This window comes from Paenibacillus sp. FSL R7-0313, assembly GCF_037969885.1.
In the GTDB taxonomy this organism is placed as follows: domain Bacteria; phylum Bacillota; class Bacilli; order Paenibacillales; family Paenibacillaceae; genus Paenibacillus.
Genome location: NZ_CP150219.1, coordinates 805,436 through 920,778, shown reverse-complemented (window position 1 = coordinate 920,778; position 115,343 = coordinate 805,436). Strand labels below are relative to the sequence as shown.

Here is a 115,343-nt window from a genome sequence, read left to right as displayed (position 1 = left end):
AATTTAATTTCTTCTATAGAATCTGTTAATATGAGACTAGGTACAAGTGAATCTACCAGATCATAGAATATCTTTTATATAAAATGAGTGTACGTTTTGTTATATAAATTGAACTAAACATTTACACGAAACGGAGAGGACAGAAAAAACCTGAAGAAGCGAAAGTGTTCGCCTAAAAGCTTTCTGAAAGAAAGCTGCATCGGAAGCATACGCTATCCCCGGATTTTACCCATATAAGGGGGATTCATAAAATCTGGGGATAACAGCGATCGGAAGGTTATTCTGTCATCGGAGTGTCCAGTGTAAATATTCCTTAGTTTAATTTATATAGTTCATTTTATATATAGCGATTCGTAGATATGGGGATGACAATCAGGAGGGAAATCATTGAGCACACATCAAATCGGAGTTCCATTGGAAGGGTTTGCAGAGTTTAGTCGTACGGTTGCCGCAGAAGGAGCCGTTTTACTCAGAAATGAAGGCCAAGTGCTTCCACTTCGTGAAAACGAAAACGTTTCAGTTTTTGGTCGGATTCAAGTCAATTATTATCGCAGCGGCACGGGTTCAGGCGGTAGCGTTCATGTGGCCTATACAACAAATCTGTTGGATGGTCTTCGCAGCAAAAAGAATATTACGGTGAATGAAGAACTGGCAGCTGTCTATGAGAAGTGGATCGAGGAAAATCCATTTAATGATGGCGGAAAAGTATGGGCGGCCGAGCCATGGAATCAGAAAGAAATGCCTTTGACGGATGAACTCGTTGCACAGGCTAGAAGCCAATCCAGCAAAGCCATTATCGTGATTGGACGTACAGCAGGAGAAGACCAGGATAATGCGGATGCGCCAGGAAGTTACCAACTGACAGAAGATGAGAAAGCGATGTTGAAGCAAGTTACTTCGCAATTTGAACACACAATCGTTGTGTTGAATGTCTCAAATATCATCGACATGAGCTGGTTAAACGAAACGTATCTACATCCAATCCAAGGCGTAATTTACTCCTGGCATGGCGGTATGGAGGGTGGCAACGCGATTGCCGATGTGCTGGCGGGGGACGTTACACCAAGCGGTAAACTGACAGATACGATTGCATATTCCATTGAAGATTACCCTTCGACAAGCAACTATGGCAATGAGTTCAAGAACCTGTATCAGGAAGATATCTATGTAGGTTATCGTTATTTCGAAACGTTTCGACCTGAGCGCGTTCAGTTTGAATTCGGTTACGGCCTGTCTTATACGACGTTTTTGGCCCAGCACGAAGAAGCAAAATCCGTGTCCAAAGACGGCGAAACCTACATTGAAGTTCGTGTAAATGTGACCAACTCAGGTACAACATATGCGGGCAAAGAGGTTGTGCAAGTCTATTATGAAGCACCACAAGGCAAACTGGGACAACCGGTGAAGGCTTTGGTGGCTTTTGGAAAAACAGGATTGTTGCAGCCGGGCGAGTCAGAACTTCTGACGATCAGTTTCCCGATCCATGCGATGGCATCTTACGATGATGCGGGTGTTACAGGTCATGCTTCAGCATACGTTCTGGAAGAAGGCACATACCGACTGCATGTAGGAACCAGTGTGAAACAAGTGCAGCACATTAGCATTGATGGCCAGGATGGCTATAGTATTGAATCTCTTCAATTGGTGGAGCAATTGCAAGAAGCGATGGCCCCAACTGAAGATTTTACACGGATGAAACCAGGTACGCGCAAGGAAGATGGATCTTATGAACTGACTTATGCAGAAGTACCGAAACGTAAGATATCCATGGCGAACCGGATTGAGCAGAATCTCCCGCAAACGCTGGAGCAGACGGGCAACCAAGGCCACAAGCTGAGTGACGTTAAAGCTGGCAAAGTGAGTCTGGAAACCTTCATCGCTCAACTGAGTGATCAGGATCTGGCGGCGATTGTCCGTGGCGAAGGTATGAGCAGTCCGCTCGTTACTTCAGGAACAGCATCTGCATTTGGTGGTGTCAGCGACAGCCTGTTTAACTACGGTATTCCGGTAGCATGTACGGCAGATGGCCCGTCCGGTATTCGTATGGATAGTGGCGAGAAGGCAACACAGGTATCCATTGGTACGTTGCTTGCGGCGACTTGGAACAAGGATCTTGTTGAAGAGTTGTATGTGATGGAAGGACAGGAATTGCTGAGAAATCAGGTGGATACCCTGCTCGGACCTGGACTAAATATCCGCCGGAGCCCGCTCAATGGCCGGAACTTTGAGTACTTCTCCGAAGATCCGCTGATCTCGGGTGTATTTGCCGCAGCGTGTACGAAAGGTATTATGAAGGGTGGTTCCAATGCCACACTGAAACACTTTGCCTGCAACAACCAGGAGAAACACCGCAGTAAAGTAGATGCTGTTGTCTCCGAACGTGCACTGCGTGAAATTTACCTGAAAGGGTTCGAAATCGCCGTAAAAGAAGGCGGAGCAAACTCCATCATGACTTCCTACAACCCGGTTAACGGACACTGGGCGGCATCCAACTACGACCTGAACACCACAATTCTGCGTGGCGAATGGAATTTCGAAGGAATCGTAATGACCGACTGGTGGGCGATTATGAATGATGTGACCGAAGGTGGAGAAGCTGATCGCAAATACACGAACTGGATGATTCGTGCGCAGAATGATCTCTACATGGTTGTACCGAACTACGGCGCAGAGATCAATGGCTGGGACGACAACACGATTGAATCCTTGGAAAATGGAACATTGACGCGTGGAGAGCTGCAACGCTCCGCAATCAACATCTGCAAGTTCATCATGAATGCACCGGTGTCAGGTAGAAAACACGAGATCGTGGAGAACGTCGCTTCTTTCCAAGCGAATGCTTCCCTATCTGCTACACAAACTCAGGATCTGGTTGAGAACGCACAGGTGAAACCTGCGGTAGCTGAACCGGTCTACATGAAAGTGGACGAGGCCGGCCATTATCGGATTATCGTACAGATCATGTCCCCTGAGCCGGAACTGGCTCAAAGTGCATGTAACCTGCTCCTGAATGACCAGTTGGTGACCACCATTCAAACGAATGGTACGGAAGGCAAATGGATCAGACAGAAGCTTGTCAAAGTAGATCTTGAAGCAGGACTGTATGAATTGAAACTGGACTTCACCAAACCAGGTCTCCAGATTGACTGGATCGAATTCAAGCAGGTATAGAAGATAATCGGAAATATCAGGTGATAAGAGCAATCGAAAGGTTGTTCATCAAAAGCAGAATACGTTGGTATATGACAAAGGACACTGTACGCGGGTGTCCTTTGTTGTAACACAGAATAGCTACTGTTATGATAGTGTTATGAGATTCGTAGTTCTGAACAATGGGGTCAGGAGTGTTGCGAGGAATGAGAAATTATAATTTTTTGAGTCCAATCCTGCTGGTTGTGGTGGCGCTGATTGTAAGAGGCCTGGTGACTAACCTGGGAGTTCTTTTCGGACTATCACAAGAAGTGGCGAGTAATATTGCCATGATAGCCATGATTATTGCTGCACTGATTATGTTTAATCGAATGACGAAGGCTCGGCGTAGAAAATAGAAAAAGCTCGGATAACCAGAAGGTTATCCAAGACATGAAGACACCCTCTGGGTGTCTTTTTTTGTATTGACGTTCTGATCCTAACGTTTTAGACTATTGCTAATTGATAATAACATTATAAATAACAAAAATAACAAAACTCATTATTTAAAGTGATGAAATCCGTTGTGCTCTCTATTTGCTAGCCCATTCCGGTCCCCAAAGGAGAATCCAATCATGAAGATCATTACCGACAAACCATATATCGTTCAGGACAGTCAACCTTTGCAGATTGCAATCTGGAAGCTGAACATCGTCAAATAATGATGAAGAAGGACCGCAGGAGCGCTGATGAAGCGTTCAGTCGGTCCTTTATGTCATGGATCAGGCTGTGTGCTGTTCGAGTGATGTCTATCGATACGGGTTAACGGTTCAGGAATAATCTACGATGAAGTGAAGGGAGCGACCTTATGGGAAGACAGCCTGTATTGGAAGTCATTGCTGTGAATGTGGAAGATGCCAAGGCAGCTGAGGAGGGAGGGGCTGATCGGATTGAACTGGTGTCTGCGATGTCCGAAGGAGGACTTACCCCCAGTTATGGCTTCATGGAGCAAGTGCTGTCCCAAGTCTCCATCCCAGTGTATGTCATGATCCGTCCGCATAGCCGCTCGTTCCGCTATAGCGCAGATGACATCCAGGCCATGACCCGGGATATCCGCGTGGCGAAGGAACTTGGAGCCGCTGGTATCGTGATCGGTGCTCTTACAGGAGCTGGTGAAGTGGACCTCCTATCCATGCAATTATGTATGGCCGAAGCTCAGGATTTAGGGGTTACGTTTCATCGTGCAATGGATGTGAGCACAAGTCTGACTGAGGCGCTCAAGGCCATTAACACATTGGGCAACGTGGAGCGTGTGCTTACATCGGGAGGGAAACAGACAGCGCCTGAAGCCATACTGGAACTGAAACAGCTTCAGCAATTGGGGCAAACCTTGAACATCGCTGTCATGGCAGGGTCGGGGGTCACCATAGAGGGAATTCAAACGCTAGTGAGTCAGACGGGTATCACAGAGATACATATGGGATCAGGCGTACGCCGTGAAGGAAGCTTCGACCATCCCGCAGATTCGCAGCTTATCGCTCGAGCCAAGCAGCAGTTATTGCTTGCATCACAGCCATTCATGGACAGTAGTGCACTGAGTAGCGGTCCAAGCAAGGGTGGTCCAATGATTTAGGGATGCGCTAAATAAAAGGAGTGATACGCCATGAATTATGAACTGCAACCAGCCGAATGGATTAAGTCCGCAGCACAGGTCAGCCCATCCGAACGCCAGCTGAGATGGCAGGAGATGGAGTTCTACGCGTTTATTCATTTTACGGTAAATACATTTACGGATCGGGAATGGGGCACTGGGGATGAAGACCCGGCGATTTTCAATCCTTCTGAACTGAGCGCAGCGCAATGGGTGCAGGCTTGCAAGGCTGCCGGGATGAAGGGGCTGATTTTGACATGTAAGCATCATGATGGATTTTGTTTGTGGCCAAGCCAGTTTACAGCGCATACGGTTGCAGCCAGTCCGTGGAGGAACGGTGACGGGGATTTGGTTCGTGAAGTCGCCGATGCCTGCCGTGAGGGTGGATTGAAGTTTGGCGTGTACCTGTCTCCTTGGGATCGGCATGAAGCCACTTATGGAGATTCGGCGAGATATAACGAGTTTTTCCTCCAACAGTTGCGCGAGCTGCTCACGAATTATGGCGATATCTTTTGTGTATGGTTCGACGGCGCGTGTGGGGAGGGTCCGAATGGCAAAAGGCAGGTGTATGACTGGGACGCCTATTATGCGCTTATTCGTGAACTTCAGCCCGAAGCTGTCATCTCGGTATGTGGCCCGGATGTTCGCTGGTGTGGCAATGAGGCGGGGCATACGCGGGAATCGGAATGGAGCGTTGTGCCAGCGCATATGCAGGATAATGAGAAGATTCAGGAGCAATCGCAACAGGTGGATGATGGTGAGTTTGCCACAAGGATTAATACGCAGGACAGTGATTTGGGAAGCCGGGTGGTCATTCGTTCCCAAGGTGACCAACTGATCTGGTACCCTGCCGAGGTGAATACCTCAATTCGTCCAGGATGGTTCTATCATGCCAGTGAAGATGATCAGGTCAAAATATTGGAAGAACTGCTGGCCGTCTATTACGGCGCAGTGGGGGGCAACGCCACCTTTTTGCTCAATCTGCCACCGGATACGCGTGGTCTCATTCACGAACGTGATGTGGAGCGACTACAGGAATTGGGAGATTCGCTGCGTACCATTTTTCAGGAAAATTTGGCCTTGCAGGCGCTAGTAAAAGCATCAGAGACGATGGATGAACAACATGCCGTATCGGAGGTGCTGACGGAACGACGGGAGACGTATTGGTGTCCGCACGAAGGAACCGAGCAGGCTTGGATCGAGCTGGATTTGCAGGGGGAACGCTCATTTGACCGGGTGGTGCTGATGGAACATATCCAGACAGGCCAACGGATTGAGCGTTTTACACTGGAGTCGCAGAGGGCAGATGGTGGTTGGGAAACGTTTTACACGGGGACGGTGGTGGGGTATAAGCGAATTTGCTGTTTCCCACAGGTCACATCGAGAAAGATGCGATTAAGCATTCATGAATCTAGATGGTACCCTACGTTGTCCGGGTTAGGCATATATCTGAGCGAGCGGGGAGGGTTGTAAAATGGCGGTGCTGACGTATAAAGGTTCACAATTTATGTATGATGACGAGCCCATTCGGATTTTGTCGGGTGCCATCCATTATTTCAGAGTGGTCCCCGACTATTGGGAGGATCGGTTACTCAAGCTGAAAGCCTGCGGTTTCAATACGGTGGAGACGTATGTGCCATGGAATGTTCATGAGCCGCAGCCGGGGCAGTATTGTTTTGAAGGCATGGCTGATCTCGAACGTTTTATTCGCATTGCGGGAGATGTGGGTCTAAATGTGATTGTTCGTCCAAGTCCTTATATATGTGCCGAGTGGGAGTTTGGCGGATTACCTGCCTGGCTGCTTGCTGATGATATCCGTCTTCGTTGTAATGATGCAAAATTCCTGGAGAATGTGGATCGTTATTATGATGTGCTTTTGCCCAAATTGAAACCTCTTCTGAGCACCCATGGTGGGCCGATCATTGCAATGCAAATTGAAAATGAGTACGGCAGCTTCGGGAATGACGCGAGTTACCTGCAATATTTACGTGATGGCATGGTGGAGCGAGGTATGGATGTGTTGTTATTTACCTCGGACGGGCCGACAGACCACATGCTGCAAGCCGGATCAGTGGCGGGGCATCTGGCTACAGTCAATTTTGGATCAGGAACGGAGGGAGCGTTCGCCAAGCTGCGTGAATATCAGGCGGGCGAACCTTTGATGTGCATGGAGTATTGGAACGGCTGGTTCGACCACTGGGGTGAGTCGCATCATACCCGAGAAGCCGCAGATGTGGCTGTTGTGTTTGAGGAGATGCTTCGAGCAGGAGCTTCGGTTAACTTTTATATGTTCCACGGGGGAACAAACTTTGGATTTTACAATGGGGCGAACTGTCAGCAGAAGGATCAATACGAACCCACAATTACAAGTTACGACTACGATTCACTGCTCAGCGAATCCGGGGAGCCGACAGCGAAGTTCCATGCCGTACGTAATCTTATTGCTCGGTATAGCAACGAAGATCTGGGTGAGCTTGTGCTGCCAGAATCGAAGGGGACCATCGCTTATGGGCGAGTGGAGTTGACTCAGCAGGCATCCTTACTGGCGCAGATGGACCGGATATCAGCCCCGTTGCAACGCACGAATCCAGAACCGATGGAGAAGCTGGGTCAAGATTATGGATTTATTTGTTATCAAACCCGAGTATCCGGTCCGAGGGAGCGACAGGAACTGGTGATTCAGGAGGTGCGTGACCGTGCGCTTGTGTTTGTTAATGGGCAATTTCAGGGCGTGCTGGAACGGGGGAATACAGCAGTATCGATTTCTTTTGAAGTACCGCCAGAGGGCGCAGAACTATTGATCCTTGTTGAAAATATGGGGCGAATCAATTATGGCCCGTACCTGAGAGATCCGAAGGGGATTACGGAGGGTGTGCGACATGGCTTTCAATTTTTATATGATTGGACGATTCATTGTCTGCCATTAACTGATCTGTCGGGTTTGCAATTTAGTGATGTGATTAACGAAGCAATTAACGAAACAATTAATGAAGTACAGGGACCAGCATTTTATCGAGGAGAGTTTAATATCACGGATGTAAGAGATACTTTTCTGCGCCTGGATAGCTGGACCAAGGGGGTTGCATTTGTAAACGGATTCAATCTGGGGCGCTACTGGAATAAAGGGCCGCAAAAAACGTTATATGTACCAGCCCCGCTCCTTCGTGAAGGTGAGAATGAAATCATCGTATTCGAGCTTCATCAGACGTCTGAAGTGGCCGTAACGTTTGTGGATACACCGGATTTGGGCTAGGAAAAGGAAAATAGGTGAGCCAAACGATTATTGAGAATTGTCGTGTCCGCCGGAAAAAGGTATACGTTGGGTATGGACATTGACTACATGAGAGGATGAGGAAAAATGAAAGTTGGACTCAGCACCTACAGTATGCAACAAGCATTGGATCGCAAAGAATTAACCGTGCCGGATGCCATTCGCTGGATTGCCGATCAGGGCGGGGAACATGTGGAGATTGTCCCGATGGGATTCAGTCTGATCGATAATCCGGAGTTGATTGATGAGATTAAAGCTGTGGCAAAAGAGGTAGGAATCGATATTTCCAATTATGCCATCGGTGCTAACTTTGCTGTGCAGGAGGACGCGGAAGCGTTGGAGCAAGAGATCCAGAATGTGATGCGACATGTGGATGTGGCGGCTGCGCTAGGAGTGAAGCTGATGCGTCATGATGTGGCTTTCCGCCCTGCACCAGAGGGAACCGTAGCACAGTTCGAGATCGATCTGCCGATACTGGTGAAGGCTTGTCAGCGGATAGCCGATTATGCAGCGGAGTTTGGAATCACAACAAGCGTCGAGAACCATGGGTACTATGTGCAGTCGAGTGAGCGAATTCAGCGTGTGCTGCACGAAACGGCGCGGAGTAACTTCAAGACCACGCTGGATGTCGGCAATTTCCTCTGTGTGGATGAAGATCCGGTGAGTGCCGTAAAAAATAACATTCCGTACGCGTCGATCGTACACGCCAAAGACTTCTACTGGAGACCTTCCTACCGAAATCCCGGTGAAGGCTGGTTCCAAACCTCGCATGGCAATTACCTGCGCGGTGCCATTGTGGGCCATGGCGATATCGACATGCCTGAGGTGTTCCGTGTGTTGAAACAATCCGGGTATGACGGATATATCTCGGTAGAATTTGAAGGCATGGAAGATTGCAAAACCGCCTCACGTATTGCTATGGATAATGTCCGCCGCCTATGGGAAGAGGCATAGGGCTGCGTACTTGTTTTAAATGAAATAAATTGAATCAAATTCTAAAGAAGGCGTGAGTAACAGAGGGGAAGCTTGGAACTGTAGGAGCGTTAGCGACCGCCTTTGTCTGCGGATTTCAACCGCTAGAGCGGTCAATAAAAGAAATTTGCAGACAACAGCGGCCGAAAGTCCAAGCATTCACCGTCGTTACGTTAAGCCGAATATTATAATTTCTTGAGTCAATTCATATGAAAACGATGGAGGAATCAGCCCTATGTCCAAATTGAAAGTCGCCGTCATCGGTGCCGGATCAATATCCGATTGCCATTTGCAAGCCTACGCCAGTAATCCAGACGTTGAAATATACGCCATCTGCGACCTGAATGCAGAACGTGCCGCAGAAGTTGCGAAGCAATATAATGCTCCTCATGTGTTTACCGATTACAAAGAATTGCTCGCACTGCCCGAGATTCATTCCGTCAGCATCTGTACATGGAACGACTCCCATGCGGAGATTAGCATTGCTGCTCTGGACGCAGGCAAAAATGTGTTATGTGAGAAACCACTCTGCCAAACGGTGGAGGATGCCCTCGAAGTAGAAAAAGCGGTCCATCGCAGCGGAAAGTTGCTACAAGTTGGTTTTGTTCGCCGCTATAGCGACAATGCACAAATTCTGAAGAAGTTCATCGACGAGGGTGAACTGGGCGAGATCTATTATGCCAAAGCCTCCAGCCTGCGTCGTCTGGGCAATCCGGGTGGCTGGTTCTCGGATATCAACCGCTCCGGCGGCGGCCCACTGATCGATATCGGGGTGCATGTGATCGACATTTGCTGGTATCTGATGGGTAGACCGAAGGTGAAATCCGTCTCCGCTAACGTGTCCAACCGATTGGGGAACCGCTCGAACATTAACAATCTTTCGTTCTACAAAGCAGCCGACTATGACGCGGAGCAAAACACCGTTGAGGACATGGCGAATGCCCTGATTCGTTTCGAGAACGGCGCGAGCCTGCTCGTGGATGTCAGTTTCACACTCCATGCCAAAGCGGATGAGACTTCGGTCAAGTTATATGGTGACAAGGGCGGTGCCGAGTTGGAGCCGGAAATTTCGATTATTGGCGAGAAATTCAACACCATTTTGAACATGACTCCACAGGTAGATTTCAAATCATTCGACTTTATGGGCTCATTCCGCAATGAAATCAACCATTTTATCGATAGTACGCTGGGCCGCAAAGAAACACTTAGCCCCGTCGAGGACGGCGTCGAAGTGATGAAAATGCTCTGTGCCATCTACGAATCAGCCCGTCAAGGCCGCGAAATCACGCTGTAAAGGTAGGATTGTATGCCGTTTTTACGCTACGTTGATACTTTACTACTCCCGTTTCATTGAAGGTTATGAGCACTTCGCTCCCTTTCAATGAAAAGCTCCGCTCCGGGCGGGCGTGGATTCGTCCTCTCCGCTCGTCGTTGGAGCAGAGTAGAGAGCGAGCGCTAACGAATCTGAGGCATCTTATTCAAGGATTCGAAGCGCTAGCCGAAATCTAAGGAACCTGACACACGCTATATAAGAATAAACAGCAGTTTACAGCGTTTTTATCAGCTAATTTTGGGAAATAAGGTGTCTCATGTTCCTTACAATTTAAAAAGAGGACCAAAAGGCTAAATAAGACGCCCTGAGTTCCTTAAAAAAACTTTACCCATTCGCCAGGATCAGCCAGTCTGGAATTCAAGACGTTATGAACGCGCCGACATCCATCATCGTATATCTTCCTAAACTGAAGTTGAAGAGACGTCCTATAATACTTACCGTTTACACCAAAATGGTGAGTGCAGAACTAATCCAAAACAACGAAGCGCTCGCTCTCTGCCCGTGGATTTCCCTATAGAAACGAGGGAAATAAGGCTTCATATTAATTGAAGATGGCACCGCAATCGAAATAACAAAGTTACTACGCCCCTTAACAGTTAAACGAACCGTTTACGCCAAAACGGAGAGGGCAGAACCAATCTGAAGAAGCGAAGCGCTCGCCTTTATCACCGGATTTCCAACAATTATAAAGTGAAATCAAAAAAATCCGGGGATAACAGCGATCGAAAGATGGTACTGCACTCGGAGTGACCAGGCGTAACATGCATGGTTTATCTTTTATCTAATCCGAAGGAGATGAAACAGGATGAGCGAAACCAAAGAAACCGTACTGGAACAGGAAGAGCAGATTGTCGAAGCCGGGGTGCACAATTTTAGCAAAGAGGAAGAGTGGATCAAGCCGGAGGACCCGCTGCTGAATGAGCGGCTGGAGTGGTTCAAAGACCAGAAGCTGGGGCTGATGATGCACTGGGGGCCGTATTCTCAGCTTGGCCTCGTGGAATCCTGGGCGCTGAGCGATGAGGACGGCGATTGGTCGCGCGATGACATCGACTGGACGGATGACATGGAAGACTTCAAGCGGGAATATTTTGATCTGAACAAAACTTTCAATCCGATTCGCTTCCAGCCCGAGGAATGGGCACAGATGGCGGCAGATAACGGGTTCAAATACTTCCTGTTCACCACCAAACACCATGACGGTTTCTGCATGTGGGATACCAAGACGACGGATTACCGGATTACGGGTAAGGACACGCCTTTTCATACCCATAAGTATGCGGACATCTGTCGATCACTATTTGACGCTTTTCGTGCCAAAGGACTCGGCATCTCAGCGTATTTCTCCAAAGCGGACTGGCATACCCCGTATTACTGGGCACCGGGCATGGAGCGTGGACGTCATATGTGGCGAGGCCCTTCGTATGATCCCCATAAGTATCCGTGGCTGTGGGAGAAATTCGTGGAGTTCACGCATGAGCAGATCATGGAGCTGCTGACGAATTACGGGCGAATCGAATGTCTGTGGCTGGATGCTGGATGGGTGCGCGAAGGTCGCCATGGTCAGGATATCAGGCTGGGAGAAGTCGTGGAACGGGCGCGTCAGACCACACAACCTTGGCTCCTGTCTGCAGATCGCACCGTCGGTGGACCGTATGAGAATATCGTTACCCCCGAGCAGACCATACCGGAACATCCGATGAACATTCCATGGGAAAGCTGTATTACCGTGGGCAACTCCTTTGCTTTTGGTTTCGATGATCAGTATAAAACGGGAAGACAGCTGGCACATATTCTACTCGAAGTCGTGTCCAAGGGTGGTAACCTGGCGCTGAATGTAGGACCACAACCCGATGGGCGTCTGCCAAAAGGGGCAATTCGAGGCATTAAGGGCCTCGGTGAATGGTTGGGTGCTCATGGAGAAGGCGTCTATGGAACCCGGATCTGCGGGCCATATTTTACGAAGGACTGGGCTTTCACCCAGAAAGAAGAGATCAACACCGTATATGCTTTCCGTATATACCGTAACGAAAATGAGACCGTACAACCACAGTTAATCATTCCTTATCTGGAAAAGGTAGAGCGGATCGAACTCATCGGTAGCGATGACGTACTTTCGTATCAGCAGACAGAAGACGGACTTCTCGTGGAACTACCACAATCCGATGCAACGAGTGTCGCACCGATCACACATACGTTCAGATTGATCACAAGTGCATAGAACGCCATGTCAATTCCGGGGGAGATATCACAGCCTCCGGGATTTTTTTATTCATACATAAGGGACACAATTCCCAATAGAAACGGCTCGCAATCGCTTGTCACACAAGGGTTTGTGGAATAAAGAGAAGTCGGAGAAAATTGCAAATTGATAAAAGTTTACCGTGCGATGTACTATCAAATTAAGAAAGCGCTACCTGATATGAATGTTTACATCATATTTGTTGAACAAGGAACTAGGAACAGAAAAAAGGATGTTTAAGGGATGTAAATGTAATGTATTATTACACTTGAGGTGTAGAAGGAGTGACGCAAATGAGTCGAGCTACGGAAAGCATACCCGCCAAGATGGAACTCCAGCAGAGGAAACATGTGGAGCCCAAGCGGCAGCATCCATTCATCAAAAGCCTCAAGAAACACTGGGAGCTCTACCTGCTCGTGCTGCCCCCGGTGTTGTATCTGTTGATCTTCAAGTACATCCCTATGGTGGGTGTCCAGATCGCCTTCAAGGACTTCAGTGTGGTCAAAGGAATCTGGGGAAGCCCGTGGGTCGGATTCAAACACTTTGAGGCCTTCTTCCAATCTCCAAACTTCTGGCTGTTAATCAAAAACACGATAGGCATTAGCTTCTATTCCTTAATTGCCGGTTTCCCTATTCCGATCCTGCTGGCCCTGGCGCTGAATGAGATTCGAACGGGTTACTTCAAGAAGACCGTACAGATGGTTACCTACGCTCCGCATTTTATCTCCACCGTTGTCATGGTATCCATTATCATTCTGATGCTCTCCCCACATGTGGGCGTGGTAGACAAGCTGTTCACACTGCTCGGCTTCCCGATGACCAATTTCATGGGCATCCCGGAATACTTCAAATCGATCTATGTCTGGTCAGGTGTGTGGCAGGGCATGGGATATTCATCAATAATATATATCGCAGCTCTTGCTGGTGTTGATCCATCTCTCTATGAAGCAGCAAAGATGGACGGCGCATCAAGGCTTCGGAAAATATGGCACATCGACCTGCCATCGCTCGTTCCAGTCACCGTTATCATGCTGATTCTGAGTCTGGGCAGCATTATGGGCGTGGGCTTTGAGAAAATATACCTGATGCAGAATCCACTCAACACAAGCGCTTCGGAGGTCATCTCCACGTATGTGTACAAGGTGGGTCTGATCGGAGCGAATTTCAGCTTCTCCTCGGCAGTAGGGTTCTTCAACTCCATTATCAACCTGATCCTGCTGGTTATCGTCAACGGCATATCGCGCAAAGTATCCCAGAACAGCTTGTGGTAAAGGAGGAGCTTATCCATGTTCAACCTGATTAATCGTAACCGGATCAAGGACCCGCTCGGTGACCGCATTTTCATGACACTTAACTACATCTTTCTGTTTGCCATACTGCTAACGGTGTTTTACCCGCTCTTGTATATCATCAGTTCTTCGTTCAGCTCTTCACGAGCCGTGACATCCGGCCAGGTGTGGCTGTTCCCGGTAGATTTTAACATTAAGGCGTACATCTCCATTTTCAAAAGCCAACAGCTTATGCTCGGTTTCTATAACACGATCATCTATACCGTGGTGGGCACGTTCATTAACGTGGTGCTGACCGTCATGCTGGCGTATCCTTTGTCACGCAAATCGTTCTATGGACGAGGGGCCATCATTATTTTCATGATGATCACGATGTTCTTTGATGGTGGTCTGATTCCCACCTACCTCTTGATGAAGGATTTGCACCTGCTCGATACACGCTGGGCGATGTGGCTGCCCGGGGCGCTCGCAGTATTCCAGGTCATCGTGGCAAGAACGTTCTTCCAATCTTCCATCCCGGAAGAACTCGGGGAGGCCGCGGAAATGGACGGTTGCCGGGATATCCGGTATCTGATCAGCGTAGTTCTTCCCTTATCAAAGCCCATTCTGGCGGTCATGACACTCATGTATGCCGTAGGTCACTGGAATGCGTACTTTGATGCACTGATATACCTGCGTTCCGAGAAATTGTTCCCTCTACAATACGTGCTTCGCAATCTGCTTATCCTGAACGCGGCTGATCCGGCGATGCTCGCCAATACCAGCCAACAGATGCGGGACCAAGGGTTCGAGCAGGTGTTGAAATATGCACTGATCGTTGTGGCGAGTATTCCAATTCTGATCATGTATCCATTTGTACAGAAGCATTTTGTGAAAGGGGTCATGGTTGGTTCCCTCAAAGGTTAATCCTTGGGAGTTAAGCCCGGTTGCCTCTTGAAAGGAGGTGGAAGGAACACGCCGGCTTCCGGGGTCGATTTTATACACGTGCAGTACTATTAATGGTTTGCCGTTATGAACAAAAAGGAGGAGTCAGATTGAGAAAATCTTGGATTTCGATGTTGTTTCTGGTCTTTGCTTCGATGGCTTTGTTGTCCGCATGCAGTTCATCCGAGGAATCGGGAGGAAGTAGCGACGGTAGCGGGGAGAGCGGCGGTCCTGTAACCATGACTTTCTTTGCTCCACAAGGCAAAGCGTCTATGGAAGAGAATGAATTCACCCAATTTATCGAAGACAAGTTCGACGTTACCTTGAAATGGGATCTGGCCCCAACGGACGCTTTGCAGGATCGCAGACAATTGTTGCTAGCTAGTGGTGATTATCCCGAAGTGTTTCTTCACGGCAAGTTCACTACCTCAGACCTCCAAACCTATGGAAAACAAGGCGTGTTCCTTCCGCTACAGGATCTGATTCAGGAGTATGGTCCGAATCTGACCAAGATTATGGAAGAGAAGCCATACTTCAAAGAAGCCATCACGGCACCGGATGGTAACATCTATGCGCTGCCGATCTTCAATGAATGTTATCACTGTACGTATGCACAGAAATACTGGATCAACACGGAGTGGCTCGATAATTTGGGTCTGAAAATGCCAACCACAACAGATGAATTGTATACCGTTCTGAAGGCGTTTAAGACACAAGATCCGAACGGTAACGGGAAAGCGGACGAGATTCCACTCACGGGTGCACCGAACAAGTATGTATGGAATGGCAACATTGATGCCTACCTGATGAATAGCTTTATCTACAATGATAACGACAAGTACCTGATCGTGAACGATGGCAAGGTGAGTTTTGCCGCCAATCAGGAAGGATGGAAGAAAGGGCTGGAATACATGAACAAGCTGTATGCGGATGGCTTGATTGATCCAGCTTCCTTCACACAGAACGATCAGGCGATTGGACAGCTGGGTAACAAAGAGGGCGATGAAGTGGTCGGCTCCATTACAACAGCGCTGGTCAGTTATCTCGTGAATACCTATGACAAAGACATCACCCGTCACCAGCACTGGGAGATCGTTCCTCCATTGAAAGGACCAGATGGAGTGCAGACGACAGGCGCCACGCAGAGCGTAGGTGAGTTTGAGTTTGCCATCACCAACAAAGCGACAGAAGCACAGCAGATTGCCGCTATCAAAATTGTAGACTACATGTTCAGTGAAGAAGGTGCGCTGTACGCGGAGTATGGTCCAACTGAAGGCAAAGGCTGGAAGAAGGCAGATGCCGATGAGAAAAACATCAATGGCGAGCCTGCCAAATACAGCTACTACAACCTGCCTGAGCGTGACCCTAACGTTGTTGTGAACGAGAGCTGGTCACAGATCGGAGCGCATGACTTGTCCAACACGTTCCGTAATCTGTTTGCGGAAGGACAGAATCCTTTAGAAGCAGAGGGTTATGGTACACGTCTGGCTCAAGCTACCAATGTGTATGAACCTTATGCACCCAAAGAAGTATACCCTGCGAACGTATTTATCCGTCCAGAGGATACGGAATCAGCTGCACAACTGACTACGGCCATCAAGGATTATGTGCAGACGAATATGGCACAGTTCATTATTGGCAGCAAGAGCATTGATAAGGAATGGGATTCATATGTCAAAGGCTTTGATGGTCTCGGACTGAGTAATTACCTTGAGATCTACCAGCGTGCCATTGAGAAGAATCAATAATTGAAGGATTCAATATAGAGGCTGTCCCGTCTGTCACCCGTGACCGGGACGGTCTTCTCCTATGACAACCCCACGTCATCCGATATAATGTACTGAATATTTATGGGAAATTAGCGATCAGCACAGATAATTGTCGTCATTCAGCATGAACAGTAATGGTGGGGGGATCTCGGAGATGAACAACAATTGGTTTAGACGTTTGCTGTTATCGTATCTGCCTGTTTTCTTTATTGTGACGACCATTCTATTCTTTATTTTCTTCCAGGTCTTCAATGAACAGAACCGTAGAGAAGCGCTCAAGGCCAATGAATTCCTGGCCTCACAGGTCACGCAATATCTGGACAACTCCTTGCGCTCCATTGACTTCAAGGTACTGCGTGAGATTTTGACCAACCCTAACTTGAAGAATTATTTCTCGGTATCTGGCAGCGATGATGTGTATGCCGGCATTCAGGCGGTCCAGGTGGTTGATGAATTGAAAATAGAGTATCCGCTGATCGATTCGATTTATCTCGTTCGATATGAAGATGGCACGGTCTTCAGTAACGGGAAGGCTGTTCCGATTGAAGAGTTCCCGGATGCAGACTTTATTGCAGATAGCCGGTCAAGGGATGAACAGAAGTGGGCAGGGGCACGAGCGTTCCGAGCTTTTCCTTCGCAAGCGACTGAGCAGGTGATTACGATTGTGCGAAGTGTAGGAAACGGCAAAGGACTTGTGGTGACAAACGTGGACCTAAGTACCCTGAGAAAATCCATTATGCAGATGTATGATCCGGAATTTACGTTTGTGAACATCTTCAACCGTTCGGGCGGCAATCTGTGGGATAGCAGCATGCCAGAAGGGGGTGCAGCTTCTACTAAAACCACGTCGGGAGAAGTTTTCTCCGAATTTACGTCGAGTTATAGCGGTTGGAAGGTGCAGACGGGTCTCAATAATGGAAAAATCGTCAAATGGACTCTGCAATTTTATAATATCTGGTTTGCCTTTGCTGTAGTGGTTGTGTTGATCGGGGTGGTGTGGGTGATCTACGTGACCCGTAGAAATTACAAGCCGATTCAGCAGATTGTAACGTTAATTCAGACCGTCTCTTCGCAGAAGCAATCGGGGCTCAATTATGGCAAGGAGAATGAGTTCCGATTCATCCATACAACGCTGGAACGCATGATTGATCAGACGAGACAATATCAGGAGGAGCATGAAGAAAATCTGATTTTGCAGAAAAAAATGTTCTTTCAGGAGTTGCTGGAGGGTACACGAGACTTTACGAGCACGGAGCTGACAGCGGAGATGAAGAAGTTCAAACTGCCTGAGCTGGAGCATCGTTGGGCCGTCATGGTAGTTGAAATGGATCGGTATGATGCATTTGTGACGGAGTATCATGATCAGGACCAATCCCTCCTGAAATTTGTGTTATCCAGTATTCTGCAGGAGAGTGCGCGTCATGAAGGAACGGAAGTATGGGCTGAATGGATCTCCGATCAGCGTCTGTACGCCATCCTCTGGATTCCGGACATGGAACAGGCAGAGGAGACGGAGCAGCGATTGCTAGCGGGTTATCTGGACAGAATTGATCAGTATCTGAACTTCACCGTGACCATCGGTGTTGGTCGGGTCGCTGTTGATATTCGAGGGTTGAGAGCTTCATTGAAAGAGGCTGTGCATGCGCTGGAGTACAAGGCTGTACTGGGGATAAATCGCATCATTCCGTGTAGCGATGTGCCGAACTCGACCAACGATGTGTATGAGTTCCTGAAGACCATCTCACTGCTGGTACAGGCGATGCGTTTATCGGACGATGTGTGGGAAAAGCATTTTGAAAGACTGTTTGAACAAATCAGTGAGTCCGTTCTGTCCCGTCAGGAGATTATGAATACGATCCAATTGTTATTTCAACATTACAATCGGGAATTCGCCGAACTTTCACGCGAGTATCAGGAGTCGTGGGCCGCTATATTCACCCCGCTTCTCCCAAGGCTTGAGGGCTGGGAGACGTTAGATGACCTGCGTGAGCTGTGCTGGGAAGGGTTCAGAGAACTGGCGCTGCAGATGCAGACGCTGCATTGTTCCCGAAAACACAGATCACATATTTTGGAGATTCGCAAATACATTGAAGAGCATTACAACAATCCTGATCTGTCGCTGAACTACCTTAGTGATCTGTTCGATATTAATCCGAAGTATCTGAGCAAGCTTTTCAAGGATGAGATTGGGGAGAAGTTTGTGGATCTGCTCATTAGTCATCGCATCGAAAAAGCCAAGCTGCTCATGCAGGAGACCGATAAGGCTATTCAGGAGATCAGTGAGGAAGTGGGTTACACGAACTATAATTCCTTCAACCGGGCCTTCAAGAACGTGGTGGGTGTGGCACCAAGTGACTACCGCAAAGCCATGTGATGTAAGTGCACCCGCCTAACTAATTCCGAACGCATAAGGAGAATGTGCATATGGACTATAAAGATGCTTCGCTTCCCATTCAGGAACGGGTTCAGGATCTGATCGGACGGATGACAACGGCAGAGAAGATTGGGCAACTCATCCAGCCGATGGGCTGGAAGACGTATGATAAAGCAGCAGATGGTACAGTACAGGTGACGGAAGAGTTCAAAGCGGACATGGAACAGGGTGGTGTCGGTTCTCTGTATGGTGTGCTTCGGGCCGATCCATGGACTGAAGTGACGCTGGAAACGGGGCTTACTCCACGGCAGGGAGCCGTTGCCACAAATGTCATTCAGCAGTATGCCATGGAGCATTCTCGTCTAGGCATTCCCATCTTGTTCGGAGAAGAATGTTCCCACGGGCATATGGCGATTGGGGCGACAGTATTTCCGGTACCTTTAACGGTGGGAAGTACGTGGAATATGGAGTTGTACCGCAAGATGTGTGAAGCCATCGCTGTGGAGACCCGGAGTCAGGGGGGAGCGGCAACGTATTCCCCGGTGCTTGATGTCGTACGTGACCCGAGATGGGGACGGACGGAGGAATGTTTTGCCGAAGATCCATACCTAATCGGTGAATTTGCAGTAGAAGCCATGAAGGGACTACAGGGTGAGCGTCTCGATTCCAACCAGACGATTGTGGCGACACTCAAGCATTTTGCGGCTTATGGCAGTTCAGAGGGTGGGCGCAATGCAGCACCTGTGCATATGGGATTACGTGAATTGCATGAAATAGATCTGTTACCGTTCAAAAAAGCAGTGGAAGCCGGGGCATGTTCCGTGATGACCGCTTATAACGAGATTGATGGCGTACCTTGTACGTCCAGTAGGTATCTGTTGAATGACCTTCTGCGTGAGCAGTGGGGGTTTGATGGATTCGTGATTACTGATTTTGGCGCCATTCAGATGCTGGTCCATGGACATAACACCGCTGAGAACGGGGAGCAGGCCGTAGCACAGTCCCTTCAGGCAGGTGTAGACATGGAAATGTCCGGGTACATGTACCGCAAACATCTTGGTCAGGCGCTTGAGCAGGGATTAATCGTAGAGAAGGATCTGGACTTGGCTGTGTGGCGGGTGCTGGAGATGAAATTCAGACTTGGGTTATTTGAACAGCCTTTCGTTGATCCAGAGTTTGCAGAACAGGTCATCGGATGTGAAGACCATATTCAGCTGGCGAGAGAAGTCGCGCAAGAGGGGATTGTTTTACTGAAAAATGAGGGGAATACTCTTCCGCTTGCCAAAACAGGTACAAAGCTAGCTGTCATTGGTCCTAACGCGAACCATATCTATAACCAGCTTGGGGACTATACTTCGCCACAGCCGAGAGAACAGATCGTCACCGTACTGGATGGCATTACGCGCAAGCTTGGCGCGGATTCGGGTCAGGTGCTGTACGCACCGGGTTGCCGGATTAAAGGCGATTCCAAAGAGGGTTTTGCACAAGCGCTCGCCTGTGCGGAACAGGCCGATGTCATCGTGATGGTGATGGGTGGTTCCAGCGCCCGCGATTTTGGTGAAGGCACGATAGACTTGCGGACAGGAGCGTCCGTGGTAACGGATGATCCATGGAATGATATGGAGTGTGGCGAGGGCATTGACCGGGCGTCCCTGAATCTCATGGGTGTTCAATTGGAGCTGGTGCAGGAGGTACATAAGCTGGGAAAACCCGTTATCGTGGTCTTTATCAACGGCCGTCCCATTGCTGAACCTTGGATTGATGAGCATGTCCATGCCATTGTGGAAGCGTGGTACCCTGGGCAGGAAGGTGGTAACGCGATTGCAGATATTCTGTTCGGTGATGTCAATCCATCTGGCCGTCTTACCGTCTCCATTCCCAAGCATGTTGGGCAGCTTCCGGTCTACTATCATGCCAAACGCACTCGTAGCAAGCGGTATCTAGAGATGGATCTTGCGCCTCAGTATCCGTTCGGATATGGACTGAGTTATACCGAATTCAAATACGAGAACGTAAGGGTTATACCGGATGTGATTGGGCCAGAAGATGAGGCACAGGTAATGGTTGAAGTCACAAATACCGGAGGGGTTGCGGGAAGTGAGGTTGTGCAGTTGTACATCACGGATGTGTCGGCTTCGGTTACTAGATCTGAGATGTCACTGAAAGGTTTTCGTAAGATCCATCTGGAGCCAGGACAGACTCATACCGTTACGTTCCCTGTGCAAAAAGAACATCTCGCACTCATCGACTCTCGTCTCCAGTCTGTCGTGGAACCGGGTAAATTCAGGCTTATGGTTGGCCGCAATTCGGCTGACTTGACCGCTTGCAGTCTGCATATCCAGAAGGTGGGGGTGGAGGTATGATTCGAATTCAGCGATTCATTGAAGATATGAACCGGTCGCAGTGGCTGGATACGATCGAGCTTCCGGCGTGGGAGATGCAGAAGGCCAGATACATTCGGCCAGGAGAATATGAGTACGAGCAGGGATATGAAAATAAAGATGAGCAGGCTGACAAGGCAATGCAAAACTTGAATCCGCTGAACAGCGTACACGGAACGACGTATTTTCTGCGCAAATGTGTGGAGATTCCGGACAGTTGGGAGGATCGAGCTGTTGGGCTGGTCTTCGAGGCTGGAGGAGAAGGGCTGCTGAAGGTGAATGGCATACCTTATCACGGGCTGGATCGAAATCACGGATTCGTACCCCTTCCGCGAAGTCGGGTAGGCAATACGCCGCAGTTGGAGATTGAACTCTATGATCCGATTCCAGAGCCGAATGATCCACTTAATCGACAAGCTGTTATTCAGCCGCCTATTCAGGGCATTCGGGCAGCATTGGTTCATGTTAATCAGCCACTGCAGAGCCTGATGTACAGCGTTACGGTACTCGCCGAATCGCTTCGGGCATATAACGAGAAGGAGCCCAAGCGGATGGCACTTGTTCAGGCTATTCATCGGGTGATGGATGACATGTACAATGATCCGGACCGCTGGACTGATGCAGCATGGATACAGAACTTCGAACATGGATTAGTACAGTCGGTACAGCAGGAAGAGCCGGAGGAATATCGAAGTGGCTTCATGCATCTGGTTGGACAATCCCACATTGATATAGCCTGGCTGTGGCCTGTACGTGAGACGGTTCGCAAGTCCAGCCGCACATTTTCGACCATGTGCACTTTGATGGACACGTACCCGGATTTTGTGTATTCCCAGAGCCAGCCGCAGTTGTATTCCTTTGTGAAGGATCATTACCCGGAGCTGTACGAGCGAGTTAAAGCCCGTATTGCCGAAGGCCGCTGGGAATTGGTTGGAGGCATGTGGGTGGAGCCGGATCTGAATATTCCGAGCGGCGAGTCATTAGTTCGGCAGATTCTGTATGGACAGAACTTCTACCAGACGGAATTTGGCAAGCGCTCCAACATCGAGTGGCTACCGGATACCTTTGGCTACTGTGCTTCCTTGCCGCAGATGCTGAAGCTCGCGGATATTCCTTATTTTATGACCACCAAGTTGAATTGGAATGATACCAATGCGTTTCCGTATGACCTCTTCGACTGGGTAGGCATAGATGGCACTTCCGTGCTTGCGTATCTTAACCATGGGGTGAATGAACATACACGGCCCAAAGATGTGGATGAACACTGGCAATCATTTAAACAAAAGGATGTGCACCCTGAGCAAATGTTGCTTTACGGACATGGCGATGGTGGTGGCGGCGTGACGAATGAGATGGTGGAGTTTGCGGAGCGATCCCACTTGATGGTGGGGCAGCCGATCAGCAAATTCAGTACAGCTGGCGCTTTTTTTGAAGACATATCATTAAATAATCCGACGTTGCCGAAATGGCACGGGGACTTGTATCTGGAACTGCATCGCGGAACGTATACAACTCATGCGAGGAACAAACGTAGCAACCGAAAAGCAGAGGTATTGTATCGGGAAGCGGAGATCTGGGGGCAATTTGCCGGAGCTTGCGCTGCACACACGAAGAATGATCTGGATGAAGGCTGGAAGCTGATTATGCTCAACCAATTCCATGACATTATTCCGGGAACGTCGATTCCTGAAGTTTACGTAACGTCCACTGAGGAGTACACGAAGGTATTTGCATTAGGTACATCCGCACTGCGGGAAACGCTGGATACCCTTGCGGAGAATATCGCAACAGATGAAGTGGATGGTCTCCCCTACATTATATTCAACAGCCTTGGCTGGGAACGTGGAGAGAATATCACCATTACAGGGGATGCCCACCTCGCCGGGGTGGCTGCATTTGATCGTCAAGGGAACCGACTGGCCAGTGATCTGGAGCAAAAGGAAGACAAGTACACGCTGCTCGTGTATGTTCCATCGATTCCTGCTTTTGGGTATACAACCATATGGCTGCGCGAGACACCGGATGTTATCCTTCCAGTAAGGGAAGAAGAACAATTCCCTTCCATATGGGAAACCGAGTCTTACACGCTTGAGTTTAATGACTTGGGAGAGATCACCCGATGGTATGACAAAACGGTAGGCCGCGACTGGCTGAAGCCCGGTGATCGGGCGAATGAGTGGCAGTTTTTCCACGACAAACCGACGTACTGGGACGCCTGGGATATCGATCCACGATTTGAATCCCAGCGAGCAGGTGCGGTGCAGTTGATCTCCAGAGAGGTTGTACAGCGCGGGGCTACGCGAGATGTACTGCGTTTTGTCTGGAAGCTGAATCAATCGGAGATCAGCCAGGATATCATTTTGCATCGTCACCAGCGGCGTGTTGACTTCCATACAAAAGTGAACTGGAATGAGAGTCATAAGCTGCTCAAGGTGGCCTTTCCGGTGGATCTGGTGGCAGCCAAAGCAGCCTATGAAATCCCGTTTGGAGCGTTGGAGCGTCCAACCCATAACAACACCAGTTGGGAGCAGGCGCAGTTCGAGGTCTGCGGGCATCGCTGGGCGGATATCTCAGAGGGCAATAGCGGTGTGAGTTTGCTGAATGATTGCAAGTACGGATACGACATCAAGGATCGGACGATCCGCCTGTCCCTGCTTCGTGCCCCGAAATGGCCGGATGAACATGCTGATCAAGGCGATCATGAGTTCACATATTCGATCCTGCCCCATCAGGGCGATTGGCGACATGCCGCTGTCGTTCGCCGAGCGATGGAGCTGAATCATCCGGTGGAGGTTGTGGCAGCGAGTCCGTCTCCGGGTCCCTTGCCAGCTGAACACGTTTGGGTTCAGTTCCACAGTGAACATGTCATTCTGGATGCAATCAAGCCTGCAGAAGACGGATCGGGAACGGTGCTGCGTTTCTACGAATCATCAGGAGGTCGGGAAACGGTGCAAGTTCAGTGGGCTGAAAAGGAAATTAATGCGTCCATCATTAATCTGCTGGAGGATGAGATCCAACCGTTGCTTTGTCCAAACGGCACATTCGAACTGACCTTCAAACCGTATGAGATTAAGTCGGTGAAACTTGTTCCAATGAATCCAAATACGTAATCTTCAGGAGGTATGACATGAAATTAACGAATAAGATTGGTGTCATCGTGGATAGTTTTGGCGTAGGTGTACGGGATGGGTTGAACAAAGCCAAAGACGTAGGTGCAGAAGGTGTGCAGATCTACGCCGTCAAGGGAGAGATGGACCCCGAAAATTTGTCGCCTGCGGCGCGCAAAGAGCTGAAGAGTTACATCGATTCTCTGGGTCTTGAAATTTCAGCATTGGTTGGTGATCTGGGTGGACATGGGTTTCAGGTCAAGGAAGATAATCCGTGGAAAGTGGAGAAGTCCAAGCGGATCGTTGATCTGGCTCTCGATCTGGGCACCAACATCGTCACAACACATATCGGTATTGTTCCACACGACCCTTCATCGGAAGTTTATGCTACGCTGCATGCTGCTTGTGAGGAACTGGGCCAATACGCCAAGAGTGTTGGCGCATATTTTGCCATTGAGACAGGACCGGAAACGGCTGCTGACTTGAAAGGATTCCTGGATACGTTGTCGACCAACGGAGTATCGGTGAATTTTGACCCGGCGAATATGGTGATGGTGACGGGAGATGATCCGGCACGGGGCGTTCATTTGCTCAAGGATTACATCGTACATACTCATGTGAAGGATGGTGTGCGGCTGAAGGAAGTTGACCCACGAGACGTATATGGAGCGGTCGGTTATGCCCCTATGGATCACGAAAAGATTGCCGAGATGGTCTCTTCAGGAACATTTTTCCGCGAGGTTCCTTTAGGTGAGGGTGGCGTTGACTTTGACGGATACTTTGCAGCGCTTCAGGAGATTGGTTACACCGGTTATCTGACGATTGAACGTGAGGTTGGTCATCAGCCGGAGCAGGATATTCGCAAGGCCGTTCAATTTATCCAACAATATCGATAGGGAGCTGAGCAGATGAAAGTGGGCCTGAGCACGTATAGTTTGTTGAACGATTTGAATTCGGGTGAGATGACGGTGCTGGATGTGATCGACTGGATTGCGGCGAACGGCGGCGAGCATATGGAGATGGTACCTTACGGTTATACTGTAGAGGATAATCACGATCTGGCGGATGCGATTCGGGAGCGGGCAGCGTCTGTGGGTATTGAACTGTCCAACTACTCGATGCCAGCAAATTTTGTGCAGGAGACGGAAGAAGCGTTTGCAGAAGAGATGGCTCGGGTCAAAAGACATGTGGATGTCGTACACCGGATGGGTGTAAAACATCTGCGTCATGACGTCACGGCGTTTACCCTGCCGAAGGAGAAGATGACCATTGCCTGGTTCGAGGAGCATCTGCCTCTGATGGTGCGGGGAAGCCAGATCATTGCGGACTATGCTGCGCAGTTTGGTATCACCACAACGATTGAGAATCACGGCTTCAGTGTGCAGGCGAGTGATCGGGTGCAACGTGTGCTGAATGCTGTAGATCGTCCGAACTTCAAAACAACACTCGATATAGGCAACTTTATGTGCGTGGATGAGAACCCGATCATCGGCGTCATGAAAAATCTGCCGTACGCTTCTCTGGTCCACTTCAAAGACTTCTACTTCCGTCCTTATGATGAGCATCCAGGTGAAGGTGAATGGTTCACCACAGCCTACGGCAACTTCCTGCGTGGGGCCATCGTTGGGCAAGGGGATATTCCAATTCGTAAAATTGTAAAGTTGATCAAAGACTCCGGCTATGATGGCCACATTACGGTGGAGTTCGAAGGCATGGAGGAATGCAAATCCGCATCCAAAATCGCCATGGACAACCTGCGCCGCTTCTGGGAAGAGGCGTAACAAATATCATAGAGAGATCATCAAGGGCCACGTTCAGACGTGGCTCTTTTTCTCATGTTACAGCAACTGAAAAAGTCTATCAGAATATGGTTCTGCGCAAGGATTAAGTTACGAGCAGCACAAGTGTGGTATACTGGATATATTCAGCCTGATAATAACTGGCTATGGATAGGAGATGTCACTGATCTATGCAGGTATTCGAGGACTGGAATCAGAAAGTAAAGAGGACGTTTAATGCTACGAACCCAGAGGTAGTATTGACGGTATCGGAAGCTGGAAGTTTGCTTGGTTTGACCAAAGACCAGATGAAACTGTACGTGGACAAGAACAAACTAACGAAGGTCCCGATCATGAGAAGTGTTCACCGATACCTCTTATTGAAAAGTGAAATAGATAACATCGTTCAAGCTCGATAACTTCATAGGATTGAACACAACCATTTTACCGATAGGATTCGGGAGAGTGGTCTTTTTTTTATCCGAAAGGGGACAGAACGTGCTGAATAAAGCGTCCAATTGGTTCTATCAGCGGGTGAATTGGAAATGGGTTGCAGCTGCGGTTATTGTATTTGCTTGTTTTATTGCATTCATTCTGCCCTGGCAGGCGGCAAAGTCGGAGGAGGCCACAGGTGGTGGGCAGTCCCCGGACTCCTCTTTTCTGTACACTGCAAATGATCTTTATCAGATGGCTGAGCAGTATGGTGAAGCAGGCGGAGCGCCTATATTCAGGCACGATTCACATTTGACCTCATATGGCCCTTGGCCTATCTGTTCCTCTTGGTTGTTCTGTTATCGATACTCTATCGCGTGCTTCCGGTAAAGAGTCGTTGGCGCTGGGTGAGTCTGATTCCGGTCTTAGGTTGGGTTATGGACATGCTTGAAAATATAGGTGCGTCCCTGATCATGTATCGTTATCCTGAACGTACGCCTGTGTTTGCTGAACTCACCCCGATATTTACTTTGTTGAAATGGTGTCTGATCTATGCCAGTTTTGCAGCACTGGTTCCTGGTGTTCTGATCGCTGTTCTCTACTATATACGCAGGCGAAAGAAGTAATGGAGAGACGGATGGATTAAAAATATATTGGTAACCCTAATGATGTAACGATCCACAGAGTTGTGAGGAAATATACGCTTGTCAAAGGATAACCTGTTCCTATATACTCATGTCGCAAGTGGCGTGAATCGTATAATTACAAGAGCCCAAGGAGATGAAGAACGCATGTCGATCAGCTTGAATGTGTATCTGGTAACAGACGGTAATGGACGTGAAGCGGTAGAATTCTATCAAAAGGCATTTGGAGCCGAAGTGCTCGCGCTTCAAACATTTGGCGACGGTCCATCTGACCCGAATCACCCCATCCCGCCCGAAGCGAAAGACCGTATTATGCATGCTTCTTTGCAGATTGGCGGCTCGGTATTAATGTTGTCCGATACATTTCCAGGCATGCCGTACACTGTAGGTAATCATGTTACGGTTACGGTGAATACGGATACGGCGGATGAGGCCAAAGCAATTTTCAACCAACTGCAAGATGGCGGCGAAGTGAAAATGCCGATACAAGAGACGTTCTGGAGTCCAGCCTACGGCTCGGTTGTCGACAAATTTGGTGTACAGTTTCAAATTAGCGCTACGCCAGGACAAGCTTAAGAGCGTACTGTGCGTTAATATAAACTCCAAATGGCAAAAACCTCCGCAATCTGCTTTGAGCAGTTGTGGAGGTTTTTTTGCTTTTTTTGTAATGACTCGTGATTAATCTTCCTTGATTAGCCTTCCTTTTGAATCTTGGAAGGGTTGTTGATTTTATAAGGAACCGGGTTACGTGTCAGCTTTTTCTTAATAATTTTTGCTTCAAACGTGATAACGTCTCCCACTTCCAGCTCCTGTTTCTTAACGGTGGCACTGTGGCTCGACCAGGCCTCCCCAACATCGATGACGTCTGGCTCCGTAATGGTAACTGCTTCATAGATGATGACTTCATCGTCATTGTCCGAGAAGTGATTCGGTACGGTGGTGAACTCTTTGACCACGGCACTCATCTTCACTTTACCTTCGGGCAAATCAATCTTAACGGTCTTGGCTTTGCTTGCTGTTTTGGCTTTAGGTTTGGCTTCACTGGCTGCCCCGGTTTGAGGTCCAACATACTCTTCTACCAGCCCATCCGGATCACCCTTCAACCCAGAGGAGAATTCATCTGTGTCCGTGTCGTACGAATCATCCTGATCCGCCGGAATTTCATCCGGGTTAACCAGGGCACCGGGAGTTGGCGTAACATCAGCAGCGACTGGTGCGACTGTATCCGAAGTTGTCGATTCTGTGCTTTGATCTGATCCGGCTGTGCTTATACTTCTGGCATTGTAGCTGGACGCTTGCATTTCTTTCAGATACGACGGGTGAATACAATGCTTTTGTCCATTATCCAGTTGAATAACGGCTGCCATGTGATCCACATATCCAATGATGGTGCACGGCATGTTTAATCCGTTTCCTTTATAATAGAACGTTTTGAGTTTGGTCGCTTTACCGGAAAGCAGGCCCCACTCCTGACATTTCTCAATCAGCTCGTCTTCGTTATCCAGCGCAATAAAATCCTGCGGTTCAATCATAAACGCGTATGTCATATGGAATTTCCGCCCTTCCAATCCATTCTTCATGTTCATCGTTTCCAAATTACAACCAGTGTATCACAAATGAGCATTTTGCATAAATCCAATCACTGAAATCTGCACCTTGGGATGAAGATTATCAAAGCCTGCTCACAGAGGCCTGTGCTATAATTTGATCAGAATATAAGGGTAGAAGTTATATAACCTTGATATACATATTTCAGGAAGGGAAGATCTTTATGGGTAAAAAAGTAAATCATCAAGCTGTATGGCTTGCTATAGGTGTTGCCATGGGAGTCAGCATTGGTACGGCTACACAACAGCTTGGACTCGGGATTGCTTTTGGCTTGGCGCTTGGCATTGTGATTGGTTCGGTGGTTAGCAAACGTGCGGGGGCAGACTCGGAACATATGCTCAGCGAACATGTCCGTGAATTGCACAAACTTGGTGACTGGGAAGACGCGCTTCATCGCTCGCAGGATCATCCGGTGCTTATTCTGAAACACAGCACAACTTGTCCGACCAGTGCGAGAGCATACAGAGAGTTTATAGCTTTTGTGGGCACCAATGCATCAGATCCCAAACAACCCATGGATTACCACATTGTTAAAGTGATTGAAAATCGCTCGTTATCCCGTCACATTGCGGAGGAGACAGAGGTTCACCATGAGTCACCGCAGGTACTTCTGCTCGATCAGGGACAAGTTGTCAAACATACCTCCCATGGCAAAATCACGAAAAAGAGATTATTGCAGTGGGCACAGAATCCATTTGGATAAATAGTAAACCTTATAGACCCGTTCTTTTCAGCCCTAGCTGAGGAGATCGGGTCTTTTTTACGCTTTTTTTACACCTGTGGCGGTATTTCTTTACCCCTTTTTTACAGCGTTTCATATTACGATTTTACATGTAGCAGGTGCAGAGAACGGTAGAGAGAGGGAGGAAGGGCACATGGTGAATGATGCCACGATGATTGGATTGGTTGTGCTGTTGTTTGCGGTGTTTTGGGGATTTGTGAAATTCTGCGAAAAGGCTTGAGGGTAGAGAGGGGGAGCGGAATGATTGTCATCGGCATGATTGTACTCGCACTGGTGATTTATCTCGGTTATGTGCTGGTGAAGCCAGAAAAATTCTGATGCTGACGATGTACGTAATGTTGAACAAGGGAATGTCGAATAGGGAGGAAATGCGGATATGGGTATCGGTGTAGTGCAAGTAGCGGTGACGCTACTGATCATCCTATTGCTGGTGAAACCAGTGGGAAAATATATAGTGAACGTTTTCGATGGACAGCGAACGGGGCTGGATCGGGTTTTTGGTGGACCGGAGCGACTGCTCTATCGAGTGATGGGCGTACGCGAGAACGAGTCCATGGGGTGGAAAAAGTACCTCACGGCCGTTCTCCTCTCCAACTTTGTAATGTTGGTATTGATGTTTCTGGTGCTGCGACTGCAAAAATATTTACCGCTCAATCCGGATGGAATTGGCAATATGCCAGCGGCGCAGGCATTTAATACGGCCGTTTCGTTCATGACGAACACGAACTGGCAGTCGTATACGGGTGAGAATGCCCTGTCGTACCTGTCACAGATGCTGGCAGTGACATTCCCAATGTTTACGTCAGCAGCGACAGGATTTGCAGTGGCTATTGCATTCATTCGCGGATTGGTAGGCCGCCGGGATGAACTGGGGAACTTTTACGTCGACCTTGTACGGTCGATTACGAGAATTTTTTTACCGCTGAGTTTCATCGTGGCCCTGTTCCTCGTGTTCCAAGGTGTGCCTCAGACACTCGCAGGAGCGGTGAACGCTACGACGCTGGAAGGCGCGCAGCAGACCATCTCACGTGGACTGGTCGCCTCACTGGAATCGATCAAACACATTGGCACCAATGGTGGTGGCTGGTTTGGAACCAATGCTGCACATCCATTCGAGAATCCGACGGCCCTGAGCAATCTGGTGCATATCGTCTGTATGATGCTGTTGCCCACTGCACTGGTATACGCCTTCGGCTTGATGGTCAATAACCGGAAGCAGGGTTGGGCATTGTTCGCAGCGATGAGTTTTCTTTTCCTTGTGATGTTGACCACCGTATTTGTCTCCGAATATCGCGGTGTACCCGCGTTGGATGCAGCAGGTCTGCATGGCAATATGGAGGGGAAAGAGGTCAGGTTTGGCATACCCGAATCGGCTTTATTCACGGCAGTCACGACAGCGGCTACTACAGGTTCGGTCAACAATATGCATGAGTCGCTCACTCCACTTGGAGGCATGGTATCACTGGCTCAGATGATGCTTAATAACGTGTTTGGTGGCAAAGGGGTAGGGCTGATCAACGGACTGTTGTATGTGATTCTGGCTGTGTTTATCTGTGGCTTGATGGTGGGACGAACACCTGAGTTTCTGGGCAAAAAAATCGAGGGCAAAGAAGTGAAGCTCGCATCCATCGCCTTGCTCATTCATCCTTTGATTATTCTGGCGCCAACGGCACTCGCGCTTATGCGGCCTGAAGCCATTGCGTCCATCTCGAATGGAGGTATGCATGGCCTGACCGAAGTTCTCTATGCTTTTGCCTCGGGTGCAGCCAATAATGGATCGGCCTTTGCCGGACTAAATGCCAATACAGACTTTTACAACATCGCGATTGGTATCGTTATGCTGCTGGGAAGGTACGTTTCGATGATCGCCATGTTGGCTATTGCAGGTTCACTCGCTACAAAACGGGTTGTACCAGTAACTACAGGTACGCTGCGTACGCACACGCCTCTCTTTGCTGGCATTCTGGTCATGATGATCGTTGTTGTCGGCGCACTCACATTCTTCCCGTCGCTTGCCCTTGGACCGATCGCAGAACACTTGGCCATGATTCAATGAAGGAAATGACAGGGGTACTACAGAGGAATTGGTGTAAGGACGTAACGTATGGAGGTGGCAGTGCACGATGAATGCAGTCGAACGAAAGAAGGAGCAGACGATGCAACATATGGATACAGAAATGTTTAGTACGAAGGGCAATGAGCCGGATAACAACCGAGGTAATATTCAACGTGATCCCGGATCAAAACGGTCTTTAAGCAAGGATATGATACTTCAGGCTTCGCTGGATGCGTTCAAGAAGCTAAATCCGGTGGTCATGATCAAAAATCCGGTTATGTTTATTGTTGAGATTGGTACATTCATTACGCTTTTATTAAGCATCAATCCAGATCTCTTCACCGCATCGGAGGCTGGGCGCGGGTACAACATTGCCGTGTTTTTCATTCTGCTGTTTACACTGCTGTTCGCTAACTTCGCGGAGGCACTTGCAGAAGGAAGAGGCAAGGCGCAGGCGGATACGTTACGCAAGACGAAGTCGGACACCATGGCCAATCTGGTGCAGAAGGATGGAACCATCCGGCAAGTGTCTTCGACCCAGTTGAAAAAAGGCGATATGGTCCGTGTGGAAGTCGGTGAACTGATCCCAACGGACGGTGAGATTGTGGAAGGCCTGGCCTCCATTGATGAATCGGCCATTACAGGAGAATCCGCCCCAGTCATCAAGGAAGCAGGAGGTGATTTCTCCTCGGTTACCGGAGGTACCCGCGTCGTGTCCGATTACATCGTCATGCGTGTTCAGACCGATCCGGGTGAGTCATTCCTTGACCGGATGATCTCTCTGGTTGAGGGTGCACAGCGCCAGAAAACACCTAATGAAATCGCGCTGACCACCCTGCTCGCCGTATTAACCCTGATCTTCTTAATCGTCATTCTGACGATGGTTCCGATGGCAAATTACCTGGGTATTCGACTGGATCTGGCGACATTGATTGCACTGCTCGTCTGCTTGATCCCAACCACAATTGGTGGATTGTTATCCGCCATTGGTATTGCCGGAATGGACCGTGTAACGCAGTTCAATGTGCTCGCCATGTCAGGTAAAGCGGTGGAAGCAGCCGGGGATATCGACACGTTGATTCTGGACAAAACAGGAACGATCACATACGGAAACCGCATGGCATCAGAGTTTATTCCCCTTCAGGGCATTACTTCGTCAGAGATGACGCAAGCTGCTTTACAGGCTTCTGTGCGAGATGAGACCCCGGAAGGACGTTCTGTGGTGGAACTGGCAGGCAAACAAGGCCAGAGCTGGTCTGAAACGGAGTATGCAAATGCGGAAAGTGTGGAATTCACGGCAGAGACACGGATGTCCGGTCTCAATCTGAGTAGCGGAATGAAGATTCGTAAAGGTGCGGTGGATGCAATCAAAAGATATATTGCTTCCGCAGGAGGCCGTATACCTGGTGATCTGGATGAAATTGCAAATCGAATTGCAAAGGCTGGGGGTACGCCGCTTGCTGTAGCTATCGATGAACGAATCTATGGTGTGATATATCTGAAAGACACTGTGAAGCCAGGGCTGAAAGAGAAGTTCGCTGAGATGCGCGCCATGGGCATCAAGACCATTATGTGTACAGGCGACAATCCGCTGACCGCAGCGACCATAGCGCTGGAAGCGGGCGTGGATGATTTTATTGCCGAAGCGAAGCCTGAAGATAAGATTGCGGCGATCAAAAAAGAGCAGCAGGAGGGCAAACTCGTCGCCATGACGGGCGACGGTACCAACGATGCTCCTGCTCTGGCGCAGGCCGATGTGGGCCTGGCGATGAATTCGGGCACCATGGCGGCCAAGGAAGCGGCCAACATGATTGATTTGGACTCTGACCCGACCAAGTTATTGTCGGTCGTCTCCATTGGCAAGCAGCTGCTGATTACACGCGGCGCACTCACAACCTTTTCGATATCCAATGATATCGCAAAATATTTTGCCATCATTCCAGCGATGTTCATTCTCGCCATGCCGCAGCTTCAGGCGCTGAATATTATGAATCTGGCTTCACCGCAGTCTGCGATCCTGTCGGCGCTGATCTTCAACGCCATTATTATTCCGCTGCTTATTCCTATCGCGATGAAAGGAGTTAAGTATCGGGCGATGTCAGCTGAACGGTTACTTGGCCGCAATGTGTTCATCTATGGCGTAGGTGGTGTAATTGTACCTTTTATCGGCATTAAGCTGATTGATATGGTTCTGTTGGGGATTCTTTAACGTGATAACAACGTTTATCAAACTTGTCCTTTTATCCTAATGAATTCAGGAAGTGATCTGTATGAACATGTTCTTGCCCGCTGTACGGTTATCCGTTGTGCTTATGTTGATATGCGGGCTAATCTACCCGCTTGTAACGACTGGTGTAGCCCAACTTCTCTTTCCTGCGCAGGCGAACGGCAGTCTGATTACGCAAGATGAGAAAATCATCGGCTCGTCCCTGCTGGCGCAGGATTTCCAATCGCCGGGGCTGTTCCAGCCCCGGGCATCGAGTGCCGGTTATGACCCAACGGCTTCAGCTGGTTCAAATCGCGCCGTAGCTTCGGAGGAATATATCGGCGAGATGAAGGAAAAGATGGCCCAGCTCCAGCAGGAAAATCCGGGATTGAAGCAGATCCCTGCTGATCTCGTGACGGGTTCAGGCTCTGGACTTGACCCGGATCTCTCTCCCGAAGCCGCTGAGGCACAGATCCCACGCATTAGCGAAGCTACGGGGCTTAGTGAACAGCAGCTTGTGCAACTTGTAAATGAGCATACGGAAGGTCGTCAGATGGGTATATTCGGGGAACCGCGTGTAAATGTAACGGCTCTGAATCTGGCGCTGACAGCAGAAATGAACTAACAAACATATTAGCCTGCTCACGATATATCGGGAGGGGCTTTCTCTATTTGTTTCATCCTATTTTTAAAGGAAAGGGGGAGAGGGACGGATGGAAGACAGCTTCAAGCGCAAGTCACCGGAAGAGATGCTGAAGATGATTACGAAGCTGCAGCAGGGTACCCTCAAAATCTACATCGGCCCAGTCAGCGGATCGGGCAAAACGTATCACATGTTACGAGAAGGGAATACGTTGCGTGAGCAGGGCATTGATGTGGTCATCTGCGCCGTCTCCACAATGCGCAGACCGGAAACGGTGGAACAGCTTGGCGCACTTGAACGGATTCCAAGCATTCACTGGTTACGCCAGAGTGATGATGTAGAGATGAAGGATCTGAACCTGGATGCACTGATGGTGCGTAATCCGGAGGTTGTGCTGGTGGATGGTTTGGCACATCGCAACAGAGAAGGCGCCCGGTATGCTACCCGGCTGGAAGACATTCAGTTTTTGCTCCGAAACAACATCAGTGTCATGACAACGGTGAATGTGTATGAACTGGAAGGGTATACCGAGCTGGCGCGGCAACTTACGGGTATCACAGTAGAACATACGGTACCTGCGGATACACTGGAACTTGCGGATGAAGTCAAGCTGATTGACGTCACGCCGGAAACCATACTGAGCCGTCTGGCAGAAGGTCACCTGAAGGGGCATGAGGGAGAAGCTGTATTTCGTCAAGGCAATCTGGGTATTCTGCGCGAACTGGCCCTAAGATTGGTTGCAGAAGGGGTGAATGAATCCCTGCGCGAGCATCGGGAGGAGATGGGAATTACCCTCACAACAGGCATCATGGAACGGATTCTGGTGTCCACGCAATATCATTGGAACGGCTCCATCTATATCCGGCGTGGACAACAGATTGCCAAACGGTTGAATGGTGATCTGTGCGCTGTGGTTTTTCGGAATATGAAGCAGCCATTAACCAAAGAGGCAACCGTATTTCGGCGGAATATGGTTAAGCTGGTGGAGAAGTTTGGTGGCCATATGGAGGAGCTGTCTATATTACACCGTCGCAACATCCCGTCTACACTGGCGCGTTATGCCATGGAGCACCAGATTACCCGGATTGTGATGGGGCACTCCCGGCGTACGCGCTGGCAGGAATTGTGGCAAGGGTCCGTTGTTAACTCGCTGCTACGCAGATTACGTGGTGTGGATCTCTTTCTGGTTGCTGATCGAGCGGCCAGGGAGGGTGAACGTGTAGTTCCGGCCAAGGTAAACGAGGTGGAGTCACCGACATACCGCAGACTAAGCGAGCAGGAAATGAAGGAACAGATTGGCCAGATTCAGCGCGGCACATTCAAAATATATATCGGAGCCGCACCAGGTGTAGGCAAAACCTACATGATGCTGCGGGAAGGTAATGATTTGCTCCGTAAGGGCATCGATGTGCAAATCGGCTTGCTGGAGACACATGGGCGGGCGGAAACCGTGGAACAGATGGGTCACTTATCTGTGATCCCTCGTGTGCAGCGAGTGTATCAGGAGGCTCGGCTGGAAGAGATGGACACCGAGGGTATTCTGCGTCTTTGTCCGGAAGTGGTGCTTGTGGATGAACTGGCGCATACGAATGTACCTGGAAGTGTCCGGCAAAAGCGTTATGAAGATGTCCTGCTCCTGCTGAATGCAGGCATCTCGGTGATTACCACAATGAATGTACAGCATCTCGAAAGTCTGAATGATGCCGTTGAACATATTACCGGTGTTCGTGTCCGCGAGACCGTACCTGATCGGATCATTCAGATGGCGGATGAGGTGCAGCTGATTGATGTGGCGCCCCAGGCCTTGCGGCAGCGCATGAGGGAGGGTAAAATCTATGCAACTGCCAAGGTCGAGCAAGCCCTTGCGAATTTCTTCAAAATCGGTAATCTGATTGCCCTGCGAGAACTTGCTCTGCGCGAGCTGGCGGACGATGTCGATGAACGGCTTGAAGCACAGCAGGCCAAAATTGCACTTCGGGGACCTTGGCGCAGACAGGAAGCCGTCTTTGTATGTGTAAGCAGTGATCGTCATGCCGAGCGGCTGATCCGGCGCGGATTCCGCATGGCTTATCGTCTAAAAGCCATCTGGCATGTACACCATATCCACATCGGTGAGTCCATGAGTGACGAAGTGAAGTGCCATCTGGAAGCGTTGGAGCAGCTGACGATTCGGCTTGGTGGTCAATTTCACATTCATCACAGTCCAAGGCTGAGCGATGTACCTGAGATTTTGGCAAGAAAGGCATCGGAGGCGAGAGCAACCCAGTTGGTAGTCGGGCAGGCAAGACGGGTGTGGTGGCTGAATGGCTACCGCGGCTCAGGTTCGGTGGTCAACCGACTTGTACGCTTGTCGCGGCATCTGGATGTATTGATCGTTGCAGATTACGATTATGAACTGAGCGGGATGTGAATGGATATTGTCTGAACGAATAAAAAAAGAAACACTGCCATCCCATGGGAAACGGATTCCGGCATATGTATGGGTGACCCTTGGGGTGACGCTGCTAACTTTGCTGCTTCATGCCATCGGCATGAGCGGTGATCTGGTTAACGTAGCGCTTGTATACCTGTTTCCCGTACTGGTGAGTGCCGTGTATTGGGGAATGGGGCCAGCTGTATATGCCGCCAGTTTTAGCGTCATTATGTTTGACTTCTTTTTTGTACCGCCGTATTTGAGCTTTACGGTAGAAGACTTGAGATATCTCATCTCCTTTGTTGTGTATCTTGCGGTGGCGATCCTGACAGCAAGTCTTGCAGGTCGGTTACGACAACAACTGGAGATGGTGAAAGCACGTGAAGCCACGACGAACTCCCTGTACGCATTGAGCCGTCAGATGACAGCCATTACGGATCTGAATACGTTGCTGGTTAACATTGCAACTCAGGTTTCGCTCACCTTGGGCAAACCAGCAGCTGTGTATCTTCCGGATGGGCAGGGGGATCTGTTGGTTACAAGCTCTTCTGCATCCACATCAGAAGGGGAAAAGGATGGCTGGGGAGATGGAGAGTCGGAGATTGCCATTGCCAAATGGGTGTATCATCACGGACAGATCGCAGGTAAGGGATCATCCGCTTTACGGGAATCTCCCGGACTTTACGTGCCGCTACGCACAGAGGAGCAGATTCATGGCGTGCTCGCCGTGAGCATGGACGCTGGCGAAGTTCATGAGCAGCAAGAACAGCTTCGTCTGTTGGAGGCATGTGGTGGGCTGGCCGCAGGTGCCATTGCCCGAGTGAAGCTAGCGGAAGAGGCCCGATTGGCGCAGATCACTGCTGAATCAGAGCGCATACGTACAGCGCTGCTGGACTCTGTCTCTCATGAATTGCGTACACCCCTAACCGCCATTATCGGCTCGGCTACGGGATTGTTGGAGAATGATACTCTTTTTACACCCGAGGATCGGAGAGAATTAACAGGCAACATTCGGGATGGTGCATTGCGCATGAATCGTCTCGTCACAAATCTGTTGGGTATGGTCCGGCTGGAGAGCGGCATGTTGCAATTGAACCGGAAATGGTGTGATGTGGGAGACATCATTAGCGTTGTGCTGACACAAGTTCGGGGATTCAGTCCGCATCGCAACATTCAAGTTGAACTGCCTGATGACCCGGCCTTTCTCTACGGAGATGAAGTATTGCTGGAGCAGGTGCTGGTCAATATCGTCAGCAACGCCATCAAATATTCGCCTGATGGGAGCCAGATTGTCATCACTGTGGCAAGCGATAAGAGTCCAAGTCAATTGACGATCTGGGTAGCAGATCAAGGCATCGGTATACCGGAAGCGGAAAGATTGCGTATATTTGATAAGTTCTATCGCTCGGAGTCGACTCAGCATGTCACAGGAACGGGGCTTGGTCTGGCGATTTGCAAAGGCATTGTGGAAGTCCACGGAGGTTCCATTGGGGCAGAGCCGAATCCGGGCGGGGGGACGAGAATGCGTATAGATATCCCCCTGGAGGCTCACGGATCACGGTTTCCCTATTCAGAACAAGGAGAGGTTGAAGAATAACATGAACGCACCACTAGGGGCTCGCATACTGGTGATCGATGATGAGCCGCAGATTCGCAAATTGCTCAAGGTCACCCTTCAGGCACACCAATTCGAACTCCACGAGTGTGGGGATGGCGAAGAGGGCGTTATTCAGGCCAGTATTGTACATCCGGATCTGATCATCCTTGATCTTGGTCTGCCGGGCATGTCTGGCATGGAGGTACTTCGCCGGATTCGCGAATGGTCACAAGTGCCAATTATTGTGCTGACAGCGAAGGATCAGGAGGGAGACAAAATTGCTGTGTTGGATGCTGGTGCAGATGATTATGTGACCAAACCATTTGGAATGGGTGAGTTAGTTGCCCGTATTCGGGTGGCGCTGCGTCATGTAGCCAAAACAACGGATGAGCCAATACTGCGCTTCGGATCACTCACGATTGATCTAGCCCAAAGGCAGGTCGAACTGGAGGGGGCTTTGGTCAGATTAACCCCAACGGAATATGAGATGCTGAAGGTGCTTGCCTCCAATGCAGGGAAAATCATCACCCAGCGTCAGCTTTTGCAGCAAGTATGGGGAGGGCATCATCATGAGTCCGACAGCCATTATCTTCGGGTATATGTGGGACATCTGCGTAAAAAATTAAATGAAGATCCAACGAATCCACGGTACATTCAGACGGAGCCTGGCATTGGTTATCGCTTTTTGCTCCCTGCCGAATAACGTTTAAGAGAGCGGGACATTTCGTAACCATGATGTGATGCACCATTCAGCGGGTGAGCATATGGAAAGAACAAAACACCGTCCCCTTCAGCTGCAAAGGAAACGGTGCTTTTATATTATGACGTGTATTTTGGCAACCAGTCGCCGTGAGCCTCAATCAACTCATCACACATCGCTACGATGTCATCAATAGACAGTTCGGCAGCCGTGTGTGGATCAAGCATGGCAGCATGATAGATATGTTCTTTTTTGCCAGTGATTGCTGCTTCAATCGTCAGCAGTTGCGTGTTGATGTTTGTCCGGTTCAATGCCGCGAGTTGTGGAGGCAGATCCCCAATATACGTAGGGCTGATTCCTGATCCATCCACCAAACAAGGGACCTCGACACATGCTTCACGCGGCAGGTTCGTAATCAGTCCGTTGTTCATGACGTTGCCGCCAATCTTGTACGGGTTATTTGTCTCCATCGCTTCGATAATATGCGATGCGTATTCACGGCTGCGGGTATGTTCAATATTTTCGCTGGCAAACAGCTTGGTACGCATTTCTTTCCAGCCCTCAATCTGGTTCACACAGCGGCGTGGATACTCATCCAATGGAATGTTGAAGCGTTCAATCAGCTCCGGGTAATTCCGCTTGATGAAGTAAGGGTGGTACTCGGCATTGTGTTCTGAGGATTCCGTCACATAATAGCCAAAACGCTGCATCAACTCAAAACGAACCATGTCGTCATGCCGTTCTTTCTGTTTTTCTTTCGCCAAACGTTTAATCTCGGGGTACAGATCCTGCCCGTCTTTGGTAACTTCGAGCAGCCACGCCATGTGGTTGATCCCTGCAATCTTAGCCACAACACCTGTCTGATCGATCCCCAGTGCATCAAACAGATGTGGTACACATACCTGCACACTATGACACAAACCTACGGTTTTGATCCCACCATGCACATTCATGACGTTAGTAAGCACGGCCATCGGGTTGGTGTAGTTCAGGAACCATGCATCCGGACATACTTCCTGCATATCCCGGGCGAAATCCAACATGACCGGAATCGTCCGCAAATTACGGAAAATTCCGCCGATACCGAGTGTATCTGCAATTGTTTGACGCAATCCGTATTTCTTCGGAATCTCAAAGTCTGTAATGGTGCATGGATCATATCCACCGACCTGGATAGCGTTGATGACATATTTGGCCCCTCGTAGCGCTTCTTTGCGGTCATGATATACGTTCACGATGCAACGACTTCCGAGTGAGCGGGCCAGACTGGTTAGCAAACGCTCTGAATCGCTCAAACGTTCAGCATCGATATCAAACAATGCCAATTCAAAATCCTGCAGTGCTTCGGTCATCATGACATCACCCAATACATTTTTGACAAAGACGGTGCTGCCTGCACCGAGAAACGTAATTTTGTTCATCTTAAATTCAGCCTCCCTGAAAAATGTTGTACCCCAACTATAGGCCGATTCGGCACATATAACTATGGTTCAACCCCTCTCAAACATGGCATAATCCCATTTTTGTTTCCGTTTTCAACTAATAATTGTGTACTTTAGCTGTTATAATTTAATTAGACATACAGATGGTGAACCGCGGAAGGAAATACGGAGGGGGCGAAAAAGTGAGTCGCATTGAGATGAATGTGGTTCCCGCCGGCTGGACACAGATGGAGCTGATTTTGTTGTTTTTCGGGTGGGAGGCATGTGATCCTGCGCATTATTGGGGACCGGGTGTACGTGATTCTTACATTGTGCACTACATCCATGAAGGCCGGGGCACCGTGTACATGGGGGATCAGGAATACAAAATTAGCGAGGGACAGGGTTTTGTCATTCTCCCGGACACGCTTATTCATTATGAGGCAGACCCGAAGGAGCCCTGGACATATTCATGGTTTGGTTTTAAAGGTGTACAAGCCAAAGCATTCATGCAACGTGCCCAATTGAGCCCGGAGCGCCCGATATATGATGCCCAGGATACAAATACGATGGAACAGTTGTATACGGAGATGGTCCAAGCTTCCACGCGACCGGGAGGTGATGTGTTGAACCAGAGTCTCTTGTACCGCTTAATGGCAGAATTAATCTCTTCTTCGCCTGTGGAGGAGGAAATAGGGCAGCTCCTTTCAAACAAAGAGACGTACATCCGGCAGGCGGTGCAGTTTATGGAGAACAGGTACAGTCAGCGAACCTCCATTCTGGATATTGCCCACGCTGTGGGGCTGGATCGCACGTATCTATCGGGATTGTTCAAAGAGCGATATGGCATGTCGCTACAGTCCTTTTTCCTGGAGTACCGTATGAATCGGGCTGCCGAACTTCTTCAGAATCCAGGGCTGTCGGTAAGTGAAGTGGCACATTCGGTTGGCTATACAGACCCATTACTGTTTTCCAAGATGTTCAAGCGAGTGACGGGTGTGTCTCCGAAGGGTTCGAGAAATCGAGATTAGACGTATTTCAGTGTTTCAAATTTGAAAGAAAAGTTTTGATCATTATCGTCGTCCCGCTATTCTGATACAGAAGTGTAATTGAATATGTGGAACTTGGTGCTTTGCCCGTCAGGGTGGAAGCTTAATAGGGAAGTCCGGTGTGATACCGGCGCGGTCCCGCCACTGTAACAGAGGAGTCAAGTAGCGATAATCCACTGCTTTAAGCCGGGAAGGAGCTGCAAGTGACGATGATTCTGGAGCCAGGAGACCTGCCAGTTTTAACAAACACAGTAGTACCCTACGGGAGATAGGAAGGTTTTTAGAGAGCATGATTTTTTCTGAAAATCTGTTTATTTAAGGCGTTCTCATTCACTAATACGGAGAGGGACGCTTTTTTTGATAGAATTTATAAGTTTTCAGCGGAGCTGTGGACGGAGAACATTATGGCACGTACATAAAGTTTTGTGGAAGGACGTTAGAGTACTTGAGCAGATATATCGTTAAACGATTATTACAACTAATCGTCGTATTGTTCGGCATCAAGTTTTTGACGTTCCTGCTAACCTACCTGTCTCCTGGAGAAAGTTTGTCAGGATAATACTGATGTGTGGGTTTTCTTTATAGTCTAAGTAAGGTTATAAAAAGAGAATGATGCAAGAAGGGTTACCCCAGAAGTCCATAGATGACTTTCAGGGTAACCCTTTTGTTGTATAACAGGTATGTTGTTTGTAGTTGGAACGTGATACAGCAATAGCTTGTGAATGCTTCATCGTATGTCGTTCAGTGCACTTAAGTCATTCAGTACACCATAGTTTTGCGCAGGCTGTATAGTACTTAATCCGGCACTTCATGGCTATTTCATCATATATTTATTGATTGCTTCATTGGGTGATTGTCGCTATATAGATATTCAGTCTTATTTTGGAGAGGTACTCCGCATACAGACTCTTCTGTCCACATGTAGTTGGCTACATATGCTTAGCCAGTCGTGCTGACATGAGAGATTCAAACTAGTGCGGTACTTGGGATTGGAAGTCATTCCGGCTGGACTGATCAGCATGGTAAAAGACAATGTCGCCATCCTTCAGCGGCCAGGTTCTGCCTTGAGTGTCTGTTGGTTTTTTGTTGAAACCTTCCATCTGCCATTGATTCATTAGTGGTGCATGAATGTATTGTAGATGGGGCGCCTCTGTATTTCCATTCCGCAGGCTCTCCATGTTGAAGTTAACTACGATATAACCATTCTTTAGAAAAATCTTCGATTTCTCATCTAGCTGATTTTGTTGGGCAAGGGGTTCGAGATCCGTCCCTTTTGGTACGGCATATACATCGGCCGGCAAACTATACTCCCCGTACCAGCGTTGGATTGCTGCATTGGCCCGGTCCACGTTGACCCCGGAAGGAATGTCCGTTTTCGGCCCAATGAGTGTCCGAATCGGAGCAGACAGGATCATCCAGTCATAACGACCTACCCATGTTTTTTGATGGGAAGTCTGATCGACCAGGCGAACCATATGTTCTGCCAACGTACGCTGGTTGCGTTCTTCCGCTGTCAGCTCATAAGTATACTGATAACGCGCTGTATCGCCTAACTCTGTGCCGGGTACATTTCGAAGACGTGAGTTCAGGACAACAAAGCGTTTCTCCAGATCCTGTGCCGATCCGATACGGATCAGACGTTCCTGGCCTCGATGGTAGTACAGATCCACTTCTTGTCGGGATAAACCGTCTTTGCTTACAAAAGAAAAAGTTGGTGTTATTCGAATACCATCCTGCTTGCCAAACATATTGCCCTTGGTCTTCAGATCAAACTTGAAATGGTACCCCGTCTTCACAGTCGCGTTAGCGAATCCCTGCACCGGATGGCTTCCTGGTCGGATGGGCAATACAAATGGAGTCAGATTACCTCTCGGATCACCATCAATGCTATTCATCCCTGCCCAGTAGCTAAGGCCCGTTGGGTCGGGACTACCCAATCGCTTGCGAAATACATTTTCCCAGTTGTAATCGGAGATATCAGTGACGTGAAAATCATATAACCTTCCGATCACATCTACCGGTACGGTATCTGCTGCAACATGATGTGTTAGATTGGTATTGGCATCCTGTTGCTCGGTAAAGTTTGCAGGTGCATTCTCTGCAATATTACGGAATACAATGTGATATTTGCCTTCGTCTACCCATACAGGGAGATAAAATGTGGTATCCAGTTGATTGACCGGAATATCGACCCATGTCTTGGCAGGGATAAACTGACTCCGGTCTGCGTTGTAGACATCAAACGGGAATTGTACCTGTTTGATTCGAAAATATTTGGCATAGTCCCGATTCCCATAACCGGGATAACTCGCTGCGTCCAAGTGCTGTCCCGATGTGGGAATTCGTACAATGAACGGACGTTCCAGAATGAGTGCAGCGCTGGTTGGGTCCGGTACGGTTTTCTGATTATGCGGCTGATCATCCGATACCCAGGCGTAATTGACGACAGGGGTGTGTACCGTGACGCTGTTGATGCCGTTAATCGGTAATATTTTATTGGTGCCGCCATTTACGTTACCCGGTAGCAAATCATAATAGATCTCACCAGAGCTTGTGGTGTTTGCTTTATTCAGCAGAGAATTGCTGATCATATTACCCGGTTTGTACAGCACATCACGCCCAATTGTCGTTGGATTAGGGATGTTGGATGGTGTTGGACCATCTTTGGTTGCTTCCACATCATTCATAATGGTTGTGTTGTTGAATTTAACCAAATCATTCTTCACTTTACTTTGAGGTGTGTTGGATTCAGCCATCCCTTTTAAACGTGATGTATCATCAGGCACACTGGGAGGTTGGTTCAAACCACCTGTTAATTTGGGTGGAGTATATGAGATTGAAGTGGTTTGCCCTGGTCGTACATGGGCTTCTACGGATTCATCATTTTTAGACTCCAGTGTGGGTGGTGTGTATCCTGTTGGATTCATCGTAACGGTCTCACCGGGCAAAGCGTAATTAGTCATGGTTGCTTTAGCGATCTTGTATACTTCCAGATTGTTAATTTTCCAGTAGGAGTAGTCTCTCGTGATCTGGAAGGTGTATGGCTTGGGTACCGTGTCGTTCGCGGGTACAGGTGGCCCTGGCGTACAACCATCATCATCACATATTTCTGGTCCAGGTACTGTCCATTCTCTGTCGTACGAGATGGTGACATTACAGTTGTATGTAACTTTACCGCTCATTTTAGCCCAAGCTTGTTTAAATAGATAATTGTCAGCAAAGGCGTTTGTGTAGAGTGACTCTGAAGTAGGTATTCCTTTTAATACATTGAATGTCTCATTATCTCTGTTATCTGACTTAATAACACCACTGGCATTAGGATCGAGATCATCCATGCTCATAATGGTTCCAGCAGAAGGTGGTCCAATCGTTGGCGTGCAACCTCCACCACCGCCTCCGTTCCCGTCGCCCTCACCCGTACCTGGGTTCTCTTCAACACCAATGTTTGTAGTGGTAGTTAACTCAAATCCATCTTTCTTCCACAGTACGGTGATGGTTGTCGTTCCTCTGCTGACGGCTTGAACTAATCCGGAGTTACTAACGGTAGCGACACCAGGATTGGATGATTCCCATGTAGTTGTACCACCGCTGCCGGTGTTAACATTGGTCTCTGCACCAAAGTTTCCATCTCCATTTTTGGTTTTGACAGTTGCATTCAATTGTTTGGACTGGTTCAAGCTAAGTTGCCCGCCAGTGGTAAGGTTGATCTCTTTAGTTATTTCAGCCAATGCCTTCCAATAAAGATCAGTTCTGAAAATGTAGTCTGCTGACCATTTCGGAGGGTGATATTCTCTTGACGCAGTAGGGGCGATTGCGCCCCCAATTTGCATTTGGAATTTGGTGCTCAAGCCATCGAATTCATCTACAGAAAGCAAAATTGGATCTCCAATTCTATAGTAGCTAGTATTGTCCATGTAGTGCGGTTTCTTTGATCTTTCAGTTATTGTAGATGAAGGGAGTTGCTCATTGTTTTTATCTTTGTACTCTGTTGGTTTGTATACATCTTTATCGAGATCTAATTTTACACATACTCTGGATGATCTGGGTAGGTTAGTTGAACTATCATTAAGTAAATCAATGTCGTTACACTGACCTTCTACCCTCCAATCCAAATTATCGAGTTGGAAGATGTAGATACCAAGATTTGTTTTTGCTTCCCCTTCAAGAGGGATAACTTTCTTTTGTGACTTAGCTGGCCCTGAGGGTTCCATATGAAATGGTTTAACATCTTCTTTAATGCCCGGCCCCCCGCCAGCTTCAACTGTTGAAAAGGGTAAAAATAATGCATTTATTGCTAAGGCTGCCAAAAGAAATCGACTTAATTTACTTTTTAATGCCAAAATCATCCCATCCTTATTTATGATCAATCACACTAAATGTAACTCCCTCTTTAGTTGTAAGTGTAATTGCAGAAATTAGAGTTTTATCAAAATGTAGTAGTCCATCTCCCCAGAATATAGGGTTTCTGACAGTGAAAACTCCTTTGTTTTTGATAAATTCAATATTAGTCGGTAATCCAAATGAAGCACTAGCTTTAGTTTTTGGGGAAAGAAGAGGATCAACAGCACTTGAGTTTAATAGACTTCCAGCTTGTAACTGATTCATAGATGAATTTTTAATATTTAATTCAAATTCGACATATGAGTGATAGGCACCTCGTAAAGTTGTAATCACTCCTTCATCAACAAATACAGGATAATATATGCTTCGTTGTGCTCCAACTGCATAAGGACTCACAACAATCCAATTGTGGATTTTGAGATCGGAATAATTTGTTAGTGTTACGAGATTTTTATTTCTTATTTTTGAAAAATCTTCTGTTACAGAATTATAGTCGATGTCAGGATTAACCTTTTTCTCAGGTGTTTTTTTGTATGATGGCGCAATAATATTCAAATTCGTCCCCGTCAAACCCACTGCTCGCAGCTCATTCAAACCCTGGAAATCGGCAGGCTTTGTCTTGGCAACTGCTGCATAACGGGCGATCAATACGGCTACTTCCGCTCGTGTTGTAGTACGATCAACGCCAAATGTTTTATCGTTTGCTACACTCATCAGTCCTGTTCCCAGGGCAACGGCGACTGCATTTTTTTGAGCGCTTGCGAGTTTACCTGTAAAATATTCCTTTGCAGGCACAACGGTGTTGGTCACATCAGAGAGTGCTTGTTTGTACTCAGGATCAACCACGGTTAGTCCTTGCGTCAGCCAAGTAGCCATCTCGCCTCGTTGAAGAGCGCCTTGTGCATCCATTTTTCCCTTGTAATTAGAAGGGCTGATAAAACCTTTTGCAATAGCAGTAGAGACACCGCTTTTTGCCCACTCCGGTATGTCCGTGAAATTGTTTTGTTCTTGTGTCGATGCATTAGGCTGGTCGGATAAACGTCCCAGGATACTTGCCATTTCAGCTTTGGTAACAGGTGAGCTTGGTTTAAATGTCCCGTCGGCATACCCCTTGAAATAACCTTGTTCCACGGCCGAATTAATTGCTGAAGATGCCCAGTGTGTAGAAGGAACGTCCTTGAATTTAGTTGTAACTTGTGCGGCTTCTACAGAACTCCCAACGCCTCCAAAACCTACGATACCCCCTGTTAATAAAGCTAATGCCGTTACGCCGGAAATCATCATTTTTCTCATGAATTTTGCTCCTCTCAATTGTGAATTTCTCTCCTTGATATGTACTTTTCAGGCTACTAGATACTAAATTTGTAATAATAATCAATATTCTACCATGTATAACTAGGCTGTTGGTATGATTTATCAATATATTCCCTCCTCTCCAGACAACTCTTACTAATGCTCCAGACCTATATTTCCTCAAAAAACACAAAAAAAGGCCACGAATCCGCAGATTCATAGCCTTATGCTTTAAGGTCTCCAACATATGTAGTTCCATTAATAGTCAATTCAATAATCAATACATCAAGAATACTCGATTTCCGAACATTTGAAAAGCCTATATTATTCTTACTCAAAATAAAGTCAGGCTACCGGTGTTCCATTTGGCAACGGACTATCCGGTGTGAGCAAGACAACATCGCCTTCACCAGGCACGCCGCCCAGCACAAGTACTTCAGAGACAAAACCGGCAATCCGCCGGGGTGGAAAATTAACTACAGCAACGACCTGTTGGCCAATGATCATGTCAGGCGTGTATCGCTGAGTAATCTGAGCACTAGAGCGTTTCAGGCCAAGTGGTCCGAAGTCGATCGTCATTTTAATAGCGGGTATGCGAGCCTTGGGGAAGGGTTCGGCTTCCACCACGGTACCAACCCGGATGTCATGCTGCATGAATTCTTCAAAAGTAGCCATAGGGGGGATCTCCTTTCAACTATTGGGGACTATTATAAATGAAAAATCAACAAAAAATCCAGGTTACGCTGTATCGTAACCTGGATTTCTATTGTGTGGCTTTGAAACAAATTAAGCGCCGTTCCAATTTTCCCCGGTGAGATATTTCTCGGTGAGGATGGATAACATCTGAATACCTACTTCATTATGTCCGCCTTCTGGAATAATGATATCGGCATACTTTTTGGATGGCTCGATGAACGCATCATGCATCGGTTTTACCGTTTCGAGATATTGTTTGTACACGGATTGGATTGTGCGTCCGCGTTCCTCAATGTCCCGCAGTACTCTCCGCAGAATCCGTACATCGGAATCGGTATCGACGAATACTTTGATGTCCATTAGACTGCGAAGGTGTTCGTCAATCAGCACATGCAATCCTTCTACAATGACAATATGGTTCGGTGCCAGTTCAACCGTCTCATTGGCAGCACGGTTATCTATGGTGAAGTCATATACGGGAGCATACGCCGCTTGGCCTTTTTTCAACAAGGTGAGATGCTCAATCAACAGATCATTATCGAATGCAAACGGGTGATCGTAATTGGTGAGTCGGCGTTGCTCAGGTGTGAGCTGCGACTGGTCTTTGTAATAATTGTCTTGGGATATAAAAGTAACCTTACCTGATCCCAGACGGTCTATGACGGAGCGAGCTACCGTCGTTTTACCGGAGCCGGTTCCTCCGGCGATACCAATGATGAGCATGGTTGTTCCATAAGCCTCCCTAGAATGGCAGCATAATCATGAATAAAGAGCACTGATCCACAATCGATTCAGCACCTTTATTCACATGTCTGTCTCTGAATACACAATTCCTTCATTGTACCACAGCGCTTTGCTTTTTTCATCTGCTATGCAGAGGCATGTTTTCCCTAAGATTGGATGATTGACTTTTTCAAAAACAGCACTATAATAAACTTATATTCATAACACGGACTGTTACTGGGGAAACCAGGCATGACCGAATTCGATTGCTTTACTGTAATCGCTTTCGGTCTTTTTTTATTTTTGTTGGGGGGTGAGAACATTGAAGGTTATCAAGAAAGTAAACAATAACGTAGCCATCGCTATTAATGAACATAACGAAGAGGTTTTTGTCGTAGGTAAGGGTGTAGGATTTCTGAAAACGCCCTATGAGCTGACGGAGACGGACTTGGTGGAGAAAATATTCGTAGCACCAAAGAACATCCGGATGTATGATCTGCTGAACAGTATTCCAATTGAGGATATTTATCTCGCGGAGGAAGTCATCAAGCTGGGCAGTCAGATCCTGAATAAAACATTTAACCCGAATCTGCTTCTCACCCTGTCCGACCATATCAGTTTTGCATTAACCCGAACCAGAGAAGGCATCCGTATCAAAAATCCGCTGGAATGGGAAGTGCGGACACTCTATCCGGACGAGACCCGGGTGGGGGAGGCTGCGCTGAAGCTGATTCAGGAAAAAACGGATATCGCTCTGCCAACAGCCGAAACAACACTGATTGCTCTGCATTTTGTTAATGCACAGGTGGGCTCTGGAGAGATGACGGATACCACCAAGGTAACCACAGTTACGGGCGAAATCCTGTCCGTGATCAAATATGCGCTCAAAATTGACTTTCAGGAGGACTCTATCCATTTCATGCGCTTTGCCACACATATCCGGTATTTCATTCTGAGGCAGATGAGCGGTAAATCGCTCAAAGACGAGAATGAATCGCTGTTTCTAATGGTGAAGGAGAAGTTTCCGAAGGAACTCGCTTGCGTGGAGAAGATTGCTGATTTTCTGAAAAGTAATTATGGCTGGACCTGTTCCGATGATGAAAAGTTATATTTGATTCTGCATATCCAACGATTGATTTCGAATGAACCAACGGAATGAACTAGTGAAGGAACTAACCGAATAATCCATATTGGACTGTTACTGATTCGATCAGGCATGACCAAGCCTAGGGAATGACGATTCCCCGGCTTGGTCATTTTTTATATATCCAATTTATTCATGTAGAGGAGAAGGGTCATGAACAACAAAGAATTGGCTAAAAACGTACTTGATCTCGTTGGCGGCGAGCAAAATATATCCGGGCTAACACACTGTGCAACCCGTTTGAGATTCGTATTAAAGGATGATAACAAAGCAGACCTCAAGGCGCTGGATCAGCTCGAAGGCGTGCTCAAGGCACAAAATTCCGGTGGACAGGTTCAGGTTGTTATCGGTGCCAAGGTAGATGCAGTCTATAGTGAAGTGAGAAATCTAACCTCTGACAAGATTGGCGAGCTTACGGAGTCTACAGACAGTGGACCGAAAAAGAGACGGAACCCCGTCAATGTAGTGCTTGAAACCATCGCAGGTATATTCACACCTGTTCTGCCAGCACTTGTTGGTTGCGGGATGATCAAGTGTTTGGCTACCGTTATAACTGCCATGGGTTACCTGGAAGGATCCGGTTTCCTGACGATCATTAACATGATCGGGGACTGTATTTTCTACTTTATGCCGTTCTTCCTGGCTGTTAGTGCTGCAAATCGTTTCAAAACCAATCCCTATTTGGCGGTAGCTCTTGCTGCGGGACTAATGCATCCAACCATTTTGAACGCTGCGGCTCAGATTGCTGAGACGGGTGTAAACAGTATTGATTTTCTCGGCATGCCGATTCTGTTGATGAAATATTCCTCTTCCGTCATTCCAATCATTTTGGCGGTATGGATTATGAGTTATGTGTATCCGATCGTCAATCGAGTGATTCCTAAGTTTTTACAGGTCTTGCTTACCCCAATGATTGTTTTGTTTATTATGATTCCGGTGGAACTAATCGTGCTTGGTCCAGTAGGATCATATATCGGTGACTGGTTGACCAATGGTATCAACTCATTGTTCTCAACCGCAGGTGTTCTTGCTGGTGCGATTCTTGGATTTTTCAAACCGATCATGGTCATGTTTGGTATGCACTATGCAATCATGCCGATTCAGGTTCAACAAGTGGCTACACTTGGTGCAACCGTGCTGTTACCAACAGCACTGGCAGCGAATTTGGCTCAGGCTGGAGCAGCCTTCGGTGTGTTTGTACTGACGAAGAGTAAAACGATGAAATCAGCAGCTGCTTCAAGTGGATTCACCGCTTTGTTCGGGATTACTGAGCCGGCGATCTATGGTGTTACGCTCAAATATAAACGTCCCTTTTTCGCAGGTTGCCTGGCAGGTGGATTAGTCGGTGGATTCTACAGCTTGGTGCATACAACAGCGAATGCAATTTCACTGCCAGGTGTATTGGCAATTGGTACGTATACATCAGATCGTTACATGTATGTCGTTATTGGTTGTATTGCCGCAGTTGTACTCGGGTTTGTGTTCACGCTATTGGCTGGCATCAAGGAAGATACAGATGGAAATAAATCAAAGCAGCAAGCTACGAATAAAGTAAATAGCAATCAGGCGGCAGTTGCAACGGACACTACTCCGGAGTCAGTGCCATCACAGACATCCACATCTTCTGACATGCTTATCGTTAGTCCAATGACAGGGGAGATCAAACCGATCTCTGAGGTGGAAGATCAGGCGTTTGCCCAAGAGTTGATGGGTAAAGGCATTGCAATCGTTCCGACAGATGGCAAGGTATACGCTCCATTTGACGGAGTAGTTGAGGCGCTTTATCGCACCAAACATGCCATCGGTTTGAAGGCAGCGAATGGTGTCGAGATCCTGATTCATATCGGGGTGGATACCGTCAGTTTGAAAGGCAAATATTTTAACGCCTATATCGAGCAGGGACAGACAATTAAGGCCGGGGATTTATTGGTGGATTTTGATCCGGAGGGCATTACTTCAGCGGGCTACAACACCATTACGTCCATTGTCGTTACCAACATGCAACAGTACGGAGATGTGCTGACTACAGCGACCAGCGGCCCGATCCGGGAGAGTGAACCTTTGCTTAAGCTGATTCCGTAAGAACTGCTCATCTTTTCATTAAGCTACAAGTTACAAGCTAGATGGTCTTAATAAGACTTAATAACACGTAATAACAGGAGGAAACTAAAATGACAAATTCCAATTTTCCAAAAGATTTTTTATGGGGCGGTGCACTGTCTGCCTGTCAGGCCGAGGGAGCTTATAATGTAGATGGCAAGAGCCTGACCATCCCAGAAGTGATGAAATTTAACGAGAAGAACGATCGCAAAGTGACCAAGCAGATCAGAGTGAATTGGGAGATGATTGAAGAGGCCAGGAATGACCCGGATACCGTGAAATATCCGAAGCGCCGGGGGATCGATTTTTATCATAACTTCCGTGAGGATATCGCTTTATTTGCCGAGATGGGATTCAAAGTCTTCCGTTATTCTATTTCATGGGCCAGAGTATTTCCAGGTGGCGACGATGCCGCTCCGAACGAAAAGGCACTAGAGTTCTATGATCAGGTTATTGATGAATGTCTTAAGCAGGGTATGGAGCCCCTGATCACCATCAGTCACTTTGATACGCCAATTGTACTTATGGACAAGTTCGGAGGATGGTATAACCGCAAATTGATCGATCTGTATGTGAACTATTGCGATGTGTTGTTTAATCGCTACAAGGGCAAAGTGAAATATTGGGTGACGTTCAACGAGATCAACATGAGCGTGAAAGCATCGGCCAAAACGCTGGGAATCATTGATTATGATGCTCCGAATTATGAGGAAATGTTGTTCCAGGGGTTGCATCATCAATTTGTAGCTGCGTCCAGAGCAACCAAGATGGCTCATGAGATTGATCCGAATAACCAGATCGGAAGTATGGTCGCTTATTTTACAACGTATCCTTACACTTGCAAGCCGGAGGACGCACTTCAGATGCAGCAGGATGATCAGATGAAAAATCAGTTCTATCTCGATGTGCTCAATAAAGGCGAGTACCCTTACTATAGTAAAACGTATTTCAAAAACAAGGAGATCCAGTTGAACATCGAGGACGGCGATCTGGATAGCATTCGCGCACATACGGCTGACTTTGTGGGGATGTCGTATTACAACTCCATGATTTCCAGCAGTGATACGGAGCAGCTCGAACTAACGGCAGGTAATGTACACAGTGTATATAAAAACCCGCATCTGCCCGCTAACGAGTGGGGTTGGCAGATTGATCCGATTGGCCTGCGTTATACGCTTAATCTCGTCTATGATCGGTATCAAAAGCCTGTCTTCATTCTGGAGAACAGCTCAGGCTTCTACGACAAGCTGAATGAAGATGGAACGATCAACGATCCATACCGGATTGATTTCCTGAGCAAACATATCGAACAGATGGGACTTGCCATTGCCGATGGGGTCGAAGTGTTGGGTTATACAATGTGGGGGCCGATCGACATGATCAGTTCAGGGACTTCCGAGATGAGCAAACGGTACGGATTTATCTATGTGGATCAGGACGACTATGGCAACGGTACGCTAAAAAGATATCGTAAGGATTCGTTCTTCTGGTATCAGAATGTGATCCGTACCAACGGAGCAGAACTGTAACGCACCATGAACATACTGGGTCGTGTCAAAAAAATACCCGGCGGCTTGCTGATTGTTCCTATGCTGGCCGCTGCGGTCATCAACACGGTGTTTCCATCGTTTTTTCAGATCGGAGATCCAACGACAGCACTGTTCACATCGAAAGGTACCATGGTGCTGATCGGTATGATTTTACTGATATCAGGAACACAGCTTAACTTGTCACAGCTTCTGGTGACCTTGAAGAGAGCAGGGGTGCTCTGTATTTCACGTATCCTCATCAGCTGTCTGTTCGGCTGGGCGTTTGTACACTTTTTTGGCATTAGTGGGGTCGGGGGAGTTTCTGCGGTAGCCTTCATTGCCGTTCTAACCAGTTGTAATCCGGGATTATATCTGGCCTTGATGAACACGTACGGAGATGATGTGGATCGTGCTGCGTTTGGCATTCTGAATCTGATCGCCGTACCGGTTATTCCGGTCATGATATTGAATTCGGCAAGTGGCGTCGGTATCGATTATCTTAGTGTACTTGCTACGCTAGTACCTTTCTTGATCGGGATACTGCTTGGTAACTTGGATAACAACATACAGAAGATGTTCGCTCCGGGAACACTGATTCTGCTGCCTTTCCTGGGTACAAGCTTTGGGTCCAATATTGATCTGCGTATTGCATTTCAGTACAGTCTGTCCGGCTTGCTGGTCACAGTGTTATTTTTGCTGATCTGCATGCTGCCGCTCATTGGAATCGATCGCGCGATACTAAGGCAGCCCGGTTACGCAGCGGCTGCGACATGTTCGGTAGCTGGATTATCCATGGTGGTGCCTTCGATGGCTGCCGGGTTCAATCCGGCGTATGCGCCATATGTGGACACAGCTATCGCTCAGATTGCGTTTGCCGTGATCCTGACGTCGGTGACCGTGCCTTATATCGTGAAACGTCTGGCTGGAGGAACAGCGACGGAAGCTATTGCATCAACAAATCACTAGAAAAAAACAGCATGTGTTCTGTCAGGTCATGACGGATCACGTGCTGTTTTGCTTTGTACATCTATATGATCTCTTGGGGGAGGAGGGGGATCGATCGGTTTATTTTACAGACCTAGCAATTGTTTAACACTTTCGGCTACAGCTTTGCTGGATTGCGGATTCTGTCCTGTGACCACGCGGCCATCTGTTGTGACATAAGAGCTGAAGGCAGCCGCTTTATCGTATTGTGCAGCACGTTCTCTCAAAGTATCTTCCAACAGGAATGGAACATACTCGGTTTGTTGAGCCAATGCTTCCTCTTCATTCGTGAAGCCGGAAACGGTTTTGTCGTTGATCAAAAGCAGACCGTTGGACAGCTTCACGTTCAGCAAGGCTGTAACCCCGTGGCACACGCCGGATACAACCCCACCTTTTTCATAGATATCACGAGAAAGCTCTTGAAGTTCAGCATTGTCCGGGAAATCCCACATCGTACCGTGACCGCCAGTGAAGTAGATTGCATCGTAGTCACTCGCGTTTACTTCGCTAGGTTTCAGCGTATTTTTCAATTGGTTCATGAACGTTTCGTTCTCGAAATAGGCTTTGGTGCTCTCATCCAGAGAATCGCCGAGACTTTTCGGGTCAAGAGGTACGTTACCACCTTTAGGACTAACCAGATCGATCTGAACATTGTCGTTGTGATCAAACTCTTCAATAAAGTGCGTTGCTTCGCTCAGCCACAAGCCGGTAGGCTCGTCCTTCGTTGCGTATTTGTCCACATTTGTTAGAACAACCAATATTTTTTTCATATAAAAAACCTCCCGTAAAGTGTATAACATTAATATATATTAAATATCACAAAATTAAATTGTGTAAAATCTATTATCAAATATAACATAACTATTTTTTAAAGTAAAATCATGAACGTATCGTAGGTCTCTAATGTGACTTTCCAGCTTAGGAGTAAAGAACAATCTAGTCGTAGTAAATATGCCCGTAAGAATGCACTTTTACTTATAATGCCCTGTTTATTTTACTCATATTGTAAGCGGAGGTAGGCGTGTGTAAGGGATCTCGAAATTAATTCAAATTTGAAGTTAATTTGATTGAACAACTAGTACTTTTGATTTAGAATGACGGAAGATACCAACAAAAAACTGGTACATATTACATATGGACTCGGAGGAACAGTCATGAAACGTTCAGGTAAATTTTTCGCTTCATCCGTAGTTGCTGCTGTCGCTGCAGTATCTATCGTCTCTTCAGCTTCAGCGAGCACAGTTTCCGTCTCCAACATCTCTGGCGTAACACCTATCAACTTTAGCAGTATGGATATCGAAACAGCTTTGATGATGGTCCAACAAGAACGTACCAAATTACTGGATGCTCAACTGCAAATGCAAATTCAGGAGGTACAGAAACGTAATCAACAGATCGCGGATTTGAACGCTCAATTGCAGATCGCCCAGCAAAACGGGGATGAAGCAGCTGTTCAAAAGCTGAAAGGCCAAATTGATGCTGCAAGCAATTCCCAACAGATGGACATGCTTCGTCTGCAATCCATGTCCAACAAGCGTAATGAAGCATTTGATGTTATGACGAACTTTATCAAAAAAATGCAGGATTCAAGATCATCCATCATCGGTAACATGCGTTAAGAACGGATGATTAACTGCAACAAGACAAAAAAGAGCGGAGCCGGAATTTTAATTCCGAAACTTCGCTCTTTTTGTGTTTCTTATTTATTTTATTTGATTTCTCTGAAATCTGATTTTTGGCCTGTACTGTAAATCTTCTATTAAGTTAGCCCGACCAGTCACGACGCCGAGTGAACAGATCTTTCAGCTCGTCTGTCGACAATTCCGTAATCCAGTTCTCGGAGCTTGTGATGATGTTATCGCTAAGCTGCTGTTTGCTCTCCAACATCTCGTCGATCCGCTCCTCCAGTGTGCCAAGAGAGATGAACTTATGCACCTGAACATCCTTGGTCTGACCCATCCGATAAGCCCGGTCGGTGGCTTGATTCTCAACAGCCGGGTTCCACCAGCGGTCAAAGTGGAAGACATGATTGGCTGCGGTCAGATTCAACCCGACACCGCCTGCCTTGATGGACAGAATGAAGACGGACGGTTGTTTGTCCTCAGGCAATGTACGGGATTGGAATTCCTCAATCATACGATCCCTTGCTGTCTTGGATGTGCCCCCGTGCAGGTAAAGCACAGGCTCTTGCAACTCCTGACGCAGTACCTGTTGCAGCATCTGTCCCATACCGATATATTGGGTGAAAATCAGGCATCGCTCGCCCTCGTCTCGTAATTCCCGGACAAGCTCCATCAGTCGTTCCAGCTTTGCGGAGCGGCTGATCAGCATCGCCATATCCTGCGGGCTGTACACGTCATAAGCAGATGTCAGTGCACCGTCTTCGGGCAGTTCCTCCGGCAAAGCTTCTTTCGTTAACAGCAGAGGGTGATCACACAACTGTTTAAGCTGGGTTAACGCCGATAGAATTGCACCTTTGCGCTTGATGCCTTCCAGCTCTTTCATTTTATCCATCAGGGCCTGCACGGACTGGTCATACAATGCACTTTGTTCGCCCGTAAGGTGAATGTAAGTTTTCATCTCGTTTTTGTCCGGCAGATCAAGCTGGATATTCGGATCTTTTTTCTTGCGGCGTAGCATGAACGGTTTCACTAACTGCTGCAGATCCTGCATCCGTTGCTCATCCTTATCCTTCTCTATGGCACTAATGAAGCGAGTCTGGAATGCTCGGGCACTGCCCAGATATCCTGGATTGGTAAAATCATAGATCGACCACAGCTCAGACAACCGATTCTCGATTGGTGTGCCTGTCATGGCAATGCGGTGTTTCGCTGGGAAACTGCGAACAGCCAAGGACTGTTTGGTCTGAGCATTCTTGATATTCTGCGCTTCATCGAGACAGATGCATGACCACGTATAAGTCTGCAACATTTCCTGATCCAGTGTAGCTGTAGCAAAGGACGTGATGATAATGTCCACTTGTTCTGTCTGCTCCCGGAATTCTTCCCCGCTTAACCGGCGTGCTCCGTAATGCAGGCTGACATGAATGGAGGGTGCGAAGCGGCTAATTTCCTTTTGCCAGTTGCCCAGTACGGAAGTTGGGCAGATCAGAAGTGCCGGAGCCTGGCCCGGCTTACGTGGTTCATGTTCTTTGATGTGTAACAGATACGTAATGAACTGAATGGTTTTCCCGAGACCCATATCATCGGCAAGACATGCCCCAAGGCCGAATCTGCGCAGGAAACCAAGCCATGCAAAACCTTCCTTCTGATACGATCGCAGCTCGGCATGAAGCCCTGTTGGAATGGGCAGAGAAGGTGCGCCACCTTGTCCGCCCCCAAGTTGTGCAATAACCCGGTTCAGGTGCTCATTCAGTTCTACTTCCAGCCGAATGTTCTGATCATCCTGTGGTTGCTGCTCTTCCTCGGTTTGTTGTCCTTCCTTCCATTTCTGGTTGCGATATTCCCGTTGCTCATTATGCAGCAGATGCAGGTGCAGAATATCCTGGAATGAGAGTCCCTGTTCCCGATCTACACCGCCCATGGCACGACGTATCTGTTCCAGCAGGTCGGGGTCGAGTGGAACCCATTCTCCGCGGAAGCGAACCAATCGTTCATTACGGGCAACAAGGTCGGCGAATTCATCTTCGCTGAGATCTGTGTCACCAATCGCAATTCGCCAGTCAAAATGAATAATCGAGTCCAGTCCAAAGAACGACTGTCCCCGTTCACTGCCTTCCTCCGGCTGCACCTTAGCACGCAGCTTTGGTTTCTTCTTACGGGCTGCTTCCCACCAACCAGGCAGCAGAACTTGCCAGCCCGCTGCGAGCAACCTGCCGCTATCCTGCGTCAGGAACTGCCAGGCTTCCTGATCTCCCAAAGGATCACTCAGCACATCCCGCCTACCACTAATGGAGCTTCCAAGACGCGGCAGATGTGCACGCAGCTGATCCAGCCATCCGGCGGAGCGATCCAGAATGAACGGTGTCCATACCTCTGGCCATTCGCCTTCAAGTCTGCCGCGTGAATCCAGCATGACGGGCACCAAGATGGCGGCATCCAGCTTGTTCTGCAACACCAGTCGCAGCCGCCAAGATGGCTCATCCTCGTCTGGCTCCTGCAACTGCAGCATGGGTCTGAATGGTGCGGCATCTGCTTTCCAGCCAATGGATACAAGCCAGGACTGAGCATCCATCCCTGCTGTCTTGGGTAGAGTGCCGCGCTCTGGGAACAACTGCGGGAATTCACGCCGCAGATCGGTTGCCGCTTCCTCCGAACTGTACCAGCGCTGGAACACAAAGGCGGAGTAGGCCGCCCCAAGCCCTTCGGCATAACTCTCGTCCGTCTGTTGAATCGCTTTAGTAAGCGATGCCCGATCCTGCTTTTTCAAACTGTCCGAGTCCCAGGTCCATTGAAGTTGTCCTGCGCGATAGGCCTCAAAGCTGGGTACGTATTTGCGCTTCTCAATGGAGGCTGCGAGTGCTGGAGCCAATCGAATCAGATGTTCCGCTTGCTCGTCCCACTTCCATTCAATATGAAGTAGGGTATGCATCTCGGCAAAGAAGGGAATCACTTCTTCCGCAGGTAGAACAACCAGCTCAATCTCTTCGATCTGCCGAACTTCCAGTTCGGTACCGTAGAAGGAAGGCACATGCCAGGCGAACAATCGCTGCTTAAGCGACTGTCCCGATACAAAGTGGTGTGTGTTGAGTGCTCCGTAAAACAAAGCATCGCCATATCCGGTTAAAGCGACGTGAACCTCAATCGTTTCAGTGTAAGGATGAATTAAGCTCATGAGATCAGTTTACCTTTCCGAAGCTCTTCCTGCAGGGCGCGCAGCCGACTGTTACGAACGGCGAGTGTGGTGATGAATTGCTCCCAGTGCTCTTCTTGCTTCAACTTTTTATAGATTTTGGACAGACGTTTCAGCAGCTTCACCGCCGCTTTGTATCCATCCCTGTTCTTGTGTCCGATATAACGCTCCACCGCCTGGTGATAGAAGGGGAGCAGCAGTTCAGGTGCATCTTTTTCAATTGGTTGCAGCATGGCTACGCGGAATTCGAGAGGTTCCGTTCCCGTACTCAGCTGAAAATCAATCCACCTGCGCCACTGTCCACGCGAATGCATGGCATCCTCGTAGGCGGGGCGGGAGTGGGGAAGCATACTGACAAGCGTGTCCCACATGCGGTTCTCTGTATCGGGCAGATGCTGAATGGCCGTGTCCCACAGATGCATGTAATCATTCAAAGGCGTATTACGCCGATTCGCCAGCAGGGGACCAAGTTGTACCAACCAATCCCCAAGCCGCTTCCATTCAGCCAAATCTGTGAGTACATGGAGAAAATGCAGCAGATGTTCTGGCGGGATGCCATAGGCTGAGCTTCCATGGACGAGTCGTTGCCACGCCTGATCATCCTGCCCCAGATGGAAGTGCATCCAGCTCTGCGCGAGTACTAGCGGCAGGGGCAGTGTTACGGCTTTGCCTGGTCTATCACTACTACTTCCATTACTTTGAGCGCTACGCAAGACACTTCCACCTGACTGGGAAGGTGTCGAAGCGGCGGTTATATTGCGCTCTATATCATTTAAGATAGCCTGTTCCGACGCTAACATGTCCCGCGACCCTTGAAGCTCAGGTACGATCCAGTTCAACCACAGTTGTCGATAGATCGGAGTGAAGAACATCATGCTGGCTGTCTCAGGCATCATCTGTTTACGTAAATAAGCTGAGGTTTCAGACAGTCTGCTCCAAATTTTTTCAAGCTTGCTTCCCTTTAGACCCGAAAGGTCTAGTGAATGGTTAAAGATTCGTTCAATGTCTTTCTGAAGTGCATCCACCGCGAGCTGGGCAGGGTAGCTCAAGTACACGGGGGTATGCGTGATGGAGTTACGAGCCGGAGGCACGCAGAATCGGATGAGGTGCAGCTGCACATGTAGTTCAAAAAGTTGGTCCATCGCAGCGGTCAGTCTTGGCTTAATGGCATACAGCTCGTCCGTTGCTTCTTGCACGTAGGATGTGCTTGCGGTGCCGGTACCCAGCCGTCTCAGACAGGAGTGGAATAACTCATGCCATTCCGAGATTTCGAGATCGGCAAGCTCTGTTGCACGCTCCTTGATCTGGCTGTATTGGTTGTCCGGAATATCCATATCCTGCTGTTCATCGGCATCTGCATAGCTGGATAGTCCTGCGGACATGGCACCGACGGGTTTAGTCGTTTGTTTGAGCGCAGTACTGGAGTGTGCATTCACAATCGCATGCACAGGTCGCTCCAGTTGCTCGGCATAACTCATCAATACAGCCGTCATATGTTTGCATACGGAACTCACCGGACAGGTACAATGACTGGTAGACAGAGATTGCATGCTCAGGGTGACCTCATATTCTTCCGATCCTTGTACAACGGCCGAGATCCCTTGTTGTTCGGAATAGGTTAATGGTCCGACACGTTTCTGTTTATAATATTGGAATCCGCGCATGATCGTCAGGTTATTAAAATGCTCTGCAACTTGCCTGATCAACTGTTGCCACTGCGCATCATCCATTCTCATGTTATTGGGTATGTTCATCATTCCATCTCCTGGGGTAAACATAGGTTCAGTAATCACCATGTCTATGACGTGATGTTGTAAATTTGTTGTATCCATCATATCAGTTATGAGCCAATCCGTGCATGGGTTATGAAGAATTTGAAGTTATTTTAGACCAACTGGAATCAGGATGAACACGTCGGTTCTGCTGGCGGCCGACATGCAAGAATGCACCATATTGTGTATGCTTATGGTATGTATTCCTATCAGGAACGATGCAGGCCGGGGAAACGGCCATATTACACACAACAGGAGAGAGCATATGAAAATACTTACGTTAAACACACACGCTTGGGCGGAAGAGAATCAACTGAACAAGATCAGTCAACTGGCTGATTTTATTAATACACATCAATTTGATGTGATCTCCATGCAGGAGGTCAACCAATCCATGCAGGAAGCGGCGCTTTCTGAAGAAGAACTGAAGATGTATTATGCTACTGAATCCGATGCTGTGATTAAAAAAGACAACTATGCCTACGTCCTGCTTCAGCAGCTGACAGAGCAATATCACTGGACGTGGATTCCCGCGCATGTCGGGTTCCAAAAATACGATGAAGGACTGGCGATCCTTAGCCGGACGCCGATTACACAGGCTTTTGGGGAATACGTGTCCCACATGCGGGATTATAACAATTACCGTACACGCAAGATTGTGGGAATCCAGACGGTCGTCCAAGGTGAAGCAACCTGGTTTGTGAACGGACATTATAACTGGTGGGATGATGCGCAGGAACCTTTCAAGGGACAGTGGGAGTTGACGGAGAGCAAGCTTGCCCCCTACATGGATCAGCCGTTATATATAATGGGTGATTTTAATAATGTCGCGGAAGTGCGTGATGAAGGTTACGATTATATGATGAGCAAAGGATGGAATGACTTGTACACCACAGCATTGCAAAAGGATGAAGGAGCAACCGTGGTGAAGGCCATTGCCGGCTGGGCAGATAACAAACGCGATCTGCGGATCGACTATATTTTCTCCAATCGTCCGATTCAGGCTAAATCTTCTACCGTGGTCTTGAACGGTAAAAACGGACCGGTCGTATCTGACCATTTTGGCGTAGCTGTAGAGATATAACAGCCATTTGACCATAAACCATAAAGGTGATATCACCGCAAATACGAAACAAAGCCTCCGCTGACTTCCTGCAAAGGGAAGTCGCCGGAGGCTTTTCGCATTCTAAATCATTTTCTATGTACATTTCATATCGTTTGTTCTTTCTGTTGTGGAACTGTATTATTATTCGAGCGCCAGCATCTGATGTACAAACTTTTTCAGATTCGCGCTTGTCTCACTAAGCTGTTCGATACTTTCCATGAACTCGGTAACAAGTTTGGCCTGATCCACTGTTGCAGTTGTAATCTGACCGATCTCCTGCTCCATATGTTTCATGGAATCTTGTACACTACCGAGGGATGTTTCGATATCAGCTGCTGCTTGTTTCGTGTGATCCGACAGCTTGCGTACTTCACTGGCAACTACACCGAAGCCGGCTCCCTGATCGCCCACACGAGCTGCCTCGATCATGGCGTTGAGTCCAAGCAGATTGGTTTGTTCCGATACTTCACGAATGACGTTTGTTACTTTAGACACACTGACGGAGTTCTCTGAAGCTTTTTTGGAGTTGCGTAGAATCTCTTCCGATGTCGCGGAGAGTTCTTCGGAATGTGCTGCAATCTGCTGAATGCCGCCGACGAGCGCATTAATGGTCGTTTCATTTTCACGGATCAGCGTTTCCAGTGTCATGTGACTGTCCAGTGCGTAGTTCACACCCAATATACCCACGACCTGATCGTTTTCCTTAATGGGAATAAGGATGGCGTCGAAGGGTCTGCCTTGCAGATCACCAGGCATACGTGCCACGGTACGCGTATCCTTGTTGGTGAGCATTTTGAAATTTTTATAATCGTCATGCAGCTCATCTCCAACCTTCACGCCAATCTCCAGACTTTTTGCTTCGGAAAAATACAATACTTTCTCATGATCATTAATGGATATGGATATGTCGTCACGGAACATTTGGCTAACAAAAGGCATAGCATTTACCAGAGATTCAAGAGTATTCAATGTGCATCTTTCCTTCCCGTTACAAAAAGTGGAATTTTTCAATCTATATAAGTTGAACTAAAGATATATTCACACGTGCACTCCGATGACAGAATAACCTTCCAATCGCTGTTATCTCCAGATTTTTTTGATTCCCTTTTCTCAAGGGAAAAATCCGGTGATAAAGGCGAACGCTTCGCTTTTTCAGGTTTTTTCTGTCCTCTACGTTTCTGTGTAAATGATTAGTTCAACTTATATAGTCTCTATATCGGTAACATTTTCCGTTTTTTTGAATTAATGTCCCAATGAAGGTGTAATTGGCGAAGGAAAAACCGAATTTCCTGATTTTTTGTAAGCGTAATCAAAAATCTGTAGCCACCACAGAACATGTCAGTTATACTGGGATTATTAATTGGTGTCTGAGTAAACTAGAAGGTATTAACGTTCAGGACAAGGGAGTTTCTTACGAAGGTTAAGCGCTATATCTCCTGAAGCTGTTATAGCAGAATACGGATCTGGCCTGCCCAGGCGAACGTTTTATTTCGGATAAGATTTTATTTCAACGCGAGAGGGATGTGTGCCATCAATGACGACCTATTTCAGTGAACCGCAGAGCATGTATTACCGATTTGGAGAAGATCAGGATCAGGTGCTGAAGGTGCTGGCCGAGAGGTATATTGGAGCCAATGCGCAGGCTGATTTTGTATATCGGGTATTTCAGAAGTCTGGTATTTTGCAAAATGAGAAAGGGCTTTATGATCTGAATTTAGGTAAACGCTTTCCTGATGCACCTAAAGACCATATATCCTACGCAGCTGCACTGGTTTGGGGTGACGAGGACCGAAACCTGGATGTGCTGGTCCGTTGTTATGGCCCTGTTCGTTTCTATTTCAATGAGCAGTTGGTCTATCGGTCTACCGTAATGGATGAGATTAGTCCTGATGCAACGGTGAAGCTCAGCATTGACATCAAGCCCGGTTGGAACACCATTTGGCTGGAAATGAAAAATACTCCTGCCGGATTTGGCTGCCAGTTCGGATCAGATGAAGGTAAAGTGCGAATTTTGAATGTATTTGCTCCATTTCAGGAGAGACAGGGGCAAGCGGGGTGGGTATTCTCCCAACCGAACCCAGTCGCGAGTAAGCAACTAGACCTGCTTGGAAAAGAATCAGACTACAGCTTGAACTGGCTGCCTGAGACAGGCTGGTCTGATGAAGATAAAACCAAGCCAGCTTTCGAACGAATATACGGAAATCTTCCTGGAAAACATGCTTATGCTTGGACCCATCTGAACAATAACGATTCAACCGGAAGTCAGGTACGATTGTCAGGTCAATCCTCCGGTTCTCTAAGTATTTGGATTAGCGGCAAGCCTGTGGCGCAAGTGAAAGAGGCAGGACCGTTCGAGGTGGATGTACCAGCCTCTTTTGGACGGAGCGACCTGCTTGTCCGAAGTGAATGCAACGCTACCGAGGGACCTTGGCATTTTAATTTGAACGCAACCGTTTCGGGTAAGCCACTTTCACTGGAACTTCCTCAGCGTGTGCACGGTGCTTCCGGAGAGTCTTGGTTATATGTCGGCCCTTTTGAGTCGGAGGTTGAACCGGACTTGGCGGATCTGACTCGAACGGACCGAGTGTATCCAACGGGGCAAGGACAGACATATTGGCGCTTAGATCGACCGGATGCTTGGATCAGACCTTATTATGAGAACGCGATGTTAAGCAACAAATGGACAGTGGGCAGTGTGACCAATTATGGTCGCTGGGATTATCCATTGGGTGTCACTGTATATGGTCTATTACGGACGGGGCGTTATTTGCAAAGACCGGACATTACACGTTATGCGGCTGAGCATGTGCAGGCCTGTACCCAGATGTATGAATACTCCTTATGGGATCGGGAGCAGTATGGTTTCCCGGCAGTCAATCAACAATTGGTCATGCTGAAAATGCTGGATAACTGTGGTTCTTTTGGTTCGGCCATGCTGGAAGCGTATTCAGAGTGTCATGAACCAACGTTTCTTCCGATTGCTGAACGGATTGCAGATTTCATGCTTTCCCGCCTGGAACGGCAGGAGGATGGGGCATTTTATCGCACATGTGTAGGGGAGTATGCCGAGAATACCATGTGGGCAGATGACCTCTATATGAGCACGCCGTTTCTCGTTCGTTATGCACGGGTGACAGGCAACTCAGCCGCATTGGATGAAGCCGCCAGACAATTTTCACTGTATCGGAAGTATCTGTTTATGCCTGAGTTCAAGATCATGTCCCATGTGTATGATTTCAAATACGGACAGGCAACGCAGATTCCATGGGGACGGGGGAATGGCTGGACACTGTTTTCCTTGACGGAGGTACTGGAAGCTTTGCCGGTAGAGCATCCAGAGCGCCCGGCTCTAATTAATTTCTTCAACGAGCTGTGTGAAGGGTACGCGGCACTACAAGGGGAGAGTGGGTTGTGGCATCAGGTGTTGAATGATCCGCAGACGTATGAAGAAGCCTCCTGCACGGCGATGTTTGCCTATGGTTTTGCGAGAGGTGTACGCTTTGGCTGGTTCAAAGACCCTGAAGTTTATGTCACGGCTGCCGAGCGGGCTTGGAAGGGACTCATCTGCAAAGCTATTGATCGTCAAGGGAATGTCCATGGCGTGTGCAGTGGATCACGATATGCGTTTACGGCAGAGTATTATGATCAGGACTTGCGTACCGTCACCAATGACAATCACGGAATAGGCATTATGATGCTGGCAGGAACTGAGGTAGCCAAAATGAAGGAACTTCTGGCTGAGCACAGGGTGTCTTCACCAGCCGTCTCACACTCCTGACAGACCATATCTATACGGAATACAACGGGGTTGGGTGTTAACAGCTCATCGCCACGCAATGAGTCTGATTGATGTAAAGGAGATACGAGGTCTGATTTTCATACTATCGTTCCTATACAACAAGTTGTCTTCTGCTCCACGTAGTACGGTTGAATACCCGTAATCATATCTGAGACGGGAACATCACCGCCGGGAATGGTATTCCCGGTGGTTTTTGATTCCTTCAACTCCTTACTTTTTTGACAGGAAAGCTTACTTTTGTTTATGTCATGTGCAGCAATGGACCGATACAATAGATTTTGTAAGCGATTCCATAGATGTAAGAAGGGGAGGAAATTCATTTATGATGATTACAAAAAAGTGGGTAACCCTGTTCTGCCTGTCCCTGTTATTGTTCGCTACAGCCTGTTCTGGAGGGGCCACCGATACACCATCTTCTTCTGGAGAAGCAAGTGGAAGTGAAGGAGATTCATCAGGCAAGATTGAACTGCGCATGACCTGGTGGGGATCACAGACAAGACATGATTTGACGACCAAAGTCATTCAATTATTTGAAGAGAAACATCCGGGAATCACCATTAAACCTGAATATTCCGGTTGGGACGGTTACTTTGACAAGTTGACTACACAGGTAGCTGGTTCGAATGCACCGGACATCATCCAGATGGATTACGCCTTTTTGACTGACTTTGCCCGGCGTGGTGCCTTGCTTGACCTAACCCCGTTTGCAGAGAGCAAAGAGCTGCGGACAGAGGATCATGATCAGAGCATGATTACAGCCGGTTCGATTGACGATAAATTATATGCGATTACCCTCGGAGTAAACGCACCAGGTGTCATATATGACGCCACCGTATTTCAGGAATTAGGTATAGAAGAACCACAAGAGAGTTGGACGTGGAAGGATTTTGGGGATATTGCGACCAAGATTGCCGCAGCCAAAGGTGAGGGGTTCTATGGATCTGCAGACATTTCCGGTACAACGAACATGTTTGAAGTGTTTATTCGGCAATCCGGGAAAGGATTGTTTGATGGTGGCACAATGACCGCTACCAGCGAGGAGCTTCAGCAATGGTTCGATATGTGGAGCGCACTACGCGAGAATGGTGGAGTGACCACAGCGGAGATAACGGCATCCGCAACCAATGCGCTGGAGACACGCCCGATCTCACTGGGCACAGCTGCCATGGATTTTGCATGGTCCAATCAATTGCTGACATTCCAGCAGGTGAACAAAAACCAGGATCATAAGCTTGGCATACAAGTGCTTCCGCATGGTGTAGGTGAAAAGCAAATCGGTGAATATCTGAAACCAGGCCAGTTCCTCTCCGGTTATGGCAAAACCAAACATCCAAAGGAAGTTGCCATGTTCATTGATTTCATGGTCAATGATCCAGAAGCAACCGCTATTCTTGGTTCTGAACGTGGGGTGCCAGTCAATTCCAGCATTCGTGAACAGATGCAGCCAACGCTGCCGGAAGCGGAGCAAACCATTTTCCAATTTATCGATACTGTATCGAAGAACTCCAGCGAGATTGACCCGCCATACCCGCAAGGATTTGCTGAAGTGGACACAAGTTTCAAGAGCGCAAGCGAGCAGATCGCCTTCGGTCAAGGCAATACGCCAGATGTCATTGCCCAGTTTATTGAAGGAGCCAAGGCTGCGCTTGGATCGAGTCAATAATAATTGAAACTGTCTCAGACTTCTAATTCTGCGGGGAGGTTGCGAAGATGACGACATCACAGGTCGGTCAAGCCCGAATCGAGCGTGTAGCTACCCGGCGGGTAAAACGGAGATATGCGCATAATGGAGCCGCACTTCTATTTCTCGCCCCATGGCTTGTCGGATTGTTATTTCTAACCCTTGGTCCCATGTTGGTATCCTTGTACATTTCGTTCACCGATTACAGTATCCTGGCCGCCCCTTCCTGGGTCGGTCTGGATAACTACACAACGATGTTTACATCGGATAAACTGTTCACCCAGTCGCTCAAAGTCACCTTCACGTATGTCGCTGTATCCGTACCGGTCAAATTGATTTTTGCGCTGCTTGTAGCGATGTTGCTGAACAAAGGGATTCGAGGGCTCGGTATTTACCGAACAGTGTATTACATCCCGACATTGCTTGGAGGTAGCGTGGCGATTGCAATGTTGTGGCGTAAAATGCTGGGTGGGGACGGGCTGCTCAATAGTGTTCTTGCCATGGTGGGCATTAAAGCGCCCGATTGGGTAGCGAATCCGAAGTATGCCCTGTACTCCATCGTGCTATTATCCGTGTGGCAGTTTGGATCATCCATGATTATTTTCCTGGCAGGCCTGAAGCAGATTCCACCCGAGTATGATGAAGCCTCAGCGGTAGATGGTGCAGGTCCTCTGCGGAGATTCTTCTATATAACGTTGCCGATTCTGTCACCCGTTATCTTTTTCAATCTCGTGATGCAGCTGATTACGTCTTTTCAATCGTTCACACAGGCTTTTGTTATCAGTAATGGTAGCGGAGGACCAGTGAACTCAACCTTAATGTACTCTCTGTATCTGTACAAAAAAGGATTCTCATTCTTTCAGATGGGTTATGCTTCCGCGATGGCCTGGGTGCTGGTCATCCTGATTGGCGTATTTACATTGCTCGTATTCCGCAGCAGCAAGCTGTGGGTGCACTATGAGGATGGTGGGAAATCATGATTGGACAACGGAACTCTACAGCATGGGTCGTCAGCAAACATGTGTTAATCTCAGGCATCGCCTTTGTCATGCTCTACCCGATCCTCTGGATGCTGGGCAGTTCATTCAAACCGGGACATATGATCTTTACGGAGACCTGGTTCTGGCCACAGGAATGGAATTGGCAAAATTACATGAATGGCTGGTCGGGAATTCAGGGCAACCCGTTCTCCCGGTTTCTAACTAACTCTGTCATTCTATCGCTTGGCGCGGTGCTGGGCAATGTGATTTCCTGCTCTATGGCGGCGTATGCCTTCGCCCGACTGAATTTTCGTTTCAAAGCCATCTGCTTCGGCCTGATGCTCATGACAATCATGCTGCCCCATCATGTGACGCTGATCCCGCAGTATATTCTTTTCAACCACCTGGAGTGGGTGAATACGTATCTGCCGCTTGTCGTGCCAAAATGGCTCGCGACCGATACCTTCTTCATTTTCCTCATGGTACAGTTCTTTCGGGGATTGCCCAAAGAGCTGGATGAGGCGGCAACTATTGATGGATGCGGTCCTGTGAAAATATACACCAAAATCATCATTCCACTTGCTTTCCCAGCGCTGGTTACCACGATGATTTTTACGTTCTTGTGGACATGGGACGACTTCTTCAGTCAGTTGATCTACTTGAGTGATGTGAGCAAATACACCGTGCCGCTGGGTCTGCGTCTGTTCCTTGATTCCAGTTCTCAATCCGATTGGGGTCCGATGTTTGCCATGTCGGTGTTGTCGTTGGTGCCATGTTTCATTGTATTTATCGTGTGTCAAAAGTACTTCGTGGAAGGAATCGCGACCTCTGGGCTCAAAGGGTAATTCCAAGACGAAACGAGTTGATTTTTCCATGGGGAAAGGAAGATGGTCTTCATTCATTAATCAAAAGCTGCAACAAAGCAAGCTCTCCACGTTGATGGTGACTTGCTTTATTGCGTTTAACCTGTTGCTTGTCTCGGTTGTTGTCTGGCTGGCATATCAGTCTTTCTCCGCGGTCACATTTGCCGAGATTAGCAAAGCACGTCTGGCCCTTCTGAACGAAAGTACACGTCGGGGATTTGATTTCATCACAGGGGTAACAGGAACCGCCTACGGTTTGGCAAGCAATCGGGAACTGTCCAATCTGCTCGAAAAGGCCGATACAGGCAGACTTGCACAGATTCACCAGCGGAGAGAGGTCTCTCGAATCCTGGATCATACCATGGTTGTGAGTGAAGGCATCACCTCCATTGAATTGTATACGGATGTCTTTAATGAAGTGACAGTCACTATGGCTGATCGCATATTTCCGGTGGACACCATCACCCACGACTCTTGGTTTGCTACGCTGGAAAAGGCTGATGCAGCTTGGGTTCCGTTGCGTGAGAACGAATCGGGCCAATCCCTGGTCGGATACGCTCAGCGAATTTTTGATAGTCGGGGCGGAACGGTTGCCTATGTGCTCATTCGACTGAGCAGAGCGGACATCGTACGCAGGTTTGCTGATGTACCCATGGTGCTTGATGGAAAAGTGCTGTTGGTCGATACGGCTGGTAATGTCGTAATGCAGATGGGGAGAGTTGATCCAGCAGGGCAGAATGGACGAGCGGATAGAAGAAATGAAGCGAGTACAATTCAAGAAACGGGTGAGGCTGTAAACTCATCTTCTTCTATTATAGATAGCGCATGGATTCAGGAACATGTCCAACCTGGTGAAGACGGATATGAAGTGGTTTCCGGCCAACCCGGAGGTGCTCAATTGGTGCTGTACTCCAGGCCAGCCATGCTTCAGTGGCGCCTCGTACAGACTATTCCGGTATATACACTGTTATCTCCGCTCAGACAAGCGGGCTGGCAGATCCTCGGCATCGCCGTGCTGGGACTATTATGCTCGGCTGTGCTTGCGTACCTGTTTGTAAGGCAGATCATCCGCCCACTGCGACAATTGATCAAGCGAATGAGACAACTGGAGAAAGGGGACTTCGATACCCGGGTGCAACTTTCGTTTACGGAGGAATATGCCCACTTGGCTTATGGCTTTAATCACATGGCTTCACAGCTCACAACGCTGATGGAACAGGTGAAGGAGGAGAGCCGAGCCAAGCGTGAAGCCCAGACGGGCTTGCTTGAGGCCCAGATCAAACCCCATTTTTTATACAATACCCTCGACATGATCCACTGGCGCGCACTCGATTACGAAGCCAAGGATATCAGTCGCATGATTGTGCAGCTCAGTAAGCTGTTACGGATCGGACTGAGTGGAGGGAGATTGTTTATTCGGGTTCGAGATGAGTTGGAGCATGCCCGTTGCTACGTGAACATACAGGCAGAGCGGCTGCCGTTCTCCATTCAATATCAGGAGCAGATCGATCCGCGTATTCGCGGTTGTTACATTCCCAAAATCATTTTGCAGCCCTTTATCGAAAATGCCGTTATGCACGGGCACCCTGAAGAAGGTACACTTCGAATTCAGGTGCATATGCACGAAGTGGAAGGCCCGTATGAGGATATCGTCATACGTATCATGGATAATGGGCGGGGGTTGCCGGAGGGGTGGAAACTCGAAGAGACGTGTGGCATCGGTGTAAGGAATGTACATCAGCGCATTCAGCTTTATTGTGGGAAGAGGTATGGCGTTCAACTGGGCGATAGAGAGTCAGGTGGCGTGGAAGTGACTATTACGCTGCCGCGTATTGAGACCGACGAGCAATTAAATCTATGGCTGGACGGTGAAAAATGATGAAGACCATTATGCTTGTTGATGACGATCCTCATATTGTAAAGGCATTAACAGATCATATCGATTGGCCTTCTCTGGGCCTCAGCATTGCAGGCACTGCTTCCAATGGCTTGGATGCGCTGGAGCTGTTTCACCGCATGCATCCAGATGTCGTTATGACTGACGTCTATCTACCAGGGATGACCGGGCTTGAGATCACACAGACGTTGCGACGTGATCATCCCCACCTGCCGATCATCATTCTTAGTGGATATGATGAATTCGAGAACGCCCGGGCAGCCATGCGCTGGGGGGTGAATCACTTTTTGCTGAAGCCGGCAGAGGTTGAGGAGATTGAGTCTGTGCTGCGTGAGGTGCTGCTGGAACAAGATGTGCGAGAGCGGCATGAGCGGCTGGAGCGGACGTACAAGCAGGAGGTTGGACGGGTGCTTCCGTATTTGCGCAAACAATTCCTTCACGAACTGCTGACTACGCGATATCGGGCAGAGGAACTGCCTAAAGAACGCATGGACTATATAGGCATTCATATGTCCTCACAGACACGCGCCATCAGTCTGCAACTGAATCGCCCCGTATTTTTGACACGGATGAAAGAACGGGATTGGCAGCTTCTCCGCTATGGGGCGGCCGATATTATTCAGGAGACGGTGAAGGAGCAAGCGGCGCACACGAATGGTCAGGTAGAGATCGTTGATTATTCGGATCAGGTATTTGTGTTGCTTCTATTAGGAGATAAAGATCATCTGGAGGAATGTCTGCCACTTGTGGAGCGGATGATCGATCAGATCTTTACGTATCTGAAAATTGAAGTGAGTGCTGGAATCGGGAGATCCAAGAGTCACCCCTGTGAGGTGATAGATTCTTATCTCGAGAGCAGGGAAGCGGTTGAAACAGCAGAGTTTCAAGGTGGAAGTCGTATCTACCACTATGAAACATCAGAGGAAACAGAACCAAGTGTGACCGATTATTCATTATTGCTTCGTCAATGGAACGAGGCTTGGGCGGATATTAGACCTGATCTGGCGGAAGAGGTATGGCATCATATTTGCCTTTTGCTGAAAGAGGGCAACTGTGTTGGCATACAGGATGTACAGGTGGTGGCCGTCAGTCTGTTTGACACGTTGATTCATAGCTGGAACCGACTTCACCCGATGTTACCCCCGCCGCTGACGATGAGTGATTTTTTGCGTGAAATTCAATCGAAATATGCGTTGCATGATCTGGTAAGCTGGATGGATCGTATTATCTGCAACTGGCTGGAACAGATACGCAAGGAGATGGGCGAGAAGAAAAGTAATAAACTGATAGAGCAGGTGAGACAGTATGTGGAGCTGCATTACGCTGAAGAGATTAGTTTTGAAGCAATAGCCAAGGGACTATTTGTACATCCGAAGTATCTGAGTCAACTGTTCAAAAGGGTGACCGGTGAGAATTTTGTGAGTTATTTGAACGGGTACCGAATTCAGAGAGCGTTGGAACTATTGCAGTCGGGACATTACATGGTATATGAGGTAAGCGAGATGACGGGGTTCCGTAATGCGACGTATTTCAGCCAGGTGTTCAAAATGCTGACGGGCAAGAGTCCGTCTGAGGTTGGGTAGAGCGATACAGGTACAGTATTTTAAATAAAGTGGAAGAGGCGGAATGGTTCTTATGATGATCAATCAGCAGGAATATAACATTAAAGGCTTATCTTACTCCATTAGATCGGCAGAGGAAAAAGATGCTGAGGCCCTGTCTTCACTTCGTGTACAAATGGACGGGGAAACCGAGAACATGGATCGTGAAGAGGGCGAGGCGTATATCGACGCAGCCGGGTTTAGGCGGATCATACATTTGGACACTGAGAAATCACGGAATCTGTTCCTTGTTGCTGTAGTGGCGGGCGAGATTGTGGGGTACTCCCGATGTGAAGGCAGAGAGTTGAAGCGCTTTTGCCATAAAGTTGAGTTCGGCGTGTGTGTAACCAGAGAGTTCTGGGGATATGGGATTGGCAAGAACTTGCTGGAGAAGTCGATAGAATGGGCAGACCAGACTGGTGTAGAGAAGATGACGTTGAACGTGCTGGCATCCAACGATAAGGCAATCGAGCTATATCAAAAGTGCGGCTTTGGGATCGAAGGCATTTTGAAAAAGGATCGGCGACACGCGGATGGACAGTATCATGACACGATAGTGATGGGCAGGTTCAAAGACTAATAGTAAAAAGTGAAGAACACAATCCTATACTTGTATTGAGACAGATTAGACCGGTGAGTGTATATAGGATATAGTAAGAGAATATTGCCATTGGAAAAAGAGATTATGAAGAGATTGAATCATATATATAATCAGTTTCCGAATGGGATATTTTACAAGTAGTAATTATATTGTGTATATGATATATTCTATTTCCGGCCAAAAAAACACGAGAAACAAAGTGCCGCAGGCAAAAAAAATAAGCTTCGAAAGAAACTTAAAAAAAGAGCTTGCTAAGTTGGTTCGGAAGTGTTATGATATAAAAGTTGCTGAGGAGAACAACGCTCGGTAACAAAAACAAGTTTGATCTTTGAAAACTGAACAACGAGTGAGTGAACATTCTGCTTGCAGAATGAACGCGAAAGTTCGAGACAAGCCTTGGCTTGAATCGGCTGGAGCACAAATGAGATTTTTAATCTCGTCAGATTCAAAATGAGCTTATCGCTCTTTTCAATACTTTATTGGAGAGTTTGATCCTGGCTCAGGACGAACGCTGGCGGCATGCCTAATACATGCAAGTCGAGCGGACTTGAAGAGAAGCTTGCTTCTCTGATGGTTAGCGGCGGACGGGTGAGTAACACGTAGGCAACCTGCCCTCAAGTTTGGGACAACTACCGGAAACGGTAGCTAATACCGAATAGTTGTTTCCTTCGCCTGAAGGAAACTGGAAAGACGGAGCAATCTGTCACTTGGGGATGGGCCTGCGGCGCATTAGCTAGTTGGTGGGGTAACGGCTCACCAAGGCGACGATGCGTAGCCGACCTGAGAGGGTGATCGGCCACACTGGGACTGAGACACGGCCCAGACTCCTACGGGAGGCAGCAGTAGGGAATCTTCCGCAATGGGCGAAAGCCTGACGGAGCAATGCCGCGTGAGTGATGAAGGTTTTCGGATCGTAAAGCTCTGTTGCCAGGGAAGAACGCTTGGGAGAGTAACTGCTCTCAAGGTGACGGTACCTGAGAAGAAAGCCCCGGCTAACTACGTGCCAGCAGCCGCGGTAATACGTAGGGGGCAAGCGTTGTCCGGAATTATTGGGCGTAAAGCGCGCGCAGGCGGTCATTTAAGTCTGGTGTTTAATCCCGGGGCTCAACCCCGGATCGCACTGGAAACTGGGTGACTTGAGTGCAGAAGAGGAGAGTGGAATTCCACGTGTAGCGGTGAAATGCGTAGATATGTGGAGGAACACCAGTGGCGAAGGCGACTCTCTGGGCTGTAACTGACGCTGAGGCGCGAAAGCGTGGGGAGCAAACAGGATTAGATACCCTGGTAGTCCACGCCGTAAACGATGAGTGCTAGGTGTTAGGGGTTTCGATACCCTTGGTGCCGAAGTTAACACATTAAGCACTCCGCCTGGGGAGTACGGTCGCAAGACTGAAACTCAAAGGAATTGACGGGGACCCGCACAAGCAGTGGAGTATGTGGTTTAATTCGAAGCAACGCGAAGAACCTTACCAGGTCTTGACATCTGAATGACCGGTGCAGAGATGTACCTTTTCTTCGGAACATTCAAGACAGGTGGTGCATGGTTGTCGTCAGCTCGTGTCGTGAGATGTTGGGTTAAGTCCCGCAACGAGCGCAACCCTTATATTTAGTTGCCAGCACTTCGGGTGGGCACTCTAGATAGACTGCCGGTGACAAACCGGAGGAAGGTGGGGATGACGTCAAATCATCATGCCCCTTATGACCTGGGCTACACACGTACTACAATGGCCGGTACAACGGGCTGCGAAATCGCGAGATGGAGCCAATCCCAACAAAGCCGGTCTCAGTTCGGATTGCAGGCTGCAACTCGCCTGCATGAAGTCGGAATTGCTAGTAATCGCGGATCAGCATGCCGCGGTGAATACGTTCCCGGGTCTTGTACACACCGCCCGTCACACCACGAGAGTTTATAACACCCGAAGTCGGTGGGGTAACCGCAAGGAGCCAGCCGCCGAAGGTGGGATAGATGATTGGGGTGAAGTCGTAACAAGGTAGCCGTATCGGAAGGTGCGGCTGGATCACCTCCTTTCTATGGAGAATCGTTTCCCGAGTGGAAACATTCAAATAAGCAGGTTCTTCGAACCTGCACAGCGATTCATTTCGGTCCATCACTTCGGTGTGGATGAAATGAAGAGCAAACTACTCACTCGTTGCTCAGTTTTGAGAGCTCAAACTCTCAAACAGCTTGCTTTTGCATGGAGCTTGTTCTTTGAAAACTAGATATCGAAACGAAACAAACGCGAATTAGAACATTCCTTTTTAGCTGAACTTGTGTTAAACAAGTTTCAATAAAAACGGTAGTCAAATTGCTTTTGTGATGGTATTGGATGGGAGCGACTTTTGGCTTTGCGCAAGCAAAACAAGGGAAGCGAGCAGTCAAAACCGGAACAAAATGGTTAAGCTACTAAGAGCACACGGAGGATGCCTAGGCGCTAGGAGCCGATGAAGGACGTGGCGAACAACGAAACTGCCTCGGGGAGCTGTAAGCAAGCTTTGATCCGGGGGTGTCCGAATGGGGAAACCCAGCTGGGGTAATTTCCAGTTACTCACAACTGAATACATAGGTTGTGTAGAGGCATACCAGGGGAACTGAAACATCTAAGTACCCTGAGGAAGAGAAAACAATAGTGATTCCGTCAGTAGCGGCGAGCGAACGCGGAGAAGCCCAAACCAGAGAGCTTGCTCTTTGGGGTTGTGGGACGTCTCACATGGAGTTACAAAGGAACCGGTTAAGCGAAGAGGTCTGGAAAGGCCCGCCAAAGAAGGTAAAAGCCCTGTAGTTGAAAGTCTGTTCCCTCCGAGACGGATCCCGAGTAGTGCGGGGCACGTGAAACCCCGTATGAATCCGGCAGGACCATCTGCCAAGGCTAAATACTTCCTAGCGACCGATAGTGAAGCAGTACCGTGAGGGAAAGGTGAAAAGCACCCCGGAAGGGGAGTGAAATAGAACCTGAAACCGTGTGCTTACAAAAAGTCAGAGCCCGTTTTAGGGGTGATGGCGTGCCTTTTGTAGAATGAACCGGCGAGTTACGTTCCCGTGCAAGGTTAAGGTGAAGAGCCGGAGCCGCAGCGAAAGCGAGTCTGAATAGGGCGACTTAGTACGTGGACGTAGACCCGAAACCGGGTGATCTACCCCTGTCCAGGGTGAAGGTGCGGTAACACGCACTGGAGGCCCGAACCCACGCATGTTGAAAAATGCGGGGATGAGGTGGGGGTAGCGGAGAAATTCCAATCGAACTCGGAGATAGCTGGTTCTCCCCGAAATAGCTTTAGGGCTAGCCTCGGAAAACAGAGTCGTGGAGGTAGAGCACTGATTGGGTGCGGGGCCCGCAAGGGTTACCAAGCTCAGTCAAACTCCGAATGCCATAGACTTACTTCCGGGAGTCAGACAGTGAGTGCTAAGATCCATTGTCAAAAGGGAAACAGCCCAGACCATCAGCTAAGGTCCCCAAGTGTGTGTTAAGTGGGAAAGGATGTGGAGTTGCACAGACAACCAGGATGTTGGCTTAGAAGCAGCCACCATTGAAAGAGTGCGTAATAGCTCACTGGTCGAGTGACTCTGCGCCGAAAATGTAACGGGGCTAAACACACCACCGAAGCTATGGCTTGATGCTTTGCATCAGGGGTAGGGGAGCGTTGTATAAGGGTTGAAGGTGTACCGTAAGGAGCGCTGGACATTATACAAGTGAGAATGCCGGTATGAGTAACGAAAAGATCAGTGAGAATCTGATCCGCCGAAAGCCTAAGGGTTCCTGAGGAAGGCTCGTCCGCTCAGGGTAAGTCGGGACCTAAGGCGAGGCCGAAAGGCGTAGTCGAAGGACAACAGGTCGAAATTCCTGTACCACCGTAAGCCGTTATGAGCAATGGGGGGACGCAGTAGGGTAGTGACGCGGACTGATGGATGTCCGTCTAAGCAGTAAGGCTGATGTGTAGGCAAATCCGCACATTGTAAGGCTGAGCTGTGATGGGGAGCGAAAATTATAGTAGCGAAGGTCATGATCTCACACTGCCAAGAAAAGCCTCTAGCCAGGTGATGGTGCCCGTACCGCAAACCGACACAGGTAGGCGAGAAGAGTATTCTAAGGCGCGCGGAAGAACTCTCGTTAAGGAACTCGGCAAAATGACCCCGTAACTTCGGGAGAAGGGGTGCCCCGGTAGTGTGAATAGCACGAGGGGGCCGCAGTGAAAAGGCCCAAGCGACTGTTTAGCAAAAACACAGGTCTGTGCGAAGCCGTAAGGCGAAGTATACGGGCTGACGCCTGCCCGGTGCTGGAAGGTTAAGGGGAGTGGTTAGGAGCAATCCGAAGCTGTGAACCGAAGCCCCAGTAAACGGCGGCCGTAACTATAACGGTCCTAAGGTAGCGAAATTCCTTGTCAGGTAAATTCTGACCCGCACGAATGGCGTAACGACTTGGGCGCTGTCTCAACGAGAGATCCGGTGAAATTTTAATACCTGTGAAGATGCAGGTTACCCGCGACAAGACGGAAAGACCCCATGGAGCTTTACTGCAGCTTGATATTGAATTTGGGTACGATCTGTACAGGATAGGTGGGAGCCTTTGAAGCGTGAGCGCCAGCTTGCGTGGAGGCAACGTTGGGATACCACCCTGATCGTATCTAGGTTCTAACCTGGTACCGTAATCCGGTGCGGGGACAGTGTCAGGTGGGCAGTTTGACTGGGGCGGTCGCCTCCTAAAGAGTAACGGAGGCGCCCAAAGGTTCCCTCAGAATGGTTGGAAATCATTCGAAGAGTGCAAAGGCATAAGGGAGCTTGACTGCGAGACCTACAAGTCGAGCAGGGACGAAAGTCGGGCTTAGTGATCCGGTGGTACCGCATGGAAGGGCCATCGCTCAACGGATAAAAGCTACCCTGGGGATAACAGGCTTATCTCCCCCAAGAGTCCACATCGACGGGGAGGTTTGGCACCTCGATGTCGGCTCATCGCATCCTGGGGCTGAAGTAGGTCCCAAGGGTTGGGCTGTTCGCCCATTAAAGCGGTACGCGAGCTGGGTTCAGAACGTCGTGAGACAGTTCGGTCCCTATCTGTCGTGGGCGTAGGAAATTTGAGAGGAGCTGTCCTTAGTACGAGAGGACCGGGATGGACGTACCGCTGGTGTACCAGTTGTTCCGCCAGGAGCACCGCTGGGTAGCTATGTACGGACGGGATAAACGCTGAAAGCATCTAAGCGTGAAGCCCCCCTCAAGATGAGATTTCCCAGTATGTAAGACCCCTTGAAGACGACGAGGTAGATAGGCTGGGGGTGGAAGTGCAGCAATGCATGGAGCTGACCAGTACTAATCGGTCGAGGGCTTATCCAATAGCAAGTTGTAATTCGCATGTTTCGTTTCGAATCTAGTTTTCAGAGAACGATCTCTGAAATGTAAGCTACGCGTTTGGTGGCGATGGCGGAGGGGTTCCACACGTACCCATCCCGAACACGACCGTTAAGCCCTCTAGCGCCGATGGTACTTGGACCGCAGGGTCCTGGGAGAGTAGGACGCCGCCAAGCGAAACCCCATTGGGGTATTTTTTTTCGAAAATTGATAAGGGCCCTTAGCTCAGTTGGTTAGAGCGCACCTCTGATAAGGGTGAGGCCGGTGGTTCGAGTCCACCAGGGCCCATAGCAAGACCACAACAAGAAATACACCAGAGTATGGGGCCATAGCTCAGCTGGGAGAGCGCCTGCCTTGCAAGCAGGAGGTCAGCGGTTCGATCCCGCTTGGCTCCACCATTCCCTGATAGCTCAGTTGGTAGAGCACTCGACTGTTAATCGAGTTGTCACAGGTTCGAGCCCTGTTCGGGGAGCCAGTAAGGCCCGTTGGTCAAGGGGTTAAGACACCTCCCTTTCACGGAGGTAACAGGGGTTCGAATCCCCTACGGGTCATAGCAATACCTATTGCTTCAAAAAGGGATGAGAATCCCAAAGGTTCGTCGGAGGATGTACTTCGTTAGCAACAGCTTCGCAGTCTCGAACGAAGTGAGAGTACCCCCCTACGGGTCATAATATGGAGGCTTAGCTCAGCTGGGAGAGCATCTGCCTTACAAGCAGAGGGTCGGGGGTTCGATCCCCTCAGCCTCCACCATATAACTTTATAACGACGCGGGGTGGAGCAGCCCGGTAGCTCGTCGGGCTCATAACCCGAAGGCCGCAGGTTCAAATCCTGCCCCCGCAATTATACTTTCCTTGAGAAAGTGATCTGGAACCGTGGTGTAGTTGGCCTAACATGCCTGCCTGTCACGCAGGAGATCGCGGGTTCGAATCCCGTCGGTTCCGCCATTTTTTGATTTAGTAAGGCTCGGTAGCTCAGTCGGTAGAGCAGAGGACTGAAAATCCTCGTGTCGGCGGTTCGATTCCGTCCCGAGCCACCATATATAACACCTTTAATACGCCGGTGTAGCTCAACTGGTAGAGCAACTGACTTGTAATCAGTAGGTTGGGGGTTCAAGTCCTCTCGCCGGCACCATGTAATCCTGGAGGATTAGCGAAGCGGCCAAACGCATCAGACTGTAAATCTGCTCCCGTACGGGTTCGGTGGTTCGAATCCATCATCCTCCACCAGTTTTTCTATGAGTCATTAGCTCAGTTGGTAGAGCACCTGACTTTTAATCAGGGTGTCGAAGGTTCGAGCCCTTCATGACTCACCATTATATGCGCGTGTGGCGGAATTGGCAGACGCACTAGACTTAGGATCTAGCGTCTTTGACGTGGGGGTTCAAGTCCCTCCACGCGCATCCCTTATTTGCGGAAGTGGCTCAGCGGTAGAGCATCGCCTTGCCAAGGCGAGGGTCGCGGGTTCGATTCCCGTCTTCCGCTCCAATATTTTGCGCCCTTAGCTCAGCTGGATAGAGCGTTTGACTACGAATCAAAAGGCCGGGAGTTCGAATCTCTCAGGGCGCGCCATTATAACTTCATATTTTGCCGGCGTGGCGGAATGGCAGACGCGCTCGACTCAAAATCGAGTGGGAAACCGTGGAGGTTCGAGTCCTCTCGCCGGTATAGATAACGGGATGTAGCTCAGCTTGGTAGAGCACCTGGTTTGGGACCAGGGGGTCGCATGTTCAAATCGTGTCATCCCGATTGTTGTTATGCGGGTGTAGTTCAATGGTAGAACTTTAGCCTTCCAAGCTAATAGCGTGGGTTCGATTCCCATCACCCGCTTATATATTGAAAAAGAAAGAGATGGTACTCACCGTCTCTTTCTTTTTTTGCATTCATAGATATATTGGTAATTTAGTACGTGGTGCTCTCAGAAAGTATATGGCTCTTTATCATGTACCAGGATGTAACTCGAGCTTGCATAAATTTCCCCACCTTAAATTTGTCCTTGTTAATTGTGGACGCTATTCAAATGGAACAGATCTAACGCACCGTATAACGCCTGGATATACTCTTCTTTACCACTTATATTAAAACGCTTACAAAAATAGCTTGCGTAAATCATTAACCTGTAATACCATATCAATTAAGCGCTTAACCTTAAGGGGTAAGGCGCTTAAACTTAACGTAGATTAAGCGCTTAACCCGTAAAGGAAAGGACGGCGATCAATTCATGAATACAATTCGACTAACGATGGCTCAGGCACTGCTTCGATACCTGGATCAGCAATATATCTCGGTTGACGGAGTGGAAACCAAGTTTGTGAAGGGTATCATCGGTATTTTTGGACATGGCAATGTAACAGGCATTGGAGAAGCGCTGGAGCGCAGTCCGGGAAGCCTGACGTATATGCAAGGCAAGAACGAACAAGGTATGGTGCATACGGCAGCGGCTTATGCCAAGCAGAAGAACCGCAGACAGATCTATGCATGTACAACATCCATTGGACCTGGTGCTTTGAATATGATTACGGCGGCAGCTACTGCAACGGTGAACCGAATTCCGGTTTTATTACTTCCTGGAGACAACTTTGCTACACGGGAACCGGACCCGGTACTTCAACAGTTGGAAGTGAGCAGTGATTATACAATCTCAGCCACTGATCCATTCAAAGCCGTCAGTAAATACTGGGATCGCATCGTTCGTCCTGAACAGTTGATGATTGCTGTTACACAGGCCATGCGTGTGCTAACCGATCCAGCAGAGACGGGAGCAGTAACGCTCGCACTACCGCAGGATGTGCAGGCAGAGGCGTACGATTATCCAGAATCGTTCTTTGCCCGCAAAGTACATTATCTGGATCGTCGCCCCCCAGTACAGGCAGCCATTGAACGGGCAACGGAGCAGATTGCCCGAGGCAGGAAGCCGCTGCTCGTTGCAGGCGGCGGTGTGTTGTATTCTGAGGCGTCCGCCCAGCTCGTGGAATTCGCCGAGGCATTTGGTATTCCGATCGCCGAAACGCAGGCGGGCAAGAGCGCAATCTCTTGGGACCACCCACTAAATGTGGGGGCAATCGGGGTTACCGGCTCTCTGGCAGCCAATAGGCTGGCGAGAGAAGCAGACGTTGTGATCGGCGTCGGTACGCGGTTCTCGGATTTCACGACGGCGTCCCGCTCTGCTTTTCAGCATCCAGAAGCTTCATTCATCAACATCAACTTGAATAGCATGGATGCCGCCAAGTTAGGCGGAGAAGCCATTCTGGCAGATGCACGCGAAGGATTGCAGGCTTTGCAGAAGGAATTGCAGCAAAGACAATATCGCAGTGCATATGGTGCATCTGAAATCGCTGATCTCCGCGCTGAGTGGAATGCAGAAGTGGATCGGCTATATGCAGCTCAACATGAAGCAGGGCTGGCACAGACTACGGCAGTCGGCATTGTTAACCGGACCATTGATCCATCTTCCGTCATAGTGTGTGCGGCAGGCAGTCTGCCGGGTGATCTACATCGTCTGTGGCGTGCGTCTGAACCAAAGACATACCACATGGAGTATGGATTCTCCTGTATGGGGTACGAGGTAAGTGGAGCGTTCGGAGCAGCACTTGCCGAGCCGGATCGTGAAGTGTACGCGATGGTCGGTGATGGCAGTTATTTGATGTTGCATTCGGAGTTTGTGACTAGTTTGCAGGAACAGAAGAAGATGACCGTTCTATTATTCAACAACAATGGATTCCAATGTATTCATAATTTACAGCGGGAACATGGTAGTGACGGGTTCGGCAATGAGTTCCGTTATCGGGAATCCGAGAGTGGACGACTGACCGGGGATTACATGCCAATGGACTTTGCTGCACACGCCCGAAGCATGGGAGCCAAATCCTATAGAGCGGAGACAGCAGAACAGCTGGAACAAGCACTCCGAGATGCGAAGAACGAAACAGTGAGTACGTTGATTGAGATTCCGGTCGTGCCTGGAACCAACGCAGGTGGATACGAGTCATGGTGGAATGTGGGTGTACCTGAGGTATCTGCCGAAGAAAAGGTAGTTCATGCTCATCACACCATGCAAGCCAACCGTGCCAAAGCAAGACCGATTTAATCCGGTTTAATATAGTGAACCACAATGTTGAACGACAAAGGAGACGTGGGGCAATGAGCAAGCTGCCATTCCAGCTTGGGATTCATCCGATCAATTGGGTCGGTGAAGATGTGAAGGAGCATGGTGATGCGACAACGTGTGCACAGATTCTGGATGATATTCAGCGTCTTGGGCTGACAGGTACAGAGATGGGACGTAAATATCCAACTGATCCTGCTATATTGCGTGAGGAATTGAGTAAAAGGAATATCAAGCTGGTCTCCCAGTGGAAATCCGTACTTTTCTCCGACCCGGCGTATCGTCAGTCGGAGCTAGACAGTTATCGCAGACATGCGGAATTTCTGCAATCCATGGGCAGTAAGGTAATCAGTACGGCAGAGGTAGGCGGGTCACTTCATTTTGATCCAAGACGAACTCCGCATGAAAAAGAAGTGCTCAGACTCAGCGAATCTGAATGGCATATCCTCGCTGAAGGATTGAATGAAGCAGGAGCCATTGCCCGTGAACACGGGTTGAAGCTTACGTACCATCATCATGGGGGCACAGTGGTAGAACAACCAGATGAGATTGATCGACTGATGGAGCTGACAGACCCTTCTCTCGTATATCTGCTCTATGATACAGGTCATGCCTACTATGGCGGAGCCAATCCGCTGGAACTGCTGCGCAAACATTATGATCGGATCGCTTATATCCATCTGAAAGACATTCGCCCTCATGTGCTGGATGAAGCACGCGCGGAGCAATCCGACTTTGTCGGATGTATCCGTAGAGGAGTATTCACCGTACCAGGGGATGGATGCATTGATTTTGCACCAATTCTGCAAGAACTGATCACACGAGGGTACGATGGCTGGGCGATGCTTGAAGGAGAGCAGGACCCTGCGATTCATAACCCGTATGAGTACGCCAAACGCTCCTTGAACTATATGGAGTCCTTATACCAACACAGCTGATACAGACATAGCGATGGGGAGAGGACCCCACTCATGAAGTGAAAAGCAAGAAGGTAGCAAAACTATAACGTTACGATTGGATAATAAAACGGACCTACTCTAGACGTTTACGAGTCCTTACGATGGAATGAGTAACTAGTCTAGATATCCATATACAACATGTAAAATCCCACCACAGAAAGGGGCTCACATGCAATGACTTACGTATCCTTTCCCGTATCCAGGAAGAAGGATTTCACCGCGATTGGTCGCTTGTGCATCGACTTGAACGCCAATGAGATCAATCGCCCGATGGAAGAGACGATGACTTTCACGAAGTATGTCGGCGGCTCTCCGGCCAATATTACGATTGGCATGTCCAGACTGGGTATGGAGACGGCTTTTATCGGTAAGATCGCCAATGACCAGATGGGCAGATTCATCCAGAGTTATTTGGAGAAGAACGGCATCGATACATCAAATGTAGTTACAGATGACACCGGAGCGGTGACGGGGCTTGCTTTTACCGAAATCAAAAGCCCAACGGATTGCAGTATCCTGATGTACCGGGACAATGTAGCGGATCTGTTATTACAGGCGCAAGAGGTACAAGAGCAGTTGATTGCTGACTCCAAAGTGCTGCTAATCTCAGGCACAGCCCTCGCACAGAGCCCATCCCGTGAAGCCGTATTACAGGCACTAACGTATGCGAAAAAACATGGCACGGTTATTGTGTTTGATCTGGACTATCGCCCATACACTTGGACATCGGACGAAGAGACAGCGGTCTATTATAACCTCGCAGCCGAGAAATGCGATATCATCCTGGGTACACGTGAAGAGTTCGACATGATGGAGACATTCGACCACAATCCGGATCATAGCGATCAGGTAACTGCACAGAAATGGTTTGATTTCTCAGCGAATATTGTAGTAATCAAACACGGTAAGGAAGGCTCCATTGCTTATACACGCGAAGGGCTTTCTCACCGTGCGGACAGCTATCCGGCAAAAGTGGTCAAAACGTTTGGTGCAGGCGACTCCTATGCGGCCGGCTTCCTGTATGGATTGATGCAGGGCTGGACGATTGAGCGCAGCATGGCGTATGGCAGTGGCGCAGCAAGTATCGTCATTTCAAGCCACAGCTGTTCGGATGCGATGCCAACGGTGGAACAGGTGAATGATTACATCGAACGTTGCAATCGGGGCGAGATTACCGTGTCTTGAAGCACGTTGCAATACTTTGAACAACGTACTCATACAGATCTATAACAATGAACATGTTGAACATAAGCGATTACACATAAGCGAAGGGAGACAGGGCTATGGGAAAAGGAATTTCTGAAGCGTCTGCAACAGCGACAATGGTACAAAACTGGATCGGAGGTGCCTGGGTAACCCCAGAGTCAACTCGCACGGAGCCAGTGGTGAATCCGGCTACAGAAGAGGTTATTGCACATGTGCCACTGTCCGAACAAGCGGACGTGGATCTGGCGGTTCAGACAGCACGAGAAGCGTTCAAATCCTGGAGCAGCACACCGGTTCCACGCCGTGCACGTATTCTGTTCCGCTACCAGCAGTTGCTGGTTGAACATTGGGAAGAGCTCGCTCGCCTGGTGACGCTGGAGAACGGTAAAAGTTATGCCGAAGCGTACGGCGAGGTATTACGTGGCATTGAATGCGTCGAGTTCGCGGCAGGTGCCCCGAATCTGATGATGGGCAAACAACTGCCTGACATCGCGACAGGACTGGAGTCGGGCATGTACCGCTACCCGATCGGTGTTATTGGGGGAATTACCCCATTCAATTTCCCGATGATGGTACCGTGCTGGATGTTCCCACTGGCTATTGCGTGTGGTAACACCTTTGTCCTGAAGCCGTCCGAGCGCACACCGCTACTGGCAGGTCGCCTGGCTGAGCTGTTCAAGGAAGCGGGACTTCCGGACGGCGTGCTCAACATCGTTCACGGTGCGCATGATGTCGTGAACGGTTTGCTGGAACATAAGGATGTTCAAGCGATCTCCTTTGTCGGATCACAACCTGTAGCTGAATACGTCTACACCACTGCATCCAAGCATGGCAAACGGGTACAGGCACTGGCTGGTGCCAAAAACCACTCCATCGTTATGCCGGACGCAGATCTCGATCTAACCGTGAAAGAGATTACCAGTGCAGCTTTTGGTTCAGCAGGGGAGCGTTGCATGGCATGTGCGGTTGTTGTGGCTGTGGGTGATGTGGCTGACGAATTGGTACAAAAGCTGGTGGAAGCGGCAGACCGCATTACCATTGGTAACGGCATGGATGAGGGCGTGTTCCTCGGTCCTGTCATCCGTGGACCACATAAAGAGCGTACACTCAGTTACATTGAATCCGGAGAGCAGGAAGGCGCGGCATTGATCCGGGATGGACGTAAGGATCGGGCGACAGGTGAATCCGGTTATTTTGTAGGGCCAACGGTATTTGACCAAGTTGATAGCAATATGAAAATCTGGCAGGATGAGATCTTTGCTCCAGTACTCTCGGTGGCAAGAGTGTCTACGCTGGAGGAAGCCGTTGAGCTGGCGAACCGTTCCGATTTTGCCAACGGGGCGTGTCTGTTCACCCGCAGCGGAGCGAGTATGCGTCAATTCCGTGAGACGATTGATGCGGGCATGTTGGGTATTAACCTGGGCGTACCTGCGCCAATGGCATTCTTCCCGTTTTCCGGCTGGAAGAAATCCTTCTACGGTGATCTGCATGCCAATGGCACGGATGGTGTTGAATTCTACACTCGCAAAAAGATGGTAACGGCGCGTTGGTAACAACCAGAGCATCACTCGGGCTAAGGGAACGCCTAGCCCATATGGACGCACATAGGGAGGATAACGGAATGGGCAAGGACAAAGTGAGAATTGGCATCATCGGTGCTGGACGGATCGGTAAAATTCATGCAGACAATCTCCTGCGCAACCCGCATGCCGAGATTGTGGGAATCAGTGACTTGTTTGCAGGTCCTGAATTGGAGGTTTGGGCCTCCAGTCGTGGCATCCCTGTTGTAACGACGGATAGCAGCCAGTTGATCTCGATGCCTAATGTAGACGCGGTGCTGATCTGTTCTTCAACAGATACACATGTGCCGCTGATTGAACAGGCCGCTCAGGCGGGCAAACACATCTTCTGTGAGAAGCCGGTCAGCATGAATCTGGCACAGACCCAAACGGCTGTAGCAGCGGTTCAGAAGGCTGGCGTGAAGCTGCAAATCGGATTTAACCGCCGCTTTGATCACAACTTCAGACGGATACGTGCACATGTACAGGATGGTACGATTGGTGATCCGCATATTATCAAAATCACGTCTCGTGACCCGAGTCCACCGCCTGCGGAGTATATCCGGGTGTCTGGCGGGATCTTCATGGACATGATGATCCACGATTTTGACATGGCACGGTATCTGTCCGGGAGTGAAGTGGAAGAAGTGTACGCTCAGGGCAACGTCCTGATCAATCCGGTTTTTGCGGAACATGGTGACGTGGATACAGCGATTGTAACGATGACTTTTGCCAATGGGGCCATTGGTGTTATTGATAACAGCCGTCAGGCTGTATACGGGTATGACCAGCGTGTTGAAGTATTTGGCTCGATGGGCAGCGCCGCAGCGGCGAATGATCATCCGAATACGGCTGAGATCAGTACAGCGGCCGGGCTGATGCGCGACAAACCGTTACACTTTTTCCTGGAACGTTACAATGAAGCGTATGTACAGGAGACAGCCCTCTTTATCGATGCGATTATCCATGATACACCAGTTATCGTAGATGGCCATGATGCAGTACAGGCAGAACGAATTGCGCTGGCAGCAAAAATGTCCATGGAGCGGGGAAGACCTGTGAAGCTGAGTGAAGTCCCTGGGGTGTCACTGGAATCGCAAACGGCAACGCCATAGGTGGATGATTAAAGTCACTTTTTTGAATAGAGCGAGTATTTGTTTTTAGAATTATCAGGTTGTTGTGGACGACTACAGAAAGGAGTGGATGGCAAGATGTCAGAACGTATTGTAAAACCCGTGGTCAACCCGGAGGGGGACGGTACACTTATCAACGTAACACCGGAGTCGGCCGGGTGGGAATATGTTGGATTTCAGGTAGCGAAGTTGGCAGAAGGGGAGACGTTAACCCGTGAGAGCGGTGATCAGGAACTCTGTGTGGTGCTTCTCAGTGGTTTCGCCAATGTAAGTACCCGGGAGCACACATGGGATAATATCGGAAAAAGAATGAGTGTTTTCGAGAAAATACCTCCGTACTCGGTCTACGTCTCAACTTCCGATCAAGTACAGATCACAGCACGTACCGAACTGGAAATCGCTATATGTTTTGCACCCGGTAAAGGCACGTACCCGGCTCGTCTCATTGCACCCGAAGATGTAGGGGTAGAGGCGCGAGGATATGGTAATCTGGAACGCCAGATTCACAACATTTTGCCGGAACAAAAGGAAGCGGACAGTCTGCTCGTTGTTGAGGTATTCACGCCAGATGGGCATTGGTCCAGTTACCCGCCACATAAGCATGATCGGGACGCACTCCCGGATGAATCTTTGCTGGAAGAAACGTATTATTTCCGTGTGCAGCCTGAGCAGGGATTTGCCATTCAGCGCATATACACGGACGATCGTTCTGTGGATGAGACGCTTGCAGTGAAAAACGGTGAAGTGGTGCTTGTTCCGGACGGATATCATCCGGTAGGTGCTCCTCCGGGGTATGAGGTCTATTATTTGAACGTGATGGCCGGCCCTACTCGGACCTGGAAATTCCATAACGACCCTGACCATGAGTGGTTGATGAAAAAGTAAAACAATTCCTGCTACGCACATTGTGCTCACTTCAAGTTGCGTATGCAGACTTCCCCCTGCATAATGAGAAGAGAACAATTATCTATGTATATTATATATAGCACAAATGGGGAAAAAACAATGAAAGCAACCATATACGATATAGCACGCGAGGCGGGTGTATCCATTGCAACCGTCTCGCAGGTCATTAATGGCAAAGGTAAGATCAGTGAGAAGCGGCGCGCCGAGATTATGGAGATCATGGAACGCCTTCACTATCAGCCCAGCGCGATCGCAGCTGCACTTACAGGCAAGCAGACGTATACATTGGGGCTGCTCGTACCGGACATTTCGAACCCGTATTTTGCAGAACTGGCGAGAGCGGTCGAGGATCGAAGCCGTCAATTGGGCTACAGCGTGGTCATCTGCAGTACGGATAATAAGGACGAGCGGGTAGAGCGTTATCTGAATCTGCTTCAGCAAAAAAGGGTTGATGGCATGATGATCGGAACCGGGATCGATAATGCCGAAATTTTGTCACCCCTCTTGCAGCAGTCTATCCCTGTTGCTCTGATTGCCCGTCATATGCCATCGCTGTCGGTACATACGGTCACCATTGACGACATACTCGGCGGAGCACTCGCAGCGGGGCATCTGCTTGAACTTGGGCACACCCGTGTAGCGGTATTGTCGGAACCGTCCAAAGTCAGCAGCAGTCAGGAACGTGTACGTGGATTCCGTGAAACACTGATTAAGGCAGGTCATACGCTGGAACCGAATCAGATCCGAGAATCGGCAGCTGATCTGAGCTCGGCCAAAAAAGAGGCGCTACTGCTGCTCGGTGAGAACGATCACCCGACAGGTTTGTTCTGTTGTAATGACATTCAGGCCATCGGTGCTCTTCAGGCAGCCAAAGAGCTGGGGCTACGCGTGCCAGAGGATGTGTCGATTATCGGGTTTGATAATACCATTCTGGCTTCGGTAACCAGTCCACCACTTACGACTGTTGCCCAACCAATTGAAGAACTGGGACATCGCGCTGTAGATCTGTTGATTGAAGAGTTAAAGGATGAGCGTAAAGAACCGCAGAAGATTGTCCTGAAGCCCGAGCTGGTTATCCGAGAATCTGCAGGCCGTGTATTGGGCTGAAAACAATTAGGTTTCTGATGTAACCTGACCAGTTGTGAGTCCAAGCCTACATGTGTCATATTCATGGCTTGGGATAAGGGTTATCGTCTTACCTGGTTCTGAATAGGTAATAAAACAATATAACAAAGTTAACAAACAAGCCGCGTTACCCTATGGGAGAACGCGGCTTGTTCATTTAAATCTTTAATTTTTAGTGTAGCCCAAAACGTCATCGTAATTGAGGAACCAGAGATAAGAAATGACATTGGAACAGAAGGAGTGAGATGTTATACTGGGAATATATCAATAATTACCAATTTATATGTTTTATGTAGGTATAGAGAGGGGAATGGGATGAGTAGACGAATCAAGATGATTATGGGTATCGCCATGATTATTGTTTTTTTAGTTATTGCAGTGCGTATGTATACCTCTGGTCAATATACTATGTATATCCCCAGCAAACATACGACGTTTCGAGCAGAGGTCACAGATCATATGACGATGCTGGATACATTGGATCAACTGACGATTAGGAAAATTTCCGACAATGAACCGTATAATGAAGATGATGAAATAACGATTACAGATCCCAAAGAGATTAGAGATATGCTGAAGCTATTAAAGGATGTTGATCTTAAAAGAGTACGGGAATTCGACGTTTCTGAAAGGAGTCCGCATTACTATGAGTGGCGACTTACCATAAATAAAGAAGAGCGCTTTACTGAAGATTTCGGAATCACGTTTTATAATGAACAATCTATCTCCATCTATAGCGGTGCGAAAACAAGAGACAAATTTCAGGACTACGAGGTTACCAATGAGTTTAATCTGATTGAGATGGACAGCCTTTTTGAAAAGTTGAAGGAGGGGCAAACATGACCATCATAACCAACTATTATGTACGCCCTATTGAAGAACAGGATATCCCTTTCCTGTGGGAGATGTTATACGCATCCCTGCATAGAAGAGAAGGTGATGCACCTCTTCCAATCGAAAGTATTCATACTCCCGGACTGTCCAAATACGTTGAAGGCTGGGGAAGAGCAGGGGATTTCGGGTATGTTGCAGTTGACCAGCAAGGTAAGAGATTAGGTTCAATAACATTAAGATTCTATACGGATCAGGATGCGGGATACGGTTATGTGAATGCAGCTACGCCAGAGATGGGGATGGCTGTAACGGAAGATGCACGTGGAAAAGGAGTAGGTACCTCACTGCTTCAGACCGCATTAGATGAGGTCGAACGGCGGGGAATTGAAGCAGTCTCGCTCAGTGTTGACCCGGATAACCAAGCGATTCGCTTATATAAGCGGTTAGGATTTGTGGAGGAGTGCCTAAATGGTACATCTGTAACGATGGTGCGTGTAAGTAAACTTGAATCTTAAATGATGAGCGGTCGTATCACTGGAAAAACGGAGTAAGCCACGTAGAACTGTAAAAGAAAAAGGCGCTTCCTCATGGGGAACGCCTCTTTCTGTGTGCAAGGTACAGCATCAGTAGCTCTCTTATACTGAGTCCGTATCACTTCAATATTATTTCAACAAAAATGCCAAAGCCTCGTCATACGTTTCCCATTGGAATTCAGTCTGGTGCGCCGACTCTTTGGAGATCCGATTCAATTGCATTTTGGCGATCGCACCACCTACGGCTACACTGGCTCGCTTCATACCCCACTGTGTCAGTAGTTTCTGGTGTTCCACAATTTTTTCTTTGGTGTCCTGAGGGAAAGCCTTCATGTTCCGCATATCTACTAGCACATCAAACGAACTTCCCAATTGTTCAGCTATTCTCTGAATTTCTGTATTTGCTTGTTCGACATGTTCAGGAGAAACAATACCTTCCCAGATAATTTCAATAATAGGTTTAGTTGAATCCAAACGTCTAACAGACATGTAGGCAACTCCTCGATAATAAGATAATATGTAATATATGAGACTATAAGCCTATTAATTATACCTTTTTATAGCGAGAATGAAAACTGAATTCACAATTTAGTGGTTCTTATGAACTACTTATTCCTAGGGAAGTTAAATTCAGGGATTGTTATCATATCTTCATTGGAAGGAAGGTTAAATAGCTAAAAGCCGCCCAGAGGTTGAACTCCAGACGGCTTCTACAACTGTGACACGATAAAGTTAAGATAACTACGTAAGTTAGAAGCCAATCTTCAAACTGTTACCTTCCGTTGCTACACCTTTGGAAAGGGAAATGCTCAGCTTTTGCTCTGCCGAGAAACCAAGTGTTTCCCCGTCATGCAGTGTGACGTCGTTCTCAACCACATACGTTGTGGTCATGAACATCATCTCAAATACATCGCTTAAGGACTCCGACGATTGCATAATCTCCATCTCTTCTTTACCAAAGTTACGTAGTCCGTAAGTATAAGCTGAAGCGCCTTCGGCATTTTGGTATAATCCGATAAAAATCCAGAGCGAGACGGGCAACTCATCATGTTTGATCCCACGGCTGATTTCGACATACTGACTGGCTTCAACGACAAGCGGGGCCATGTATATTGCCAGCGCGTGATCCAACTGTAATAAGGCACTCGCTGTTTGAGTGAACAGAACATGTCCCTCAATAGCATTTGTTGCGTTCAGAACAGAGACAATAATCTGAGACTGGTGCCGTGAGGTAACTTGCTCCGCTTCTCGCCAAAGGATGTTGAGTTTGGCATTCTCCTCAACTTCACGGTCAGGCACAGGCGCAGCAATGTGAGCACATACCACCTGCATCCCATTCACTTCGAAAAAGAGATTGCCCTCCTCCGGGCGTTCTTCAATCTCGATATCCCATTCGTTCTTCATGTTCCTGATGAAGAGGTCAAAATCACAATCGTCACGCTCCAGCAGGACAAAACCCACGATGGTTTCACTGTAATTCGTCGATTCGACAGCACCACCTGCAGGTACCTTCTCCTTTTTGCGCCGCCGAAGCTTGTCAAACAATCCCATGACATGTTCTCCTTCCAATTCCAGAACGATTCTGGTCATTGTACACTGCTATCTATTCACTACCTTACCATAAAGGAGTTAACATGAATCGAAGCAATGCACCATTCGACAGAAATTACAGGAACAGAACTAGCAACAATGCAATAATCGCAGGCAATCCTTGTTTGATAATGATCGACCGTGAGGAAGTTGCTCCCCCATAAAGAGCCGCGATAATCACACACGCCAGGAAGAAAATCTGAATATGCTGTCCAACGGCAGCATCCGGATATACGAGTCCCCAGATCAGACCTGCCGCAAGAAATCCATTGTAAAGGCCTTGATTGGCCGCAAGGGATTTGGTGGATTTGGCGAATTCCGGCGTGAGATTAAAGGTTTTCATTGTGCGTGGACGAGTCCACATAAACATCTCCATCACCATGATATAGAAGTGTTCGACAGCTACAAGAGCTACAAAAATGATACTAATCAAAGGAAACACCTTGCTTTCTGATATGTAATTTATTTACTTGTCCATCCTAGTATAAATGTTTGCAACGAGAACGGAAAGAGTGAAATTAATTTTTAACAATTTAATTGTGTGTTATATAAAATATTTATCGTTTTCCAAGTGAGTTATAATGTTGAAATAAAAAAAAACGTACAAAGGTAAGCATACGCCGATTGTCGACAATCCATTCATTGGGTAATAATGAACAATAGAGAAGTGATAGTGCTCAGGAAAGGGAGGAGATTACTATGGGAACAGTTCAAGTCGTCTTGCTGGCTGATGATCCATCCACATTTGTGACCCGAGTTGTACCTTTTGTCGACATTGAGCTCGCAGGAATTCCGGATGACCGTCATTATGGTCTGCTACGTCCAGCGGACTCGCGTCAGAAAATCTACAAGCGCGGTACACCGATTGCGAATCGCCGCCAGATCAGTATTGTGTCTGAGGAAGAATGTGCTCTTATTGCTGAGAAAATGAACATTCCTGAAGTGCGTCCAGAGTGGCTTGGTGCCAATATACTGGTTCGTGGCATTGATCGATTGACGGAACTGCCTGCCGGAACACGGCTTTTATTTCCGAACGGGACAGGGTTAATATGTGAAGGAGAGAACCTTCCCTGTGTACATCCGGGGAAAATGATTGAACAATTCTACGAACAGGACGGTTTGCGCAAAAAATTCGTGCCTGCGGCTCGAAAAAAACGTGGGATTGTGTGCTCGGTCGAACGGGAAGGTGTCATCCATACGGGGGATACCATAGAAGTCATTCGCCTGTCCTGATTTTCAGGACGGGTTTCTTAATTGATCAGCCCTCGGCGCTCACCATTCGGATGTCTAGAGTGTAAGTACTCCTCTGGTGTACTGCCAATAATAGACTTGAAATCTCGGATGAAATGGGATTGATCATGATATCCAAGGTCCTGAGATAGCTTAATCAGGTCACATTGAAGACCGCGGTCCACCATTTCTGCAGCATTTTGCAGACGATACAACTTAATTACCGTTTTGGGTCCGATGCCCACATACTGATTGAACAGGCGCTGAAGCTTTCGGGTATGCATATTCCAATAGGAAGATAGATCATCTACTCTCAGCATCTCCCGGTTCTGTTCAATCTGTTGCACAATATCGTTAACCATTCTCGCTTGAGCATCTTCAGCAGGAAGGTGTGCACATAATAGCTGGTCGATGTAACTGGTTTTATCCGCATCATCCCCCGCCCCAAGAAGTCGGTCTTCCAGGGAGTCCGCTGTGACGTCAAGAATATTGGATACATTCATCGGCTGTCCGTACAATGAAGAGACAGAAACCCGCAGGAAGGGATAAAAACCTCCTGGTTTGAACTTCACGCCAAATACACGACCTTTCCCGCTCACAAGATAGGAGAATTTACGTCCCGATGGTCCGAAGAAAAACGTATTGTTTCGTTCCACGACCAGATTGACACAGGGGTTAGGCACGACATGTTGGGGATACGGTTCAAGTCCAGTCAGATCCCACGATACGATCCAGTAATGTTTAACAAAAGGCCGAAGTGCTTCGGAAGGAGCATGGCGTGTTAGTTGATATTTATGATCACCTTCATTCAGATTCAGCAGGCCCATACTTGGTCTGTCTCCTTGTTCTACCTGTTTCATCGGAATCATCCCTCCTGCTCATCTCACATTATTTAGGTTCTCTGAACAACAATGCCTGCACAGCAAAGCGGGGTAAAATGAGTTGCCTGCGCCATCTCGAAGGTTGACTGAGGAGGCGATGGAGCCATTCCAGGTTAAGCTTCTGCCATATCGCAGGGGCACGTTTGGTTTTGCCTGCCACGATATCGAGACTGCCTCCAACACCTATGGCTACACGAGCGTTCAACTGGTGGCGATACTTATTAATCCAGTGTTCCGCATGGGGGGCGCCAAGAGCAACGATAAGAAAGTCTGGTTGAGCAGTACGAATCTCTTCCACAATCTGTTGTTCCTCATCTGCCTGGAAATAACCATGGTGTCTACCTTTTACGATAACTCCGGGGTAACGCTGCGCAATAACTTTCACGGCCTGTTCACTTACGCTTTCCTCTGCTCCCAGCATGTAGAATGACCATTGTTTTTGATCGCCTTCCTCCAATAAACGAAACAGCAGATCACAACCCGTTACCCGTTCAGTCAATTGTCCGCCCCGAAAACGGGATACCATTACAATGCCGGCACCGTCAGCTGTGACCAACCCGGCTTGATCGACAACCTCGCGAAGAGAGGCATTCTGTTGACAGGACATAACAATCTCGGGATTGCCTGTGATGACATGGAATAGTTCAGTACTTTCCTGATCTACGACTTCACCAAGGATTGCAACCGTTTGATTCATCGTTACATTGGGAAAAGGGATGCCCATAATATTCGTTGATTGGCTCATGTCTCATTTCCTTTCTGATTCTGTCTCATCACCTTGAACAACTCCTGTTATTTCATTCCAGTTTAGTATATCTGATCTTCTGAGAAAGCACTATATGGGCGCAATCCGTTTGGATCAGGGTATAACATTCCGAAAACATAAAGAGCTTATATTTTACCTGATGTCGCGTTTTTACAATACGGTCTTTGGGGTATAACGATAGGATAGGAGTGCGAGGTTGATAGATCGCTTATCCAATACATAAAGGGAGTGAGTCCATGGAACTGAAATATGAATTTTATATCAATGCAGGACTGGAAGATGTGTGGAATGCTCTAATATCACCAGACGGCACACGGAACAGCTTTTTCGGTAGTGAACTTCGCACCAATTTCCAACCAGGTCAACCGTTTGCTTATGTAGGGCCAGGTAATGATGGTGCGGAGACTGTCCATGTGTACGGAGATATATTGGAATTTGAACCGTTGTCCAGACTTAGTTATCAGGAGCATCCCGGACCGTCATACCATGCCAATCATGCCGAGCTTCAATCCAGAGTGGTCTTCCAGTTGGAGACTGTGGGGGAGTGTACGAAGCTGACGCTGATCAATGATCAATTTACAGAAAACCATCCTTCCTTTGCGAGTGCACAGAGCAGCTGGTGGATGATCCTGAGCAGCATCAAAACTTGGGTGGAAACGGGGAAAACATTGAATTTTGGCTGGTAGCGGGTAAGAGGCAGTCATTTAAGATTTATGATTATAAAAAATAAAGAGCATTTAAAACAAGAACCAATGCTGATTCAGCACTGGTTCTTGTTTTTTTATACATATTTAAGACCATTGCTCTACATTTAATGTCTGATAATGTCGAAATATATATCATATGACCTAAGAGGAGAAATGAACATGTTTCGTAAACGTACTGAATCGACCAAACAAATTCGTATAGATGCACATCAAAATTTACTGGAGTATAGTCGTAAACTCGTAGCAAATGCAGAAAAGGGCAACTATGACGCATGGATTGAAGATGGCATTGAATTTCAGGATAATGATGAAATAGCTAATAATATCAAAAAAGCAGTACATATGATGAAAACACAAAACGAAGCTGTGGAAATGCGTCTTAGAATGCTGAATCAGGCAATGAATGTGGGATTATGGGAATCTGAAATTGTTGCAGGTGATCCACTGGATAACAATAATGTTGTGGCATTTTCGAAGGAATTCCGCCAAATGTTAGGATTCCATAGTTCCAAGGATTATCCCGATTCATTTGCAAGCTGGGCCAAATCGATATATCCGGATGACAGACCCCAACTGGTGCAGGAGATTATGAAACATGTGAATGACACAAGAGCAACAACTGCCTATAACGTCATCAGTCGTATGATTACAAAAAGTGGAGAAATCCGCTGGTTCCGATGCCTTGGACAAGTCATCCGAAATCAGGCTGGCGTTCCGGTCAAACTTCTGGGCATCATGTTTGATATTCATGAGGAGAAGAGCAAGTCTGATGAGCTGGAAGCACTCGTTACCCGATATGATCTGGTTAACCGAGCCTTGGTGGAGGCACCGTGGGATATGACCGTTGTGGCTGGAGATGTAGTTAATCCGAACAATGAATTTTGGTGGTCACCCCAGTTCCGTAGAGAATTAGGGTTTAAAGACGAGCAGGATTTCCCGAATGTGTTCAGCAGCTGGAGCAGCCGACTTCATCCGGAAGACCATGATCGGACGATCAACGAATTTGCCAGACATATGAACGATTACAGTGGTCGTACGCCGTACGATCTGGATTATCGTCTGCAACGCAAAGACGGGGAGTATCGTTGGTATCACGCGGGTGGGGAGACCATTAGGGATCAGGATGGAGTACCACTCCGTGTAGCTGGAACCATTCGAGATGTTACCCATGAGAAGAATAAGGAACAGATCGTGGAAGCCATGAATTTGAAAACAAAACAATTGTCGGAGTCCATTGGCGAGATGGTACGTGGAATCAACTCAATTACCGATCAGGCACAGGATCTGGTTACTGCACAGGAGTTATCTGCCGATGCAGCCATTCAAGTGAAAAGCAGTGCAGATGATACGAAGAATATCACCGTGTTTATTCGAGAGATTGCCAGTCAGACCAATCTGCTGGGGTTGAATGCAGCAATTGAAGCTGCACGTGCGGGAGAGCTGGGACTGGGATTTGGCGTCGTTGCAGGTGAAGTGCGGAAACTGGCTGATCACAGTTCAGAGGCTACGGTAAATATCGAAGATAGCATGCAGAAGATGAAAACACTGATTGATCAAATTCTTGAACATATCGGTAATATGTCCACGTTAACGCAAAATCAGGCTGCCCTGACACAGCAGGTGAATGCTTCAATGGATGAGATCAACACGATGTCACAGGATCTGGTTGATTACTCGCGGAATCTATAATTTCGGAATCATTTGTTGTAACATCACGATCATTACACACATATCTAACAAAAAATCCACCGGGATGCATTTCTGCTCTCGGTGGATTTTTGTATTTCTGTATATAGCTAAGATCTATAGCTTCAGTTTCAGCTATTGAATTAGACTTGTTGAACTTTGATCAGGTTTGTATTACCGGATTGACCGATTGGAACACCGGCGGACAATACAATGATGTCACCTTTTTCGATATAACCTGTTTTGATTGCGTTACGAGTAGCAGACTCGAACATTTCATCCGTTGTGGTTACTTTGTCGCCCATAACCGGAATAACACCGGAGAGCAGGCAGATTTTCGCCAATACTTCTTCATGTTGTGTAACTGCGATGATTGGCGCTTTTGGACGATATTTGGAAATCATGCGTGCTGTGAATCCACTCTCAGTCGAAGTGATGATTGCTTTTGCATTCAGTACGAGGGAAGAACTTACAGCGCCCTGACTGATAACTTCAGTAATATCAGCGATCTGTTGAGCCGATTTTTGTGCGAATTGCTCTTTGTAATCGATCATTGTTTCAGCACGGCGAGCAACAGCAGCCATCGTGCGTACGGATTGTACCGGATATTTACCAGCAGCTGATTCACCGGACAACATCACAACGTCAGCACCTTGAAGTACAGCGTTTGCCACGTCACTTACCTCGGAACGAGTAGGGCGTGGGTTCACTTGCATGGACTCCAGCATATGTGTAGCTACGATAACCGGTTTACCAGCGCGGTTACATTTATCGATCATTTCTTTTTGCATCATTGGTACGTCTTCGATCGGAACTTCAACCCCGAGATCTCCACGAGCTACCATGATACCGTCAGATGCTTCAATAATATCGTCCAGGTTCGTCATACCTTCCTGGTTTTCGATTTTGGAGATGATCTGTACGTGGTCTACACCGCGCTCTTTCAAAATGCTGCGGATTTCACGGATGTCATCGCCTTTACGAACAAAGGATGCTGCGATAATTTCGATATCGTTTTCGATCCCAAATCCGATGTGCATAACGTCACGCTCGGTTACACCTGGCAATGTCGTTTTGATTCCTGGCAAGTTAACCCCTTTGCGTGGTTTCAGAATGCCGCCACTGATGATTTTACAATGGATATCGGATCCTTCCACAGACAGTACAGTCAGATCCACAAGGCCATCATCGATGAGGATACGATCGCCAGGTTTCACAACGAGGTTCAGTTCTGGATAGTTTACCGAGATACGCTCAGCGTCACCAAGAATTTCCTCGGTAGTCAGGATCAGCTCTTTACCAGCTTGCAGATGGCAGGATGCTTCTTTCAGTTTACCGATACGTACTTCCGGCCCTTTGATGTCCATCATGATCGGTACATAGGTGTTCAGTTCGGAAGCTGCTTTGCGGATATTGTTAATCCGTGTAACGTGATCTTCCAGTTCGCCATGAGCCATGTTCAGACGGGCAACGGTCATACCTTCCTGAATCATTACTTTTAACAATTCGATTGAGTCACAAGCAGGTCCCATGGTACAAATAATTTTTGTTTTTAACATGCTAATTTCCTCCTCATATTTAAGCTTATATGTGTATTGTAGCGTTTTCTGTCGAATCAGGGTATGAACTATAGTACAATGATTAGAGTATAGTCCGATAATGAGGTGTGTTATGGTCACTCCACTTGAAGTACGACATATTAATGGTGTCGGTTGGTACGAAGAAGCTGTGCAATCTCAAGAAACTTGGCGGCTTAGCTTGGTTACTTATGGAAAATGTGTATATTGGGTGAACGGTGATAAACAGATCATGGAAAAGGGTGAATTGCTCCTCATTCCAGGTGGCGTCCCATATTACGGAAAAAGTATTCCTACAGTAACGCATACACAGATTGTAATTCAACTGCAACGCGACCATACGGAAACTCTGCCTGCACTGGAACGGTATGAGGCTTTGCGGCATAAACCTGGATGTTACGAGCTGATCCATCAACGCATGAGCGCTATTTATCAACAATGGCAGGAGCGTCCGTCTTATTATGTCATGATGAGCCAAGCCTTATTGATGGAAGTGTTGATTTATATGAACAGGGAGCTTGATCGTGGAGTCATCCCGCCGGAGAGGCATAATCATGTTGAACGGATGAAGCGGTATATTGAGCGGCATTATCGGGAGAAAGTGACGAAGGAAGAACTCGGGGACGAGATCAATAAAACGCCCAATTATGCTGCTGCATTATTCAAAAGCATGACAAATCAGACCATCAGTCAATATGTCCATGATCAACGGATGAAACGAGCCATATATCTGCTCACTGAGTCACAACTCTCCATCCAGGAAATTGCCGAATTTCTCGGCTACCGGGATCTGTCTTATTTTTACCGCATATTCAAACGTATAACCGGAAGTCCACCGTCTGACCTTCTTCATGAACGGCCACCTATAGTATGAAACGCGTAGTCCAACCCAAATAAAGTTCTTCTATATAAGTAGGTTTAATTAAATGAGTACAAAAAAAGAGGGCCTATGCCCTCTTTTGCTGTATAACAGGATCATCATCCCACCTGTTACATATATAAATGTCGTTATACATGACTGCTTGGATTAGAAGCTGTGAGTGGCTGCTTGCTTTTTTTTCGTGCCTGCCCAAGACGAAGAGCAAAGACATGTACAGTCCAATACGCCGCCTCAGCAAACAAAATGCCTCCAGCGATGTCCAGCAAGGAATGCTGTTTTACAAACACCGTTGATGCAATAATCAACCATAGCCATACCGACCAAGAAATCCGTGCCAAAGGCCTAAAGTTCAAGTGTCTGTTAATCACAATAAACAGCAAATAGCTGGTCAGAACATGAACACTTGGGAAACAGTTGAAGGGCGCATCATTTGTATAGATAAACTGCACTAACACGCTGCTCAGATCAGTTCCGCCGACCTCCGGACGTGGGACATGGGTAGGGAACACCGCAAAACAGACATTGGCAACCATGACACCAACATTATAGGTAATCAACGTACGCCAGAATAGCGACTTGTTCGTCAGACCCAAATAGAGAAATCCAAGATACAGAATGGGCATCCAGCTAATGTACGGATAAATAAATTCTTTGAGAAAAGGAATCTGTGTATCAATCCAGGCATAATTGTAGAAGACATCACTTCCGGTGTTACTGCCTAGAAATACGTAAATGGAGCCTTGGAGCGGTATGCACAGAATAGCCAGTAAATGCCCCCAGCGCTGAAAGAATGCTTTCATAGTATCCCCCTGATTTCATTATGCATTGTAAAACTATCGTTAATGGGTACTTCATAGATATATGACGTTGGAGAGTCGCCACACCCCTGCAGCATTGAACTCTTGTAATACTATAATGGACAGATAAAGGTATAAGCCATACCTGATTTTAGGGGAAAAGAAGTCAGGATAAGTCTCTTTTTTGTTACTTTTATAGTTTTATCCATAATAGGGATATTCAATATTCGGATGATGTGATACAACTATATTGGCATATAAATTCATATGACAACGAAAAAAAGTAAATGAAACGAGGTAGGGAAATGTATGATTAATCCGCAATCCAAGCCAAAACATTCCTTTTCCGAGCGCAAACCTGTGCTCACCGTTGTGATTATTGAGCTACTTCTCTTGTTAGCCGTATTTGCTGCAGGAGCCATTGCGACGATAAAACAACTGGACTACACTTCCCCTGTACTCATTTCCTTTACACCCATCGCAATTGTTCTGATGATCTATCTGACGTTAAGACGCAAGTGGGGAGAGACTGGCTTCCGATCTTTGCGAAGTATCCCGGCTGGCCACGCAAAGTATTATATTCCACTACTCCTTGTACTGGGTACACTTTCCCTGAAAGGATTTGGGGAGCCGAGCTTGTCTAGAGTAGCTTTTTTCATCTTTTTTACCTTGCTCGTAGCTTTTGTAGAGGAAACGATCTATCGTGGACTTATTTTCAAAACATTGCTTCAAAAAAGTGCAGTGGCCGCAGTTGTGACCTCCAGCATATTGTTTTCGATTACACATCTGCTGAACGCATTGTCTGGTCAGGATATGACGGATACGATCATGCAATTGATCTATGCGCTGCTCCTGGGAGCTGTACTGGCGCTATTGATGCTGAAGAACGGCAATATCGTACCGCTTATATTTTTTCATTTCATACATAATCTGATTCAATTTCTAGCGAATGATCTGGAGGACACAGGTACACTTCCTTACGATCTGTTTATACTGGCAGTACTGATTGCTTACTGTGCATGGTTAGTGTGGAGCATTCGAACAAATTCGTCTATTCCATCCAAAGGGAGTGGGCAAGCAAATACGGTTGTTCATTAAGGGTATTGCGGGTATTGCTTAAAAGTAGTTATCATACAGTTTCCCGTCAGCAGTTGGATCATGGTATACTTCAGTCTGGCGGGAAGACAGATATGTTCATGATACGAGGTCTGCATATCCGTACATTAGGTTTAGACAGTAGGTGATATAGTGGAGAAGACAGCACAAGGTGTAGCAGAATGGATGGTACAGGAGATTAAATTCACAGGAACACTTCATCAGGAAGCTGCCATAGAATATGTGAAGACCCATTTTGGCGAAGAGTTTGTTTTTGTGAACGAGAACGGCAATACATCATTGACCAAAGAAGTGAAGAAAGCTTTCCGAAAGCTTCATCGTGGGCAGATCGCCTGGGATCGGGATGCATTTATGTGGGCATGGACATAGTGTGTTATACTGGAGTAAGATGATTCATTGGTTGTGTTGGATATGCATGTCAGAATATTATATAAAAAATGTATAAGATGGATTAGATCTGCATATCCTTTCATAAGACCGTACACAAGCGACCAGGCACATAAGCGTTATGAACCCTGGCCCCACGCGTGTTAATAACATGTATTTCCAAAGCTGTTTGAAAAGAAAATACAAAGATTTGCTTTTTGGCTGAAATGGAGTTATAATAAAAACAAGTTGTAGAGAGTGGAAAACCTAATTCATATATTGTAAAGGGCGATCACTTATAGGTTTATGACTGGTACCTTTTTCAATGTGTGAATTTTTATTTGCTTGCTGCAAAGAACAAAGGAACATGTTAATCTTTATTTGGAGGTGTAATTCACATGCAAAACGGAACAGTAAAATGGTTCAACGCTGATAAAGGCTTCGGTTTCATCGAAGTTGAAGGCGGAGAAGATGTATTCGTACACTTCAGCGCTATTACAGGCGAAGGCTTCAAAACGCTGGACGAAGGTCAACGCGTGCAATTTAAAATTGTACAAGGAAACCGTGGTCCTCAAGCAGAAGAAGTTGTAAAACTGTAATTAAAGCATAGCTGCCTTTAACATGTTATAATGGTAAAGGCAGCTTCTTTTTTTTGATCAGTTATATAAAAGTCGACCCATTAGTTGTCGAGGCAGGGTCTGGTGGGACGTGAAACTTCCGCTAAGTGTAGGCTTCTGTGAAATAACGTCGGTTAGATGTTTTTCCATAACAAAGGGGGTAGAAGTCATGTATAATCGCAAAAAACCGTTGGAAGAGATTCCACAAGCTGATGCGGCAATCTGGGAATGTACGAGTGATACGTGCAAAGGATGGATGCGGGACAATTTTGCGTTTGATAACGTACCTACTTGTCCGATATGTGCTTCTGAGATGGTCAGCACGACTAGGATGCTACCATTGCTTGAGAATTCGAATAGTAATCTGAAAACGATGCCTAAAGGAAATCGGATTTAACATAGCTTACCCGCCTCTAACGAGGTGTTTTTTTTTAAGATCAAATTGACACCCTGTGCGAAGGTAAGGGTATTAAATATGAAGTTCCCGGCATTCGTTTTAGCGAATGCCTTTTTTTGTATCATTTTTTAACAGAAAATATAATGTAAATGACGAGAATCACATGAAAAAAATAAAGACCCTTTTTGCTTATAGCAAAAAGGGTCTTTATTATGACTACAATTTTACCGCTATCAGATTTGAGTTTTAAATGAACAGGAATGGCAGCAAAAACAGAGTTGCTACCAGAGCCAGTTCGATCCCTGCTCCTGCTCCATAGCCATAACCGCGACCGTATCCATATCGACCGTAGGCTGAAGATTTAACTTTTTTTGATGCAACAGCGTTTTTCTTGCTGCTTTTTACCAGCTGTTGTTTGGACTTGACTGAACATAGACGTGGTCCCTCGAAACATCCGTTCAAATAAACTTTGCCATCACGACATTGACTAAGCGTACCATACATATGCTTACCGTCTTTCATAACGAGACAAACGGAACGTCCAACGTGCGGAGAAACCGTTTCTTCACATACTCGATTAATTCTGTACATGCAAATCCTCCTCATTAGATGCGGTTGCCGCTTGAATTCAACGGTTTGTATATCATAGTAAAAAGAAGACCAATTGGTATGGACGAGTACCCGGGAAATCGAATAGGGAGGAGCCGTTTTTGAGTTAATTCCATACACTGGGAGGAGTGAGGAGGGGATGTCGCGTGGATTATCATGACATGCTGGCTCGGTTAGGGGAGGGGAGTGCCCATCCCGGAGGATTTATGGCAACGCTGAAGTTGCTGGAGAGTTTATCTCTGCCTGTGGATAGTCATATCCTTGAGATAGGATGTGGGACTGGGAGGACTGCGTGTTACCTGGCTAAAAGGGGTTATCAAGTAACAGCGATTGATCTTAATCGCCAGATGCTGGATAAGGCCGTTCGGCGAGCAAGACGAGAACGGGTGGATGTTCGATTTGTTCAGGCGGATGTAACATCGTTACCTTTTCCGGAAAATCATTTTGATATGGTATTCGTGGAGTCGGTTACAATCTTTACCCCATGGCGGAGTGCGCTAACTGAGTATAGAAGAGTGTTGAAGCCCGCTGGACTTTTGGTAGATCGGGAGATGGTTCTATCAGGCCAGAAGACCGAATTGATGTATCGCAGATTAAAGCAATTTTACGGTATACGAACCCTGGTAACGGCGACAGCATGGAGAAAACGCCTGAAACAGTGTGGTTTCACCAAGGTAGAGGTCAAGGAACATTCGCGATCTATGGGAAAATGGGGCGTTGATCATGATCCACATCGTGAGATCGATATGAATTGGTTTGAAGATGAACGTATGCAGCAAATGAGTCAAACCAATGATCGGTTGCTCGCGAAATACGGCAAAAAGTTGGGGTATGCTGTTTTTGAAGCAAGGGCACCGTTGGAGGTCAAAAAAGAAAAATAGGAAAAGACAACTCACACATTAGTGTGGGTTGTCTTTGTTTTGTTTCGACAGAAGGTACTACAGCATATCGTTGTCGATAATCCGCCAGTGGTGTTTGAGCAGGGCTTCCAGTTGGCTCTTATCCTTGGCTCGAAAAGCACTTAGAATTTGCCGGTGCTCTTCATTAACTTCGAGCAGTACCTCAGATAGCTTTGGCTTATTATCACTAACATACGACTGCCGGATGAAACTGTTCTTCAATGTGTTTAACATCTCAATGACTGTGGCGTTACCACATCGCTGAATGTACAGATTATGGAACTGATATTGGTTCTTGTTGTAGGCAGCAAGATCAAGTTGGCTGATATCTTCGTCCATTCGGACAACGAGAGTTTCCATCTCCAAAAGTTCAGATGGTCTGAGATGGTCTGCTGCAAGTGTGGCAGCGAGTGCCTCCAGCACACCGATCGCTTGGGAGAACTCCAGTTTTTTGCCTGCATCAAAAGGAGTGACAATAAATCCCCTGCGTGGGATGTATTGCAGCAGATTGTCTGAAGCCAGCTGGAAAAGGGCCTCCCGAGTAGGCGTGCGACTGATGTCCAGCTTTTTGCATATTTCGGCCTCGTTGATCTTCTGGTTGGGAAGTAACGTCCCGTCCTGAATCTTCTGGGCAATGTAATCGTATACGTGATCTTTCAAGGACCGGTATTTGGGTACCTCCATACCGAATCCTCCTTTCTATGTATAGTGAATGAATAGATGGGTTTGAGGCCGTACTGTGCGCGCCGTTCAGGCGTTTCAAGTTTTTATCATCTTAACACCGAGGGGGAAGTTGGGCAAGCAAACTTCATGTTTCAGCCGATGTAAATGCCGTGTTATATATAGAACATTTTATGGAATTAGAGCGTATAATTGTTTAAAAAATGATTGTGATAAATCAGAATGTTTGTTAGTATTACTTACATATAAGTCCATATATTGTCTTATGTATATTGTATACAAATTTATCATTATGCTACTCAGTCTAAAAAAAGAATAGGGGTATGCTGTGTGAGAAAAGTATTGTTGCCAATGATGCTGTTGTTAATCGTTGTAATCATGTCCGCATGTGGTCAGGAAAAAACGACAGGAACCGAATCGGACGCTACTTCGTCTTCGGGTAGTAGCTCTGAGGAAAAGGAAGTCATTGTACTTGGAACGAGTGCGGACTATGCACCCTATGAATTTCATAAGAAAATTGATGGTAAAGATACCATTGTAGGTTTTGACATCGAGATTGCCAAAGCAATTGCGGCTGATCTGGGAGCCGAGCTGAAGATTGAGGACATGGACTTTGATGGCCTTCTTATGGCCCTTGGTACAGATAAGGTTGATTTTGTGATATCAGGCTTAACCCCTACCGAAGAACGAAAGAAGAATGTTGATTTTACGGATATCTACTATTATGCAGAGCAGGCTGTACTTGTTAGAGAAGGGGAAGATACGGCATTAAAGTCCATGGATGATCTATCAGGCAAGCAGGTTGGCGTACAAAAGAGTTCCATTCAGGAAGGCATCGCTCAGGAAATAGAGGGAGCAAAGCTCACTTCTCTGGCCAAAATACCTGAACTGATTCTGGAGTTGCAGACGGGGCGTGTAGACGCACTCATCCTGGAGAAGCCAGTGGCTGAACAGTATGTGAAGAACCAAGAGGGGCTTGTTGTTGCGAATGTAGAGATTGAACAGGCTGAAGATGAGGGTGGTTCGGCCATCGCGGTGAAGAAAGGTAATCAGAAGCTGCTGGATCAGATCAACACTACATTGGAAAAGCTCAAAACGAACGGAGATATTGAACGGTTCGTCGTTGAAGCGAATGAGATGCTCGGCGAATAAACCGGACGAGTGAGGGATATGCCGTGAATTTAGATTTTTCCTTTCTATTAGAACATTGGCAGGATTATGCACGAAGTGCGTGGGTCACGCTGGAACTTTCCTTCTTCGGTGTATTGTTTGGTACGTTACTTGGTGTGATCATGGCATTAATGCGAATATCCCGAATATGGCCAATTAAATTTGTGGCTTCGGCGTATATTGAACTCATTCGAGGAACACCAATGCTGGTACAGATTCTTATTATTCATTATGGTCTGACGGTTGTGGGTGTGAACTTGCCGGCATTTATGTCGGGGGTGGTAGCTCTCACGATGAACAGCTCCGCTTATATGGCGGAGGTGTTTAGGGCCGGGATTCAAGCGATTGATAAAGGACAGACCGAGGCTTCGCGCTCCCTTGGTATGACACATGGTATGACACTTCGTTATATTATACTGCCGCAGGCTTTTCGTAACATGCTTCCAGCCATCGGTAATGAATTCATTATTATCATTAAAGATTCTTCGCTTGTCTCCATGATCGGCATAGCCGAGATTATATACACGGCCAGAACGATTCAGGGTGTTACGTTCCAGCCGCTTGCTCCGCTGCTTGTTGCCGCTGGCCTCTATTTTATAATTACATTTACACTGGCTAATTTACTCTCTTGGTTGGAACGTAGACTTTCTACTTCTCGCTAACTATGGATAAAGGATTGGATTCGAGAAAGGCTTGGATTAGGCTGGAGTGGAAAAAGAGGGATGTAGTCGTAAATGGCGATGGCATCGCATACATTGTTATTGTATTTTGTATACAATATTTTGGAAAGGTGTTGGGTGTGTATGTCAGATTCCAAAATGTTAATGGATTGGTCGGAGCGTTATGCTGCACCTAATTATCACCCGCTCCCTATTGTTATTGAACAGGCGGAAGGGGTATGGGTGGAAGACCCTGAAGGCCGCCGTTATATGGATATGTTAAGTGCATACTCTGCATTGAATCATGGTCATAGACATCCTGTGATCATACAGGCGCTCAAGGATCAGGCAGATCAGGTTACGCTGACATCACGGGCATTCCACAGCAGCTCCGCTTCTCTTTTTTATCAGAAACTCTCACAATTCACGGGGAAATCGAAGATTCTCGCCATGAATACAGGAGCGGAAGCGGTGGAGACTGCGGTGAAGGCGGTACGTAGATGGGCTTATCGTTGCAAAGGTGTACCGGAAAATCAAGCCGAGATTATCGTATGCTCTGGTAACTTTCATGGAAGAACTCTGACGGTTACGTCCTTTTCTTCTTCAGCGGAGTATAAAAAAGATTTTGGACCGTTCACACCTGGATTCCGGATTATTCCCTATGGAGACATTGAAGCGCTGAAAAAGGCCATTACGCCAAATACGGCTGGTTTTCTTGTAGAGCCTATTCAGGGCGAAGCAGGAATCGTCATCCCGCCTGATGGATATTTGGCTAAAGCCTTTGCTCTGTGTAAGAGTCAGCAGGTGTTGACTGTAGCTGATGAGATCCAGACCGGATTTGGAAGAACGGGTCGCCGTTTTGCCTCCGACTGGGAAGGGGTTGAACCAGACATCTGGATTATGGGCAAAGCGCTGGGGGGAGGAGTCATGCCCATCTCGGCTATCGCTGCTGATGCGGAGATACTTGATTTGTTTGAGCCGGGGTCTCATGGTTCTACGTTTGGGGGTAACCCACTAGCCTGCGCCGTGGCTATAGCAGCTCTGAAAGTTCTTGAAGATGAGAAGCTTGCCGAGCGATCGGAGAGTCTGGGGAACTATTTTATGAAAAGACTTCGAGATATTCGCAGTTCAGCCATACGGGAAGTTCGGGGCAGAGGGTTATTTATTGGTGTTGAGCTGCATGAATCAGCACGTCCCTATTGTGAGCGATTGATGTCTGCTGGTTTGCTATGTAAAGAAACCCATGAAACGATCATTCGGTTTGCTCCACCACTGACGATTAAAGAGTCCGAGATTGATTGGGCACTGGAGAGAATTGAGCAGGTGTTGATCAACAATGAGGGAGCTGACCTAGATGAAAAATGATGATGATGTACATGGTGGAATAAAAGATACTTCTATTGATACAAGTCAAACATCTGTGCGACGTAATATTGCTATCATTAAGGTTCCTTTTGGACTCGGTGGAGCAAGAGGTGGAGCAGAGTTGGGGCCTGATGAATTGATTACAGCTGGACTGAAGCGGGAGATTGCGAGTCTTGGGCTAGTGCTTTCCAAAGAAGTGCGGGTAGATTGTCCTTCTGAACCGGCTGCCACTATTGAGCGGAATCGTGTAAAACATTTAAATGAGGTACGTCAGGTCAGTCAGAAGGTGTGTAGTGAAGTATCAGGCGCAGTAGAGGAGGGGGCTTTTCCACTTGTGCTTGGGGGAGATCATAGTGTGGCGATTGGTACTTTTGCCGGGCTAACAGCGCATTATTCGAATTTGGGTGTGATCTGGTTTGATGCGCATGCAGACTTGAATACGGAAGAACGTAGCTTGTCCGGTAATATGCATGGGATGAGCGTGGCTGCATCCTTGGGGCATACTGCATTCAATCTGTCACACATTGCTGGAGCAGGCGCGTTTATTGATCCGTCCAACTTGGTCTATATTGGTCTGCGTGATTTGGATGAGTATGAGAAAGAGCAGATTAAGGGACTGGGAATCCGAGCATTTACGATGCATGATATTGACCGTATGGGAATACAGCAAGTTATTGAGCAAGCAGTAGCTACAGCGGGAAAAGGGACAGATGGTATTCATGTCAGTTTTGACATGGATTGTCTGGATCCGCGGGAAGCTCCGGGTGTAGGCACCCCAGTACCGGGTGGTTTGAATTACCGAGAGGCACATTACGCATTGGAGATACTTGCTTCCACAAATCAAGTTACGTCGATGGAACTGGTTGAGGTGAATCCGTTGTTTGATCATAATAGACATACGGCAAGGCTTGGTGTGGAACTGATCGCTTCGTTACTTGGTAAGCGCATATTGTAAGCACTGAGAAGTGAAGCGGAGTGTGCAAGCTGTGCCCAAGGAATATACTTTCTTATCTATTATAGAAGGAAAGAAAACTGAGATCCCGATAAACCCGGGGCTAGTCACAAGAAATTGTTCACTGCAATCGCAGTGGAAGTGACTTCCCTGGTTATGTTTAATGGATGTGTATATTAGAAGCAATGTAATAGGGGGGCTGAGAGTTATTTGTATGTACAGGAGCGTCAGATTACATATGGTACCGATGTTGTGGGTGATTATCATTTTTTAAAAAAAGACTTGCAATTGAAATCTGTACATGATATATTCTAATTCCGGCCAAGAAAACACGGTTTACACGGTGCGGCAAGCAAATGAAATAAGCTTCGAAAGAAACTTAAAAAAAGCTTGCAAAGTTGGTTCGGACATGATATTATATAAGAGTTGCTGAAGAGAACGACATTCGGTAACAAAAACAAGTTTGATCTTTGAAAACTGAACAACGAGTGAGTAAACATTCTGCTTGCAGAATGAACGCGAAAGTTCGAGACAAGCCTTGGCTTGAATCGGCTGGAGCACAAATGAGATTTTAATCTCGTCAGATTCAAAATGAGCTTATCGCTCTTTTCAATACTTTATTGGAGAGTTTGATCCTGGCTCAGGACGAACGCTGGCGGCATGCCTAATACATGCAAGTCGAGCGGACTTGAAGAGAAGCTTGCTTCTCTGATGGTTAGCGGCGGACGGGTGAGTAACACGTAGGCAACCTGCCCTCAAGTTTGGGACAACTACCGGAAACGGTAGCTAATACCGAATAATTGTTTTCTTCGCCTGAAGGAAACTGGAAAGACGGAGCAATCTGTCACTTGGGGATGGGCCTGCGGCGCATTAGCTAGTTGGTGGGGTAACGGCTCACCAAGGCGACGATGCGTAGCCGACCTGAGAGGGTGATCGGCCACACTGGGACTGAGACACGGCCCAGACTCCTACGGGAGGCAGCAGTAGGGAATCTTCCGCAATGGGCGAAAGCCTGACGGAGCAATGCCGCGTGAGTGATGAAGGTTTTCGGATCGTAAAGCTCTGTTGCCAGGGAAGAACGCTTGGGAGAGTAACTGCTCTCAAGGTGACGGTACCTGAGAAGAAAGCCCCGGCTAACTACGTGCCAGCAGCCGCGGTAATACGTAGGGGGCAAGCGTTGTCCGGAATTATTGGGCGTAAAGCGCGCGCAGGCGGTCATTTAAGTCTGGTGTTTAATCCCGGGGCTCAACCCCGGATCGCACTGGAAACTGGGTGACTTGAGTGCAGAAGAGGAGAGTGGAATTCCACGTGTAGCGGTGAAATGCGTAGATATGTGGAGGAACACCAGTGGCGAAGGCGACTCTCTGGGCTGTAACTGACGCTGAGGCGCGAAAGCGTGGGGAGCAAACAGGATTAGATACCCTGGTAGTCCACGCCGTAAACGATGAGTGCTAGGTGTTAGGGGTTTCGATACCCTTGGTGCCGAAGTTAACACATTAAGCACTCCGCCTGGGGAGTACGGTCGCAAGACTGAAACTCAAAGGAATTGACGGGGACCCGCACAAGCAGTGGAGTATGTGGTTTAATTCGAAGCAACGCGAAGAACCTTACCAGGTCTTGACATCTGAATGACCGGTGCAGAGATGTACCTTTTCTTCGGAACATTCAAGACAGGTGGTGCATGGTTGTCGTCAGCTCGTGTCGTGAGATGTTGGGTTAAGTCCCGCAACGAGCGCAACCCTTATATTTAGTTGCCAGCACTTCGGGTGGGCACTCTAGATAGACTGCCGGTGACAAACCGGAGGAAGGTGGGGATGACGTCAAATCATCATGCCCCTTATGACCTGGGCTACACACGTACTACAATGGCCGGTACAACGGGCTGCGAAATCGCGAGATGGAGCCAATCCCAACAAAGCCGGTCTCAGTTCGGATTGCAGGCTGCAACTCGCCTGCATGAAGTCGGAATTGCTAGTAATCGCGGATCAGCATGCCGCGGTGAATACGTTCCCGGGTCTTGTACACACCGCCCGTCACACCACGAGAGTTTATAACACCCGAAGTCGGTGGGGTAACCGCAAGGAGCCAGCCGCCGAAGGTGGGATAGATGATTGGGGTGAAGTCGTAACAAGGTAGCCGTATCGGAAGGTGCGGCTGGATCACCTCCTTTCTATGGAGAATCGTTTCCCGAGTGGAAACATTCAAATAAGCAGGTTCTTCGAACCTGCACAGCGATTCATTTCGGTCCATCACTTCGGTGTGGATGAAATGAAGAGCAAACTACTCACTCGTTGCTCAGTTTTGAGAGCTCAAACTCTCAAACAGCTTGCTTTTGCATGGAGCTTGTTCTTTGAAAACTAGATATCGAAACGAAACAAACGCGAATTAGAACATTCCTTTTTAGCTGAACTTGTGTTAAACAAGTTTCAATAAAAACGGTAGTCAAATTGCTTTTGTGATGGTATTGGATGGGAGCGACTTTTGGCTTTGCGCAAGCAAAACAAGGGAAGCGAGCAGTCAAAACCGGAACAAAATGGTTAAGCTACTAAGAGCACACGGAGGATGCCTAGGCGCTAGGAGCCGATGAAGGACGTGGCGAACAACGAAACTGCCTCGGGGAGCTGTAAGCAAGCTTTGATCCGGGGGTGTCCGAATGGGGAAACCCAGCTGGGGTAATTTCCAGTTACTCACAACTGAATACATAGGTTGTGTAGAGGCATACCAGGGGAACTGAAACATCTAAGTACCCTGAGGAAGAGAAAACAATAGTGATTCCGTCAGTAGCGGCGAGCGAACGCGGAGAAGCCCAAACCAGAGAGCTTGCTCTTTGGGGTTGTGGGACGTCTCACATGGAGTTACAAAGGAACCGGTTAAGCGAAGAGGTCTGGAAAGGCCCGCCAAAGAAGGTAAAAGCCCTGTAGTTGAAAGTCTGTTCCCTCCGAGACGGATCCCGAGTAGTGCGGGGCACGTGAAACCCCGTATGAATCCGGCAGGACCATCTGCCAAGGCTAAATACTTCCTAGCGACCGATAGTGAAGCAGTACCGTGAGGGAAAGGTGAAAAGCACCCCGGAAGGGGAGTGAAATAGAACCTGAAACCGTGTGCTTACAAAAAGTCAGAGCCCGTTTTAGGGGTGATGGCGTGCCTTTTGTAGAATGAACCGGCGAGTTACGTTCCCGTGCAAGGTTAAGGTGAAGAGCCGGAGCCGCAGCGAAAGCGAGTCTGAATAGGGCGACTGAGTACGTGGACGTAGACCCGAAACCGGGTGATCTACCCCTGTCCAGGGTGAAGGTGCGGTAACACGCACTGGAGGCCCGAACCCACGCATGTTGAAAAATGCGGGGATGAGGTGGGGGTAGCGGAGAAATTCCAATCGAACTCGGAGATAGCTGGTTCTCCCCGAAATAGCTTTAGGGCTAGCCTCGGAAAACAGAGTCGTGGAGGTAGAGCACTGATTGGGTGCGGGGCCCGCAAGGGTTACCAAGCTCAGTCAAACTCCGAATGCCATAGACTTACTTCCGGGAGTCAGACAGTGAGTGCTAAGATCCATTGTCAAAAGGGAAACAGCCCAGACCATCAGCTAAGGTCCCCAAGTGTGTGTTAAGTGGGAAAGGATGTGGAGTTGCACAGACAACCAGGATGTTGGCTTAGAAGCAGCCACCATTGAAAGAGTGCGTAATAGCTCACTGGTCGAGTGACTCTGCGCCGAAAATGTAACGGGGCTAAACACACCACCGAAGCTATGGCTTGATGCTTTGCATCAGGGGTAGGGGAGCGTTGTATAAGGGTTGAAGGTGTACCGTAAGGAGCGCTGGACATTATACAAGTGAGAATGCCGGTATGAGTAACGAAAAGATCAGTGAGAATCTGATCCGCCGAAAGCCTAAGGGTTCCTGAGGAAGGCTCGTCCGCTCAGGGTAAGTCGGGACCTAAGGCGAGGCCGAAAGGCGTAGTCGAAGGACAACAGGTCGAAATTCCTGTACCACCGTAAGCCGTTATGAGCAATGGGGGGACGCAGTAGGGTAGTGACGCGGACTGATGGATGTCCGTCTAAGCAGTGAGGCTGATGTGTAGGCAAATCCGCACATTGTAAGGCTGAGCTGTGATGGGGAGCGAAAATTGTAGTAGCGAAGGTCATGATCTCACACTGCCAAGAAAAGCCTCTAGCCAGGTGAAGGTGCCCGTACCGCAAACCGACACAGGTAGGCGAGAAGAGTATTCTAAGGCGCGCGGAAGAACTCTCGTTAAGGAACTCGGCAAAATGACCCCGTAACTTCGGGAGAAGGGGTGCCCCGGTAGTGTGAATAGCACGAGGGGGCCGCAGTGAAAAGGCCCAAGCGACTGTTTAGCAAAAACACAGGTCTGTGCGAAGCCGTAAGGCGAAGTATACGGGCTGACGCCTGCCCGGTGCTGGAAGGTTAAGGGGAGTGGTTAGGAGCAATCCGAAGCTGTGAACCGAAGCCCCAGTAAACGGCGGCCGTAACTATAACGGTCCTAAGGTAGCGAAATTCCTTGTCAGGTAAATTCTGACCCGCACGAATGGCGTAACGACTTGGGCGCTGTCTCAACGAGAGATCCGGTGAAATTTTAATACCTGTGAAGATGCAGGTTACCCGCGACAAGACGGAAAGACCCCATGGAGCTTTACTGCAGCTTGATATTGAATTTGGGTACGATCTGTACAGGATAGGTGGGAGCCTTTGAAGCGTGAGCGCCAGCTTGCGTGGAGGCAACGTTGGGATACCACCCTGATCGTATCTAGGTTCTAACCTGGTACCGTAATCCGGTGCGGGGACAGTGTCAGGTGGGCAGTTTGACTGGGGCGGTCGCCTCCTAAAGAGTAACGGAGGCGCCCAAAGGTTCCCTCAGAATGGTTGGAAATCATTCGAAGAGTGCAAAGGCATAAGGGAGCTTGACTGCGAGACCTACAAGTCGAGCAGGGACGAAAGTCGGGCTTAGTGATCCGGTGGTACCGCATGGAAGGGCCATCGCTCAACGGATAAAAGCTACCCTGGGGATAACAGGCTTATCTCCCCCAAGAGTCCACATCGACGGGGA

General features: G+C 48.0%; 83 protein-coding genes, 17 tRNA genes, 5 rRNA genes and 1 riboswitch (1 of these 106 cut by a window edge). Of the genes, 86 read left to right on the top strand and 19 right to left on the bottom strand.

The annotated features are described in order from the left end of the window. Positions 1-387: 387 nt before the first annotated feature. From NSQ38_RS04050 to NSQ38_RS03955, 20 genes are all read left to right on the top strand, one after another. A complete protein-coding gene (locus NSQ38_RS04050) occupies positions 388-3,171 on the top strand; it encodes a glycoside hydrolase family 3 C-terminal domain-containing protein (RefSeq protein WP_339787287.1) in 2,784 nt (927 codons plus the stop codon). 185 nt (positions 3,172-3,356) lie between these two features. Beyond that, complete coding sequence (locus NSQ38_RS04045; protein ID WP_017691199.1) at positions 3,357-3,548, top strand: hypothetical protein; 192 nt, start codon at positions 3,357-3,359, stop codon at positions 3,546-3,548. Positions 3,549-3,997: 449 nt separating this feature from the next. Continuing rightward, complete coding sequence (locus tag NSQ38_RS04040; RefSeq protein ID WP_339787284.1) at positions 3,998-4,762, top strand: copper homeostasis protein CutC; 765 nt, start codon at positions 3,998-4,000, stop codon at positions 4,760-4,762. A gap of 30 nt (positions 4,763-4,792) precedes the next feature. Continuing rightward, positions 4,793-6,253 (top strand): alpha-L-fucosidase, encoded by a 1,461-nt coding sequence (locus tag NSQ38_RS04035; RefSeq protein WP_339787281.1) that lies wholly within the window; start codon positions 4,793-4,795, stop codon positions 6,251-6,253. Between the two features lies 1 nt (position 6,254). Continuing rightward, positions 6,255-8,033, top strand: a complete 1,779-nt coding sequence (locus NSQ38_RS04030) for a glycoside hydrolase family 35 protein (RefSeq protein WP_339787279.1) — start codon at positions 6,255-6,257, stop codon at positions 8,031-8,033. A 105-nt stretch (positions 8,034-8,138) separates the two neighbouring features. Continuing rightward, complete coding sequence (locus NSQ38_RS04025) at positions 8,139-9,005, top strand: sugar phosphate isomerase/epimerase (protein ID WP_339787276.1); 867 nt, start codon at positions 8,139-8,141, stop codon at positions 9,003-9,005. Positions 9,006-9,258: 253 nt separating this feature from the next. Further along, positions 9,259-10,317, top strand: coding sequence for a Gfo/Idh/MocA family oxidoreductase (locus tag NSQ38_RS04020; RefSeq protein ID WP_339787274.1), 1,059 nt, complete (start codon positions 9,259-9,261; stop codon positions 10,315-10,317). 844 nt (positions 10,318-11,161) lie between these two features. After that, positions 11,162-12,574 (top strand): alpha-L-fucosidase, encoded by a 1,413-nt coding sequence (locus NSQ38_RS04015; RefSeq protein ID WP_339787271.1) that lies wholly within the window; start codon positions 11,162-11,164, stop codon positions 12,572-12,574. 347 nt (positions 12,575-12,921) lie between these two features. Then, the gene (locus tag NSQ38_RS04010) at positions 12,922-13,866 is read left to right on the top strand and encodes an ABC transporter permease subunit (protein WP_223868815.1); all 945 of its coding nucleotides are present in this window, start codon (positions 12,922-12,924) and stop codon (positions 13,864-13,866) included. A 15-nt stretch (positions 13,867-13,881) separates the two neighbouring features. Continuing rightward, positions 13,882-14,790: a carbohydrate ABC transporter permease gene (locus NSQ38_RS04005; protein WP_082763028.1), complete on the top strand. Its 909-nt coding sequence runs from the start codon at positions 13,882-13,884 to the stop codon at positions 14,788-14,790. Between the two features lie 128 nt (positions 14,791-14,918). Further along, positions 14,919-16,556: an extracellular solute-binding protein gene (locus NSQ38_RS04000; RefSeq protein WP_264935608.1), complete on the top strand. Its 1,638-nt coding sequence runs from the start codon at positions 14,919-14,921 to the stop codon at positions 16,554-16,556. A 175-nt stretch (positions 16,557-16,731) separates the two neighbouring features. Further along, on the top strand, positions 16,732-18,951 hold the full coding sequence (locus tag NSQ38_RS03995; protein ID WP_339787269.1) for a helix-turn-helix domain-containing protein: 2,220 nt from the start codon (positions 16,732-16,734) through the stop codon (positions 18,949-18,951). Between the two features lie 50 nt (positions 18,952-19,001). Continuing rightward, positions 19,002-21,314 (top strand): glycoside hydrolase family 3 N-terminal domain-containing protein, encoded by a 2,313-nt coding sequence (locus tag NSQ38_RS03990; protein ID WP_339787266.1) that lies wholly within the window; start codon positions 19,002-19,004, stop codon positions 21,312-21,314. Continuing rightward, positions 21,311-24,442, top strand: coding sequence for an alpha-mannosidase (locus NSQ38_RS03985; RefSeq protein ID WP_339787263.1), 3,132 nt, complete (start codon positions 21,311-21,313; stop codon positions 24,440-24,442). Before NSQ38_RS03990 ends, NSQ38_RS03985 begins: the two co-directional genes overlap by 4 nt. A 17-nt stretch (positions 24,443-24,459) precedes the next feature. Next, positions 24,460-25,335 (top strand): sugar phosphate isomerase/epimerase family protein, encoded by an 876-nt coding sequence (locus NSQ38_RS03980; RefSeq protein WP_338590008.1) that lies wholly within the window; start codon positions 24,460-24,462, stop codon positions 25,333-25,335. A gap of 12 nt (positions 25,336-25,347) precedes the next feature. Beyond that, positions 25,348-26,220, top strand: coding sequence for a sugar phosphate isomerase/epimerase (locus NSQ38_RS03975; protein WP_339787260.1), 873 nt, complete (start codon positions 25,348-25,350; stop codon positions 26,218-26,220). A gap of 188 nt (positions 26,221-26,408) precedes the next feature. Next, positions 26,409-26,636: a hypothetical protein gene (locus tag NSQ38_RS03970; RefSeq protein ID WP_017691180.1), complete on the top strand. Its 228-nt coding sequence runs from the start codon at positions 26,409-26,411 to the stop codon at positions 26,634-26,636. 79 nt (positions 26,637-26,715) lie between these two features. Then, positions 26,716-27,039 (top strand): hypothetical protein, encoded by a 324-nt coding sequence (locus NSQ38_RS03965; RefSeq protein WP_339787258.1) that lies wholly within the window; start codon positions 26,716-26,718, stop codon positions 27,037-27,039. 53 nt (positions 27,040-27,092) lie between these two features. Further along, the gene (locus tag NSQ38_RS03960) at positions 27,093-27,275 is read left to right on the top strand and encodes a hypothetical protein (RefSeq protein WP_339787256.1); all 183 of its coding nucleotides are present in this window, start codon (positions 27,093-27,095) and stop codon (positions 27,273-27,275) included. A 165-nt stretch (positions 27,276-27,440) separates the two neighbouring features. Then, entirely contained in the window at positions 27,441-27,869 is a 429-nt protein-coding gene (locus NSQ38_RS03955; RefSeq protein WP_339787252.1) for a VOC family protein, read from the top strand. Between the two features lie 116 nt (positions 27,870-27,985). On the opposite strand, the gene NSQ38_RS03950 is transcribed toward NSQ38_RS03955, so the two are convergent. Then, the gene (locus NSQ38_RS03950) at positions 27,986-28,873 is read right to left on the bottom strand and encodes a hypothetical protein (protein WP_339790397.1); all 888 of its coding nucleotides are present in this window, start codon (positions 28,871-28,873) and stop codon (positions 27,986-27,988) included. Between the two features lie 191 nt (positions 28,874-29,064). Here NSQ38_RS03950 and ytxJ point away from each other — a divergent pair, with 191 nt between their 5' ends. From ytxJ to NSQ38_RS03910, 8 genes are all read left to right on the top strand, one after another. Beyond that, entirely contained in the window at positions 29,065-29,604 is a 540-nt protein-coding gene (gene ytxJ, locus NSQ38_RS03945) for a bacillithiol system redox-active protein YtxJ (RefSeq protein ID WP_339787249.1), read from the top strand. A gap of 76 nt (positions 29,605-29,680) precedes the next feature. After that, positions 29,681-29,863, top strand: a complete 183-nt coding sequence (locus NSQ38_RS03940; RefSeq protein ID WP_339787246.1) for a hypothetical protein — start codon at positions 29,681-29,683, stop codon at positions 29,861-29,863. Between the two features lie 162 nt (positions 29,864-30,025). Further along, positions 30,026-31,699, top strand: a complete 1,674-nt coding sequence (kdpA, locus tag NSQ38_RS03935) for a potassium-transporting ATPase subunit KdpA (protein WP_339790395.1) — start codon at positions 30,026-30,028, stop codon at positions 31,697-31,699. A gap of 208 nt (positions 31,700-31,907) precedes the next feature. Further along, positions 31,908-33,908: a potassium-transporting ATPase subunit KdpB gene (kdpB, locus tag NSQ38_RS03930; protein WP_339790392.1), complete on the top strand. Its 2,001-nt coding sequence runs from the start codon at positions 31,908-31,910 to the stop codon at positions 33,906-33,908. 61 nt (positions 33,909-33,969) lie between these two features. Further along, positions 33,970-34,530, top strand: coding sequence for a potassium-transporting ATPase subunit KdpC (gene kdpC / locus NSQ38_RS03925; protein WP_339787243.1), 561 nt, complete (start codon positions 33,970-33,972; stop codon positions 34,528-34,530). Positions 34,531-34,618: 88 nt separating this feature from the next. Then, positions 34,619-36,958 carry a histidine kinase gene (locus NSQ38_RS03920; RefSeq protein WP_339787239.1) on the top strand — a complete coding sequence of 780 codons (2,340 nt, stop codon included), beginning with the start codon at positions 34,619-34,621 and terminating at the stop codon, positions 36,956-36,958. A 7-nt stretch (positions 36,959-36,965) separates the two neighbouring features. Further along, positions 36,966-38,558: an ATP-binding protein gene (locus NSQ38_RS03915; protein ID WP_339787236.1), complete on the top strand. Its 1,593-nt coding sequence runs from the start codon at positions 36,966-36,968 to the stop codon at positions 38,556-38,558. 1 nt (position 38,559) lies between these two features. Continuing rightward, the gene (locus NSQ38_RS03910; RefSeq protein WP_339787233.1) at positions 38,560-39,261 is read left to right on the top strand and encodes a response regulator; all 702 of its coding nucleotides are present in this window, start codon (positions 38,560-38,562) and stop codon (positions 39,259-39,261) included. A gap of 116 nt (positions 39,262-39,377) precedes the next feature. On the opposite strand, the gene NSQ38_RS03905 is transcribed toward NSQ38_RS03910, so the two are convergent. Then, positions 39,378-40,679, bottom strand: coding sequence for an alpha-glucosidase/alpha-galactosidase (locus tag NSQ38_RS03905; protein ID WP_339787230.1), 1,302 nt, complete (start codon positions 40,677-40,679; stop codon positions 39,378-39,380). Positions 40,680-40,882: 203 nt separating this feature from the next. Here NSQ38_RS03905 and NSQ38_RS03900 point away from each other — a divergent pair, with 203 nt between their 5' ends. After that, on the top strand, positions 40,883-41,710 hold the full coding sequence (locus tag NSQ38_RS03900) for an AraC family ligand binding domain-containing protein (protein WP_339787228.1): 828 nt from the start codon (positions 40,883-40,885) through the stop codon (positions 41,708-41,710). Positions 41,711-41,787: 77 nt separating this feature from the next. Further along, a riboswitch (cobalamin riboswitch) is annotated at positions 41,788-41,981 on the top strand. A 718-nt stretch (positions 41,982-42,699) separates the two neighbouring features. On the opposite strand, the gene NSQ38_RS03895 is transcribed toward NSQ38_RS03900, so the two are convergent. The 4 genes from NSQ38_RS03895 to udk form a co-directional block, all read right to left on the bottom strand. After that, the gene (locus NSQ38_RS03895; RefSeq protein ID WP_339787224.1) at positions 42,700-45,603 is read right to left on the bottom strand and encodes a DUF5704 domain-containing protein; all 2,904 of its coding nucleotides are present in this window, start codon (positions 45,601-45,603) and stop codon (positions 42,700-42,702) included. Positions 45,604-46,081: 478 nt separating this feature from the next. Continuing rightward, the gene (locus tag NSQ38_RS03890; RefSeq protein WP_339787222.1) at positions 46,082-47,362 is read right to left on the bottom strand and encodes an S-layer homology domain-containing protein; all 1,281 of its coding nucleotides are present in this window, start codon (positions 47,360-47,362) and stop codon (positions 46,082-46,084) included. A 345-nt stretch (positions 47,363-47,707) separates the two neighbouring features. Next, positions 47,708-48,037 carry a chaperone CsaA gene (csaA, locus tag NSQ38_RS03885; protein WP_339787219.1) on the bottom strand — a complete coding sequence of 110 codons (330 nt, stop codon included), beginning with the start codon at positions 48,035-48,037 and terminating at the stop codon, positions 47,708-47,710. Between the two features lie 111 nt (positions 48,038-48,148). Continuing rightward, positions 48,149-48,781, bottom strand: a complete 633-nt coding sequence (gene udk / locus NSQ38_RS03880; RefSeq protein ID WP_017691162.1) for a uridine kinase — start codon at positions 48,779-48,781, stop codon at positions 48,149-48,151. Between the two features lie 322 nt (positions 48,782-49,103). Here udk and NSQ38_RS03875 point away from each other — a divergent pair, with 322 nt between their 5' ends. From NSQ38_RS03875 to NSQ38_RS03860, 4 genes are all read left to right on the top strand, one after another. Continuing rightward, on the top strand, positions 49,104-49,940 hold the full coding sequence (locus tag NSQ38_RS03875; RefSeq protein WP_339787217.1) for a PRD domain-containing protein: 837 nt from the start codon (positions 49,104-49,106) through the stop codon (positions 49,938-49,940). A gap of 138 nt (positions 49,941-50,078) precedes the next feature. Continuing rightward, a complete protein-coding gene (locus NSQ38_RS03870) occupies positions 50,079-52,007 on the top strand; it encodes a beta-glucoside-specific PTS transporter subunit IIABC (RefSeq protein ID WP_339787214.1) in 1,929 nt (642 codons plus the stop codon). A gap of 89 nt (positions 52,008-52,096) precedes the next feature. Beyond that, entirely contained in the window at positions 52,097-53,554 is a 1,458-nt protein-coding gene (locus NSQ38_RS03865; protein WP_036674654.1) for a family 1 glycosylhydrolase, read from the top strand. 6 nt (positions 53,555-53,560) lie between these two features. Next, positions 53,561-54,520, top strand: coding sequence for a 2-keto-3-deoxygluconate permease (locus NSQ38_RS03860; protein WP_339787211.1), 960 nt, complete (start codon positions 53,561-53,563; stop codon positions 54,518-54,520). A 104-nt stretch (positions 54,521-54,624) separates the two neighbouring features. On the opposite strand, the gene NSQ38_RS03855 is transcribed toward NSQ38_RS03860, so the two are convergent. Next, a complete protein-coding gene (locus NSQ38_RS03855) occupies positions 54,625-55,308 on the bottom strand; it encodes a type 1 glutamine amidotransferase domain-containing protein (RefSeq protein ID WP_339787208.1) in 684 nt (227 codons plus the stop codon). Positions 55,309-55,632: 324 nt separating this feature from the next. Between NSQ38_RS03855 and NSQ38_RS03850 the strand changes: the two genes are divergently transcribed. Then, entirely contained in the window at positions 55,633-56,157 is a 525-nt protein-coding gene (locus NSQ38_RS03850) for a hypothetical protein (RefSeq protein WP_339787206.1), read from the top strand. A gap of 145 nt (positions 56,158-56,302) precedes the next feature. Here the strand turns inward: NSQ38_RS03850 and NSQ38_RS03845 are convergent, their stop codons facing one another. Next, positions 56,303-59,323, bottom strand: a complete 3,021-nt coding sequence (locus NSQ38_RS03845; protein ID WP_339790389.1) for a DEAD/DEAH box helicase — start codon at positions 59,321-59,323, stop codon at positions 56,303-56,305. 5 nt (positions 59,324-59,328) lie between these two features. Beyond that, a complete protein-coding gene (locus tag NSQ38_RS03840) occupies positions 59,329-61,107 on the bottom strand; it encodes an SWIM zinc finger family protein (RefSeq protein ID WP_339787204.1) in 1,779 nt (592 codons plus the stop codon). 280 nt (positions 61,108-61,387) lie between these two features. Between NSQ38_RS03840 and NSQ38_RS03835 the strand changes: the two genes are divergently transcribed. After that, complete coding sequence (locus NSQ38_RS03835; protein WP_339787202.1) at positions 61,388-62,206, top strand: endonuclease/exonuclease/phosphatase family protein; 819 nt, start codon at positions 61,388-61,390, stop codon at positions 62,204-62,206. A gap of 162 nt (positions 62,207-62,368) precedes the next feature. Here NSQ38_RS03835 and NSQ38_RS03830 read toward each other — a convergent pair whose 3' ends face one another. Beyond that, positions 62,369-63,196 carry a methyl-accepting chemotaxis protein gene (locus NSQ38_RS03830; RefSeq protein WP_249913659.1) on the bottom strand — a complete coding sequence of 276 codons (828 nt, stop codon included), beginning with the start codon at positions 63,194-63,196 and terminating at the stop codon, positions 62,369-62,371. 565 nt (positions 63,197-63,761) lie between these two features. Between NSQ38_RS03830 and NSQ38_RS03825 the strand changes: the two genes are divergently transcribed. The 36 genes from NSQ38_RS03825 (at position 63,762) to NSQ38_RS03650 (ending at position 91,322) form a co-directional block, all read left to right on the top strand. Further along, the gene (locus NSQ38_RS03825; RefSeq protein WP_339787200.1) at positions 63,762-66,005 is read left to right on the top strand and encodes a glycoside hydrolase family 88 protein; all 2,244 of its coding nucleotides are present in this window, start codon (positions 63,762-63,764) and stop codon (positions 66,003-66,005) included. A gap of 343 nt (positions 66,006-66,348) precedes the next feature. After that, entirely contained in the window at positions 66,349-67,689 is a 1,341-nt protein-coding gene (locus NSQ38_RS03820) for an ABC transporter substrate-binding protein (RefSeq protein WP_339787197.1), read from the top strand. 47 nt (positions 67,690-67,736) lie between these two features. Further along, entirely contained in the window at positions 67,737-68,687 is a 951-nt protein-coding gene (locus NSQ38_RS03815) for a sugar ABC transporter permease (RefSeq protein WP_051450025.1), read from the top strand. Beyond that, positions 68,684-69,532 (top strand): carbohydrate ABC transporter permease, encoded by an 849-nt coding sequence (locus NSQ38_RS03810; RefSeq protein WP_339787195.1) that lies wholly within the window; start codon positions 68,684-68,686, stop codon positions 69,530-69,532. The genes NSQ38_RS03815 and NSQ38_RS03810 overlap by 4 nt, the downstream gene beginning before the upstream one ends. A 28-nt stretch (positions 69,533-69,560) precedes the next feature. Then, positions 69,561-71,429: a histidine kinase gene (locus NSQ38_RS03805; protein WP_339787193.1), complete on the top strand. Its 1,869-nt coding sequence runs from the start codon at positions 69,561-69,563 to the stop codon at positions 71,427-71,429. Continuing rightward, positions 71,426-73,030 carry a response regulator gene (locus tag NSQ38_RS03800; protein ID WP_339787190.1) on the top strand — a complete coding sequence of 535 codons (1,605 nt, stop codon included), beginning with the start codon at positions 71,426-71,428 and terminating at the stop codon, positions 73,028-73,030. Before NSQ38_RS03805 ends, NSQ38_RS03800 begins: the two co-directional genes overlap by 4 nt. 52 nt (positions 73,031-73,082) lie before the next feature. After that, positions 73,083-73,628 carry a GNAT family N-acetyltransferase gene (locus NSQ38_RS03795; RefSeq protein WP_339787188.1) on the top strand — a complete coding sequence of 182 codons (546 nt, stop codon included), beginning with the start codon at positions 73,083-73,085 and terminating at the stop codon, positions 73,626-73,628. Between the two features lie 497 nt (positions 73,629-74,125). After that, positions 74,126-75,678: ribosomal RNA gene (locus NSQ38_RS03790) — 16S ribosomal RNA — on the top strand. 365 nt (positions 75,679-76,043) lie between these two features. Beyond that, positions 76,044-78,969: ribosomal RNA gene (locus NSQ38_RS03785) — 23S ribosomal RNA — on the top strand. Positions 78,970-79,043: 74 nt separating this feature from the next. Further along, positions 79,044-79,160: ribosomal RNA gene (rrf, locus tag NSQ38_RS03780) — 5S ribosomal RNA — on the top strand. The 16S, 23S and 5S rRNA genes sit together here with 17 tRNA genes alongside, the layout of an rRNA operon. A 38-nt stretch (positions 79,161-79,198) precedes the next feature. Further along, positions 79,199-79,272: transfer RNA gene (locus NSQ38_RS03775), tRNA-Ile, on the top strand. A 34-nt stretch (positions 79,273-79,306) separates the two neighbouring features. After that, a tRNA-Ala gene (locus NSQ38_RS03770) sits at positions 79,307-79,382 on the top strand. Between the two features lies 1 nt (position 79,383). Beyond that, a tRNA-Asn gene (locus NSQ38_RS03765) sits at positions 79,384-79,459 on the top strand. A 4-nt stretch (positions 79,460-79,463) separates the two neighbouring features. Beyond that, a tRNA-Glu gene (locus NSQ38_RS03760) sits at positions 79,464-79,535 on the top strand. 123 nt (positions 79,536-79,658) lie between these two features. After that, a tRNA-Val gene (locus NSQ38_RS03755) sits at positions 79,659-79,734 on the top strand. 16 nt (positions 79,735-79,750) lie between these two features. Beyond that, positions 79,751-79,824 (top strand) — tRNA-Met (locus tag NSQ38_RS03750). Positions 79,825-79,850: 26 nt separating this feature from the next. Further along, a tRNA-Asp gene (locus NSQ38_RS03745) sits at positions 79,851-79,928 on the top strand. Positions 79,929-79,944: 16 nt separating this feature from the next. Then, positions 79,945-80,020, top strand: a tRNA-Phe gene (locus NSQ38_RS03740). Positions 80,021-80,039: 19 nt separating this feature from the next. Next, positions 80,040-80,115, top strand: a tRNA-Thr gene (locus tag NSQ38_RS03735). A 9-nt stretch (positions 80,116-80,124) separates the two neighbouring features. Continuing rightward, positions 80,125-80,210 (top strand) — tRNA-Tyr (locus NSQ38_RS03730). Positions 80,211-80,220: 10 nt separating this feature from the next. After that, positions 80,221-80,296, top strand: a tRNA-Lys gene (locus tag NSQ38_RS03725). A 6-nt stretch (positions 80,297-80,302) separates the two neighbouring features. Further along, positions 80,303-80,383: transfer RNA gene (locus NSQ38_RS03720), tRNA-Leu, on the top strand. Positions 80,384-80,393: 10 nt separating this feature from the next. Further along, positions 80,394-80,468 (top strand) — tRNA-Gly (locus tag NSQ38_RS03715). A gap of 7 nt (positions 80,469-80,475) precedes the next feature. After that, positions 80,476-80,552, top strand: a tRNA-Arg gene (locus NSQ38_RS03710). Between the two features lie 17 nt (positions 80,553-80,569). Further along, positions 80,570-80,648: transfer RNA gene (locus NSQ38_RS03705), tRNA-Leu, on the top strand. 7 nt (positions 80,649-80,655) lie between these two features. After that, positions 80,656-80,729, top strand: a tRNA-Pro gene (locus tag NSQ38_RS03700). Positions 80,730-80,739: 10 nt separating this feature from the next. Continuing rightward, positions 80,740-80,810 (top strand) — tRNA-Gly (locus tag NSQ38_RS03695). 391 nt (positions 80,811-81,201) lie between these two features. Further along, positions 81,202-83,067, top strand: a complete 1,866-nt coding sequence (gene iolD, locus NSQ38_RS03690) for a 3D-(3,5/4)-trihydroxycyclohexane-1,2-dione acylhydrolase (decyclizing) (RefSeq protein WP_339787185.1) — start codon at positions 81,202-81,204, stop codon at positions 83,065-83,067. Positions 83,068-83,120: 53 nt separating this feature from the next. Beyond that, positions 83,121-84,023: a myo-inosose-2 dehydratase gene (gene iolE, locus NSQ38_RS03685; RefSeq protein WP_339787182.1), complete on the top strand. Its 903-nt coding sequence runs from the start codon at positions 83,121-83,123 to the stop codon at positions 84,021-84,023. 195 nt (positions 84,024-84,218) lie between these two features. Beyond that, positions 84,219-85,229, top strand: coding sequence for a 5-dehydro-2-deoxygluconokinase (gene iolC, locus NSQ38_RS03680; RefSeq protein WP_339311763.1), 1,011 nt, complete (start codon positions 84,219-84,221; stop codon positions 85,227-85,229). 98 nt (positions 85,230-85,327) lie between these two features. Further along, entirely contained in the window at positions 85,328-86,803 is a 1,476-nt protein-coding gene (locus NSQ38_RS03675) for a CoA-acylating methylmalonate-semialdehyde dehydrogenase (protein WP_339787179.1), read from the top strand. Positions 86,804-86,871: 68 nt separating this feature from the next. Further along, on the top strand, positions 86,872-87,924 hold the full coding sequence (iolG, locus tag NSQ38_RS03670; protein WP_339787177.1) for an inositol 2-dehydrogenase: 1,053 nt from the start codon (positions 86,872-86,874) through the stop codon (positions 87,922-87,924). A 96-nt stretch (positions 87,925-88,020) separates the two neighbouring features. Beyond that, complete coding sequence (iolB, locus tag NSQ38_RS03665; protein ID WP_339787174.1) at positions 88,021-88,827, top strand: 5-deoxy-glucuronate isomerase; 807 nt, start codon at positions 88,021-88,023, stop codon at positions 88,825-88,827. Between the two features lie 120 nt (positions 88,828-88,947). Further along, positions 88,948-89,955, top strand: coding sequence for a LacI family DNA-binding transcriptional regulator (locus NSQ38_RS03660; protein WP_339787171.1), 1,008 nt, complete (start codon positions 88,948-88,950; stop codon positions 89,953-89,955). 333 nt (positions 89,956-90,288) lie between these two features. Beyond that, positions 90,289-90,816 carry a hypothetical protein gene (locus NSQ38_RS03655; protein ID WP_339787168.1) on the top strand — a complete coding sequence of 176 codons (528 nt, stop codon included), beginning with the start codon at positions 90,289-90,291 and terminating at the stop codon, positions 90,814-90,816. Then, positions 90,813-91,322, top strand: coding sequence for a GNAT family N-acetyltransferase (locus tag NSQ38_RS03650; RefSeq protein ID WP_339787165.1), 510 nt, complete (start codon positions 90,813-90,815; stop codon positions 91,320-91,322). Before NSQ38_RS03655 ends, NSQ38_RS03650 begins: the two co-directional genes overlap by 4 nt. A gap of 147 nt (positions 91,323-91,469) precedes the next feature. On the opposite strand, the gene NSQ38_RS03645 is transcribed toward NSQ38_RS03650, so the two are convergent. The 3 genes from NSQ38_RS03645 to NSQ38_RS03635 all read right to left on the bottom strand — a co-directional run bounded on the left by NSQ38_RS03645 (position 91,470) and on the right by NSQ38_RS03635 (position 93,363). Next, positions 91,470-91,829 (bottom strand): hypothetical protein, encoded by a 360-nt coding sequence (locus NSQ38_RS03645; RefSeq protein WP_338590089.1) that lies wholly within the window; start codon positions 91,827-91,829, stop codon positions 91,470-91,472. A gap of 261 nt (positions 91,830-92,090) precedes the next feature. Next, positions 92,091-92,930 (bottom strand): DUF4261 domain-containing protein, encoded by an 840-nt coding sequence (locus NSQ38_RS03640; protein WP_339787162.1) that lies wholly within the window; start codon positions 92,928-92,930, stop codon positions 92,091-92,093. A 76-nt stretch (positions 92,931-93,006) separates the two neighbouring features. Beyond that, a complete protein-coding gene (locus tag NSQ38_RS03635; protein WP_036608019.1) occupies positions 93,007-93,363 on the bottom strand; it encodes a DUF1304 domain-containing protein in 357 nt (118 codons plus the stop codon). A 266-nt stretch (positions 93,364-93,629) separates the two neighbouring features. Here NSQ38_RS03635 and NSQ38_RS03630 point away from each other — a divergent pair, with 266 nt between their 5' ends. Then, positions 93,630-94,163, top strand: coding sequence for an MOSC domain-containing protein (locus NSQ38_RS03630; RefSeq protein WP_339787161.1), 534 nt, complete (start codon positions 93,630-93,632; stop codon positions 94,161-94,163). Between the two features lie 17 nt (positions 94,164-94,180). Here NSQ38_RS03630 and NSQ38_RS03625 read toward each other — a convergent pair whose 3' ends face one another. Both NSQ38_RS03625 and NSQ38_RS03620 read right to left on the bottom strand, forming a co-directional pair. Further along, complete coding sequence (locus NSQ38_RS03625) at positions 94,181-95,020, bottom strand: helix-turn-helix domain-containing protein (RefSeq protein WP_339787159.1); 840 nt, start codon at positions 95,018-95,020, stop codon at positions 94,181-94,183. Positions 95,021-95,048: 28 nt separating this feature from the next. After that, a complete protein-coding gene (locus NSQ38_RS03620) occupies positions 95,049-95,786 on the bottom strand; it encodes a WecB/TagA/CpsF family glycosyltransferase (protein WP_339787157.1) in 738 nt (245 codons plus the stop codon). Between the two features lie 257 nt (positions 95,787-96,043). Here NSQ38_RS03620 and NSQ38_RS03615 point away from each other — a divergent pair, with 257 nt between their 5' ends. Together NSQ38_RS03615 and NSQ38_RS03610 are read left to right on the top strand one after the other, a co-directional pair. After that, positions 96,044-96,493, top strand: a complete 450-nt coding sequence (locus NSQ38_RS03615; RefSeq protein ID WP_091039275.1) for an SRPBCC family protein — start codon at positions 96,044-96,046, stop codon at positions 96,491-96,493. 180 nt (positions 96,494-96,673) lie between these two features. Then, positions 96,674-98,203 (top strand): PAS domain-containing protein, encoded by a 1,530-nt coding sequence (locus NSQ38_RS03610; RefSeq protein ID WP_339787154.1) that lies wholly within the window; start codon positions 96,674-96,676, stop codon positions 98,201-98,203. Between the two features lie 140 nt (positions 98,204-98,343). Here the strand turns inward: NSQ38_RS03610 and pyk are convergent, their stop codons facing one another. Beyond that, on the bottom strand, positions 98,344-99,759 hold the full coding sequence (pyk, locus tag NSQ38_RS03605; protein WP_062838171.1) for a pyruvate kinase: 1,416 nt from the start codon (positions 99,757-99,759) through the stop codon (positions 98,344-98,346). Between the two features lie 112 nt (positions 99,760-99,871). Between pyk and NSQ38_RS03600 the strand changes: the two genes are divergently transcribed. Further along, positions 99,872-100,651, top strand: a complete 780-nt coding sequence (locus NSQ38_RS03600; protein ID WP_338590109.1) for an AraC family transcriptional regulator — start codon at positions 99,872-99,874, stop codon at positions 100,649-100,651. A gap of 134 nt (positions 100,652-100,785) precedes the next feature. On the opposite strand, the gene NSQ38_RS03595 is transcribed toward NSQ38_RS03600, so the two are convergent. After that, on the bottom strand, positions 100,786-101,457 hold the full coding sequence (locus NSQ38_RS03595; RefSeq protein WP_339787152.1) for a phosphatase PAP2 family protein: 672 nt from the start codon (positions 101,455-101,457) through the stop codon (positions 100,786-100,788). Positions 101,458-101,763: 306 nt separating this feature from the next. Between NSQ38_RS03595 and NSQ38_RS03590 the strand changes: the two genes are divergently transcribed. From NSQ38_RS03590 to NSQ38_RS03575, 4 genes are all read left to right on the top strand, one after another. Continuing rightward, positions 101,764-102,552 carry a CPBP family intramembrane glutamic endopeptidase gene (locus NSQ38_RS03590; RefSeq protein ID WP_339787150.1) on the top strand — a complete coding sequence of 263 codons (789 nt, stop codon included), beginning with the start codon at positions 101,764-101,766 and terminating at the stop codon, positions 102,550-102,552. Positions 102,553-102,702: 150 nt separating this feature from the next. Continuing rightward, on the top strand, positions 102,703-102,939 hold the full coding sequence (locus NSQ38_RS03585; protein WP_339787148.1) for a hypothetical protein: 237 nt from the start codon (positions 102,703-102,705) through the stop codon (positions 102,937-102,939). A gap of 395 nt (positions 102,940-103,334) precedes the next feature. Then, on the top strand, positions 103,335-103,535 hold the full coding sequence (locus NSQ38_RS03580) for a cold-shock protein (protein WP_024633772.1): 201 nt from the start codon (positions 103,335-103,337) through the stop codon (positions 103,533-103,535). A gap of 187 nt (positions 103,536-103,722) precedes the next feature. Further along, positions 103,723-103,950, top strand: a complete 228-nt coding sequence (locus NSQ38_RS03575) for a cold-shock protein (protein WP_017691121.1) — start codon at positions 103,723-103,725, stop codon at positions 103,948-103,950. 246 nt (positions 103,951-104,196) lie between these two features. On the opposite strand, the gene NSQ38_RS03570 is transcribed toward NSQ38_RS03575, so the two are convergent. After that, complete coding sequence (locus tag NSQ38_RS03570) at positions 104,197-104,541, bottom strand: hypothetical protein (RefSeq protein WP_091039268.1); 345 nt, start codon at positions 104,539-104,541, stop codon at positions 104,197-104,199. Between the two features lie 164 nt (positions 104,542-104,705). Here NSQ38_RS03570 and NSQ38_RS03565 point away from each other — a divergent pair, with 164 nt between their 5' ends. Beyond that, on the top strand, positions 104,706-105,440 hold the full coding sequence (locus tag NSQ38_RS03565; protein ID WP_339787145.1) for a methyltransferase domain-containing protein: 735 nt from the start codon (positions 104,706-104,708) through the stop codon (positions 105,438-105,440). Between the two features lie 57 nt (positions 105,441-105,497). Here the strand turns inward: NSQ38_RS03565 and NSQ38_RS03560 are convergent, their stop codons facing one another. Next, on the bottom strand, positions 105,498-106,142 hold the full coding sequence (locus NSQ38_RS03560; RefSeq protein WP_338590119.1) for a GntR family transcriptional regulator: 645 nt from the start codon (positions 106,140-106,142) through the stop codon (positions 105,498-105,500). A gap of 327 nt (positions 106,143-106,469) precedes the next feature. On the opposite strand from NSQ38_RS03560, the gene NSQ38_RS03555 reads away from it, so the two are divergent. From NSQ38_RS03555 to NSQ38_RS03530, 6 genes are all read left to right on the top strand, one after another. Next, a complete protein-coding gene (locus tag NSQ38_RS03555; protein WP_339787142.1) occupies positions 106,470-107,291 on the top strand; it encodes an ABC transporter substrate-binding protein in 822 nt (273 codons plus the stop codon). Positions 107,292-107,314: 23 nt separating this feature from the next. Beyond that, the gene (locus tag NSQ38_RS03550; protein ID WP_338590123.1) at positions 107,315-107,971 is read left to right on the top strand and encodes an amino acid ABC transporter permease; all 657 of its coding nucleotides are present in this window, start codon (positions 107,315-107,317) and stop codon (positions 107,969-107,971) included. Positions 107,972-108,112: 141 nt separating this feature from the next. Then, the gene (locus NSQ38_RS03545) at positions 108,113-109,333 is read left to right on the top strand and encodes an ornithine--oxo-acid transaminase (protein ID WP_339787140.1); all 1,221 of its coding nucleotides are present in this window, start codon (positions 108,113-108,115) and stop codon (positions 109,331-109,333) included. Next, entirely contained in the window at positions 109,323-110,288 is a 966-nt protein-coding gene (gene rocF, locus NSQ38_RS03540; RefSeq protein ID WP_339787136.1) for an arginase, read from the top strand. The genes NSQ38_RS03545 and rocF overlap by 11 nt, the downstream gene beginning before the upstream one ends. Before the next feature lie 614 nt (positions 110,289-110,902). Then, positions 110,903-112,455 (top strand): 16S ribosomal RNA (locus tag NSQ38_RS03535). Positions 112,456-112,820: 365 nt separating this feature from the next. Further along, positions 112,821-115,343, top strand: a 23S ribosomal RNA gene (locus NSQ38_RS03530); it runs 403 nt beyond the window's last position.

Excerpts from the sequence above, each read along its gene's own strand:
- NSQ38_RS04045 (WP_017691199.1), top strand. The coding sequence starts at position 3,357 with ATGAGAAATTATAATTTTTTGAGTCCAATCCTGCTGGTTGTGGTGGCG.
- NSQ38_RS04040 (WP_339787284.1), top strand. The coding sequence starts at position 3,998 with ATGGGAAGACAGCCTGTATTGGAAGTCATTGCTGTGAATGTGGAAGAT.
- NSQ38_RS04035 (WP_339787281.1), top strand. The coding sequence starts at position 4,793 with ATGAATTATGAACTGCAACCAGCCGAATGGATTAAGTCCGCAGCACAG.
- NSQ38_RS04030 (WP_339787279.1), top strand. The coding sequence starts at position 6,255 with ATGGCGGTGCTGACGTATAAAGGTTCACAATTTATGTATGATGACGAG.
- NSQ38_RS04025 (WP_339787276.1), top strand. The coding sequence starts at position 8,139 with ATGAAAGTTGGACTCAGCACCTACAGTATGCAACAAGCATTGGATCGC.
- NSQ38_RS04020 (WP_339787274.1), top strand. The coding sequence starts at position 9,259 with ATGTCCAAATTGAAAGTCGCCGTCATCGGTGCCGGATCAATATCCGAT.
- NSQ38_RS04015 (WP_339787271.1), top strand. The coding sequence starts at position 11,162 with ATGAGCGAAACCAAAGAAACCGTACTGGAACAGGAAGAGCAGATTGTC.
- NSQ38_RS04010 (WP_223868815.1), top strand. The coding sequence starts at position 12,922 with ATGGAACTCCAGCAGAGGAAACATGTGGAGCCCAAGCGGCAGCATCCA.
- NSQ38_RS04005 (WP_082763028.1), top strand. The coding sequence starts at position 13,882 with ATGTTCAACCTGATTAATCGTAACCGGATCAAGGACCCGCTCGGTGAC.
- NSQ38_RS03995 (WP_339787269.1), top strand. The coding sequence starts at position 16,732 with ATGAACAACAATTGGTTTAGACGTTTGCTGTTATCGTATCTGCCTGTT.
- NSQ38_RS03990 (WP_339787266.1), top strand. The coding sequence starts at position 19,002 with ATGGACTATAAAGATGCTTCGCTTCCCATTCAGGAACGGGTTCAGGAT.
- NSQ38_RS03985 (WP_339787263.1), top strand. The coding sequence starts at position 21,311 with ATGATTCGAATTCAGCGATTCATTGAAGATATGAACCGGTCGCAGTGG.
- NSQ38_RS03980 (WP_338590008.1), top strand. The coding sequence starts at position 24,460 with ATGAAATTAACGAATAAGATTGGTGTCATCGTGGATAGTTTTGGCGTA.
- NSQ38_RS03975 (WP_339787260.1), top strand. The coding sequence starts at position 25,348 with ATGAAAGTGGGCCTGAGCACGTATAGTTTGTTGAACGATTTGAATTCG.
- NSQ38_RS03970 (WP_017691180.1), top strand. The coding sequence starts at position 26,409 with ATGCAGGTATTCGAGGACTGGAATCAGAAAGTAAAGAGGACGTTTAAT.
- NSQ38_RS03960 (WP_339787256.1), top strand. The coding sequence starts at position 27,093 with ATGCTTGAAAATATAGGTGCGTCCCTGATCATGTATCGTTATCCTGAA.
- NSQ38_RS03955 (WP_339787252.1), top strand. The coding sequence starts at position 27,441 with ATGTCGATCAGCTTGAATGTGTATCTGGTAACAGACGGTAATGGACGT.
- NSQ38_RS03950 (WP_339790397.1), bottom strand. The coding sequence starts at position 28,873 with ATGAAGAATGGATTGGAAGGGCGGAAATTCCATATGACATACGCGTTT.
- ytxJ (WP_339787249.1), top strand. The coding sequence starts at position 29,065 with ATGGGTAAAAAAGTAAATCATCAAGCTGTATGGCTTGCTATAGGTGTT.
- kdpB (WP_339790392.1), top strand. The coding sequence starts at position 31,908 with ATGATACTTCAGGCTTCGCTGGATGCGTTCAAGAAGCTAAATCCGGTG.
- kdpC (WP_339787243.1), top strand. The coding sequence starts at position 33,970 with ATGAACATGTTCTTGCCCGCTGTACGGTTATCCGTTGTGCTTATGTTG.
- NSQ38_RS03920 (WP_339787239.1), top strand. The coding sequence starts at position 34,619 with ATGGAAGACAGCTTCAAGCGCAAGTCACCGGAAGAGATGCTGAAGATG.
- NSQ38_RS03910 (WP_339787233.1), top strand. The coding sequence starts at position 38,560 with ATGAACGCACCACTAGGGGCTCGCATACTGGTGATCGATGATGAGCCG.
- NSQ38_RS03905 (WP_339787230.1), bottom strand. The coding sequence starts at position 40,679 with ATGAACAAAATTACGTTTCTCGGTGCAGGCAGCACCGTCTTTGTCAAA.
- NSQ38_RS03890 (WP_339787222.1), bottom strand. The coding sequence starts at position 47,362 with ATGAGAAAAATGATGATTTCCGGCGTAACGGCATTAGCTTTATTAACA.
- csaA (WP_339787219.1), bottom strand. The coding sequence starts at position 48,037 with ATGGCTACTTTTGAAGAATTCATGCAGCATGACATCCGGGTTGGTACC.
- udk (WP_017691162.1), bottom strand. The coding sequence starts at position 48,781 with ATGCTCATCATTGGTATCGCCGGAGGAACCGGCTCCGGTAAAACGACG.
- NSQ38_RS03870 (WP_339787214.1), top strand. The coding sequence starts at position 50,079 with ATGAACAACAAAGAATTGGCTAAAAACGTACTTGATCTCGTTGGCGGC.
- NSQ38_RS03865 (WP_036674654.1), top strand. The coding sequence starts at position 52,097 with ATGACAAATTCCAATTTTCCAAAAGATTTTTTATGGGGCGGTGCACTG.
- NSQ38_RS03860 (WP_339787211.1), top strand. The coding sequence starts at position 53,561 with ATGAACATACTGGGTCGTGTCAAAAAAATACCCGGCGGCTTGCTGATT.
- NSQ38_RS03855 (WP_339787208.1), bottom strand. The coding sequence starts at position 55,308 with ATGAAAAAAATATTGGTTGTTCTAACAAATGTGGACAAATACGCAACG.
- NSQ38_RS03850 (WP_339787206.1), top strand. The coding sequence starts at position 55,633 with ATGACGGAAGATACCAACAAAAAACTGGTACATATTACATATGGACTC.
- NSQ38_RS03840 (WP_339787204.1), bottom strand. The coding sequence starts at position 61,107 with ATGATGAACATACCCAATAACATGAGAATGGATGATGCGCAGTGGCAA.
- NSQ38_RS03835 (WP_339787202.1), top strand. The coding sequence starts at position 61,388 with ATGAAAATACTTACGTTAAACACACACGCTTGGGCGGAAGAGAATCAA.
- NSQ38_RS03825 (WP_339787200.1), top strand. The coding sequence starts at position 63,762 with ATGACGACCTATTTCAGTGAACCGCAGAGCATGTATTACCGATTTGGA.
- NSQ38_RS03820 (WP_339787197.1), top strand. The coding sequence starts at position 66,349 with ATGATGATTACAAAAAAGTGGGTAACCCTGTTCTGCCTGTCCCTGTTA.
- NSQ38_RS03815 (WP_051450025.1), top strand. The coding sequence starts at position 67,737 with ATGACGACATCACAGGTCGGTCAAGCCCGAATCGAGCGTGTAGCTACC.
- NSQ38_RS03810 (WP_339787195.1), top strand. The coding sequence starts at position 68,684 with ATGATTGGACAACGGAACTCTACAGCATGGGTCGTCAGCAAACATGTG.
- NSQ38_RS03805 (WP_339787193.1), top strand. The coding sequence starts at position 69,561 with ATGGGGAAAGGAAGATGGTCTTCATTCATTAATCAAAAGCTGCAACAA.
- NSQ38_RS03800 (WP_339787190.1), top strand. The coding sequence starts at position 71,426 with ATGATGAAGACCATTATGCTTGTTGATGACGATCCTCATATTGTAAAG.
- NSQ38_RS03795 (WP_339787188.1), top strand. The coding sequence starts at position 73,083 with ATGATGATCAATCAGCAGGAATATAACATTAAAGGCTTATCTTACTCC.
- iolD (WP_339787185.1), top strand. The coding sequence starts at position 81,202 with ATGAATACAATTCGACTAACGATGGCTCAGGCACTGCTTCGATACCTG.
- iolE (WP_339787182.1), top strand. The coding sequence starts at position 83,121 with ATGAGCAAGCTGCCATTCCAGCTTGGGATTCATCCGATCAATTGGGTC.
- iolC (WP_339311763.1), top strand. The coding sequence starts at position 84,219 with ATGACTTACGTATCCTTTCCCGTATCCAGGAAGAAGGATTTCACCGCG.
- NSQ38_RS03675 (WP_339787179.1), top strand. The coding sequence starts at position 85,328 with ATGGGAAAAGGAATTTCTGAAGCGTCTGCAACAGCGACAATGGTACAA.
- iolG (WP_339787177.1), top strand. The coding sequence starts at position 86,872 with ATGGGCAAGGACAAAGTGAGAATTGGCATCATCGGTGCTGGACGGATC.
- iolB (WP_339787174.1), top strand. The coding sequence starts at position 88,021 with ATGTCAGAACGTATTGTAAAACCCGTGGTCAACCCGGAGGGGGACGGT.
- NSQ38_RS03660 (WP_339787171.1), top strand. The coding sequence starts at position 88,948 with ATGAAAGCAACCATATACGATATAGCACGCGAGGCGGGTGTATCCATT.
- NSQ38_RS03655 (WP_339787168.1), top strand. The coding sequence starts at position 90,289 with ATGAGTAGACGAATCAAGATGATTATGGGTATCGCCATGATTATTGTT.
- NSQ38_RS03650 (WP_339787165.1), top strand. The coding sequence starts at position 90,813 with ATGACCATCATAACCAACTATTATGTACGCCCTATTGAAGAACAGGAT.
- NSQ38_RS03645 (WP_338590089.1), bottom strand. The coding sequence starts at position 91,829 with ATGTCTGTTAGACGTTTGGATTCAACTAAACCTATTATTGAAATTATC.
- NSQ38_RS03640 (WP_339787162.1), bottom strand. The coding sequence starts at position 92,930 with ATGACCAGAATCGTTCTGGAATTGGAAGGAGAACATGTCATGGGATTG.
- NSQ38_RS03630 (WP_339787161.1), top strand. The coding sequence starts at position 93,630 with ATGGGAACAGTTCAAGTCGTCTTGCTGGCTGATGATCCATCCACATTT.
- NSQ38_RS03625 (WP_339787159.1), bottom strand. The coding sequence starts at position 95,020 with ATGAAACAGGTAGAACAAGGAGACAGACCAAGTATGGGCCTGCTGAAT.
- NSQ38_RS03620 (WP_339787157.1), bottom strand. The coding sequence starts at position 95,786 with ATGAGCCAATCAACGAATATTATGGGCATCCCTTTTCCCAATGTAACG.
- NSQ38_RS03615 (WP_091039275.1), top strand. The coding sequence starts at position 96,044 with ATGGAACTGAAATATGAATTTTATATCAATGCAGGACTGGAAGATGTG.
- NSQ38_RS03610 (WP_339787154.1), top strand. The coding sequence starts at position 96,674 with ATGTTTCGTAAACGTACTGAATCGACCAAACAAATTCGTATAGATGCA.
- pyk (WP_062838171.1), bottom strand. The coding sequence starts at position 99,759 with ATGTTAAAAACAAAAATTATTTGTACCATGGGACCTGCTTGTGACTCA.
- NSQ38_RS03600 (WP_338590109.1), top strand. The coding sequence starts at position 99,872 with ATGGTCACTCCACTTGAAGTACGACATATTAATGGTGTCGGTTGGTAC.
- NSQ38_RS03595 (WP_339787152.1), bottom strand. The coding sequence starts at position 101,457 with ATGAAAGCATTCTTTCAGCGCTGGGGGCATTTACTGGCTATTCTGTGC.
- NSQ38_RS03590 (WP_339787150.1), top strand. The coding sequence starts at position 101,764 with ATGATTAATCCGCAATCCAAGCCAAAACATTCCTTTTCCGAGCGCAAA.
- NSQ38_RS03580 (WP_024633772.1), top strand. The coding sequence starts at position 103,335 with ATGCAAAACGGAACAGTAAAATGGTTCAACGCTGATAAAGGCTTCGGT.
- NSQ38_RS03575 (WP_017691121.1), top strand. The coding sequence starts at position 103,723 with ATGTATAATCGCAAAAAACCGTTGGAAGAGATTCCACAAGCTGATGCG.
- NSQ38_RS03570 (WP_091039268.1), bottom strand. The coding sequence starts at position 104,541 with ATGTACAGAATTAATCGAGTATGTGAAGAAACGGTTTCTCCGCACGTT.
- NSQ38_RS03560 (WP_338590119.1), bottom strand. The coding sequence starts at position 106,142 with ATGGAGGTACCCAAATACCGGTCCTTGAAAGATCACGTATACGATTAC.
- NSQ38_RS03545 (WP_339787140.1), top strand. The coding sequence starts at position 108,113 with ATGTCAGATTCCAAAATGTTAATGGATTGGTCGGAGCGTTATGCTGCA.
- rocF (WP_339787136.1), top strand. The coding sequence starts at position 109,323 with ATGAAAAATGATGATGATGTACATGGTGGAATAAAAGATACTTCTATT.